This is a genomic window from Prochlorococcus marinus XMU1404 (genome assembly GCF_017696175.1).
Classification (GTDB): domain Bacteria; phylum Cyanobacteriota; class Cyanobacteriia; order PCC-6307; family Cyanobiaceae; genus Prochlorococcus_A; species Prochlorococcus_A marinus_X.
In genome coordinates, this window is the sequence record NZ_JAAORE010000003.1 from 394,598 (window position 1) to 509,940 (window position 115,343).

Genomic DNA, 115,343 nt, shown 5'->3' on the forward strand with positions numbered 1-115,343 from the left:
AGCAACTTTAAGTTTGTTGTGTGCCCAAACAATTGATTCGAATAATTCTTGCCAATATCCCCGTCCACTAAAGAGGAACATTAAACTAAATGCCCATATGAAGTGAGCTCCTAAGAACATCAAACCGTACATGCTTATGGATTGACCATAACTTGTTAATACTTGAGAAGCTTGCGCCCAAAGGAAATCTCTTAACCAACCATTAATAGTAATGGAACTTTGTGCGAAGTTACCACCAGTAAGTCCCCAAACATCACTCTGCATTTTCCAAGAGAAGTGGAAAATAACTATTGATAAACAGTTATACATCCAGAAAAGAGCTAAGAACACGTGGTCCCATGAAGAAACCTGACATGTACCACCTCTTCCAGGACCATCACAAGGGAATCTAAATCCTAAAGACGCTTTATCAGGGATCAACCTTGAACTTCTTGCATAAAGTACTCCTTTGAGAAGTATTAAAACAGTTACGTGAATTTGGAAAGCATGAATATGATGAATCATTAAATCAGCTGTTCCTAATGGAATTGGGGCTATAGCAACCTTTCCACCCACTTCTACTAAACTTCCATTAAAAACTTCACTTAAAGCTTTGTGAGGTAAAGCTTCTGCAGTACCTGCTAAAAGAGAAGTTCCAACCGCAGATGCTTGAATACTCTGTACCCATTGAGCAAAAATTGGCTGAAGTTGGATTGCAGAATCACTAAACATATCTTGGGGTCTACCCAAAGCTCTCATAGTATCGTTGTGAATATAGAGTCCAAAACTATGAAATCCTAACCACATACATACCCAGTTCAAGTGACTGATTAAAGCATCTCTAGCTTTAAGTATTCTGTCTAATACATTATCAATATGTTTTGCTGGATCGTAATCTCTGACCATTGCAATTCCAGCATGCGCCCCTGCACCTACTATGAATAATCCACCTATCCACATGTGATGAGTAAATAATCCAAGAACTGTCATGTAGTCAGTAGCTATATATGGATATGGAGGCATCGCATACATGTGATGAGATACAAGTATGCTTATTGATCCAAGCATTGCCAAGTTTACCGCAAGCTGGGCATGTCTACTTTCTGCCATGAACTCAAAAAGACCTTGATGCCCTTTAGGAGCAGGGAATAATATTGGGTCTCCTTGCTGTGAATCTAATATTTCTTTCATACTATGACCAATACCATAATTGGTTCTATACATATGACCACCAATGATTGCTATTACACCAAAAGCTAAATGATGATGTGAAACATCAGTCATCCATAAGCTTCCTGTAACAGGGTTAAGTCCACCTTTGAAAGTAAGGAAGTCTGAGAAAGCTAACCAGTTTAAACTAAAGAAATTACCTGTACCACTTGCTAATCCTGGAAATATCTGACCGATAATTTGTGGATCACAGAGTTGATGCGGCATAGGCATATCTGCAATAGTTGCTATTTCTTTACCATTGATGATTAAAGGAGAGCCTGCATCAATTGCGTCTAAGAGAGCTGCTGTAGGAGCTCCAATATGAATACAATGTCCAGCCCATGCTAAAGATCCTAGTCCTACTAAACCAGCTATGTGATGGTTAAGCATAGACTCAATATCTTGGAACCACTCCATTTTTGGAGCTGCTTTGTGATAATGAAAAATTCCCGCATGAAGCATAAGTGCAGCCATTACTACAGCACCTATTGCTAATGCCATCAGTTCACTCTCGTTAGTAATTCCCCATGCTCTCCACATGTGGAATATTCCTGAACTGATTTGAATACCATTGTAGTTAGCACCAAGATCAGCATTAAGCATTTCTTGACCAACAATTGCCCAAACTTGCTGAGCACCTGGTTTGACATGAGTTGGATCAGCTAACCAACCTGAATAATTAGAAAACCTTGCTCCATGGAAAAATGCAGCACTCATCCATATAAAGATGACTGCAAGGTGTCCAAAATGAGCTGAAAAGATTTTTCTTGTTGCTTCTTCAGCATCGCCTGTATGCACATCAAAATCATGTGCATCTGCATGCAAATTCCAGATCCATGTTGTAGTTTTTGGACCCTTAGATAATTTAGTTGACCAGAAACCTGGCTTATCTAATTTGGCAAAATCAATGGGTCTTGGATCGGCCTTAACAGGATCCTCCAAAACTTTTTTGTTTTTTTCTCCACTTTCTGGTGGGCTGATGGTCATCTAGCACCTCGAAAATAATTGACATTAAAGCCGACTGATCGGATCTTGAACTTATTTTTAATGATAATGTTCAAGAAAACGAAACCTCCGTAACTTTAAATATTCGTTTCAAAAATAATAAGGCAAAGATTCTTTCGTTATGCATTAACGTAACAAATGTTCTAATGATTGTTACTATATGAATATTTTGTTAAATTTTATTCTATGACTAGATTATGAGTATTTTTACTCAAATTTTATATAAATTTCTTAAATTTTTTTTTATATTTCAAAGAAAATTTTTTAAATCCAGCGACAGGATATAATTTCAACGTAACTATCAATAGTTTCTGATTTGAAAGGAATTGCAATAGGTCTATCTAATAATTCAAAAGAAATTTTAAAAAGGCTTAAAAAAACCGAATTTGTAAAAGATATTTATATTGCAGGTTCTTCAAAAGATTATGGGAAGGAAAATGAACTTATTCAAGTACAAAAACCTAGAGAAATCTTACTTAAAAAATGGCCGGAAATAGATTTAATAATTTTTATAGGCTCAATTGCTGCATCAATACGCATAATAAATTCTTTTTTAACATCTAAAGATCAAGATCCAGGTGTAATCGTTATAGATAACAAATGTTCCAAGATAGTTCCTTTAATTGGCTTACATCAGTCAAATACGCAAAATATTGCATGTCAAATTGCAAATTTATTTGGTGGTGAAGTAATAGAGACTAATAATTCTAATGATCAAAGCTTATTAAATCTTGATGCATTTGGGAATCAATGGGGTTGGAAAAGATCTGGCAATATAAAGGATTGGTCAAAACTAGTAATTAAACAAGCTAAGAACGAAGAAATATATTGCAAACAATTATCTGGTAATGGCTTATGGAAAACTTCTGAATCAGGGGAAATTATTAATCAAATAAATGGAAAAGAAATTGAAAAACCAAATTCAACATTTCATGTGAGTATATTCAAAAATAATCAAAGAAATTGGCATCCTCCCGTATTATGGATTGGTATTGGATGTGAAAGGAATACAAGCAAAGAATTAATAGCAAATTCTTTAAATAATTTTTTGGAGTCAGGAAATTTATCACAGCAATCAATTGCGGGATTTGCGACTATTGATATTAAAAAAGATGAGAAAGGAATTATAGAACTTTCTGAAGAAAAAAACTTGCCTATAAAGTTTTTTAGTAAAGAAGATCTTTCAACAATAATTGTTCCAAATCCATCAAATGTCGTACAAAAGGAAATTGGCACACCTTCTGTAGCAGAAGCCTCTTGCTTACTAGCAGCAGGAGAAGAATCAAAATTATTAGAAGAAAAAAGAATTTTTAAAAATCAATCTGGGGCAGTAACTATCGCTGTAGCAGAATCAAAAAATCAGTATAATCCAACCCATGGCGAAATACATATTATTGGAAGTGGGCCTGGTGATATCTCCTTCCTAACTAGTAATGCAAAAAAAGCACTTTCAAGATGTACTGTTTGGATCGGATATAAAATGTATTTAGATTTAATTAAGCCCTTAAAAAGGAGTGACCAAGTTTTAATTGAAAGTAAACTTACTGAAGAACAAGAGAGATGCAGTAAAGCAATTAAACTAGCCGAGGAAGGAATAAAAGTGGCTTTAATTTCTTCAGGGGAATCTGGATTTTATGGCATGGCTGGTTTACTTTTAGAATTGCTACAAAAAATAAAAAAAGAATATAGACCTTACTTTGAAGTTCATCCAGGTATAAGTAGTGTTCAATTAGCTGCTGCGATTAGTGGAGCACCACTAATGAATGACTTTTGTTCAATAAGTTTAAGCGATAAATTAACTCCATGGTCTTTAATAGAAAAAAGAATTGAAGGAGCTCTATTGGGTGACTTTGTAATAGCTTTATTTAATCCTCAATCCATTGAAAGAAATTGGCAGTTAAGAAGTGTGATAGATAGATGTTTAAAATCTAGGCATAGGGATACTCCAGTTTTAATAGCTAGACAAGTAGGGAGAGAAAATCAATCCAAAAAATTTTTTACTTTAAATACCATTCCCTTTAAGGAGATAGATATGTTATCGATAATTATTATTGGCAATTCACAAACAACCTTAGTTGATGAAATATTTCTCACTCCAAGGGGGTATTTACAAAAATAAGGCTTAGATAGTTCAAAAATTATTTAGTAAGATATTTTTCTTTGCTTTTTTTTAATAAGAATACTAATCTTTTATAAAAGGATTAAGAGAATTCATTGAAAAATATTGGCTTAATTTTATTTGACATTGATGGTGTAATACGCAGCGTAGAGAATAGTTATAGACTTGCATTAATAAAAACGGTTTACAAATTTTCCGGATGGGAGCCAAGCTATAAAGAGATTGATAATGCAAAAAATGAAGGGATATGGAATAATGACTGGGATTTAAGTTTGGAGCTTATAAAAAGATGTATAACAAAAGAGAACTTAAACCTTGAAATACCTTCAAGAGAGGCAATAGTTAAATGTTTTGAAAAGTTGTACTTTGGAGGAGATCCAAATCAAGATAGTAAAAATTGGTCTGGATTTATAACTAATGAGGATTTATTAGTTGATAAAAAGTTTTTTGAATCATTAAAAAAAAATGGAATAATTTGGGGTTTTGTAAGTGGTGCAGAGTCTGCTTCTGCAAGATTTGTTTTAGAAGAAAGACTTGGACTAAAATCACCGCCATTAGTTGCTATGGGAGATGCCCCTGACAAACCAAATCCTCAAGGTTTTATCAACTTATCTAAAAAGCTTCTTGGAGATAAACTTGGCTCATCAAATATTCCCATTGCATATGTAGGAGATACTATTGCAGATATAAATACAGTTATAAACGCCAGAGAGGAAATTCCATCTCAAAAATTCATAAGTATTGGAATATCTCCCCCTCATTTACATTCAAAGTCTAGATTAAAAGAACGCAATTCATACGAAAAAAATCTAAAAAATGCAGGAGCTGACTTGATTTTAAATTGTATCAACGAACTTGAAAATATAAATCTTGACTTGTTCTAAAAAAATATAAATAAAAATATTCCTCAATTAATTACGGAGAGGGAGGGATTCGAACCCTCGACAAAAGTTACCTCCTGTAACTCCTTAGCAGGGAGCCGCTTTCAACCACTCAGCCACCTCTCCAGTTCTTATACATTATCAATTTTTCTGCATACATTCAAAATTTTTTATTTAATCGAAATGTCTAATCAACTTGAACTCTTGGCAATCTATTTTTAAAAGAGCAAAGAATTTCCCAAGGAATAGTGTTAGATTCTTTTGCCCAACTAACAGGAGAAATCATTTTATCTCCATCAGATCCTAGTAATATCATCGTAGTACCAATTTTAATTTCATTTGAACCTGTTATGTCTACCATCATTTGATCCATAGTTATAGATCCAACTTGAGGATAAAATTTATTATTATGAATAACTTTTATCTTGCCTGAAAGATTTCTGGGTACTCCATCGGCATAACCAATACTTAATACAGCTAACTTAGTTTTTCTACTACTTACAAATTTTGCTCCATAACTTACACTTACACCTTTATCAATAATTCTTATAAAAGCTACTTTGACCTTCAAAAATAAAGCTGGTTTAAGCGATAAATTTTCATCTATTGTTACTAAAGGATTATATCCATACATAGATAGCCCAACACGTACCATATCAAAATGGAATTTTTCATCAAGAAGCATGCCTGCTGAATTAGCAAGATGAATCTTGATATTTTTATTTCTGTAAGAATTAATTTGCTTCAATAATCCCTCAAACCTCTTTCTTTGTAATTGAGAAGTGCTTTTTGGATCTAATGAGTTGAGTTCATCAGCAGATGATAAATGACTATATATTCCTTCAATGGAAATATTGTCAAAAGATTGGATTTTTTTAAATTGTTGTACAAATTTGGTACATTCAAATCCTAATCTTGACATTCCTGTATCAACCTTAAGATGTAAAGAAAATTTCAATCCAAAGTGCTTCCCAATATTATTGCAAATTAAACATTCTCTTATACTACTGATAGTTGGCATAAGATCATTTTTGAAAGATATAATTAAATCCTTTTTTGTATAAATGTTTCCCAGGATAAGAATTGGTTTCTTAACTCCAGCAGAACGAAGTCGAATGCCTTCTTTTAATGTGGCAACCCCTAATTGAGATGCACCTCCTTTGATGGCATACTCCGAGACTAATTTTGCATCATGTCCATATCCATCGGCTTTCACAACTGCCATAAATTGACAATTTTTACTTAATTTTGATCTTAATTGACTTACGTTTGTTTCTATTGCCTTACCTTTAACTTCAATCCATGCTCTTTGTTTTAGATCTATATCTTTTTCCAAAGTTGGATATTTCTCAAAATTAAATAACTGATTTGGTTCCCGAATCTGCATTATCTTTGCACAATTATATGCGCTTATTTAAATATACAGTTAGCATGACATGTAAATTGTATTTTGGCATGGGCCAGACTCTAGTTTTAAATGCATCTTATGAACCTTTGAACATTACTTCCTGGCGAAGAGCTGTTATTTTGATGATTAAAGGTAAAGCAGAAAGCTTAGAAGAAGATAAATCTTATTCAATACATTGCGGCAGAAAATTACCAACAGTTATAAGACTTCGTTACTACGTGAAAGTACCCTTTAGAGAAGTTTCCCTAACAAGAAAAAATATTCTTTTAAGGGACAATAATTCATGCCAATATTGCAACTATAGAGGTAATGATTTATCAATTGATCATGTTTTACCCAGAAGCAGAGGAGGTACTGATAACTGGGAGAATGTTACTACAGCTTGTCTCAGGTGTAATGTACAAAAAGGCAACCGGACCCCAGAAGAGGCAAATATGCCTTTAAAACGCAAGCCATATCGTCCACTAAGTAATCTCAATTTTGAAGCTACAAGACAAATTGACTCAGGTAAGCACAAAGAATGGAGTAAATATGTAATAGGTGTTGCAATCTAATAAAAATAAAGTGTTAATTTACTTCGTTATTAAAATCTTCCATCATTCTCTTTTGTTCTTGCGCTATACATGCATCAATGACTTCATCCAATTGACCAGCAAGAACTGGTTCTAGTGAAAAGTTAGAGCCCAATCTATGATCAGTTGTTCTATTGTCTTTAAAGTTATAAGTTCTAATTTTTTCACTCCTATCTCCTGTTCCAACCTGCGAAAGCCTCTGTGACCTCTCTTTGGCATTAGCTTCTCTTAATTGGATTTCATATAATTTGGCTCTTAAAATTTCCATTGCTCGTTCACGATTTTGCAATTGTGATCTCTCTTGAGTACAAAAAACTCTTATGCCTGTAGGCTTATGAAGAAGATCAATTGCAGTTTCTACCTTGTTAACATTTTGTCCACCTGCACCTCCTGATCTCGCTGTACCAACCTCTAAATCGGTTGGATCAATCTTAACCTCAACAGGATCAGCCTCAGGCATAACAGCAACTGTAGCCGTTGAGGTATGAACCCTGCCTTGGGATTCAGTAGCGGGAACTCTTTGAACTCTATGAACACCAGCCTCGAATTTAAGTTGACTATATACAGAATCTCCCTTAACTGAGATAACTAGCTCTTTGAATCCTCCCATGTCTGACTCAGAAGCACTAACAGGTTTTACTGACCATCCAATTTTTTGTCCATACCTTTCATACATTCTTGCTAAGTCACCAGCCCATATACAAGCCTCGTTACCTCCAGCGCCGGCTCTGATTTCTAACATTACACTTCTCTCATCTCTTGGATCCTTAGGCAATAAGGCAATCGTAGTTTTTTGAATCAGTTCATTCTTACATTCTTCAAGGGTAGTTATCTCCTCATTAATTAAAGATTCCATCTCTTTATCATTTCGATTCTCCTTGAGTAAATTTTTTGAATCTTCAATTTCCTTATCAGTATCAAGCAATTTATTAAAATCAATAACCAAAGGCTCCAACTTAGATCTTTCTCTTGCTATTGATTCTAATTTTTTAGGGTCATTAGCTATATCAGGATCTGCAAGCTGAACTTCCAAATTTTCAAAATTTTCTGAAGCAGTTTTCAACCTTGCAATGAGTGTTGAGTATTCCAATTGAAATTGTGCTTAGTTTTTGAAAATTCTACTTATTAGAATCTTTTTCTTTTTTTTGATCTTTTGATGGATCTGAATTAGCGGAACCCATTCCATATTTTTTCATAAACCTATCAACTCTTCCTTCTGTATCAAGAATTTTTTGAGTTCCAGTGAAGAAAGGATGATTACCACTCCAAACATCAACATGAAGTTCGGGCTGAGTTGAGCCTGTTGTCATTACAACTTCTCCATTACAAATAACTTTTGCATCTGGATACCATTTTGGGTGAATTTCTGATTTTGGCATAATTAAAAATCCTTTAACGTTTAGAGAATTGTGGAGCTTTTCTTGCTTTTTTAAGGCCATATTTTCTTCTTTCCTTAGCTCTAGGATCTCTACTAAGATGACCCTCAGTTTTTAGCGGTTTCCTGTTATCAGGAGATAATTCGCAAAGTGCTCTTGCTGCTCCCTGCTTAATAGCATCTGCTTGTCCTGTCAATCCGCCGCCAAAAACATTTACCAAAATATCATAAGAATTTTCTAGACCCAAAGTTTGCAGAGGTGCCTTTATTGAATTTAAGTGGAGAGGATTAAAGTTTAAGTAATCATCACCCGAGCGACCATTAATTTTAATTTGCCCATCTCCAGGAATTAAACGAACTCTAGCTACTGAAGTTTTTCTTCTTCCAGTTCCCCAATAAACAGCTTTGTTTTTTATTTGACTATTCATTTCAATAAATTAATTATTTAATAATACAGGATTCTGAGCAGCATGAGGATGATCAGCACCTTTATAAACTTTTAGTTTTTTAAATTGCTGTCTTCCTAAAGAGTTATGAGGTAGCATACCCTTAACAGCTTGCTCTATTATTCTTTCAGGAATTCTCTCTTGAAGAGACTCAAATTTTTCAATTTTCATTCCACCTGGCCTCCCAGAATGTTTTCTATATAACTTCTGTGATGCTTTTTTGCCTGTTACCCCAACTTTTTCAGCATTGACAACAATAACAAAATCACCCGTATCTAAGTGAGGAGTAAATGTTGGTTTATTTTTCCCTCTTAAAACAGTTGCAATCTCTGTGGCAAGCCTACCAAGTGTCTTATCTTTTGCGTCCACTAAAAACCAATTTCTTTCAATAGTTTCTATAGACGGAGTAATTGTTTTATTCATTTACGAAGTTTCTGCAAATAAATTTAATTCAATTTTAAATTCTACCTTATTGTAGGAGTTTTAAACAATAATTTTGGACAATTTACACAAACTACTCGCTTTAGTGAAAATTAATTAAGAATAACCACGGATTAAAAATACTGGGAAAAAATCGTTTTTATTTACCTTATTGAAAACATTTTCATCATAAACAGCATTTACGAAACATAATCCCTTGGCAGGAGCAGATTCTTTAACATCTTTTTTCTTCTTATTTACCCACCTATCTGTCAATTTTTCTGGTGATATTTTTTTTTCTCCAACTAAAACCAACTGACCAACTATTAAACGTACCATTCCATAGAGAAAACCAGTAGCTTTAATATCAATAAAAATCAAATCCTCTACTCTCCTAATATCAATATTTTTTATTTTTGTAATAGAGTTTGGCCTGTTGCTTCCACTTTTCTGAAAAGCAAAAAAATCATGTTCACCATGCATGCTTTGCGATGCATTTAACATTAAAACTTCATCTAGCACTTTTTGGTACCTATGCCATGACCAATTACTTATGAACACATTTGGCAATTTACTGTTATTGATGACGTAGCGATAATGTCTATATATTACGGAATAGCATGCATGCCAATCATCTTTAACCTCAACAGATTCCAAAATTCTAATTGTTGAGGGTAAAAGACTATTTAATACATCTGAATAACGATACCCTGGAATAACACAATCAATATCAAAGTGTACTACTTGACCTGATGCATGAACCCCTGCATCAGTTCTACCTGCAGCAAAAGTCCTAATGACGTGATTTGCGATTTTAAAAAGAGCTTTCTCTAGAATTTCCTGAACTGTATTTGCATTCTTTTGTTTTTGCCAGCCAGAATATCTGGATCCATCATATTGGACTAGTAAAGCTACTCTCTTCAAAAGTTATTTTTTGTACAAAAGATCCTTATTAAAATAGCTTAAACAAGCTCAATTATAGCCATCTGAGCGTTATCCCCTTTTCTAGAGACGGTTCTGACTATGCGAGTATAACCACCATTTCTATCTCCATATCTTTCTTTTGCTTTTTCAAATAATGAATGAACTAATTTCTTATCATATATATATCCAATAGCTCTTCTCCTAGAAGCCAAACTGCCATCTTTAGCAAGAGAGATCATTCTTTCAGCTTCGTTTCTTAAAGCTTTTGCCCTAGCTTTTGTGGTCGTAACTCTCCCTTCTCTAATTAATTGTGTAGTCAAACCTCTTAATAGTGCTTTCCTTTGGTCAGAAGGTTTACTCAATAATGGAATTCTTAGTTGGTGTCTCATAATCTTAAAAATTGTTAAACAGATGTCCTGCTTTGTGGAATAGAAATTCCTATACGTTCAAGAGCTTCAATAACCTCATCTGCAGATTTAGAGCCAAAGTTCTTGATTTCAAGCAGATCTTCATAGCTAAAACCCATTAAGTCCGAAACTGAATTAACTTGAGCTCTTTTTAAACAATTATATGCTCTAACGGACAAGTTTAGTTCCTCAAGAGGAATTTGAGCTTCAGGAGATGGTTCAGGCTCTTCAGGAATTTCCTCTACCATTGTAACAGTAGCGAGAGGTTGAAAAAGCTCTATTAACTGATTTGCGGCTTCAGCGATCGCGTCATCTGGGCTAGTTGAACCATCTGTTACTACTTCCATTTTTAATCTTTCTCTACCTGTTCCACCCTCTGCTACAGCAGTTTCATCAATCGTAAAATTAACTCTCTTTACTGGCATAAATACAGCATCAATTTGAAGTAAATCAATAGCAGTTGTCTCCTCATTCTTACGATCTACGGGTCTATATCCTACCCCTCTTTCAACATGGATTTCTAATTCTAAGTTATGACCCTCCTGAATAGTTGCGATAGGTTTTTCTCCATCAACAATTTCAACCTGAGATGAGAATTGAATATCATTTGCTTTCACCTCCATTGGACCGCTTGCAATTAGTCTGCCTATTTCTAGCTCTGGATTAGAACTATTAATTGATAGTTGCTTACAATTAAGAAGAATATCTAAAACGTCTTCTCTAACTCCAGGAATAGTTGCATATTCGTGGTTAATCCCTGCAATTCTAACTGCAGTCACTGCGCTTCCTTCGAGTCCTCCCATTAAAACTCTTCGAAGTGAATTGCCCAAAGTTGTAGCTTGTCCCCTTTCTAGAGGGCCAATTAAAAAAGTTCCTGTTTGGGAGCGATCATCTGAAATTTGATGGTCGATTCTGTCAATCTGGTATTGCAACACGGAAAAAAATAAGGTTGAAAGTTTTTTTAGGGGGGTTGGAGAATGGTTAAGACCTAAACGCGTCTCCTTTTAGGTCTTCTGCATCCATTATGAGGTAATGGAGTTACATCTCTTATTAGAGTTATTTCTAATCCGGCCACTTGTAAAGCTCTTATGGCCGTTTCCCTACCTGAGCCCGGACCTCTTACTAATACTTCTATTTGTCTCATGCCTTGATCAAGTGCTCTTCTAGCAGCAGCTTCAGCTGCTGTTTGGGCAGCAAATGGCGTACCTTTTCGAGCTCCTTTAAATCCACTAGCTCCTGCAGAAGACCAAGAAATTACATGACCAGAAGTATCTGTAATTGAAACGATAGTATTATTAAATGTGCTTTGGATGTGTACCACACCGTTGGGTACATTTCGTTTAGATTTCTTTGAACCTGTTTTTTTTACTGTAGCTGCCATGATTTTTAATTTAAAACTTTGATTTGTGTAAAGATTTAGTTAATTATTTTTTTCTTCCAGCAACTGTTTTTCTTGAACCCCGTCTTGTTCTTGCATTGGTTCTAGTTCTCTGGCCTCTCACTGGAAGGCTCATTCTATGTCTTCTTCCTCTTACACAACCTATGTCTTGTAAACGTTTAAGAGCCATTCCTTCTTTTCTTCTCAAATCTCCTTCTAAAGTAAATTCTTCTGTAGCGCCTCTAAGTTTTTGCACATCAGAATCTGAAAGATCTTTGACACGAATATCTGGGTTTACACCCGTATTAGAAAGAATTAGCTTTGATCTTGTTAAACCAATTCCATAGACGTATGTAAGTGCAATTTCAACTCGCTTTTCGCGAGGTATGTCAATTCCTGCAATCCTGGCCACGTGTTTTGAATAAGTAAAAGTTTGTATATAAGGGTTGAAATTTAACCCTGACGCTGTTTATTTCGAGGTCTTTTCTTGTTAATAACATAGATTTTACCTCTTCTCCTCACGATCTGATCGTCGGGGCTAATTTTTTTTACTGAAGATCGGACCTTCATGAAGTTTTCAAATAAAACATTAATATTTTATTCTACAACATCGTCAAGCCATTTTTTGTTTGATATCAGAGGAAATAGTTTTTAAATCTCTATCAGCATCAATATACTCTAGCAACGAAAGATCTTTAAAATATTGAATTAACGGCTCTGTAGTTTTTTTATAAATATTCACTCTTGTTTTAATAGTCTCTTCAGTATCATCTTTTCTACCTCTTAAAAGCAAGCGCTTAATGAGAACATCTTCAGGAATATCTAAGTAAAAAACTACTTCTAGAGGTTGATTTATTTCCTTTAAAACCTCATTCAATGAATGGGCTTGAGATAAATTCCTTGGGTAACCATCTAAAATCCAACCATTATTATCCTTATCTAAATTTTGCCTTACTATTTTTAATACAAGATCATCACTAACAAGCTCTCCTTTATTAATTATATCTTTTACCTTTCTACCAAGGATGGTATTCATTTCAATTTCTTTTCTTAATAATTCACCTGTGGAAAGATGTAAATAAGAATTATTTTGACTTAGTAATTCCGCCTGAGTTCCTTTCCCTGCTCCAGGAGCTCCTAAAAATAGCAAGTGTTTTTTCATTAATTGTTAATTAGTCCCTCATACCTTTGAGAAATAACATAAGTTTGAATTTGCTTAGCCGTATCAATAGCAACACCCACCAGAATCAGTAATGAAGTTGCTCCTAAACCTTGAAAAGTTTGGACATTAGTAGCCCTTTCAACTGCAGCCGGGATTATAGCTACTGAACCCAGAAATAATCCTCCCAATAAAGTCAATCTATTCTGTATACCTGATAAATAGTTTGCTGTATTAGTTCCCGGTCTCACTCCAGGTACTGCAACTCCTCCTTTCTTTAAATTTGATGCCACATCAATTGGATTAATTGTAAGAGATGCATAAAAATAGGAAAAACCCAAAATTAAAGCAAAGAATGTCAGAGCATATGGCCATGGATTTGAAGATCCAGGATTTAAACTGCTGGCTAATTTGATCAAAACTGGATTGCCTGTCACATTCGCAATTGTTATAGGTAAAAAAATTAAGGCAGATGCAAAAATAATAGGCATAACTCCCCCAGCATTTAATTTTAAGGGTAAGTAACTTTGCCTTGTAGGAAGTAACGTTGCATTTCCTATTTGTCTCTTTGCACTAACAATAGGTATACGTCTAGCTCCCTCTTGAACAAAAATTATTCCAACAATTGTAAGCAAAAAGACTCCAAGTAAAACTGCTATTCCTAATACATCTCCTCGATCACCAGTTTGAGCTTTTTCAATAGTTGAACTTAAAGCCTTTGGTAGAGTAGAGACAATATTCAGAAAAATTACTAATGAAGCGCCTTGTCCTATACCTTTCTCTGTAATAATTTCACTAAACCACATAACTAACATTGAGCCAGTTACTAAGGCAAGTGAGGTTTGTAATACAAATGTAGTTTCACTTATACCCTGTATTGCATATTGTCTAAGAATTAAAGAGAAAATGATACTTTGTAAAAATCCCCATCCTAAGGAAACATATCTTGTTATTTGAGCAATTTTTCTTCGACCTGCTTCTCCTTCATTTTTTTGTAAGTCTTCAAGAACAGGTAATGAAGCTGTAAGAAGCTGAATAATAATTGATGCGTTGATAAATGGTAGTATGCCCAATGCGAATATCCCAAGTGTTGAAATTCCACCGCCTGTAAAAATATCTAAAAAGCCTATTAATTGGCCACCTTGATCTATAAAACTTTTAAATGCAACCCTATCAATACCGGGCATTGGGATATAAATACCAAGTCTGACTAAAAGTAAAAGACCTAGGGTCGTTAAAACTCTACTCCTTAATTCTTTATTTAAAAATAATTGAGATAGTATTTCGGAAGAGCTAGGATTTCTACTTTTGTTGGAAAACATTTTGAAGCTTAACTAAATTTTTTAGTAAATTTACTTATTATTTATAAGCTCGCAAGTTCCACCTACGTCCTCAATTTTTTGTTTCGCAACTTTTGTGAATGCATGTGCTTGTACCGTTAACTTTACTTTAAGTTCTCCATTACCAAGGATTTTTAAAGGAAATTTTGGTTTAAAAATCAACCCTTTCTTAACTAATGAGTCCAAGTTAACAGTATCGTTATCTTTGAAATCATTTAATTTATCTAAATTTATTATCGAAAAGTTCTTTTGATTAATTATTTCAAAGTGCTTTAATTTTGGAACTCTTCTATACAAAGGCATTTGACCACCTTCAAAACCTGGACGTGTAGGTCTTCCAGAACGTGACTTTTGCCCTCTCATCCCAAAACCACATGAGGCACCTTGACCTGCTGCAATACCTCTACCCTTTCTTAATTTTTTCTTTCTAGAGCCAGAGTTTGATTTTAATGTATTTAATGTTGAAGTCATAATTTTCAGGAATAAAGCTGTTCAAGTGAGATGCCTCTCTCCCTTGAGGCAGATTTGTGTGTTCTTAATTGGGAAAGAGCTACCATAGCGGCTCTTGCATTATTCAAAGGTGTTTTACTGCCCAATCTTTTTGCTAAGACATTTTTTATGCCCGCTAATTCTAAAACTGTTCTAATTGAACCCCCTGCAATTACACCTGTACCTGGAGCAGCTGGTCTAATTAGTACATTAGCAGCACCATCTCTACCTTTAGATAAAGTTGGTATTGAATTATTAGGAGTTAAAGGAACCCTAACAAGATTCTTTTTACCATCTGAAACTCCCTTTCTAACAGCACCAATGACATCTCCAGCTTTTCCAACTCCAACTCCAACTTGACCTTTTTCATTTCCAACAACAACGATTGCTCTAAAACTCATTTTTTTTCCACCTTTAACAGTTTTAGATACACGTCTTATTTGAACAACTCTTTCTTGCCAATCAGAATCTCTTTCTAGATTTTTAGATTCGCCTCTTCTATTTCTTTTTCGCTCGTTATTACGATTATTCTTTTTTTGTTCACCAGGCATCGCTCCAGGAACGTTATCATTCTTGGATTGAATTTCTTGTTTTGTGGGAGTGTCAGTCATAGTAAAAAATTAAAATTAGAACTCTAAGCCAGCTTCACGAGCAGCGTCCGCAAGTGCCTTAACTCTGCCGTGATATAAATTACCTCCACGGTCAAAAATTACTTGCTTGATACCTTTTTTTATCGCTCTCTTCGCTAATAATTTTCCAACAATAGAAGAAGAATTACAGTCAGAAGCTAATTTCTCAGATTTTTCTTTTAGTTCTTTATCAACAGTTGAAGCTGAGCAAATAGTTTTTTGAGTGCTATCATCTATAACCTGAGCATAAATATGGTTATTAGAGCGAAAAACAGACAATCTTGGACGCGTTGCATCTCCAATTAAGAATCTCCTTAATCTTCTATGTCTTTTTTGTGTTTGTAATTTCCTAGAAAGTTTGGTCATTTTTTTAATTGGAATTATTTTTTGCCAGATTTACCAGCTTTTCTGAGAATTCTCTCATCATGGTATTTAATTCCTTTACCTTTATATGGCTCTGGGGGTCTAATTGATCTGATTTTTGCTGCTTCATTGCCAACAATTTCCTTATCAATTCCAGATACGGTAACGTTTGTATTACTCTCAACTTTGTATGTTATACCATCAGGGGGGATCATTTCTACAGGATGACTATATCCTGCACTAACAACTAGATTTTTACCTTTTACTTGTGCTCTAGATCCAACGCCAACAATTTCCAATTTTTTTGAAAAACCTTGAGTCACACCTTCAACCATATTTGCAATTAAGGCTCTACATAAACCATGTCTCTGCCTTGAATGTATTTTTGTTGTAGTAGGACTTACGACAATAGTATTGTCTTTCTTATCAAAACTAACACCTTCAGGCATGAGACGTTTTAACTCACCTTTTGGGCCTTTCACTGTAACTGTTGATCCATCAAAATCAACTGTAACTTTCTCTGGAATAAGTACTGGTGTTTTTCCGACTCTTGACATGATTAATTCTCCTTAATAAACATAGCAGAGGACTTCGCCGCCAATGCCTTGCTTCCTAGCATCGCGATCACTCATAACGCCTCTAGAAGTTGATATTATGGCAACTCCAAGACCTCCAAGAACTTTTGGTAACCCTCTAGTATTTTTATAAATTCTCAAGCCAGGCTTACTAACTCTTTGCATAGATCGAATAGTAGGGAATTTATTTTTACCACTATATTTGAGACCAAGTATAATTTGTGATTTATAACCTTCACCTTCCTCACTAATATCAGAAATGAAACCCTCTTTTTGAAGCACTTTAGCGATACTTAAGGACATTTTTGAACCTGGGATTGTTGTAGTTGTATGCTTTTTTTGACTCGCATTTCTAATTCGAGTAAGCATATCTGAAATAGGATCGTGATTTGACATAGTTTAAATTTAATTCTTACTAAAAGGCATTCCTAACTCCTGCAAAAGAGCTTTACCTTCTTGATCTGATTTTGCACTAGTAACAATAGTTATATCCATACCTCTTATTGAATCTATTTTATCAAAAGAGATTTCAGGAAAAATCAATTGCTCTTTCACTCCAACGGTGTAATTTCCTCTCCCATCAAAACTTTTTGGATTAACTCCTCTAAAGTCTCTTATTCTTGGCAAAGCTAGATTTATAAATCTCTCCAAAAAGGAGTACATCCTGTCTCCTCGTAAAGTTACAGTACAACCAATCGGCATGCCTTCACGAATTTTAAAACCCGCAATAGCTTTTTTAGCCCTAGTTACTAAAGCCTTTTGTCCTGTGATTGTTGCCATTTCGTTTAAAGAGGCTTCTAAAGCTTTCGAATTTGAGGCTGCCTCACCAAGACCTCTATTAATGTTGACTTTGACAACTTTAGGTACTTGATGAATATTTTTAAGACCAAGGTCCTTTAGAAGTTTTGGTCTAATTGATTCTTTGTAGCGATTTTTTAGAGTCATAATTTTTTTTAATTCTGGTCTTTGTCAGAATTGATAAATTAGAAAAAGTTTAAATCTGGTTTCTGATGAAAAATTAATCAATTACTTCACCAGTTTTCTTCAATCTTCTTTTCTTAACCCCCTCTTTATCAATGAAGTATTCGATCTTACTTGTGAGATTTTTATCCTTTGAAAAGAACATTACATTTGATGCATGTAAAGATGCTTCTTCTGTAAGTATTCTACCACTTTCTCCTTCCTGAGTTGGTTTAATATGTTTGGTCCTAAGGTTAATTCCCTTAACTACTACTCTGTTTTCAAGAGGGATAGTTTTTAGAACCTCACCAGTTTTCCCTTTGTCCTTGCCATTAATTACTTTTACTAAATCTCCAGTTTTGATTCTCATTTTTATTCTCTGGAAACTTTTCTTTTGTTTTAATGAATCCAACATTTAAATCACCTCCGGCGCAAGAGAAACAATCTTTGTATAGTTTTTATCCCGCAGTTCTCTAGCTACAGGACCAAAGACTCTAGTACCTTTTGGATTCTTATCTTCGTTAATCAAAACTGCAGCATTATCATCAAATCTGATTGAATTACCAGTATTTCTTCTTAGTGTTGCTTTTGTTCTGACGATGACGGCTTTCACAATCTCAGATTTCTTAACTCCCATATTAGGAAGAGCATCTTTTACAGTTGCTACGATTACATCACCAACATGTGCGTATCTTCTATTAGAGCCTAAAACCCTGATACATTGGAGTCTTTTTGCACCGCTGTTATCAGCAACTGTTAAATAAGTTTCTTGCTGAATCATTTTTTAACCTCCTTAGCCTGACTTGTTGTATTGAGAATCTCTTCTATTGCCCATCTTTTGTGGGCGCTAAGCGGTCTAGTTTCTTTAATTTTAACGCGATCACCTAGAACACATTTATTTTCGGGGTCATGCGCCTTATATCGTGTAGTTCTACTTACAATTTTTTTATAAGTTGGATGAGGATATCTGTTAATAACAGCAACAACAACTGTTTTGTCCATTTTGTCGCTGACAACAGTCCCAATTCTTTCTTTAAGTGCCATAACTAATAATTAATCAGAAGTTGTTTTAGAAGCAGATTGACTCTTACTGAGAGTTAGTAATTGCGCAACTTGTTTCTTGATGATTTTAAATTTATGAGTTTCATTAAGCTGTCTTGTAGCTTGCTTGAATCTCAAGTCAAAAAGATCTTTTCGTAATTGATCAATTTTATCAGTAATTTGAGCAGAATTTAATTTTTTAAATTCTTTCAGAGACTCTGAGTTTTTCATTTTTTAACCTCCTCTTGAGTTTGTTTCTTATTTTTTGTATTTTCTTGGGAGGAAACTTCTAAATTTTTATCATTGGAGATAAACTTTGTTTTTACAGGAAGTTTGTATTGAGCTAAACGCATAGCTTCTTTTGCAATTTCCTCAGTTATATCCTCACCACCCATTTCAAAAAGTATTCTTCCTGGTTTTACAACTGCAACCCAAAACTCGGGATTACCTTTACCAGAACCCATTCTAGTTTCGGCAGGTCTCATGGTTACAGGCTTATCAGGAAATATTCTTATCCAGATTTGACCTCCACGTTTGATATACCTTGTCATAGCTCGTCTACTTGCCTCGATCTGACGTGCAGTGACCCATCCACAGTCTTGAGCTTGGAGAGCAAATTGACCGAATGCGATGGTATTGCCTTTGGAGGCTACCCCCCTCATTCTGCCTCTATGTTGTTTACGAAATTTAGTACGTTTTGGACTAAGCATTTTTATACCTCCTATGAATTCTCATTTGAACGATCCTCAAATTGCTGAGGTCTTCTACTAGCTTTCCTCTTAGGGTTTCCACCCACTGGGATTGTTTGTTCTTCTTTAGGAAGAACTTCTCCTTTGAAAACCCAAACTTTAATACCTAAAACACCGTAAGTAGTATTAGCTTCGCGTGTAGCATAGTCAATTTCAGCTCTCAAAGTATGTAAAGGAACTCTACCTTCTCTAGTCCATTCTGTTCTAGCAATTTCAGCACCATTCAATCTTCCCCCTACTTGTATTTTAAGACCGAGGACTCCAGCCCTTTGAGCCCGTTGTAAGGCCATTCTTATAGTTCTTCTGAAAGCAACTCTTTTTTCCAATTGTTGAGCAATATATTCAGCCAGTAGAAAAGCATCCGCGTCAACTCGCTCGACTTCAACAACATTTATTCTGACTTGCCTTGTCCTATCACCTATAGTTTTTTGAATTCCTGATCTTAATTCTTCTATGCCACTTCCTTGTCTTCCAACTATCACTCCCGGCCTTGCTGTTTTTAATTCCAGTTCCAGTTGATCAGCTTTTCTGGCTATTAGTACATCACTAATTCCTGCTGCACCATATTTTTTTTGAATGAAATTACGAATTTTAGAATCTTCTTGAAGAAGGATTGGATATGTCTTAGAAGTAGCAAACCATTTCGAGCGATGCTCTTGTGTAATTCCTAACCTTAGTCCAGAAGGATGAATTTTATGTCCCATTAGTTTTGTACCTCCGCATTAGTTTGAGTAGGAGCAGATTTAACAGAAATAGTAATATGGCAAGTCTGTTTTTTGATAGAAAAAGCTCTACCTTGGGCTCTAGGCCTATATCTCTTCATTACAGGACCATTATTAGCCCATGCGGAGGAAATAACTAAGGTAGATGGATCCATACCAAGATTATGCTCTGCATTAGCAACTGCAGATCTTAATACTTTAGTAATGGGATCAGTAGATCTGTAAGGCATAAATTCCAACATAATTAATGCATCTCTATATGAACGACCCCTTATTTGATCTAGAACTCTTCTCACCTTCGATGCTGATCCTCGAACATAGTTACCATGAGCAATAGCTGTTTTTGTTGTTTCAAGTGTTTTTGTCATGATTTTGCTCCTTTCTTATCTCTTATGTGACCACGGTAAGTGCGAGTAGGTGCAAATTCTCCCAATTTATGACCGATCATTTGTTCGGTTATAAATACAGGAATATGGGTCTTGCCATTGTGTACCGCGATTGTGTGGCCAATCATTACAGGTAAAATCGTAGAAGCTCTAGACCAAGTTTTAATAACAGACTTGTCATTATCAGTATTTTGTTTTTCTACCTTTTTGAGCAAGCTATCCGCTATAAAAGGTCCTTTTTTTAGTGAACGTCCCATGTTTATAAAATAGAAATGAAATTAATAAGTGAAGTAATCAAGAGTCTCTTCCTCCTCTACTCCTCTTAGAAATGCGACGACGCCTTCGAACTACTAATTTATTACTTGGTTTGTTCTTTTTACGTGTCTTTAACCCAAGAGCTGGTTTACCCCATGGCGTAACAGGGCCTGCTCTACCAATTGGTGCTTTTCCCTCTCCTCCTCCATGTGGATGATCACATGGGTTCATTACACTTCCTCTTACTTGAGGTCTTCTTCCAAGCCATCTTCTTCTTCCTGCTTTCCCTAAGCTAGTATTTCTTATTTCTGAATTACCAACTTCTCCAAGAGTTGCGTAACATTCTTTTCTAACAAGTCGTACCTCAGTAGATGGGAGTTTTAGAGCAACATAATCTCCCTCTTTTGCCATAACTTGGGCACTTGCTCCTGCGGATCTAACCATCTGAGCGCCTCTTCCTGCATATAACTCAACACAATGAACACTAGATCCTAATGGCATAACAGATAATGGCATTGAATTTCCATCTTCAATAGGAACGCTTTCTCCAGATATGACATTTTGGCCGACTTTTACACCAGCTGGAGCAATAATATATCTTTTCTCTCCATCTTCGTAAAATAAAAGTGCAAGCCTTGCATTTCTATGAGGATCGTAGTGGATAGCTGCAACTTTAGCGTTAATGTCTTTTTTATCTCTCCTGAAGTCGATTATTCTGTATTGCCTTTTGTGACCACCTCCACGATGACGACAAGTAATAACTCCGCGATTATTCCTACCTTTTAATCTATGTTTTGAAACTATAAGTGATCTCTCAGGTTTTGCACTTGTTATTTCACTAAAGTCAGTAACTACTCTCTGCCTAGTGCCAGGTGTATAAGGTTTAAATTTACGAATTGCCATGATTAAAACTCCTTAAGATTCTGGAAATAATTGGATTTTGTCTCCTTCAGCAAGACGTACAATTGCCTTCTTGACCTGAGAACGCTTACCGGAAAATTTACCGACTCTTCTTGTTCTCCTAGGAGGATTCATAGTGTTAACTCCTATGACTTTAACACTGAACAAGGCTTCTATAGCTGCCTTTATTTGTGGCTTTGCCGCTCTATGATCTACTTCAAAAGTATATTGATTAAGATCTAGTGCATTTGTAGCTTTCTCAGTAATAACTGGCTTTCGTATCACATCAGCTAAACGAGAATCGAATAATTTACTCATGATGCATAAACCTCCTGAATTTTATTTATCGCTGATTGACCTATTACCAATTTATTAGCATTTAGAATATCAAATACATTTAATTGATCAGCGGCGATTAATTTTACTTTTTCAATATTATTTATGGATTTTTTTATTACATCGGAGGGGCTTTCAAGAATAACCAAAACTTTTTCAGTTTTTTGTATTCCTAATCGAGCAAGGCCATTGATAATGTCACTTGTTTTAGGCGCCTTTAGAGTAGATCCAAAATCTTCAACAGCCTTTATATCAGATAATCTTGACATAAGTGCTGTTCTAAGAGCTAATCTACGTTCCTTACGATTCATATCAATATTGTAAGAACGTGGCTTAGGTCCAAAAATAATTCCGCCACCAGGTCTTAATGGTGTCCTTATTGATCCTTGACGAGCTCTTCCTGTACCTTTCTGTTTGTATGGCTTTCTACCGCCCCCACGTACTTCAGATCTCGTTAAGGTTGATGCGGTCCCTTGCCTTTTATTTGCTAACTGCCTAAGGACTGCTCTATGAATTAAGTCTGCTGAAGAAGTATCTTTAGCAACTGATAAATCAAGAGTAGTTGTGCCTGATTTTTTACCATCCCACTTAAGAGTTTCGATTGTTGTCATGATTTTTCACCTCCTTTTTTACCTACAACATTGTTTGGTTTAATGTTGACAATTGAGCCTGGCTTACCTGGGACAGAACCCTTTACTACAAGCAAATTTTTCTGATCATCAATTTTTAGAACTAATAAACCTTTAGTAGTTATCTGTTTTCCTCCATATCTGCCTGCCATTCTTTTCCCAGGATAAATTCTGCCTGGAGTTGTTCCTGCTCCTGTAGATCCAGGTGCTCTATGATTTTTTGAACCATGACTCATAGGACCTCTGCTAAAACCATGTCTTTTCTGATAACCAGCAAAACCTCTTCCCATAGATTTGCCACTGATATCAACTTTTTGACCAACCTCAAAGTTTTTAACAGTTATTTGATTTCCAATTTCATAAGATGAATTTTCTTCAACCCTATATTCTTTCAAATGCTTTAAAAGTTCTTCACCTGATTTCAACAAATGTCCCTTTTCAGGCTTACTTATATGCTTCTCTTTGGACAAACCAAAACCTATCTGAACGGCTGTATAACCATCCAAAGAGGTAGTTTTCAATTGAGTGACACGGCAAGGACCAGCTTCAATGAGAGTAACTGGTATCGAATTACCTTTGTCGTCGAAAAGTTGGGACATACCCAATTTCTTTCCTAAAATTCCTATAGACATAAGACTAAATTAGGCTAGCTCGTAATTATTTTTCAATTATCTAAACCTTTCAATTATTAAGGTAATAGTTAATAAAAAAACAATTAATAAGGTTGAGACTTATCTAAAAATATAGATAGTTTCTCTTGGGATAAACCCGCCTGAATTTTTTAACGAAACGCTAAAAAATGTGAAATTATGTAGAGGCTCGGCTAGCTTGCGAGCTTAAAAAATCACTGAATTACAATTGTACATCATCAGGTACCATAAAATAAAATAAAATAGAAAAAAAGGAAATTTTAATGCCATTACTTCTCACAGGAAAAAAGTTTCATAACGATTTAACAATTAACAAATGTCTTGCAATCTTTACTCCTCTTGAAGGAGGTTATGAAACTCGTCTTTTGAGGAGAATGAGAGCCAAAGGCTTTAAAACTTTTATAACCTCAGCAAGAGGACTGGGAGATCCAGAAGTATTCTTGCTCAAATTACACGGCGTTAGACCACCTCATCTTGGTCATCAAAGCGTAGGAAGAAACGGAGCGCTCGGGGAAGTTCAACAAGTAATCCCACAGGCTTCTGAGTTATTTAATGAAAATGATAAGGATAAACTACTATGGTTGTTAGAAGGTCAAATATTGTCTCAATCTGAATTAGAGAGCCTAATCGAGATTTGCACTAAAGATAATAAATTAAAAATTGTTGTTGAGATGGGAGGTTCAAGGAAACTTGAATGGAAGTCATTAAATGAGTATATTTTGGATGAATTTTAAATTTAAATTGTTTGATTAAAACTAAATACAAAAAAGATAAATGGATTAAATTAATTTGTGGTGCCAGTAATGAAGATATTGTTGCTATTGAAGATTTATGTGCAATTTATACCGCAGCTGGTGTTGATTACATAGATGTTGCCGCTGAAGAATCTATAGTTAATGCCGCAAAAAAAGGGATCGGATGGGCAAAAGCAATCTTCAAAAACTCTCCTGGATTAATGATAAGCATTAGTGATGGTAAAGATATCCACTTTCGCAAAGCGAAATTTGATCCAATAAAATGCCCACCCAATTGCCCAAGACCATGCGAAAAAGTATGCCCCACTTTTGCAATTGATAATTTTGGTATCAAAGAGAGTAAATGTTATGGGTGTGGAAGATGTATAAATAGTTGCCCCCTAAATCTAATTAGTGAATATGAATATAATTTGTCAAAAGATGATTTAGCATCAACACTTCAAAAAATAAAGCCCGATGCAGTAGAAATTCATACAGAAATAAATCGCATAGACGCTTTTGCAAAAGTGGCAGATATACTTAAAAATTCTGAAACAAAATTGGAAAAAATATCTATTAGTTGCGGATTAAATCAATCGGTAAAAAAAACTCAAGAGCCCGAAGATCTTTTGAAAGCTCTTTGGGAAAGATATGAGATTCTTAATGAGCTAAATATTCCCCTTATTTGGCAGTTAGATGGAAGGCCAATGTCAGGAGATATTGCTCCAAATACCAGTAGAGACACTGTTAAGTTGTTTGAAAGAATTGGGTCATATCTTCCACCAGGCTTAATTCAATTAGCAGGGGGGACAAATGATAAAACTTATGAATTTTTGAAGTCAAGTAATCTTCCTGATGGAATAGCATTTGGAAGTTCTGCAAGAAAGATTATGCAGCCCCTTATTGAAATTGCTCACAAAAATAATAAAAGACTATACGAAGATCATGAAAGAATGGATTTTGCAATCAAAAAAGCTCAGAAATTCCTAAAGCCATGGAAATCTAGCTAGTTCAGATAATATTTTTATTTTTAAAACCTTATCCTTATGAATCAAAACTTCGTATTTTTTTGATAGAAAAAAATCTTTTCATGTATTAAACTAGATAATCAATGGGCCGTCGCCAAGTGGTAAGGCATCGGGTTTTGGTCTCGACATTCCTAGGTTCGAATCCTAGCGGCCCAGTTCTAACATTCAATTGGTGTCTAATCAAAAAATATTTCTATTTGATTTTGATGGAGTCATAGTTGATGGAATGAATGAATATTGGCATAGTTCTCTACTGGCCTGTGAAAAATATTTAAATTCACCAACCATCAAGGTTGATCAAAAATTATATAAAAAAGTACCAAATACTTTTAAAGAAATTAGGCCTTGGGTTAAATATGGTTGGGAAATGGTTGTAATAGTTCATGAAATTATAAAAAAAGAAAATCAACTAAACAATTTCAATAAAGACGATTTCATCAATAAATATCATCAAAATTGTCAGAGAATATTAAAAGATAATTGTTGGCTTGCAGAAGACTTACAAGAAATATTAGATCAATCCCGCGAGTACCAAATTGAAAAAGATTTTGAAAAGTGGGTGAATTTACATAATCCATTTTTTGAAGTTATAAATTTTATGGAAGAAATAAGGAAAAGCGAAATAAAAACTGGAATAATAACAACAAAAGGGAAAAGATTTGCAGAAAAAATTCTTACACAATTAAATATTTTTTCAGAATTTGTTTTTGGCTATGAATCCGGAACAAAAACCAAAATAGTTGAAAAACTTAATCAAACTTATGAAATTTTAGGTTTCATAGAAGATAGAAAAAAAACTCTAATTGACATTAAACAAAATAAAGAGACTTCAAATATAAATTGCTTCTTAGCTGATTGGGGATATTTAAAAGATTCTGATAGATATAATTTAAATAACGGAATTAAATTATTAAAGATAGAAAATCTAGAGCAATTAGTTGCAATTTGAAGATCATAAGCTAGAGTACGGATGTACTATAGCTTGTATTTGTAAAGTTTAGCTTAACTAAAACTAAATTTGGAATAATTACAAGAACTTTAATCAATAAATCAAACAATGAGTCTTGAAGAAAAGAAAAACACTGAATCAAAAGAAAAAGACAAAGCATTAAGTCTCGTATTAGGTCAAATAGAAAGAAATTTTGGACGCGGATCAATAATGAGACTTGGTGACGCATCAAGAATGAAAGTAGAAACAATATCTACTGGAGCACTCACCTTAGATTTAGCATTAGGAGGAGGATATCCAAAAGGAAGAGTAGTAGAAGTTTACGGGCCAGAAAGCTCAGGAAAAACTACATTAACGCTTCACGCGATTGCAGAAGTCCAAAAAAATGGAGGAGTAGCTGCGTTTGTAGATGCTGAGCATGCACTTGATCCAGTTTATGCAGCCTCTTTAGGAGTTGATGTTGAAAATTTACTGGTTTCACAGCCAGACACTGGTGAAATGGCTCTAGAAATAGTTGATCAGCTTATAAGATCGAGTGCTGTAGATCTTGTTGTTGTTGACTCAGTAGCAGCACTAACTCCAAGAGCAGAGATAGAAGGAGAGATGGGAGATCATGTAATTGGAAGCCAAGCAAGACTGATGAGTCAAGCAATGAGAAAAATAACTGGAAATATTGGCAAGTCTGGATGTACGGTAATATTCCTAAATCAATTACGACTAAAAATCGGCGTTACATACGGCAATCCAGAAACAACAACAGGAGGAAATGCATTAAAATTCTACGCCTCAGTGAGACTTGATATCAGAAGGATCCAAACTCTTAAAAGGGGTACAGAAGAATACGGCATAAGAGCAAAAGTAAAAGTAGCAAAAAACAAAGTTGCGCCACCATTTAGAATTGCAGAGTTTGATATCCTCTTCGGAAAAGGTATTAGTACGACAGGATGCTTATTAGATTTAGCAGAAGAAACTAACATCATAATAAGGAGAGGCGCTTGGTATAGTTATGAAGGAGAGAATATTGGGCAAGGAAGAGATAATACAATTATTTGGCTTGATCAAAACTTAGAAATTAGAAATAAAGTAGAATCTATGGTTAAAGAAAAATTAACTGAAGGCACTGAAGTCAGTTCTAATTCAATGAAAGCAATAAATAGCAATCCTTCTAATACAATCGCTGTTAATGATATAAAAACAGTAGCTTAGATTTATAGCGAATCAGCCAAAGTCCACCACCCAGCCGCAGGGCCTATAAATCTCACTACAATCCATAAAATCACTAAACCTCCAATTCCTAACCAACTAGCCTTAATACTTAATTTAATCAAGCTATCTCTTTGAGATATTGTAATAGGAAGCCATTCAAATAATCGTGGAGAATTATCAAATTTAGTTTTAGTATTATTTCTTTTTGGAGGTAATCCTAGTGTTTTACGTCTTTTTGCTTCTCCCATATTTTTTAGTTATTTAAAAACATAACCTAATCAAAAGGTAGCATATAGTTAATTTGTTTTGAGGGTTGAATGTCCTGCAAAAGTAATCTTCCCCAATATCTTTTATTTACTCTTCCGTCTAGAATAATTAATTTACCTGAATTTCTTCTTAAAGGTGAAATAGATCTTTCAAGTTTTATTCTGGCTTGAGGAAGAAAAAAGTCTCTAAACCAATCTTGGGAAAGCTTTTTATTATAAGAAACTATAATTGCATTAATAGGTTCAGACATACTAGGAATCGGAAGTAAAGGAATGATAATTTGTTTTGGAATTTGTATTAAATCAGAATTTATAATCCACCAATCATAACTAGAGCAGAGAATATTATTACTACGTGAGGGAATTCTCTCTAGCAAGACCCTCTTCCCGTAAATAGAAGCTAATTCAGTAGCAAGATTAATTTTTAAATTAATATCATCAGACAAAAATAAAGTTAAATCCTTTCTAAAAAGTAGTAACTTTTTACATTTATCTAAGATTGAGTTTGTGAACAAAGGATTATTGGGAAGCAACTGTTTAGAGGGTATATATAATGAAATCTTTTTCTCTTCAAAATTACTTTTAAAATTAATAACCAAGTCAATATCTAAACTATGCTTTTTAAAATACATTTGGAAAAAGTTATCTTTTCTCAAAGATGATAAAAAGACAAATTTATTATTAGAAAAAAATTCTTTGCTTTGAGAAAGTTCATCTATTGGCTGCAAATACAATTTCCAATCTAAATTTTTATCGTTTAATTTTACCCAGCATGCCCAACCTTGAGAGAGTGCTTTGTTAACGCTTAAAAATTTATCAGAAAAAAAAGAATTTTCTTGAAAAAAGTTTGAAAAAAAACTTATTTCTTTTTCATCTAAATTAATATAACAATTTCCTAAGACCCTCCTCATGAAGAACTTTTTCTTCAAAGAATCGTATACTTTAATAAAATTTTGATTGATAGATTCAAATTCTTTAAAATTCTTTGTCCAATCCTTTTTTATTAACGAAATCCGAAAATGATTATTTAGATCTTGTTTTATGCCCTCAATTCCAGAATAAACTATTCGATGATTTTTAAGATTAAGAGAATTGGGATCATTAAGTAAATCTTGGATTGTTATCAAGCGAACCTTATGATTTGCCAATAATATTACATTATTTTTTAAAATAAAATTAAAACCTAGATTTTTAAATTTATTTATCAAACATTGGCTTATAAATTGAATTTTTTCTTCAGATAAAATAAAAGTTGAATCTTCTTCTTTTAAAAATAGAGAAATCAAAATTGGAGGCAACCAATCATCAGTAGAGAAAATTTCTGAATTAATTAGATATGTAGAATCATTTTCAATAGACTTAGAAATTATCCTACCAAAAGAATATATGTGTTCCCAATTAATAGTTTGATATCTCAAAAAATTTTTTAAATATTGATGACTTAAAATTTCAAGCATTTATAATTAGTTTAATTTCAAATACGTACAATATTTATGAACCTAATATACAAAAAATTGGTATCAATATAACAAGTATCGAATTAATCAAACTATGAAGATTGGAATAGTAGGATTAGGTTTAATTGGCGGATCCTTAGGATTAAAACTCCAAAGTCTAGATCATACAATTTATGGAATAGCAAATAATGAATTTAATGAAAAAAAAGCTAAAGAAAAAAAGCTTGCCAATTTTGTTAGCTGTGATCTAAGCATATTAAAAGAATGTGAACTTATAATTTTAGCCTTGCCTATCAAAGATTTGATCAGTCCCTCGCAAAGATTAGTAGCATCAATACCACGAGGAACAATAGTTACTGATGTAGGCTCTGTTAAAGAACCAATTGTCAATAAATGGGAAAAATTACATCCTCTATTTATTGGCTCTCATCCAATGGCTGGAACAGAAAAAAAGGGGGTTGATTCAGGTTTTGGAGATCTTTTTAAACAAGCAAAGTGGATAATCACCCCTACACAAAATAGTGATTTGAATGCATTAAAAACTATTTCCGATCTAATAAAATCAATGGATTGTGAAATTTGCCAAGCTTCTCCAAAAGAGCATGATGAAGCAGTATCTCTAATTTCTCATTTGCCTATCTTTTTAGCCTCTGCACTTATTGAAACTGCACATACAAAAAATAATCAATCTTTATTAGGTCTCACACAAAAATTAGCCGCTACAGGCTTTGCTGACACTTCAAGAGTTGGAGGCGGTAATGAACAACTAGGCTTAGATTTAGCTATGAATAATCAGATTAATGTTTTAAACTCAATTAATAATTTTAAAAATAAGCTGAATACATTAGAAGCACTTATAAAAGAAAAAAATTGGGAGTTACTTTCTAAAAAACTATCTGGAACGAAAGAAATCAGAAAAAATTTTATAGATTAAAATTAACTATACCTTTAGAAGCTAATATTTGCCTCGAAACCATTAATGCAGACTGACTCACACCTGCTGTTCCCTCTCCTGGATAAATTGAATCCCCACATAGCCATAAACCTTCAAAAGGAGTCCTACTAGATAATCCAAATAAGCCAAAAAGATCAGGATTTTGACCAAGTCCTCCTACAATTCCATTAGGTCTATTTGTCCATTTTTGAAATCCCAATGGAGTCGCTAATTCCCTATGAAGCCAATTTTCAGAATCAATATCAAAATAACTTTCCAATTCGAGCGATATTTTTTCTAGACAATCATTTTTCCTCTTTAAATAACTTTGTTTATCTAAATTAAACCAATCTTTGGTCTCAGTAAAAATACTCGCTATTAAAGTCACCTCACCTTTCGGTGCTCTTCCATCCCCATCTTCGCTAATTGATACAAATAACGAACCAAATTCATGTGAAACAAATTGATAATGATTAGAAAAAATTTTCTTAATATGTTCTTTTTTTAATGCTGAATAAAAAACTATAGCTCCACTTGGATCAGGTAAATTATTAAGTCGCTTTTTATAATTTTGTTTTCTATCTAAAGGTTCCTTAAAATGCTTTAACAATGCCTGAGGAGGTGCAGTATAAATTAAATCTTTTGCTTGATAAACAAAAGAATTTTTTTTTGATTTGGCAGATATTTTCCAACATTTATTTAATTCGTCAAAATTTATAGAATCAACTTTTTGGCCAAAAATTAAATTAACACCAGTTTTACGTAAGGAACTTTCTAATGCTTCACTTAAAGACTGCATAGATTTTGTAAGATGCCAAAGGCCATGTGGCTTTTGACACATCTGAAGAACGGTTGAGCCATATAATGCAGCTGTACTATAGACATCTTCCTGTGAATAGAGTTTTAGTTGAAGGTTTAAAAATTTAATCAAGCGCTTGTTCTTAGATAATCCACAAATACGCAATAAATCAAAAATAGTAGATTTAAGTAAAATCCCTGTTATTAGGTTTGATGGAACTAGTGCTTTAAAAAGTTGCGAAAAATCCCAGAAATTTCTTATTGGCAATACTGGATTATTGTTAGCAAATATCCAATTACTTTGATGGATTAACGAGCATAGTTTCCAAAAATTACGACTTCCTGGAAATTGCATTTCTTGTTCAGCAATCCATTTCTTTTTGTCATGCCAAATTTGTATTGGTTTACTGTCATCATTAAAATCAACTATGCAAGCAGGGTCTAAAATAGTAGCTTCAGGGGATGGAATATCTAAAAAATCAAAAATTCTTGAATGTATTCCTCCTCGCTCTAGTCCAGCAACTTGAGTTGCACCAACATCGAAAATATAATTTTTTCTTTTAAAAGTGCCTGCACAACCTCCTGACTGAACATGAGATTCGATTAAAGTAACCGATAATCCTTGTTTTGATAAAATTGCTGCAGAAGTTAGTCCCGCTATACCAGCGCCAACAACAACAACTTCAGACTTTCTCATAAATGCAAAAATTATCACCTATTGAAATTAGCGAAATTTGTGATCAATTAGGTGAAGCCTTTCCCAAAAGTATTAAACAAATACATGGAGGCAATATTCACAATGCCTGGCAAATAGAATTCTCAGACAAAAAATTATTTCTTAAAAGAAATAATAGAGACAAGAAACTTCTTGAATTTGAAAAATCTTGTCTTCAAAATTTGAGAAGGTTTATTAATGAAAAGAACTTAGTTGTTCCTGAAGTTATCGCATATAAAACTATAAACGATGTAGAAATCCTTTTAATTGAATGGATAAATATGCAAAGCTTTGATCAGACAAAACTTGGAAAAGGTTTGGGAGAAATGCATTTAAATTCAACTGAGTCTAATCCGGAAATGTATGGGTATCCGATTGAAGGTTTTATTGGCATAACAGATCAAAAAAAAGGTTGGGAAAAAAGTTGGATAGATTGTTTTCTAAACTTACGAATAATGCCCCAATTATCAATACTTAAATCAAATGTTCTAGACGAAGCAACCATAAATATAGTTAAAGAAAAAATTAAATTAGAATTACTAAATCATAAGCCAACAAATGCTCTTGTGCATGGAGATTTATGGTCAGGAAATGTAGGTATAGACAAAAGTGGTAAAGGGGTTATTTTTGACCCTGCATCATGGTGGGCAGATAATGAGGTGGATATTGCTATGACTAGATTGTTTGGTGGTTTTAGAAAGGAATTTTATGACGAGTATCATAAAATTATTCCTATGAAAGAGAGATTCGAAAATAGAATTACTATTTACAATTTTTATCACATATTGAATCATGCCAATATTTTTGGCGGATCGTATTTGAATCAAGTCAAAAATTATGTAAAAACAATCATCAATTTTTAATTTAAAATTAACCTAGATATGTCTTTTTTAAATTTTGAACCTTATCTAAAACAGCTTCACGATTTTCACTTGTACGAAGATTCTGCCAGCTCCATTGACCGACAACAATAACGCCAAGTAGTTCTAGTAAACCTGGAAGAATGGGGAAAAAGTTAATCGTATCAATAATAACTTTAATTATTATTTGAGCTATTACGACTACAGCAATAATGCCTGCTGCTTTGCCATACTTCCCCATTTGAGTCCAATCAACTTTACCAAGGGTTTCATTAACTTTTCCCATGGCATCAGAGTACTTGTCTGAAAAGCTTTTAGTTTCTGAGCTTGTAGCGGAGCCGGAGTCTTGGTTTGACTCTGGTGTGTTTTCACTCATGAAATCAGTAATGTCAATATATTGACCAGACAATAACGGAAAAATCATCCATTTGCTACCTTTTTGTAATGTGTAATTCCGAACCGACACATTTTGTATTTTTTAGATAATTTGATATGTATTAATTTTGAAGATGTTTTAAGAATTTTCTTTTTAAATAATTTGCAATATTGTCTTCTTATAACAAAAACATTAAAAATCCCAAAAATAGCAAACCTTAAAAAGGTGAAATTATTAATTTTAATTATCATATCTTCATAAGATTATTTCGAAATTAAAAATGACATTCTCAAAAAATATCAAATTTAATTTCTTAAACACAGATGAACAAGAAAGATATCAAAAACATTTAACACTAAAAGACATAGGTTATGAGGGTCAACTAGAACTGAAAAACTGCTCAGTATTATGTATAGGAGCAGGCGGTCTTGGTTCTTCTGTTTTGCTTTATCTAGCGGCAACAGGAATTGGAAAAATTGGAATAGTAGATAACGATTACGTTGAGAAGTCTAATCTCCAAAGACAGATTATTCATGAAACGAATACTATTGGCAATCTTAAAATTGAATCTGCGCAAGAAAGAATAAAAAAATTAAATCCTAATTCTGAGGTATTAACTTATGAGGAGCGAATTAATCCTGAAAATGCTCTAAAAATAATTCGAAAATTTGATATTATTTGTGACTGCTCAGATAACTTTGGCACTAGATATTTGATAAATGATGCATGCTTGATACTAAAAAAGCCTCTCGTGTTTGGAAGTGTACAAGGCTTTGAAGGGCAAGTGAGTGTTTTTAACTTATATAAAAATAGTCCAAATTTAAGAGACCTGCTTCCAGAATCCCCTGTAAAAAATGCTATCCCTAGTTGTTCAGAATACGGGGTTTTGGGGATTTCTACAGGTTTGATAGGGATTTTTCAAGTAAATGAGATTATCAAAATCATTTTAAAAAAAGGTGAAATCTTAGATGGGAAAATTCTGGTTTTTGATCTATTGAATATGAATATGAAAAAATTACATCTAAAAAGTGCTCAAGTAAATAAACGAATAAAAGATCTTTCTCAGTTTGCGGACTTTTATAATGACGATGAATGTTCTGAGAAAAATAGTGAAATCAAAAGAATCGATGCTAATGATTTTAATAGCTTATACAAAACAAAACCCAACAAAATTCTTTTAATTGATGTCAGGGAAAATGAAGAATTTTCCACTTCTGCAATAGAAGGTTCAATATCAATTCCACTAAGTCATTTGCAACAAGAGTCTGACTTAAAATTTATTCAAAAAGAAAGTTTAATCAAAGAGATTTTCACCATATGTAAATCGGGCAAACGTTCTGAAAAAGCTTCAAAGATATTGTCTAAATTCAAAATTCAATCGAGATCAATTGTGGGTGGTATTGAAAAGGTAAAAAAAATATTAAGCAATTAATACTTTAAAGATTTTTTAATAATCTACTCCTCTTTTTAAATCAACTCCAACATTTGCGTAATGCTTATGACAAACCATTTCAGAGTAAACATCGGCAAGTTCAAAGTATGAAGGTTCATTTTTACATCTCCCAGTAATAACAACTTCTGTATCTGTTGGTTTTTTTAAGAGCGTTTGATGTATAGATTCTACAGGTAGCAGTTCTAAATCAACAGTTGGGTTCAATTCATCCAAAATAATTGTCTTATACAAACCGCTCAAAATTGCAGCTTTTGCTATTTCCCATGCTCTTTCAGCCTCAACGTAATCAATTGGTTGTTGCTGACCTCTCCATACAATCGCATCTCTCCCTGATCGCAAATGATCTACCAAATGCGGATAACTTTCTCTCAAAGCTTCAATAGCAGCATCTTCGGTATATCCATTACCACCTTTTAACCACTGTAATATTAAAACTCTATGACTTTTATCTTGAGATATTCCTTTACCAATAGCTTGAAGAGCCTTACCAAGTGCACTTGTAGATTTACCTTTTCCTTCACCTGTATAAATCTCAATTCCACCAGTATTATGATTTTTTGCAGTTAACTTTGATAAGTCTCCTCCTAAACGTGATCTCATTTCAGAATGTAGTTGAGATATTCTTACCAAAGAGGGAGGGGCTGCCCTTCCGGTGATAATTATCTCCAAGCCATCAGGACGATTATGAAGAGAATCAACTACTTCCTTAATATCAAGCATTCCTAAATCAAGAACCGGATTCAACTCATCTAGTACAACTACAGAATAAAGAGAACTAGCAATAGCTCCTTTAGCAATATTCCAACCTCTTTCAGCCTCGCTAATATCAAATTTTGTCACCTGGTCAGCAGTAAAGAATTCCGATCTTCCTGTCCTTACATGGTCAATTAAGTGTGGGAAGCCTCTTTGCAAGGCCTCTATAGCCGAATCCTCATCATATGGCCTCTCAGGGCCCTTCAAAAATCTGAGAAGTAAGACTCTTGACTGTCTTTTTTCGCATATACCTAATCCTATCGTCCTTAGCACAACACCCAAAGCCGCCTGACTTTTACCCTTACCCTCCCCATCATAAATATGTAATTGACCTTTTGATCTCTCTTGGCTGTCACTAGCTGTAACAATTCCAATTCCTCTATTTCTACTTGTATTTGTCAATTGAACAAAGTGAATAGCATTAATCTAAGATATAGTTAAGAATATTATTAAAAATTTAATAATAAATTCAACCTGATTCATAGATAATTTGAATTCTAAAGTAATTAGCATGTTCAATCAACTAGAAATTCTCACTGATGAACAAAGTGAAAAGCTTTATAGAATTAGAAGTTTCATTCAAAGTCTTAATAGTGTTTGTATTGCTTATTCAGGTGGGGTCGACAGTACATTAGTAGCATCAATAGCATTTGAGCAATTAGGCAGCAAAGCAATAGCGATTACTGGAGTTTCTCCTGCATTGGCCAATACACTTCGCGAAGAAGCAAGAAGTCAGGCTAAGTGGATTGGGGTGAAGCATTTAGAAATTAAAACATCGGAATTAGACCAAGCAAGTTACAGCGACAATCCCAAAGATAGGTGCTTTGCATGTAAAAAAGAGCTTCACAAACATACAAACTACTTTTCTAAAAAACTTAATTACAAAGTTGTTTTAGACGGAGTGAATCTTGATGATCTTCAAGATTACAGGCCAGGTATCCAAGCTGCAAAAAAAGCAGGCGTTATCTCTCCCCTTGCACAATTTAAATTCTCAAAACAAGATATTCGAGACATATCAAGAGCATTAGGTTTCCCTTGGTGGGATAAGCCTGCTCAACCTTGCTTGTCATCAAGATTTCCATATGGCGATGCAATAACCAGTGAGAGGCTTAAAATGGTTGAGAAAGCAGAAGAATATCTCAAAGATGGTGGCTTGTCAGAGGTTAGGGTTAGATGCCAAGGGTTAACGGCTAGAATAGAAATTCCCAAAAAAGAATTTAAGCATTTTCTTAAAAATTATAATTTTAGTGATATAGTTCAATATTTTTCTAATTTAGGATTTAATTGCACTAGCTTGGATCTTGAAGGACTGATAAGCGGAAAATTAAATCGATAATTTTTGCAGGTTAAACAATTGTTCTCATCTGTTTAAGAACTGCTGCAGGTGGATTTCGCTCAATGACACGTAAAGAATGTTCTTCAGCTTTTAAAGCTTCAATTAAATATTTACTTGCAAGCTCTGGCAACATATTTTGACCACATGTAAAGATATCAACTGCAGAATAATTAGATTCAGGCCAAGTATGTATTGAAATATGGGATTCAGCAAGCAATGCAATTGCTGTAACCCCTTGAGGTTCAAATTTATTGCTCATCAAATTCAAAACTGTTGCTCTTGCAAATTTTGCAGCTCTAGTTAATGTACATCGCAAAAAGGATTCATCATTTAATTTTTCGTAATCGCATCTATAAAGTTCCAATAAAAGGTGTTTGCTTTGATGCCTGAATTTTTGGTCATTATTAAACGAACTTAAAATTTGGTTTTTTTTAGGGACTGCCATCAAAAAAGTTTATATAAATACAAGATTAGCCAAAAATGGATACTTTTAGAATTATAAGTAAATCATTTGTGAAGAGCCTAAAAAAGACTGATTAAATTTATCTAGATGTGTCGCACTTATAAAACATTGGCTATCTTTTCCAACAGAATTTAACAACAAATTTTGTCTTGTTATATCTAGTTCCGCTAAAACGTCATCCAATATAAATATTGGAGGGACATTGAATGTTTTATTTAATAAATCTAGTTCAGCCATTTTTAAAGCTAAAATAAAAGTTCTTTGCTGACCTGATGAACCATATTTTCTAACTGAAACATTATTAATTAGAAACTCAATATCATCACGATGAGGTCCAAAATTACATTTACCAGTCAATGCTTCTAATGAACGCTGCTTTAATAGTTGTTCTGCTATTTTCTTACTAATAACTTCCTCTTCTTCTTCTTCTGGAATTATATTTTGTATCCCTGAAAGATAATTAATACCTATTTGCTCTTTAGCTTTACTTAAGTGATTATGCCAATATTCAACATATGGTTTTATTTTTAATAAAGCCCTTCTTCTACGCCTAAAAATTCTTGTACTTATAATTGACATTTGAATATCAAAGGTTTCAACAACTTCTGAGGATTGGTTCTTCAGGAAACTTTCTGAACGCCAGAAATGACTTCTTTGCTTTAAAAGTCTGTTAAATCTACTTATCAATTCTGAATATACTGGCTCAAGCTGAGATACAACTTTATCAATCCATGTTCTTCGATAACTTGGTTCACACCGAACAATATCAATATCATTAGAACAAAAACATACACTTCGAATATAGTTCTTTATTTCACTCTGCTTTTTTAAGATTGATTCATTAACGTAAATTTTTTTAGAGCCTTTTCGAAATAAATTTAACTTTAAATCATCTCTAAAATCAACCTGTCCAATAACAACAGCCATATCACTATCATTTTCTATTAAGTCTTTATCACTTAAGGCTCTATTAGATTTTAATTGACTTAAAAATTCAATTGATTCAAGTAAATTTGACTTACCAATTCCGTTACAACCTAGAACAATAGCTCTTTGCTCTTTAAGGTCAATTTCAAAACTTTTATGGTTCCGAAAATTTTGAATTTTTAGTTTATTTAAAAAAATTTTTTTTGTGCATTCATTAATTAAATTAGCTAAGTTTAAAATATTTAGATTTTCTTTAAAGAAATTGTAAATTAAGGGCATGTAGCTCAGTTGGATAGAGCATCAGATTCCGGTTCTGAGAGTCGGGGGTTCGAATCCCTCCATGCTCGTAAAATGATTTTTAAAGCTTATATCCCATCACTCTTATTCCGTTTGGATCCAATATGAATCCACTTTCTTCTAAACTCTTAAATGAAGATTCTGGAGCTTGTACAGAAATACTGCATCCTGGCATTTCTCGATTTATTTTCTCAAGAGTTAAATTTATCAACATTGAATAGTAAAGTTGCTGATTAATTCCTGGTACTGCACTTAAATTCCATAAGTTTGCATTAAGTCCTCTGTCTGATGTAACCCTTACAAAACCATATAGTTTATTTTTAAATTCATTCTGTATGGTAAAAAAGAAATTACTTTGCTGAATAGCCTTAGAAAGAGATTTAATTGGGAATGTCTCACAACCACAATTTGATAAAAGCTTGTTAACTTCTTTAGCTAATGGGATCTGAGAAGAGTTAACAAAATAACCTTCTGGGAGAATAAGTTTTTTTTTAGAGAAATATTGCAATGATCAACCTGTATTTCTCATTCCAGCTGCTATTCCATTAATTGTTAAAAGTGCACCTCTCAATAATTCACTTCTACTATAAGCTCTTCTAGATTCATCTTTATCAATAAGAAATTCGCTAATAGGGGGTTGTCTTGTTTGATCTCTAAGTCTTCTTAAAAGTGAAACTTGCAAAAATCCCAATGGAATAATTGTCTTATTTCTCAAGCTAACTGATGATTTTAAGTCTCTATCAGATTCGAGGAGTTTATTTTTACCAGTAATTTCAAGTATTAAAGATTTCGTAAGATTATATTCTTTAGAAATTACTTCAAAAATAAGATCAAAAGAATCTTTATTTTCTTCACTACCAAGGGTATCAACGTAATATTTAGCGACTTCCAAATCAACCTTAGATAATGTCATTTCCACCTTAGATATAAGCATTCTGAAAAATGGCCATCTTTGATGCAGAACTCTTAACAATTCAATTTGTTTCGGGTCGGAATTCAATTCAGATGATAATGCTGTCCCTACTCCAAACCAACTGGGCAAAAGAAATCTACTTTGTGTCCAACCGAATACCCATGGAATAGCTCTTAAACTGGATAAATCCTTTGCACCCTTTTTTCTTCTAGCAGGCCTGCTAGAAATCTGTAATTTACTTATTTCTTCTATTGGAGTTACCTCTTGGAAAAAATTCAACAAATCAGGATTTTCATGAACTAATTTTCTATAATGAGACCTTGATGTTTCTGCGAGCCTAGACATTAATTGATTCCATTCAGGAGTAGCATCGAGTCTATTATTTACTAAACTATTTTGAATAACAGCTGTAGTAACAGTTTCTAAATTGTATAAAGCTAGTTCTGGCAGACTATATTTTGAAGCTAAAACTTCACCTTGTTCTGTTATTTTTATTCTCCCTTTTAAGGTTCCGCTTGGTTGAGCCAATATTGCCTGATAGGCTGGTCCTCCCCCTCTTCCTACAGAACCGCCTCTTCCATGAAAAAGTCTTAGCAATATATTATTTTTACTTGCAAGATTTTGAAGAGCTATTTGAGCTCTATGAATTTCCCAATTACTAGAAACAAACCCTGAATCTTTATTACTATCAGAATATCCAAGCATTAATTCTTGAAGAGGTTTAAAAGATTCTCCAACTTTTGGCAATAACGATTTGTAAAAATCTAATTTAAACAACTTTTCCATTACTTCCGGGGCTCGTTTAAGGTCTTCAACAGTCTCAAAAAGAGGGACAACTAATAATTTTGACTTTTGTGAATTCTTATCAAGAAGTCCCATTTCTTTTGCGAGTAGGAGAACTTCAAGCAAATCAGATGCACTATGACTCATTGAAATTACGTAAGAATGGCAGATACGACTACCAAATTCTTGCTGCAATCTCTTAACCATTTTAAAAACTGAAAAAGTTTCTTCAGTAGCTTGAGTCCAGTTAACATCAGATGAAATTAAAGGTCTTTTTGTATTTAATTCATCTACAAGCCATTTAATTTTCTCTTCCTCAGACATTTGATCATATTGCACAGATAAATCAAGATAATTTGTAAGTTCTTGTAAAGCATCACTATGCTTTGTACTTTCTTGACGAATATCTAAACTTGCCAAAGAAAATCCGAAAATATGAACCTGAGTAAGTAAGGTGTTTACCGCCTCACAAGTTAAATCTGTACTAATCAGGCTATTTTTGATCAGTTCGAGATCATAAGTAAATTCGTTTACTGATTTGTAATATAAGTTTTCAACTTGATCTATATTTTTAGTTTCTATTTCTCCCTCTAAGTCAAGTTTCCACCCACTTTTAGCTAATAAATTATTCCTTTCTTGTGTTAGTCTGAGTTTTTCTAAAATATAACTTAATTTCAATCTGTAAGGTTCTGATCTGTATCTTGTCGCCCTGGCTTCATAGATTTCTGGGAACTTAACCCTATCTGTTTCTAATGATTCTAATAAAGAAGAACTTACTTGACTCCATTGCATTGAGACACTTAATTGATCTCTAAGATTAGATGTTGCCATAATATATCTTTCCAACATCAACTGCCTTTGGTAGCAAGCAGTACGCCATGTTATGTCAGGAGTTACTGATGGATTACCATCCCTATCGGAGCCGACCCAAGAACCGAAATTACAAAAAGATTCAGAGGGCATCTGAACATCAGGATAGTTTTCGATGAGTGCTTCAGCAATTCTGCCTCTCAATTGAGGCATCGCATTAAATAAAACCTGCTGAAAATAATGCAAGGCATAATCTACTTCGTCCAGAACTGAAGGTTTAAATTGATGCAATTCATCTGTTCTCCACCAAAGTCTCACTTCCTCTTTTAATTGAGTTTTTAAAGAATTTTTTTCTTCTTTTGTTAAAAATTGCTCAACCTGTATTTTTTTTAACAAATTTGCGACTCTAGTTTGCTTATGTCTAATCGTATGTCTTACTATCTCTGTCGGGTGTGCAGTAAAAACTAAACGAATATCCATTTCCTGCAATAGAGCCTCTAATTTCCCTGGAGGTACATTTAATTTCCTTAACCTATAAAATAATTCTCTAAAAGTGACAGGAGCATTTTGTCTTGCCAATGCTGGGGCAAAAGGATCAAGATTATCGGGAGATTTTTGAACATTTTTATTGGTAAAGCTTTGAATATATCTATCTTCCTCCACTCTTTGTTCCAAAATATTTACTAGTTGAAAATATAACGAGAACGCCCTTGCGGCAGCTATGGATTCAGCTAAATCCATAGAATTTACGATATCAACTATTTCACTTTTAGAAGTTTTTGAACTATCACCATCAATTTGTTTTGAATAACTCAATTCTTTAAGCTGTATCAATCTCTCTGCTTGATCATCTGGGCATTCTTCTCTGAGAACAGATTCCCATAGATCCTCTATTAAAAGGCGACTTTTATCAAGTGAATCATTATTACTAATCAGATCCACTCTATTATTTTTTATCTGTTGAAAAGATTCCATATAATCATTATGTCACAAGTGAAAATGTTAAGATCAAATATTTATTTAAATAATCAAAAATTTTCGTCTTCACTCTTAATCATATCTTCGATAGAAATTTTCATTATCTGCTCAATAGAGAGACCTCCTTTATATTGGTTTATCCATTTCATAGATTGATTACCCTCTTCGAGCACTTTATGGATGGGTTTCAAAAGATGTTTCATATTAAATTTTTCTGCAGTAGATGATAAATCTGATAATAATTGTTGAATCCATTCTCTACAAATAACTTTTTTGCCATCTTGCCAGTGTAGTAACTCTGAATTCAAACTATCTTTAGCAGCATTCATTTCATTTTGATCACATATTTCTGATAATTGATCAATAGAAAAAATACTCGCAGTCAAAGGATCTAAAGTATTTATATTTTCAAAAAGATTTAAAATTCTTAGTTCTAGCATAGCTGTTATCCCTAATAGCAAATTGATATCATGAACAAAATCACAAATTCTTAATTCCAAACGATCGAGAATTAAAGGCCTTTGGGGACCATTTGGTCGGATTGAAGACCAAAAATGTCTAATATTCTGCATATTTTTATTATCTATATTTTCCTCGATCCAATCTACGTAGTTATTGTGATTTACAAAAAGGGGGACTTTACGTGGTGTTTTGGGAAATTGAATCCATCTCTGTGAGTGATTTTCCGTAATTTTATTATTTAAAAAAGGAGAGCTAGCACTTATCGATAGATATAAAGCAGCCTCAGATCTTATTAATCTTATAGCAGCAAAAAGCTTATCTAAGTCATCTATTCCTATATTTATATGAACACTTGAAGTTGCAATAGAAATTCCATAATTATCTTCTATAAATTGATGATACTCATTATCAATATCAGATCTTTGAAATTGATTATCGTGTTTAAAACAAAGAGTGGATGAAGGAATAATTGTTAACCCTTTACCATTTAGCCATTGCCTTAATTTTTTTCTAGGAGTTATTAATTTCTCGTGTAAAAACTTATATTCTTTTTCTGGTGTTGTTATGTATTCAACATTTCTGCTATCTGGCTCTTTCACAAAATTAGAAAATTTTGCTTCGATATCGGCTGAAACACCAATATGTGAATTTAAAGAACCTGTGAAAAGTTCTACCTCAAAACCTTTACAAAGATTATTTTGACTCATTTATTTATCCAGACAGGCTAATGCTTTTAATATCCCCTTTGCTTTATTTATCGTCTCTTGATATTCATTTTCAGGAGAAGAATCAGCAACTATTCCAGCTCCTGCCTGAACTGAAACATCATATTTCCCATCTTTTGTGGGCCTAACTATCATTGTTCTTATAGTAATTGCGGTATTTAATGCACCGTTAATATCAATAGATCCGTAAACACCTGCATATGGGCCCCTAGCATCTTTTTCAAAGTGATTAATCAATTGCATAGCTCTTATTTTTGGCGCACCAGTTACTGTCCCAGCGGGGAAAGATGCTTTTAGTAAATCCCATACATCAGCACTGTTTTTTAAGATTCCCTCAACTTCACTAACTATATGCATAACATGTGAATATTTCTCAATAACCATTAAATCTTTAACCTTCACAGTACCAATTTCACAAACTCTTCCAAGATCATTTCTCCCAAGATCAATAAGCATTACATGCTCAGCTATCTCTTTCGGATCTTTTAATAAATCCTTTTCTAATTCTATGTCTTGTTGATTATCAATACCTCTAGGTCTTGTTCCAGCTATTGGTCTTAAACTTGCAACAATTTGACTATATTTATTTTTTTCAGCTTTAACCATTACTTCAGGACTTGAGCCTATCAGATACCATGAGCCAAAATCAAAAAATGACATGTATGGAGATGGATTAACCATCCTCAAACTTCTATACAAATTAAAGGGATCGTTATTTACTTTAGTTTGGAATCTTTGACTTATAACTATTTGGAAAATATCTCCTTTTCTTATAAATTCTTTTGCAGAGAGAACTGCATCCTCAAAATCTTTTTTCTTCCAATTACTTTCAAGATTTAAGTTCATATTATCATTTTCATTCCAATCTAAAAACTCATTTTCTTTTAGAGGGACTCTCATTAAATTTCTAGTTTCCTGAATTTTAGAAATTGAGTTTTGATACACCTCTTCAATAGAAGAATCTTTAGAAGAAGTTGTATCTGCATAAACAACTGCAGTAATACATCTTTTTATTTGATCAAAAACAACTAACTGATCAAAAAACATCCAAGAGCCATAAGGAATATTGTTTTCTGACATTTCATTAATTGGAACACTTGGTTCTATTCGATTGATTAGTTCATATCCCCAAGAGCCATATAATTGTCCAATTGATGGTAAGTTATCAAGCATGGTTGACTTATATTCTTTTGTCCAAGTTCTTAAAATATCAAAAGGATCTCCTTTATAAATTTCAGTTTTTCCATTATTCCAAGTTTTCACTATTTCTTCGCCGTTACAAACCGCTTCCCAGAGAGGTTTAGTAGCCACAATACTCCATCTACCCAAACTTTCCCCACCTTCTACAGACTCAAGGAAAACACCATGAGAATCTTGCGAGGATAATTTTAACCAAGTTGATAATGGGGTTTCTAAATCAGCAGGCCAAGTTTGAGTGATAGGTATAAAATTTTTACCTTCTTTGTAAGCTTTAAAAAAACTATCTTTCTGAGAGCTGATCATACTTATAATGTCAACCCAAATTATAAATAAATTCTTTTTTTATATCAACTTTAAAGAAGTTAATCAAAAGTATTCTTAGTTGTGAATTTCAACCCAGCTGGATTAGGATTCTCACCTATTCTTCTTGGGTTATGGCCTACTTTTTCTCTGCCTTCGTTAACTTTCTCAGGAAAGACTCCATCTTTAGGATGTAAAAATTCAATATCTCCACCTGGAAAAATTCTATAGATTTTAAAATCCTCAATTCTTGGTTTAAAAGCTCGTAATTGTGTTCCCAAAGCGAGGCATTGTTCTTTTCTTGCAAAGTACATTAAATTATCACCTTCATGCATGATAGCGGCACCGCCTGTAGGCAATTCAAATGCTTGTTCTTTCGTACTTTTCCATACAATTGCATATTTTTCTTCAGTTTCTGCTGAGTTTAATAAACCACCAGTACTTCCTATATGCTTTGGAAATTGACCAACTAAAGTTTCAGTCATCCTAGATTTTGAGTTATTTATAATAAGAAATTAGCATTCATATTTTACAAATTTCATAATTAATGGAAAAGTTTCTACATTATTTAATAAAAGTAAAATTTATTGCTTTATTTTAATTTGAATCTGAAATGGGAAAAAATACTGTCAAACCGGCATCACGCCTTTGTGTGACATGTCCTCCTAAACTAGCTAACAACTTTTGAGTAGCGTTCTGACTTAGTTGTAGGCTACCGGTTTGAGGATTCCAATTTAAAACAGGTCCCAAATCAGACCCATTATCTATTTTTGGTATTTCTTTATTCTTACTATTTAATTTCTGTACTTTTAGTTGAAGTTTCAGTTTTTGACCTGCCGGTCTTAATTCTAAAATCAATGTACTACCCTCATGTAACCCTCTAGTATTTTTATCAATTAATCCCCTTAACATTAATTCTAATTTTTCAGAATCACTCAAAATTTGAGGGAGTTGACTGGGAATGTCTATCTTTAAAGATATTCCACGTCGGTTTAATTGTTTATTCCATAGAGGAGAAAGTTTATTAAAAATTTCAGCTAAGTTGATTTTTGCCAAGTTATTTGATGAAGGACTTTCGTTACTGACTAATTCTGCCGCATTAAAGATTAAACCGAATCTATCTATTTGTTCATTGCATTCATTATCTATTTGAATTAAACGATTTCTCATGGATTCATCCATATTATATTTTTTCAAAGTAGAACTTATTAGGGTTCTAATAGTGGCTAAAGGAGTCCTTACTTCGTGAGAAATTGCTCGTAACAATTTTGCTTCAGTTATTTTCTCATTTTGTTCATCATTTTTTAAATAATTTTGTATGTTGTGGTTTGGCCCCAACTTTGCTAATTTTGCTGATAATGTAGGCCAAAAAATTTTTTCAAATTGATTATTAATATTAAGCATGCCCAAATTATTAATTGCTTGACGAAATTTAACCCCTTCATCATAATTTTCTTGATTTAATTTCGCATGTATTAATTCAATTGAAATTTTTAAGCTTTCTTCATCACATTTCATTAATAGGATTTTCTTATCTTTTTCGCCTATTATTGATAAGATACATTGAAAATTTGGTGTAATAATCATTAAAAATGGTTCATAACCATCTTTTTGACTAAGATTTAAGACTTTATAATTACTAATAAAATTTAAATCATTTTTTATTTTAGCTGAATGATTAACTGGTAAAAAACCTGCATTCTCTTTTTGAAAGTATGGGAACCCCTCCGGAGACCACAACCAGCCATTAAGTTTTTTAAAAAATTTTTTATCGTTAAGAGCAGGCAAAGGAGATGCGACCCAAATACCTCCCTGCTGGCAATTCTGAGAGAGAAAATCTTTTTGAATAACTTCTAAAGAGGCCCACCACATTCTTCTAGAGGTATCATCATCAACATGTATTGTTTGAACTCCTTTAATCAAGAGGTCTTGAATCTTTTTTATCGTTATTTTTGATTCCATTAAATTCTGAGTTTTCTTGAACGTTTCAATATAGATAAGACAAATCCAATAGATATAAAATTAATCACTAATGCCGTTCTACCGTAACTCATAAAAGGGAGGGGAATTCCAGTAACTGGTCCTAATCCAATAGTCATAAATAAGTTTATTATTATTTGAAATAAAAAAGTTGCGGCGATTCCAATTACGATTAGAGATTCAAAGTTTGTCCTAGCAATTTTTGCAGTATCAATAAGTTTCTTAATCAAAAAGAAGAACATAAATAAAACTATCATGCATCCTACAAAGCCCAACTCTTCGCCTAAAGCGCTGAATATAAAATCAGTATGTTGTTCTGGTATGAATTGCAAATTAGTTAGTTTACCTTGTAACAAACCAGTACCCCAAAGACCACCAGAACCAATTGCAATTTGACTCTGAATCAAATGATATCCGCCACCTAATGGATCTCTATTTGGATCTAAAAACAAAACTAATCTATCTTTTTGATAATCTTTTAAGCCATATTGCCATAATATTGGTGTCAATTTTGCAACTAATAAATGAAACGAAATAGAGAGAGCAGAAAAAATAATTTTATTTTTCGAAGATCTATAAGCAAGATATCCCATAAACGGAATCCAGAAAATAAGAAGAGTTGGTGAGGTTAAATATAATATTGAAGTAACAATACAAAAGATTAATATCAAAATCCACTCTATAGGCATTTGAGACCAATAGAGCATCACACCTGTCAAAACTAATAAAACTAAAGAGGTGCCTAAGTCGGGTTGAAAAAAAATTAATAACCATGGAACAATAACTACTAAAAAGGGCAATACTAAGTCTTTTATTGTTAAGATTATTTTTCTGTCAAGCACTAAAGCAAGAGTTAATACAGTACTTAATTTTGCGACTTCTGAAGGCTGAAAAGAAAAGATGCCCAAGTTTAGCCACCTTTGAGCACCGGAAACTGAGATCCCAAAAAAATAAATTAGAAATAAGGATATTAAAGTACAAAAATATAATGGGATCAAATACTTTCTAATTCTCTCTAACGGTATATAAGAAATAAAAAATGCCAAAAAATAACCTAAAAAACCAGTTAAGATATGACTCAAATAATTCGATACTAAAAATTCACCTTGAATACTTTTAATTAAAAAACCCGAAATAACAACGAAAAAAAGGGGAATTAAAAGTAGTGGAGAAAATAAGTATCCTCTATTAAAACTGTCTTTTTTTTGTAAAGATCCTCTCTTATTTAATAAAGAAATTCTCCTAAACATCAATTCAATTATCTATAAACAAAATGATTTTTAATCAATTGTGCTAAATTATTAAATTCAATAGAACTTTCTTTCTTTGGCTGGCTAATTGAGATTGGTATTCCTTTATTGCTTTCATCAACAACAGGAATTTCAATAGGTATTTGGGCTAATAATGGTAAGTCATTTTCTTTCGCTAATGTTTGTCCACCACCTTTACCAAAAATTTCATATTTTTTACTTGGCATATCTGGCGGAATAAATACTGACATATTTTCTACAATTCCTAATAATGGTACGCCAAGTTGTTTAAACATTGCTAATCCCCTCCTTGCATCTTGCAAAGATACTTGTTGTGGAGTTGTTACAACAATAGCTCCAGAAATAGGCACAGATTGCGAAAGGGATATTTGAGCATCTCCTGTTCCTGGAGGCAAGTCAATAACCAAAAAATCAAGATTATTCCATTCAACTTGATATAGAAATTGACGGATAATACTATTTAGCATTGGTCCTCTCCATATAACTGGCTGACCTTCTTCAATGAGGAAACCCATTGATACTAATGAAATTCCATATTTATTTATAGGTATTAATCTTTGATCAGTACCACTACCTTCTGTAACCTTTGGATTCTGTTCGGCGACTCCCATCATTAAAGGAGTATTAGGTCCATAAATATCCGCATCCAGTAAACCAGTTTTTAAGCCTAATTTAGCTAATGAACAAGCAAGATTAACTGCAATTGTACTTTTCCCAACTCCACCTTTACCACTGCTAACAGCAATGATATGTCTTATGCCATCAATCCTCTGCAATTCAGAACCATTACTTTCGGTTTTAGATTCTGTTTTGGAAAGATTATTATCTATCTCTATTTGAACATCTTCAATATCTTCAAAATCTAGTAATATTTTACGAACCTCTTGTACGATTCTATCTCTCTGAGAATTTGCAAATGATGGTAATGATAGTGTTACGATTACTCTTGGTATAGTTACTCTTACGTTTTTAATCCAAGCTAATTCAATTACATTTTTCTTTGATCCAGCATCTAGAACTTTTTGTAAAGCAAAATTCGCATCTTCTATTGTGGTCATTAAATTTTTAAATATTTTGGCAAGGTAGTCGACTGTTTAAAAGATTAAGAACTATGTCGAACTATCAAATAATAGTAAATAAGGACCCCCTAAGAGAAATTATAAAGGGAAACTTATAATTAACCAAAAATTTTTTTTCTTCAAGATTTACTAAATACATGTTCAAAGAACCTCCTAAAAGCTCGAGAGAAAAAACTAAAAATCTCTTATTAACTCTACAAGACAAAATTTGTACGGGCCTTGAAAATATAGATGGCAAAGGAAAATTTATCGAAGAGTCTTGGCTAAGAGACGAAGGTGGTGGTGGAAGATCAAGAGTATTAAAAAACGGTTCAATTTTTGAGCAAGCAGGAGTAAATTTTTCTGAAGTATATGGGAAAGAGTTGCCTCAATCAATAATCTCTCAGAGGCCCGAAGCTAAAGGTCATGAATGGTTTGCTACAGGTACTTCTATGGTATTGCATCCTAAGAATCCCTATATTCCTACAGTTCATCTAAATTATCGTTATTTCGAAGCTGGTCCTGTTTGGTGGTTTGGTGGAGGTGCAGACTTAACCCCTTTTTATCCTTATCTTTCTGATGTGAGGAATTTTCATAAAGAGCATAAAAAAGCTTGTGAGAAAGTTGATAAAGATTTGCATAAAGTTTTCAAACCATGGTGTGATGAATATTTTTTCTTGAAGCATAGAAATGAATCTAGAGGCATAGGAGGTATTTTTTATGATTATCAAGATGGTTCAGGCAATATCTATAGAGGAAATAATCAAAATGGAGAGGCATCAAAAGCTTCAGAAAATATTGGCAAAACTAATTTAAACTGGGATAATTTATTTTCTTTAGCGGAAAACTGTGGGCAAGCATTCCTACCCTCTTATCTACCAATTGTTGAACACAGAGCTTCTCAAAAATATACTTCTCATGAAAGAGAATTCCAGTTATATCGAAGAGGTAGATATGTCGAATTCAATTTAGTTTGGGATAGAGGGACGATTTTTGGACTACAAACAAATGGTAGAACTGAATCTATATTAATGTCCTTACCGCCTTTAGCTAGATGGGAATATGGATATAAACCTAAAAAGGGTTCTCGAGAGGAGTTTCTCACATCAATTTTTACAAAACCCCAAGATTGGTTAAATGATAAAGAGCTCGAGAAATTCTGTATAGATAATAATATTTTTAATTAAAAATCATCGAATAATTTTTTAAAGTATCTTAAATAGGTGTTTTAAATAAAGAACCGTCACTTTTCAATTGAAGTTTTTCGCCAAGTTCATTTTCTAAAGAGATTAATTCATCCCTATGAGCTCTTAGTCTCATGAAAGTTGAATCATTTTCGTTTTCGTTGATCAACCTTAATTCAAATTTCTCCTCTCTTGCTGATTTTTTAAAATAAACAATTCCAGACAAAGGGCCACCAATTAATCCCAAAAGAATAGGCCACCAACCTAATTCAGGATATATTTGAATAATTACTAATCCCAAAGCACAAGAACCAAAACCGCCAAGAAAACCTAAAAAAATTGCTAAAAATTTACTAGAAATAACTTGACCCTTGAATATTAAAATTCTTTGTTCAAAATCTCCTCCTGTTTGCTTCCATCCCCTCAAATTAAGCCATTCACATAAACCATTTAAAACCTTAACTGGCTGCTGAGAAGATGAAATCTCAACGATGGTTGTTCTATCTTTACTCGAAGCCTTAAGAAAAAAAAATAATCCTATGGCCAAGAGAATTGTTAGCAATAATGTTGAATTTAAGGAATAGGACATTAAATAAATTTTTTCTAGAAACCCGAGAATAAAAATTAAAGTTACATCATATTATAATTTTTGAGAATTATTCTGTAAAATATTTTTATTAGATGAAAATTCTTAATTAAATAAAATCTTAAGTAATATTCTAAATATTAAATTATTACGGATACTTTTTAAAAATGACTATTGAAAATAAAAATATTGATCTTCTTTATAGCGATTTAACAGCAGATTTATACAATCTTTATAAAAAATCATCCTACCTAGCTATTGACACTGAAGCAATGGGTTTAATTCATGGAAGAGATAGACTCTGTTTAGTACAAATATGCAATGAATTCAAAAAAACATCTTGTATAAAAATCGAACTTAATACTTCTTCTTCGCCTCATTTAAAAGCACTTCTTGAAGATGACAAAATTACTAAAATATTTCACTATGCGAGATTTGATGTAGCAGCTCTAAAATGCAATCTTAAAATTAATACAAAAAATATTTTTTGTACAAAAATTGCTAGTAAGTTGGCAAGAACTTATACAAACAAACACGGTTTAAAGGATTTAATTAATGAATTGTTAGGTATAGAACTGGACAAAAGCTCACAAAGTAGTGACTGGGGTAGCAACGAAGATTTAACAAAAGATCAATTAGATTATGCAGCAAATGATGTTAGATATTTAATTGAAGCTATGCATAAATTAAAGGTTATCTTAGAAAGAGAGAATAGATATGAATTAGCTCAAAAATGTTTCGAAACAGTTTCTGTACATGCTGATTTAGACATACTTAAATTTTCAAATATATTTGAACATTAAAAATCAATCTTCAGTTAAAAAATTATCTTCACCATCAAGAGTTTCCATAAGCTTATCAAGTATTCTTGAAGAACTTAATTTATCTCCATCATTTTTCTCACAAATTTTTAAGACATTTTGCGCAACTTGTATTTTTTCTTGAATAGTTTTCGAACCTTCTTTTGCAATTTGAATTTCTACTTTCTTTTTAGCAGAGGATAAGCTTATACTCATAAGTTTTGCAATCTCTGCACAAATTTTTAGATATTGCCGATCATTTATTGGATACATAAAAGAATTAATAATTAATAAGTTAGTGCCATTTACTAAGATAACAAATTAAGGTTTATCGCATCTACGATTTTCTTACTTGCTCCCGATTCCCCCATTCTTTTTTTTCCAATTTTTGCTTGTTCTAACCTATCAACTTTTCCTTTCAAAAGTAAACTTAAACGTTTTAAAAGAATTTTTTTGTTCTTGCAAACCAACACACTGCCTCCTAATAATCTTGATTGCCTTTTTGCAAATGATTTTGTAAATTGTGGTCCAGGTCCCGGTAGAGAAAGAGATGGAATTCCAAGACCAGCAATTTGCTCTGTAGCAGTTCCTGCATTAGAAAGGCCAACCTCTGCCATATTGGCCCATGAATTGAATTTACCTTTTCCAATCACTACATATTGATCTTTTTTTTTCCATACTGAATCTTCATCAATTAGAAATTTAACTTTACTCTGTTTTATAAAACCATATTTGTTTAAATAACTTTGAATTTGAATCACATTCGCATTAATGCTCAAAGGCAAAAGTATTACCAAATCCTTTGATAAATGAAAATCTTGCAAACAATTCAGAAAATTATCAAGATTCTTGAGAGCTTCAGGGTATCTACTTCCAACTAATAAAATAATCCTTTTAAAAGAAATAATATTTGATATCTTCTCGTTTGTTGCATTAACAAAATCCATCATTGGATTACCCAAGTATTTTGCATCAATATTTTTTCTATTTAAATTATTAGCTGTAATTTTATCTCTCATAATTAAATTTTTACATCTTGGAGATTTCATTAAAAACATTTCCCATAGATCCCATTCAGAACCTTTCAACTTATGATAAAAATCGCTTAAATCCCAACCTGGGCCACTACTCCAAGTATGATCACTTTTGGGAGTTCCAATAAAACTAAATTCGCATTCTGAACTCCAAGCGTAAAGTAATGGCAAGAAATCTCCTACTGCAATAATTTTGCAATTATGTTTTGACTTCTTTCTTACAATTAGAAAATTTCTTAAATTATCGATTAAAAATCCTGCAAACAAATCAAGCACAAATCCCTTCAGACTTTGATTACTAAAACCTCCACTAGGCAGCTCTTTTAAAAATCCTATTTTACGAAAATTCTTTGATTTTATGGAATTAAATACATCTCCATTTCCTACTAACGGTAAAACTTCAATATTTTTATTTTTTATTTTTTTCAGTAATCTTTTTATTATTTCCGATGCTATTACATCTTCTCCATGACCATTGCATATAATTAATAGAGAATGAGACACCTTACTGTTAAGATCATAAAAAGACTTAATCGAATCTTTCTCGGCGGCATGGCCAAGTGGTAAGGCAGAGGATTGCAAATCCTTTATCCCCAGTTCGAATCTGGGTGCCGCCTTCTTTAATTTTTTTACGCATTTAATTATGAAGTTTTCGAAGAACTTCAATTTCAAATGAAGGATATCAAGTTTCAATTACTTATAGCCATATAGAAAAATAATCTTTTTTTATTATTGATAAATAATACCTTATATTCATTAATAATTAAAATTAAAGGGATTTATTAATTATTTTCATCAGATTATTTGTATCTAAATTTGAATTATTTTAGTAATCATTATCTGCTACACACATTCCTAAACATCTAACACCATTTGATGCAGTCCTTTTGCAATGATTACATAAAATTGGATCTTTCTCTGAAGTAAGGTTAATTTTTGAATTATTTTGGTCTTTAAAACTTATTAACTCTTGTGTTGAATCAAATAGAGTCATTCTTGGAATCATCACTTGAATCGATACTAACAACAAGTGAAGCATTTATGTTGGAAGAGGGTATATCCATAATTTTTACAGTTTCTTTAGGCTCATCAATAACTTTATTTTCTTCAGTACTCTCATCAACTGCACAAGCTTCAAGTGCCTCTCGAAGTAGTGAATCAAAAGTTGCTCCAGGCAATCTATGTCTAGCAACCTCAAGAAAAGTTCTTGGTAAAGATTCAGATGCAGCATCTCGTAAAGCAGGATTATTCTTTCTATGTTCTTGTTCTTCTTCTATTGATTTAATAAACCTCAGTGTGACATCTCTTTTGGTAGAGGCTTTTATCAGCGTATCGTTTTCAGGATTACTAACATTAGGTTCATTTTCAAGATCACTAAGTCTTTTTTCCAAACTATTTAAAACTTCATTAGCTTCCTTACTAATATGGGCTAATTGACCATCGGACAAATTAGGCAAATCAGCGACAAAAACTTTCCCATGATCCCTTAGTGTCAAGAAAGTTGGTCTTGGGCCTTGAGCCTGTCTACCAAATGATTCAGAATTATTACCTATTGGTCTTTTTGGAGGTGTAGGGCCAGCGGAACTACGTCTACGTGTAATTCTTTGATTATTTGCAAAGGGCATTGAATAAAGGTTAAATCTTAATACTTAAACTTCCGATATAATTCGGCGGTGATTTTATTATATTACACCTAACTTTTTCATTTGGGTATAAAAAATAATTTTTAAAACTCATTTAAAAAAGATAAAAAAATTTAAGTTAAAATTTCTGGCAAAAATTTACTAATTGTTGAATCATTTTTTCGAACTATCTTTCCAATTTCCCAACTATCTATGTCATGATCTTTACAGATACTTAATACCGCGTCCCTAAATTGTTTATCAATAATTAAACAAAATCCGACTCCAAGATTGAAAGTATTCCAAAAATCTTTTTCAGGAATCATTCCTTTATCTTTTAAGAATTTAAATAAAGTAGGTATTTCCCAAGAATTAGTATTGATGTAAGGAATAAAATCAGAAGGAATACATCTTGGTAAATTTTCTGGAATTCCGCCTCCAGTAATATGAGACATTGCTTTAATTTCTATATTCTCAGATAACATTTGATTAATAACATTATTGTAAATTTTTGTAGGTTTCAATAACTCATCATAAAAATTTAAATGAGAAACTTTTTCAAATTCTTTATCTATTTGATTATTGTTTTGAATAATTTTTCTTACTAAACTAAAGCCGTTACTATGCACTCCATTACTTTTTAAGGCAATTATTAAGTCATTTTCAGATACTTTTTTTCCATTAATAAGCTTATCTTCATCAACTATTCCAACACAAAATCCTGCAAGATCATACTTATTTTTTGAATAAAATCCAGGCATTTCAGCAGTTTCTCCGCCAAGTAATGAACAGTTATTTTCTCCGCAGCCATGTGAAATTCCTTGAACTACCTGCAATAACTGTTTCTTATCGAGTTTACCAGTGGCAATATAATCCAGAAAAAATAAAGGTTTTGCACCACTAGTAATGATATCGTTCATGCACATAGCAACTAAATCAATACCAACCTCAAAGTGAAAGTTCTTACTTTGGGCTAATTCTAATTTTGTTCCAACACCATCAGTTCCTGAAACAAGAACTGGTTTTTTAAAACTATCGATAGGAATTCTAAACAAACCTCCGAACCCACCAATACCCTCAATCACATTAGATGTATGAGTTCCTTCAACTGCCTGTTTAATTTCGGAAACAAATTCTCGTCCAGCTTCTATATCAACACCTGATGTTTTGTAATCCATGAAATAAAAATGATAGACTTTCCCTATATAGATATTCCTCCTAAGATTGCTTTTGTCCAGTAATTATTTATCAAATAGATTTATTTTTTAAAAACAAAGTGAAGAAATTAATAATAAGGAAAACTGAAGAAATAGAAAATTGGAGGAGAAATATAAATGGTGAAGTTAACTTCATTCCAACAATGGGTAATCTTCATAATGGACATATAAAACTGATATCAACAGCAAAAAATGACAATTCTAATGTTAATTTAGTAAGTATTTTTATTAATCCACTTCAATTTGATAACAAGTTAGATTTAGAGAATTACCCTAAAACAATTGATAATGATATAAAAATCTCCTTTTCAAATGGCGCAGATGCCATCTTCATCCCAAGTAATGAAGATATATATCCAGAGAAAAATAAAAATATTAAATTCCTAAAAGCACCAATTGAATTATCTTCTGCATTATGTGGATTAAATCGAATTGGGCATTTTGATGGGGTTTGTACAGTAGTTTATAGATTACTTAATCTCATCAAGCCAAAAAATCTTTACTTAGGAGAAAAAGATTGGCAACAACTTTTAATTTTAAAAAATCTTGTCCTAACAAAGAAATTAAATGTTGCTATTAAATCTATTCCTACACAAAGAGATTTTGATGGAATTCCTTTAAGTTCACGTAATGTACATTTATCAAAAAACGAAAGAAAATTGATTAGGTTTTTTTCAAGTGAGTTATTAGAAGCAAAAAAAAATTTTCAACAAGAAAAAAAGATCAATTTAAACGAAATAATTAAAAAGCTAACAGCAAAAAAAATTTCAATTGAATATTTAGAACATTTACACCCTCATACACTCCAAAAAGCAAGATCTGAGGATAACATTTCGTTACTGGCTGGTGCGATAAGATGTGGAGATACAAGATTAATTGATCACGTTTTTCTAATGAAAAGAAAGCCGATTATTGCAATTGATGGTCCTGCAGGATCAGGTAAAAGTACTGTAACAAAGTTAATAGCGAAGAAACTTAAACTTTTATATTTAGATACTGGAGCCATGTATAGGGCATTGAGTTGGCTTATGATAAAAGAAAGTATTGATTATACAAAAGAAAAAAAATTACATAAAGTTCTTAAAGATATATCTATTTTTTTCAAGTCGCATACAAATTCACATCAGGATGTTTATGTTAATAACTATTGTGTTACTGAAGAAATTAGGTCGCAAAAGATAAGTTCCATCGTTTCTAAAATTTCCTCAATAAAAGAAGTAAGAAAATTCTTAGTAGAAGAACAAAGAAAAATTGGAGAATCAGGCGGACTTGTAGCTGAGGGAAGAGATATAGGAACTACTGTTTTTCCTCATGCAGAACTTAAAATATTTTTAACTGCTAGCATCGATGAAAGAGCAAAAAGAAGAAAATCTGATAAAAATAGTAAAGACTCACAAGAAATAGACCTTCATACATTAAAAGAACTTTTAAAGAAAAGAGATTTTGAAGATTCCAATAGGGAAATTTCACCTCTAATAAAAGCGAATGACGCAATAGAAATTATTACGGATGGATATTCTATCAATGAGGTAGTGGATAAAATTATTGATCTTTATAATGACAAGATTCCTAAAGAGACTGAGATCAAATAAATTCAAGAAATACTTTCCAAAAAACCGTTTACAGAGTCTTCTAAAATATCAAGGACATAATCGAAGCCCTCATCACCTCCAAAATATGGATCAGGAACTTCTTGCTCACTAAAAACTGATCTAAAATCTTGTATTTTTTTAATTGATGCAAAGTCATTTGAAGCTGTTCTATTTTTAAGATCTTGAATATTTCTAAAATTTGAGTCATCCATCGCAAGAATATAGTTAAATTCGTCAAAATCTTTGCTCGTAATTTGACGAGCCCTGCTTAAGATATTTATATCTCTTCTTTCTGCCGCAATTCTCATCCTAGAGTCAGCTTTTTTTCCAATATGCCAACTCCCAGTTCCAGCAGAATCTACAATAAAGCCATCGGTTAATCTCTTCCTTTCAAGTAGACATTTAAAGATAGCTTCTGCTGCAGGAGACCTACAAATATTTCCCAAACATACAAAAAGAACAGAAATTTTTTTCATATGAATTCAAATTTTTATAAATTATAAGACTTTTAAGTAGTAAATAAAACTTCTTTAATTAAGGATTCAGTAAATTCTTTACCAAACAAACTCGACAACATTGGCCTTGCTGGATCGTTATCTCTTCTATATTTCAAATAATTATTTTGACCATTGATTAATTCTTTTTGCAGTTCTATATTGGCTTCTTTGCTTTCGAAGAGAATTTTCAAATACAAATTGAGATATTCCTTAAATGAGGTATAAAGCTGATTAGCAATTAAAAAATCACTTCTTTCTTCTTTTGGTAATTTTGACCAAATTACTCCTGGAGAAAAAAATCTAGCTACATCTACAGACATTTTTTCAGCTAATGGGAGTGATGAATGACAATGATTTTTGAGTTTTATAAGCTTTTCTAATAACTCATTATTGTATTGATTATGTATTTCTAATGAAGGCTGAAAATCTAAAACTAATAAGTGACTATTAGGTAGAGAAACAAAATCTACTCCAAAAAATGGGACATTATAAATAGTATTAGGAATAATTAAAAAATTTAAAACAGAATAATTTGGACTATTTATACAGACTGCTCTTGCTAATTTAATTCTTTTTTTATGCGTTACAACCCAAGTAGAGAGATACACATTTTTTTTTGATTTTTTTGAACCATAAGTAGATTCTTTATAAGAATATTCCGAAGGAATTATTTTTTCTAAACAGTTGTGTTTACTTAAATTATTAGTTAAATATTTTAGAAAATTATGCCATCTCCAATCTGGCCTATAAAAAATAGTATCTTGTATTAACATTCAATTGATAATCTCATTATTTAATGTAAAAAGAAATTTATTAATAAATTTTTTTGTCCATTTTTCTCCAAAAAAAGATTTAAACAATTTATCTGCAGGATCTTTTTCAAAACTATACTTATCATATTTAATTTGATTAATCTTTATTTCTTCTGCATTTAAAAATTGATTAACAGGATTCGATTTATAAATGTTAAAATAGTTGTTTACAAATGAATGGAAAATATTATTTAAATCTCTATCAAGATTTAATTTATTACCTCTACATATAATCACCCATGGGGAAAAATACTTTTTTGAATCATATATATTCTTCATTTTATTATTATCAAATTCAGAATATTTTTTCTTTATAATACCTAAACTTGAACAATACTTTTCAAGATATTTGCCTTCTTGAATTAAAGGTTGATAATCAAGTATTGCTAATAACTTTTGAGAAGTTCCAAACCATAAAATATCAGCTCCTAAAATAGGCATTTCACTATCAAAATTTGGATATGCGACCGTATTAAACACTTGCAGTTTTTTGCCACCATCTAATCTTGTTATTCGCCACTTTCTATATTCTGGAGATGAAAAAAGCCAATTTTTAATAATATATTTTGAATCTTCATTGTGATGTTCTCTAAATTCACTAGATATTTCTATTTCATGACCATTTAATTCATCAATATTGGTTTTAAGAAAATCAACTAATGAATCAAACATAAATTACTAGGTCTCGGTGCTTCCTTTCCTTACTTTTTTAGTTATGTAATTAAATACAATCTTGCCTAAAACAGCAATCAAGTTACCTTCAAGCTCCTTAAACATTTTCATATTGTAAGTAAAAGCTTGATTAGCTTCATCAATAATTTGATCAGCAGTCTTTTGATTTATTGGAAGTTGATTCAAAGTAAGAGAATATTCTTCCTTGAATTTCTTTTCATCAGCAATTAATTCAAACTCATAAAAATTTAAACCATCATTTCCCTGCAAATTTAATGCTTTTTTTGCGATCCTTTTCAAAATCTGCCCCCCAGATAAATCTCCTATATAGCGGGTATAGTGGTGACCAACCAATAGCTCCGGTGAATTTTTTGCGACCTCTCGGATTCTTTCAACATATTCTTGTGCTGATTGAGAAATATTAATTTCATTCTTCCAGTTTTCACCAAAATAAAATTCAAGATCATTCTTAAGGGTTTCTTTCCTAAATAATGATTTAAAACCTATAGGTTTTATTACGGGATGTTCCTCATTGACCAGTCTTTCAATTTCTTCTTCCATAGCTTCATAAACAAAATATAAATCACTAATTAATTTTCTATAAGATTTTTTTTCAACAACTCCTTTTAAAAAACAAGCCACAAAGCCAGTATTTTCTGCCATAGTGTGGGATTTTTTTGTCCCTTCTCTTAGTTGTCCTGCAAGAGCGACTGCCATATATTTTGAATTATTTTTGTAAGTGTATTTAATCTACAAGGAAAATACATAAAACAGCTAATTTTTGTTACCAGAGTATGTTGTAGAGAATAGCTTATAAAGTTCTTTACAAACCAAAAAAAGGTTATCTTTTTGTTCCTTTTGGGGTAGATGAGTGCCAGTCATTTCCCAATCACCGATGGTAGCCACTCTCCATCTCTCGGATGGAAGAATCATACCTCGCATTATTATTCCCAACAATTTCGGAACTCTGTCATTATTATCATTTTCAATTCTTAATTGTAAGAGTATTGCTCTGCATTCAATAAGAGGACTCCAACCAGGGAAATGAAACGCAAAATCAATAGTATCTTGCATGGATTCATTATTTAAATTATCCCAGGGACTAAAGTTTACACTTGCATCTGGAAAATATTTCCTAAACAAAGCTGCAGTAGTAGCAATTTTATTAGCTATTTCAACATTACTTACATTTGAACTTGCATTCATCAGTAGCTGAGTATTTTTTTGAAAATGACATAATTTGCTTTAACTTGCTTATTAACTACTTTTTCTTTTAATAAAGATGTTGAAATGCTGATCAATAAAGTATTCACTATTCACATTTGAATAATAAATTTCTAGGTTTTAAAGAAAATAACTCATCGCAAATTACAATACGAGGAAATTCAATGAGTTATCTTTTATTAATTCAATGCTATGCCAAAATTTGAAAAATTAACTTTACCTAATGAAGGCGAGATAATAACTTTTAATCAAGGCAAACCAAATGTTCCTAACAATCCAATTGTCCCATTTATTAGGGGTGATGGAACTGGAGTTGATATTTGGCCAGCTACTCAAATCGTTCTTGATTCAGCGATTAAAAAAAGCTATGGAAATGAAAGAAAAATTAATTGGTTTAAAGTATATGCAGGGGATGAAGCTTGTGAAATTTATGGAACATATAACTATCTCCCTCAAGATACTATTGAAGCAATCAAACACTTTGGTGTAGCCATCAAAGGTCCTTTAACGACTCCCATCGGGGGAGGTATTCGATCTCTTAATGTTGCATTGAGACAAATCTTTGATTTATATAGCTGTGTTAGACCATGCAAATATTATTCAGGAACTCCAAGCCCTCACAAAAACCCTCAAAATTTAGACGTTATTGTTTATAGAGAGAATACTGAGGATATCTACATGGGAATCGAATGGGAAGCCGAGGATAATAATTGTCTTGAATTAATTGATCACTTAAATAAAGTTGTAATACCAAATAGCAAAAATTTAAAAAATAGGTCGATTCCAAAGGGGTCTGGCATTGGAATAAAACCCGTTAGTAAATTAGGTAGCCAAAGGCATATTAGAAAAGCTATTGAACATGCTAAAAGATTATCAGGAGATAAAAGGCATGTGACTCTTGTACATAAAGGAAATATCATGAAATATACCGAAGGTGCATTTAGAGATTGGGGATATGAATTGGCAGTCAATGAATTTAGAGAAGATTGTATTACAGAAAGAGAAAGCTGGATTTTAGATAATATTCAGAAAAATCCAGAAATTACAATTGAAAATAATGCTCGAAAAATCGAACCAGGTTTTGACAAGCTTACTAATAATAAAAAAGCATTCATTTGCGAAGAAATTAAAGAAGTTATTGAATCAATATCAAATTCTCATGGAGATGGGAAATGGAGGGAACTTGTTCTTGTTGATGATCGGATTGCTGACAGTATATTTCAACAAATTCAAACTAGACCTCAAGAATATTCAATTCTTGCAACATTAAATCTCAATGGTGACTATGTTTCTGATGCAGCTGCAGCAATTGTTGGTGGTCTAGGTATGGCTCCTGGTGCAAATATTGGAGATAATGCAGCAATTTTCGAAGCGACGCATGGTACCGCGCCAAAACATGCAGGCTTAAATAAAATAAACCCAGGCTCAGTAATTCTTAGTGGTGTAATGATGCTTGAATATTTTGGTTGGGATGAAGCAGCTAAATTAGTCACTAACGGTTTAAGTAAAGCAATAGAGCAAAAAAAAGTCACCTATGATCTAGCACGTTTAATGGAACCGAAAGTAGAACCCTTATCCTGCAGCAGTTTTGCTGAAGAAATTATCTCAAATTTTTAATTTTAAAAATTATTTTTATTTTCAAACACTTTCCAAATTTTAACCAGTGAATCTTTAGTGCCAATGTTTCCAGGATGTGTAACAATAGGAAGTTTTTCGTCATTTTTTAGGTTATAAGTCACCACTGAAATGCCTGTTAAAATCTGTCCCTCAAGATAAACATAATCTGCATTAAGTCCATTACTAAGAATCACATTTGTTGTTATTCCACCTTTTGAAATCAAATATCCTATTTCATATCTCAAATCTGCGACTAATTCAGCAATAAAATAAGCAAGTGAATTATAAAAATTAAATTGTTTAGAATAATCTAAGGACATAAATTTTCTAGAAGTAAACAATACGGGGGTTTTTCCTTTCTCAAAAGAAAATCTAATTTCTTTCAAAAATTTGTTTTTAAACAAATTCCTTCGCTTCTGATTATCATCCGATGAATTAATTTTAAAGAATTCAAAAACATCTAATTCAATTGGATTGCATTTACTTATCTTTAATAAATTTTCCAATTGTATTGTTGAAAGTTCCACATAGGATCCAACAATTATCAGTCCTGGAAGAAAACTCTTGTTTTTATTTCTTATCCTTAAATTGGAGAAAAATGTCTTAACCTTAGGGACGCTTTTTTTCTCAGAAATTGAACTTATAAAACTTGCTGCAGTTCGAAAAAGAAATTTTTTTTGTTTAGTTAATTTTTTAATTACTAAAGAAAATTTGTTCAATTGAGAATAATTTTCTACATCTACAATTACATGTTTATTATTCTTCAATTTCTTTAGTTTTTTAAAAACAATGTTATTTTCTTTATCATTTAGAATCTCAATATCTGACGAGAAAAGATTTTGAATATCTTCAATATTTATTTGCGATTTACTCTTTTGAAATAAAAGATTCTTGACATTACTTGTCTCATATCCAAAAATTTTATCTCTTGCAAAAATTGTTTGATTAATAGGGGTTTTATCAACAAAGTGTGATCCATTAATTGTTAATCTTTTACCCTCTATGAAAGCTGGAATATGAAAAGTAGCATCAAAAGGGCCTAAGCAATTATTTAGTGCACTTGGCTCTAAAAAGTTATGTCCTCGAAGAGTAGAGTCTCCTCTGCTTATAAAAATAATTTCTTCTTCATAAGCTTGAGAAGCTAAAACTTTCTTAAGATTTTTGCAAATTTCCTCTATTGTTAATTTCGCATCATTTTCCGAAAGTGACCTTGTATTAGCCAAAATAAAAAATAAATTAGATTTAGATTCAAAACCTTTAACTAAAGTTGAGCAGTCCCACTTGAGAAGTAATAAGCAATCATGAACAGTTTGAGAGCCAGTTGGATCATCATCAATAACAACAAATTTCATAAGTATTGCATAATTACTTAAGAGATTTTATTTGTATTGAAGCATCAAACCTTTGATTACCATTGGAAGGAATCATAATGTTTCTAAATCCATCAACAAAAGAATTTCGGGGACTAGTCCAAGGTTCAAGACATATCATTCTTCTTGGAGGATCACTCCAAATAACGCCTAAGTCAAAAGGATATGGATGATTTAAAGTTACTTGTCTTTTAAGAATTTTATCTTGAAAAGTACTCCTACCGGAAGAGTACATAAGTAGATCAACTCCTAAATCAATATTTTTTAACTCATCCAAAGTATTACTTATTATGTTTTTTTCTTGATTATGACAATTAAGTGGATTTTCAATAAATTCTAAATTTTTGAAATCTGAAATATTAAAGTAAGGATGCAATCCAAAATTTATAGGCATAGCAATGTCTGATTTATTGAAAATCGTAATTTCAAATTCTAAACAGTTAATCTTTAAGGTAACTTCTATTCTTAGTTCGAAATCGAAAGGATAATAATTTTTAGTTTTTTTAGATTCATTTAAAAATAAGCATAAAGATTTTTCACTTTCATTAAAAGAGTATTGCCATTGCAAATCCCTAGCAAAACCATGTTGTGTTAATTGCAAATAATCTTTTCCAAATACTGAACTAGAGATATTGATATTTCCACAAATTGGAAACAAGATTGGGATACCTCCCCTAATACTTTTTGTTTTATCCATAAATCTTTTTTGATCGAAATAAAGGATTTCATTGCCATCCGAAACCCAATTTGTAATAATCCCTCCTCTTTTAGGACAAAATTTAATATAGTTATTTTGATCTAATTGAAAGACAAAAATTCCTTTATCTTTATTAGATAATTTTATTTGCACAATTTTTACTTAAAGAGAATCAACCCAATCCAAAATATACTGATTAACTAATTCAGGTATTTCATCATGAGGACAATGTCCAGCGTCAAGAATGATTTCTTTTGTATTCTTTGGAGTAAATTTTTTATATAGATTTCTTTTTTTTGGAGTGTTCATCCATGGATCTTTCCCTCCCCAAAGCAGTAATAAAGGTGCATCAAGTTTGGCGAATAACTTATCCAATGGCAATCCCTGAGGACCTGATGGGTTAAATACGCTTCTAAAAACGTTAAAAGCTCCGTAATCAAGCGATGGCTTTCTTATTGACTCAACTAAAAAATCATCAACATTTTTTTTATCAACATAAACTTGATTCAAAGTTTTTTTAATATTTTTTGGATTTCTCATATTCTCAAAAATTAAACGTTGAAAAACAATATTTTTCAGAAAAATGCCGGCAACTGTTTCAATTGAAGTTTGCAACATATTCTTCTTGATAGTTTTTTCTTCACTAAAGTATCCTGCAGCATTCAGTAATATCACTCCTGCATTGAGCTCATTTAACTCAGAGCCAGCTGCTAATGCTGCATAACCACCTAATGAATTTCCAACAATAATTGTAGGTTTTTTGATTTTCTCTTTTACGTATGCGACAACCTGATCTTTCCATAAAGATCCTGAGTATTCAACATCTTGAGGCTTAGGACTTTTTCCAAAACCGAGCAGATCCATGGCATGAACTTCGTATTTGTTACTCAAAATAGGGATATTGAATCTCCAATGATCCGTAGAAGCTCCGAAACCATGAATTAATAAAATTGCACATTCTTTTAATGTTTGCTCAGGCTTAGCAGAAACTGTGTGTATTGGATAATTTAAAAAATTCCAGTCATAATTAACATCACTATCTATCAAAGCTGATTTTTCCATATATTAAAAATGCTATTTCAATTGATTCTAATAAACTTATTTCTTAAAGAAGACCCACAGGATCAGCTGCAACATCATCTGAAATTTTATTGCCATCGTTTGGCGGCTTATCTTTTAGAACAATTCTTAAGAGAACAGGTGCAAGAAATGTAGTTCCAATAACCATTAATAAAATAGCCGCTTCAAGAGAAGGAGTTAACAATTTAGCGCTTGTTCCTAGCCCAAGGAAAATTAAACCAACCTCTCCTCTAGGCATCATACCCAAACCTACAACTAATCTATTTGTAGGTTTATCACTTGAAAATACCCATCCTGCTGCAATTTTTCCAATAATTGCAACAACTAATAAAAATCCTGCAACCACAAGAGCTGATCTACTTGTTGGATCAAATGGATTGATAACTGATAAATCCATTCCAGCTCCAACTAATACAAAGAAAATAGTTGCGAATAAGGAAACTAAAGGTAAAACAGATTGTTGTATTGCATGATTATTTTTAGAACTACTAAGAATCAATCCAGCTGCAAAAGCACCCAAAGCCGCTTCTAATCCAATAGCTGTTGCTACAAAACAACATAATACAAGTATCACAAAAGATGCTACTACTACGGCTCCAGGAGCTTTCAATCTATCTAATAACCAATCAAAACCTGGGGCTGCTGTTCGACTTAATGCGATAGCAGCAATTACAAATACTACGGCTGCGGCAACTAATTTAACAATAGGTGCAATTTCTAAAGAACCTCCTGCAGCAAGAGCCACAACAACTGCAAGAATAACAATTCCCAAAATATCGTCTAGCACTGCTGCACCAATAACGATCTGTCCTTCTCTAGTTTTCAAATATCCTAATTCACCGAAAACACTTGCAGTAATTCCTATACTTGTTGCTGTCATGGATGCTCCAGCAAAAACTGCTGGGATTAGATCTACTTGGAAAATAAACATTAATCCGAGAGTTCCAAAAGCAAACGGTAAGACTACTCCAGCCATAGCAACAGTAAAAGCCTGCGCACCGACAGCTACCAATTCCTCTAACTCACTTTCTAGTCCTGTTAAAAATAAAAGAGCATATAACCCTAAAGTTGCAACAGCTTGAAGGGATGGAAAACTTTCGAAATAAACATCAGGCACTGCTTCCGGGGGTATTGACGCTAATGAACTAATAACATTTACAAGTCCCTCATTTAGTTCAGTTCCTGCTGAGGGCGGTATTAATAAATGAAATCCCGATGCTCCTATTACAACCCCTGCAAGAAGCTCACCTACAATCGTTGGTAAACTTAGTCTTACAAGTACTTCTGCTAATGCTCTTGCTGCTAAAAAGATCAATAGAAATCTTATAACTCCGATCAACGTTTCAGCAACTTCTAAATCATGTGCACTTAATTCAGCAAGTAAAGAGTACATTAAATTGTAAAAAAATAAACTACCTAATTGGAAGATAGTTTATTGAGGGCCCACTTTAAGAAATATGTAAGAAAAAAGCAAAAATACTCAACAAGTGTGGATCTGAAGTTACAACAAAGAAATTTTCAAAAAAATGGCTATTGTCTGTTATATGACTAATCCAATAAATTCCAACAAACCCTTCGATCTACGCTTGCCTACCCCAGGCTGCTACTTAGATCCTGAGAAAGCTGGCATGGATTCTGATGCTGTTTTTCAAGGTATGACAGCCCATCTTTTTTATACCCTTGGGAAGTTAGCTACTTCTGCAAGTCCTCATGACTTGTATATGGCTTTAAGTTATGCGGTTAAAGATAGGTTAATGACAAGATACTTAGCCAGCCAAGAAGTCATAAGAAAAAAACCACAAAAAACTGTTGCTTATTTATCAGCAGAATTTTTAATAGGTCCTCAATTAAGTAATAATCTTCTGAATCTTGGAATAACTAATGAAGCAGAAGATGCTTTAAAGAGATTTGGAATTGAATCATTGTCAACAATCCTTGAAGTTGAAGAGGAGCCTGGACTAGGTAATGGTGGTCTTGGCAGACTTGCAGCATGTTACATGGAATCATTAGCATCTCTTCAAGTTCCAGCAGTTGGTTATGGTATTCGATATGAATTTGGCATATTCAATCAATTAATTAGAGATGGTTGGCAAGTTGAAGTTACTGATAAATGGCTAAAAGGTGGATGGCCATGGGAACTTCCTCAGCCTGACGAATCTTGTTTTGTTGGTTTTGGAGGTAGAACTGAAAGTTATAGAGATGATAAGGGAAACTATAGATCAAGGTGGATACCATCTGAACATGCGATTGGAGTACCTCATGATGTCCCAGTTTTAGGATACAGAGTAAATACATGCGATCGATTAAGGTTATGGAGAGCTGATGCGACGGAAAGTTTTGACTTTTATGCCTTCAATATTGGCGATTATTATGGAGCGGTTGAAGAAAAAGTTGCATCTGAAACTCTTTCAAAAGTTCTATATCCTAATGATGGAACTGATGAAGGTAGAAGATTAAGACTCAAACAACAACACTTTTTTGTAAGTTGTTCTCTTCAGGATATGTTGAGAAGCCTTGAAAAAAGATCTATACCAATAACAGAATTTTCTAAACACTGGACAGTACAGCTCAATGATACTCATCCTGCTATTGCAGTAGCTGAATTAATGAGACTTCTTATTGATCAATATCAAATTGGTTGGGATAAAGCTTGGAACATAACAACCTCTTCAGTCGCTTATACCAACCATACATTACTCCCAGAAGCTTTAGAGAAATGGGATTTAAGTTTGTTTAATGATCTCCTTCCTCGTCATCTAGAAATTATTTATGAAATTAATTGGAGATTCCTACAACAATTAAGACTTCGTTATCCTGGCGATGACAAAATTCTTCAAAAGCTCTCAATAATTGATGAAGAGGGATCCAAATCAGTAAGAATGGCTCACTTAGCTACGATCGGAGCACATCATATAAATGGGGTTGCAGCTCTACACTCAGATCTTATAAAAAGGCAACTTCTGCCTGAATTTGCAAAACTATGGCCTGAAAAATTTACAAATGTTACTAATGGAGTCACTCCAAGGAGATGGGTTGCTCTTTCTAATCCTTCATTATCAAACCTTTTAGAGAAAGAGGTTGGTCCTGATTGGATAACAAATATGGAACTTCTTAAAAAGTTAGAAGAGAAAAAAGATGATTCCAATTTTTTACAAAAATTTGAGGAAAGTAAATTAAATGGAAAAAGAAAATTAGCTAATTTTATTCATTCAAAAACAAACATACTTGTAGATCCAGCAAGTTTATTTGATGTTCAAGTAAAAAGAATCCATCAATATAAAAGACAACATTTAAATGCTCTACAAATTATTGCTCAATATTTAAGAATCAAAAATGGGACAAACAACTATGAAGTTCCAAGAACAATAATATTTGGAGGTAAAGCAGCGCCTGGTTACTTTATGGCAAAACTAATGATTAGATTTATTAATGGTATTGCTGATGTAGTTAATTCTGATCCAGATATGGATGGTCTATTACGGGTTGTTTTTTTACCGGACTATAATGTAAAACTTGGTGAAATAGTTTATCCTGCAACAGATCTTTCAGAACAAATTTCAACTGCAGGAAAAGAAGCTTCTGGAACTGGGAACATGAAATTTGCCATGAATGGGGCATTGACTATTGGAACATTAGATGGGGCTAATGTGGAATTAAGAGATCTTGTGAAAAAAGAAAATTTCTTCCTTTTCGGAAAAACTGAAAGTGAAATCATGGATTTAAAAAATAATAATTATTCACCCAAAACATTCATTGATCAATGCCCAGAACTAACAGAAGTTATACGTTTAATTGAAATAGGACACTTTAGTAATGGGGATAAAGAATTATTCAAACCTTTATTAAATAGCTTGACTGGCTACGACCCATTCTTTGTCATGGCTGACTTTGAAGACTATTTAAATAAACAGGATGAAGTGAGTAAATGCTGGAATAATAAAAAGTCATGGAACAAAATGGCACTACTAAATACTGCAAGATCTGGTTATTTTTCTTCAGATAGATCTATTAGAGAATATTGCAAATTAATTTGGAAAGTTTCTCCAATGCCAGTTGAAATTACATGCGATGTTGAAGAATTAACTAATTAATATTTTTCTTATCTGGGAAATCAGGAGTTTGATGAAATAATCTGTTTAAGATTAATCTATCTACATTTAATGGATCTGGAGCTAACTCTTTTGCAATTTCTTTGAATTTTGATTCGATATTGTTTGAAAATTTTGTATCAAAAATTCTTTCCATTAATGCATCAATTGAATATAAATAAGCATTAACACTTTCAAGTTCTTCTAAAGCTTCGGAAATTTCAAAATCAGAAATATGTTTTTCATCTGAAATTATATCTTCATTAGATTCTCTCTCAGATACTTGTCTCTGCAATTCATTAGTAACCTTATTACAGAGAGTTCTAAAAGATTGAATTGAAGCCCAGTTTAATTCTTGTTGCTGTTTAAAAGTAGGAAATTCTCTAATCAGACGATCATGCTCTTTATAAAATCTCTGACAATCAGAGCATTGACAAAGTTCTTCAGCCAAAAGAAAATATAACTCTTTCTATATCATCTCACTATTTGGGCATAATTGTAGGACCATCCAACAATTCGTCATTTTCATCAAGTGAATCAGGACTATCAGGCAAAGGTATCTCAATACTAGTAACTAAGTTGATGACATCTCTTAATCTCATTGAATCAGCAAACCATCCCATTGCCTGTTCCGCATCTCCTCTTTTTTCAGCATCATTTGCTTGATCTTCATGAGCTTCTGCCAATAAAGCAAGCCAGCATAGGCATCTTGCTTGAACTATTGAAAGATCTAAATCATTAGGTTGAGATTTAGAAATACGTTCGTGCTCTTGTTGAATTAAGAGTTTTAAACGCATATCATGCAACTTAGCCATAAAAGATTTATTACTAACTATACGCTAGCTAGAGAGTAGCAATTTTGCACACATACTACATATAGTTTTTTATTTTTACGGGACTAGTGGGAGTCGAACCCACGACCTACGGTTTAGGAAACCGTTGCTCTATCCTGCTGAGCTACAGCCCCAATAGATGATTTTTGGAGTATTAAGCATTATGCTAAATGAAAGCAGGAGAGGCAATCGCAAGAAAGTTTTATTTTGGAAACAAAATAAAACTTTCTTGAGGAAAGTCCGGGCTCCCACATGGTCAGGCTTGCTGGGTAATTCCCAGTGCGGGCAACCGTGAGGATAGTGCCACAGAAACATACCGCCTAATACTTTACGTATGGCAAGGGTGCAAGGGTGCGGTAAGAGCGCACCAGCAACATTGAGAAGTGTTGGCTAGGTAAACCCCGGCTGGGAGCAAGGCTTAGTAGATTTATGACCATTACACAATCTACTTTTAAGCGCCGCTTGAGACTGTGAAGTAATTCCAGTCCTAGATAGATGATTGCCCATCTTAATTAAGATGAACAGAACCCGGCTTACGACCTGCTTTCTAATTTTTGTAATTATTTCAATAAGATGACAAATATAATTAACGCAAAGAGAATTCGTCAAATAACTACTTTTTTAAAGTCTTTAAATATTAAATCAAATAGATTTTCTGAAATAATTAGAACACAAAATATTTCAGTTATTCAAGAGTTTAATCAAGCATTTATCCATTCCTCAGAAGACAAAATAATAAATTACGAAAAACTAGAATTTTTTGGAGATGCAGTACTCAGATTAGCTGCTTCTAATTTTATTGAAAAAAAATATCCTCAAATGAGTGTAGGAGAAAGATCAGAGCTAAGAGCACAAATTGTAAGTGATGAATGGTTAACTAAATTAGGGAAAAAAATTGATATTGAGAAATTGATAATTAAAGGACCTAAAGCTATTGGTGATGAAAATTCAAAAGATACAATTATTGGTGAAGCTACAGAAGCTTTAATAGGTGCCCTTTACAAGTGCTTTAATTCGATTCAGGAAGTAAATCTTTGGTTAGATGATATTTGGGAGGAAGATTCAGAAATATTTCTAAAAGCTCCATATAAATTCAAATCTAAGACAGTATTACAAGAGTGGTGTCAAAGCAAAGGTTTTGATTTGCCAGTTTATAAAATAATTGAAGTCTCAAAGAAAAATGGTGACCCTAAGAGGTTTTCTTGCAATATATTTATCGAGGGATCAAAAGAATCATCTGCATTCGGCAAATCCCATAAACAAGCAGAAACAAATGCAGCTAGGTTTTTGATAGAAAAATTTATAACTACAGGTAAAATCTAATATTTATACTATTTCTAAATTAGTTAGTTGAAAAGTTATGAGTTTATCCCAATTACCCCCTTCAAACAAAACAGCAGCTCTTTTTTTTGTAACTCTCTGTACAAACCCTTTGTATCCTCTGTATATAGAATTAGCGTCTTTTACAACAACAAAAGAACCGGGGAGTATGGGTTTAGTAGATAATTCCATAAAACACTCTTTTTAATACAATATATGATAAATGAAAATGAATGGCTGATCGTTGGATTGATAACATCATGTCATGGTATTAATGGACAGGTAAAGGTTAAATCTCTAAGTGATTTTGAAGAAAGATTTTTAAAACCGGGAATGAGATGGTTGCAAAAAGAAAATGAACCTCCTTCAAACATAGAACTTATATCTGGTTTCAAACAGCCTGGTAAAGAAATCTTTATAGTTAAGTTCAAAGGAATACATACAAGAAATCATGCAGAGAAACTTAAAAAATTTAAGATTCTTGTAAAAACCGATAAACTGCCTAAGTTAAAAAAGGAAGAATTCCACTTTTTGGAACTTATAAATCTTGAAGTCAAGATGGTAGAAAATGAAGAATTAAAAATAATTGGGAAAGTTATTAATTTAGACAATGAGAAAAATAATTTACTTGTTATTAAACTACTTAAAAATCAAAAGAAAGTTCTCATACCATTTGTTAAAGAGATAGTCCCATTAGTTGATATAAAACATAATTTTTTAATCATCAATCCTCCAAATGGACTTTTAGAGCTATAAATTAAAAAAAATAAAAGTTTGTAAAAATCTAATCATTCCACAGTTACACTTTTAGCTAAGTTTCTTGGTTGATCCACGTCAAGTCCTCTATGAGCTGCGATATGGTAACTCAATAATTGTAAAGGCACTATATTAAGTAGTGGTGAAATCCATTCATTAGAGGAAGGAACTTTCATTAAATAATCAAAGATTTCAGTTCCATTACATTCAGGAGCAATCCCAATCAAATATGCATCTCTAGCTTTTGCTTCTTGTGCATTACTGATAACTTTATCAAAAACCTCACCAGGAGAAGCAATTGAAATTACAGGTACTTTTTTATCTAACAAAGCTATTGGACCATGTTTCATTTCACCTGCAGGATATCCAGCTGCATGAATGTAACTAATTTCCTTAAGTTTTAAAGCACCTTCAAGAGCAATTGGATAATTTATTCCTCTTCCTAAAAAAATAACATCTTTAATATTAAAAAAGTCATGTGCTAGCTTTTCTGAAGATTCATTATGTTTCTCTAGGAGATCTTCCAGTAATGGTGGAAGTTTTAAAAGTTCATTTATTAATTTACTTATTTCATAAGGACTTTGATTGCCTTTAATTTGAGCAAATTTTATAGCTAATCCATAAAAAGAAAGTAATTGAGCAAAAAAAGTTTTTGTTGCTGCAACTCCAACTTCTATCCCTGCACAGATATCAATTATATTTGAGACCTGCCTTCCTATGGAACTCTCTTTTCTATTTGTTATTGCAATAAGATTGGGTTTAAATCTTTTATCTTCAATAGAGGAACGCCTTTTAATTTCCATATCTATCGCCGCAATTGTATCAGCAGTTTCTCCAGATTGAGTGACTCCAATAGTTAATGTATTTGGCAAAAGTGGTGGTGGTGAATATCTAAATTCGCTTGCATAAAAGACATTTGTTGGGATACCTGAAAATTGTTCTAATAAAAAGCTGCCGACCATTGCGGCATGTTTACTTGTACCACAAGCAATAATTTCAATTCTTTCTATTGATTCAAAAAACTCTGTATCAAAAGGATATTTAATTTGATATTCATCATCCTCTAAGTTTTTAATTAAATAATTTTCTAACCAGTTTTTGGCAGTCCCAGGCTGATCATATATCTCCTTTAACATATAGTGCTTGAAATTCATCTTATCCATTATTTGCTCTGAAACTTTTAAAGAAACTGGATTTCGATATTGTCTCTCGTTGTTTGAGTCATATATTTCAATTCCAAGAGGAGTTAATAAAGCGATTTCTTCATCTTCCATAGGCAGAATAATATTCGTAAAGTTTGCAATGGCTGGAGTATCACTAGCACAAATAAATTCCCCTTCTCCTAAACCAATAATCAAGGGGGCCTGTCTTCTTGCAACTACCAAAGAGGTTGGAGCACCAGCCCATAAAACTGCCAAAGCATAAGATCCTTCTAAGTCAGATATTACATTTCTCACAGCTACTAATAATGTTGAACCATTATTCTCAAGATTAAGTTTATTTAATGTATTTAGCTCTCTTTGAATTAGATGAGGAATTACCTCGGTATCTGTATCAGAATTAAAAATAATTCCCTCTTTCTCTAATTTATTTTTTAAATCTTGGAAATTTTCAATTATGCCATTCTGAACAACTGCTATGGTTCCAGAACTATCGATATGAGGATGTGCATTTTTAACCTCAGGCTTTCCATGGGTCGCCCATCGGGTATGACCTATACCCACAGTTCCAGGAATATTCTGATCATTAAGATTAGTTATTAAATTTTTGAGTTTTCCTTCTGCTTTATTACAAGAAATACAATTTGTTTCGGAATTAATTATTGCAATACCTGCAGAATCATAACCTCTATATTCAAGTTTTTCTAAACCATTCATTAATAATGGTAAAGCTTTTTTATATCCAGTAACAGCAACTATTCCACACATACGAATTTTTTTTTCAATTATATTGAAATAAAATGCGTATTTATTAAAACATGGACTCTCTTAAAACTGCACTATAAAAATTAATATGCTAAGCCCATACTCCTAGAAGTCTCGTCTCCTAAATAAACACGAATACTTAAGAAATCTGTTGGACATGCCGTTTCACATCTTTTACAACCTACACAATCTTCTGTTCTAGGAGATGAAGCTATTTGGCCAGCTTTACAGCCGTCCCAAGGAACCATTTCTAAAACATCAAGTGGGCAAGCCCTTACACATTGGGTACAACCAATGCAAGTGTCATAAATTTTAACTGCGTGTGACATGTAAAAATTGTCTTTTGAACCTCGTTTTATAATACTATTGTCTTACAAAGAAATTAAAAAAATTAAGATATGCTTCACTCTTGTTAACTCTAGGGCATAAAATCATATAGATAATTAGTAATTTCCATAAATTATGTCACAAGAAATCCTCGAAAAAGTCTGTTCTATTGTTTCAGAACAATTAAGCGTTGAAGCAGGAGAAGTAAAATCAGATTCAAATTTCCAAAATGATTTAGGTGCAGATTCTCTAGATACCGTTGAACTCGTGATGGCTCTAGAAGAGGCATTTGATATCGAAATTCCTGATGAAGCAGCTGAAGGAATCGCAACTGTTGGCGATGCAGTAAAATTCATCGAAGAAAAAAAAGGTTAATTAAAGAATGCCAAATTTCCATCGAGTAGTTATTACTGGTATCGGAGCAGTAACTCCAATTGGTAATAACATTGATGAATATTTAGTCGGTCTTCAAACAAGTACTAATGGGGTCTCAGATATTACTCTCTTTGATCCTGACCAACATCCCTGCAAATTTGCTGCAGAAGTAAAAAATCTTCAATCTGAAAATTTTATTGAAGCGAAAGAATCGAAAAGATGGGATCGTTTTTCCCAGTTTGGAGTTATTGCTGCAAAGCAAGCCTTTAATGATTCTGGACTTGAAATTACCGAAGCTAATGCATCAAGAATTGGAGTGATTATTGGTTCTGGCGTTGGAGGCTTACTAACTATGGAAAGTCAAGCTCAAATATTAAGTCATAAAGGACCTAAAAGAGTAAGTCCATTTACAGTCCCAATGATGATTCCAAACATGGCAACTGGGCTGGCTGCAATCGCTTTAGGAGCAAAAGGACCAAGTTCCTCTGTTTCAACCGCTTGTGCTGCTGGTTCAAATGCAATTGGTGATTCTTTTAGATTACTCCAACTTGGAAAGGCAGATGCAATGATCTGTGGAGGAGCAGAAGCAAGTATTACGCCTCTTGGAGTAGCTGGTTTTGCCAGTGCCAAAGCTCTTTCTTTCAGGAATGATAGCCCTCAAACTGCTAGCAGACCTTTTGATGCAGAAAGAGATGGATTTGTTATTGGAGAGGGATCTGGAATTCTTGTTTTAGAAACTTTAGAAAATGCACAAAAAAGGAATGCGAGAATTTATGGGGAAATAATTGGATATGGAACAACTTGTGATGCTCATCATATTACTGCTCCATCTCCAGGCGGGGTTGGAGGAGCAGAAGCTATCAAATTAGCGATTGAAGACGCTTGTCTTAGCCTTGATAAAGTTGATTACATCAATGCTCATGGAACGAGTACATCAGCTAATGATAAAAATGAAACTTCTGCAATTAAATCTATTTTTAGAGACAGATCTTACCTCATTCCTGTAAGCTCTACTAAGTCGATGACTGGTCATCTCCTAGGAGGCTCAGGAGGTATAGAAGCTGTAGCTTGTATACTTTCTTTGACACATAATTTTATCCCTCCTACAATTAACTACGTCAATCCAGATCCTGAATGTGATCTTGATTATGTACCAAATAATGCAAGAGAAGCTCAAGTAGGAGTAGCTCTTTCTAATTCTTTCGGCTTTGGTGGTCACAATGTTTGCCTTGCTTTCAGCAAAATGAATTAAAGACAACCAATTCTGTATTTCCAACTTAACTTATTTTAAAACAATGGTCGCTGCATCTGTTTCATTAGAATCACTTTGTGTAAATAGTATAAGAATGCTTGCTGTAGATGCAGTTAATAAATCTAATAGTGGACATCCTGGATTGCCAATGGGATGTGCTCCTATGGGTTATGCACTATGGCAAAACATACTAAATCACAACCCCAATAATCCAAAATGGTTCAATAGAGACCGTTTTGTATTGTCAGCTGGTCATGGCTGTATGCTGTTGTATTCTTTGCTTCATTTGACAGGATACAAATCAGTTTCTATTGAAGATATTAAAGAATTTAGGCAATGGGGATCAAAAACTCCTGGACATCCAGAAACATTCGAAACTGAAGGTGTTGAAGTTACAGCTGGGCCTCTAGGAGCAGGAATTTCAAATGCAGTTGGTTTAGCAATAGCTGAAACTCACTTAGCAGCTAAATTTAACAAGCCTGATTGTAATATCGTTGATCACTACACTTACGTAATAATGGGTGACGGCTGTAATCAAGAAGGTATCGCATCAGAGGCCTGCTCATTAGCTGGTCATCTTAAGCTTGGAAAATTAATTGCACTCTATGACGATAATCAAATTACTATTGATGGGCGAACCGACGTCTCTTTTACAGAAGATGTTTTAAAAAGATATGAAGCTTATGGATGGCATGTACAACATGTTGAAGATGGAAATCATGATGTTAAAGGAATAACTGAAGCTATCGAAAAAGCAAAGTTAATTAAAGACAAACCTTCAATTATAAAAATTTCCACAACTATAGGTTATGGTTCACCCAATAAATCAGATACTGCTGGAATTCATGGAGCAGCTGTTGGAGAAGAGGAAGCTACGTTAACCAGAGAGTTTCTAAATTGGGAATATCCTCCATTTGAAATACCAGATGAGGTATACGAGCATTTTAGAAAATCGATAAGTAAAGGCGAAAACTTAGAGAAAGAATGGGATTCCAAATTTGAAGAATATCAAAAAAAATATCCCTCTGCAGGATCCGAGTTAAACAGAATGTTAAAAGGCGAATTACCTGAGAATTGGGACTCAGATCTCCCCTCTTATAAACCAGATGATAAAGGGTTGGCCACGAGAAAGCATTCACAAATATGCTTAGGAGCTTTAGGACCTAACCTTCCTGAATTAATTGGTGGATCTGCAGATTTAACTCACTCTAATTACACAGATATCAAGGGGGAAACTGGATCATTCCAGCCTCATAGTCCTGAAAAAAGATATTTACATTTTGGTGTACGAGAACATGCAATGGCTGCTGTACTTAATGGGATTGCATATCACAATAGTGGTCTTATTCCTTATGGTGGAACCTTCCTTGTCTTCGCAGATTATATGAGAGGTTCAATGAGGCTTTCAGCACTCAGCGAATTAGGAGTGATCTATGTATTAACCCATGATTCAATTGGTGTAGGAGAAGACGGCCCAACACATCAACCTATTGAAACTATCCCTTCTCTTCGTGCCATGCCTAACATGCTTGTTTTCAGACCAGGAGACGGAAATGAGACAAGTGGAGCTTATAAGCTTGCTATTCAAAATCGAAAAAGACCTTCTGCACTTTGTTTAAGTAGACAAGGTATGCCGAATCAAGAAAATACTTCGATCGACAAAGTTGCTCTTGGAGGATATATAGTTTCCGATTGCGATGGAATACCAGATCTAATATTTATTGGTACTGGAAGCGAACTGAATCTTTGCGTTGAAGCGAGTAAGGTACTTTCAAGCTTAGGGAAAAAAATTAGAGTTGTTTCTATGCCTTGTGTAGAGCTTTTCGAAGAGCAAGAAGAATCTTATAAAGAAAGTGTTTTACCTAGTAGTGTGAAAAAGAGAGTTGTAGTAGAAGCTGCCCATTCATTTGGTTGGCATAAATATACAGGTTTTGATGGGATTTGTATTACTATGGACAGGTTTGGTGCATCAGCACCAGGTGGAGAATGTTTGAAGAATTTTGGATTTACAGTAGAAAACGTAGTTAATAAGACGAAGGAAATTCTATAACAATAAATTTATAACTATACTGAAGTATTACATCCTTCAAGTTTATCTTTTAGTTGATCAAGAGATTCATCAGAAATTTTTGAATTCATTGGGCAATGTTTAGGTCCACACATTGAACAAAACTCAGCCTTTTTAAAGATTTCTTCAGGTAGTGTCTCATCATGGTACTGCTTTGCCCTTTCGGGATCTAATGAAAGTTCGAATTGTTTATTCCAATCAAAATTATACCTTGCATGACTTAGTTCATCATCTCTATCACGAGCACCAGCTCGATGTCTTGCTATATCAGCAGCATGAGCAGCTATCTTGTAAGCAATTAACCCTTCTCGCACATCTTCTGCATTTGGAAGACCTAGATGTTCTTTTGGAGTTACATAACACAACATAGAAGTTCCATACCAACCGGCCATTGCCGCTCCAATGGCACTAGATATATGGTCGTAACCAGGAGAAATATCTGTAACTAATGGGCCAAGCACATAAAATGGAGCTTCTGAACATTCCTCCATTTGCTTTCTCACATTAAATTCAATTTGATCCATAGGTACGTGTCCAGGGCCCTCAACCATCACTTGAACATTATGAGCCCATGCTCTTCTAGTAAGCTCTCCTAAGGTCTTCAATTCAGCCAGCTGAGCATCATCAGAAGCATCATGCAAACATCCAGGCCTAAGGGAATCTCCTAAAGAAAAAGTACAATCATATTTCTTGAAAATCTCACAAATATCATCAAACCTCGTATAGAGAGGATTTTGTTTAAAATGATGCAACATCCACTGAGCTAGAATTCCTCCCCCTCTACTTACAATTCCAGTAATTCTACCTTTAACTTTTGGCAAATGCTCTATTAATAATCCAGCATGTATAGTCTGATAATCGACTCCCTGCTGACAATGTTTTTCAATAATATGAAGAAAATCGTCTTCAGTTAGTCTATCTATTGAACCATGTACACTTTCTAAAGCTTGATAAACTGGAACAGTTCCGATAGGAACAGGAGATTCGTTAATAATTGCTTGCCTAACTTCATCTAAATTTACTCCCCCAGTAGAGAGATCCATGACAGTATCAGCACCATATTTGACGGCTAACTTAAGCTTCTCTACTTCCTCATTGATATCACTAGCATTAGGAGAAGCACCAATATTTGCATTTACTTTACATCTAGAAGCAATTCCTATAGACATTGGCTCAAGATTCAAATGATTGATATTTGCTGGAATTATTAATCTTCCTCTAGCCACCTCTTCCATGATTAATGAAGCAGGTAGATTTTCTTTTTTTGCAACAAAATCCATTTCTTCAGTAATATGACCATTTCTTGCAAAATTCATCTGGGTAACATTGTCTTTCCCAATGCGAGGCTTAATCCATGAACTTCTCATAAGTTATAAACTTTTAAAAGTGTTATTACTAAAGTTTGATCAAATTTCCACTTCCCTTTATCAGATTGATGATTCAGGTTCAAAGGGTATGATCTCAGCTAAGTTGAATTTCCTAGCACCCCTAGTATTTATTTTATTAATAGCTCTTTTATAAAAAATAGTCATCAAATATTGCATAAAAATATATAAAGTATTTTTATTTGACTTTTTGATAAGACTTTATCTTTTTTAAAATATTATTTCTATCCAACTTTCTCCTTACATCTTTCTCCAAAATAATTGAAATACCCATTAAACCAATAGGCAAATAAAAAATCTTCTTAGAATTGTTCCTTACAACTAAACCAATAGCGGATACAAAGATCATAAAAGGAGCCACAAAAGACAAAAAAAATCTTTTATTAATTATCATTTATCAAATTTATTAATTAATTTATTGTTTAATTTTACTATGGATTCTGTTATCACTTTAATTCCAACAGCAATAGCTCTTTCATCTGGATCAAATTTGGAACTGTGTAGAGGAGCACATCCATTCGAAGTTGAAACACCTAGTCTAAACATAGCTCCAGGAATATCATTCAAGAACTCTGCGAAATCTTCTGCACCTAATGATGGTTTTTGTAGTTCTATAACATTTTCTTGACCCAAAATCTTAATACCAGAATCTCTGAGAACTTTATTAAGTTCAAAATCGTTATTAACTGGAGGAGTAATTTCTCTAAATAATACTTTTACTTCAGCTCCGCAACTATTAGCTAAAGAGGAGATATTTTCACTGAGCCAATTACCAATATTTTTAAATAATTTAGGATTAGTGCATCTAACAGTACCAATTAAACTAACCTTTTCAGCAAGAACATTAAATGCATTACCACCATTAATCTTACCAAAAGTTATTACTACAGGATCTAAAGGATCTAACTTCCTTGTTATTAATTCTTGAATTCCAGAAATAACTTTAGAGGCAACCCAAATAGCATCAACCCCTTCATGAGGTCGAGCACCATGACCTGATTTTCCTTTAATCTCTACTTTGAGTTCTCCAGCAGCTGCTGTTAAACTTCCCTCTTTTATTCCAATAGTCCCTACGGGCAAATCGGGGTATACATGAACGCCTAAAATATGAGTTAAACCATTAGTTGCACCGTCCTTAATCATCCATCTAGCTCCACTAGCAATTTCTTCAGCTGGCTGAAAAATTATCCTAGTCCCGAAATTAAGTTTTAGATCCTTCACAATTTTTGCTATTCCCAACCCAATCGTTATATGCAAATCATGACCACACGCGTGCATAACACCATCTACTTTTGAAGAAAAACTTAATTTAGTTTGCTCAAATATTGGTAAAGCATCCATATCAACTCTGATGCCTATAATACCTTTTTCTAAGGGGCCAAAATCAGCTATAACGCCAGTCCTACCTATGGATTCTGTAACTGACCAACCAATATTTTTTAAATAACCACTTATTAAAATTGCTGTTTGATTTTCAAGCCCACTTAATTCCGGGTGGGCATGAATATGTCTTCTTAAATTAATTAATTCGTCATTGAACGAATCAACTTGTTTAAAAATCTGATCTCTATTCATTTCTTATTTTAAATCAATAAATTTCATTAAATATTTAGTCGGTTTTGGAGGCCATCTTCTTACTTTTATTAACCACTCCTCATCACTATACCTAGGATCTAATTCAGTTACCGCTATCCAATTACTCTCTGCTTTACCAGATTCACCCTTCGACCAATTCAAAGCTGTTAAAGCTGCCCTAGCATCTGCGAAAGTTGGATAACGTCTAATTAATTTTTTTAATTCTATTTCAGAGTCATCAATATTCCCCAACTGGAAATCTGCTAAAGCCATGCTTGACCTAGCCATAGCAAATCCAGGATTATATAATGCAGCTTTTGAAAATAAATCTCTTGCTTTTTCCCATTGTGATGTGGAACCCTCAACATTAGCCAAATTATATAATGCAGAAAAATTCTTACTATCCTGCGAAATAACAAACATATAATCTTTTCTCGCTTCCGACCATTGCCCTAATGCTTCCTCCGCTATACCTCTGTTAATGTAAGGATCTATTTCTCTAGGATTTAAACTTATTGCCTTATTTTGGTCATCTATTGATCCTTCTAAATCTCCTATTACAAGTCTTACATTTCCTCTGTTACTCAAACCTGCAGCATCATTAGGATAAGAATCAAGATAGCGATCCCACTCTTCTAAAGCAAGATTAAATTTTCCGCCTGAGCTTAAATCTAATGCATTCTTAAACAAATCCTCTCTCAAAGATAATGAATATGATGGGTAAATATAAAAAATATTGACAAAAACAAAAAACAATATAAAACAAACTTTAACTTTTTTAAAAGTTATCATGTTTTGAATCAATGTACTTTTTGCCTAAATCAGTAAGCATTCTTCCTCGAGGGGTTCTCATGAGGAAACCAATTTGTATTAGATATGGCTCAACTACAAATTCTAACATTGAGGAATCATCACCCAAGCCAGCCGCAATTGAATCAAGACCAGTTGGATTATTATTATTCCTAATAAAAGATAAATATTGTCTATCTAAAAAATCCAATCCCTTTTCGTCTATTTGATAAGAATTTAAAGCTTTTTTTATTAAATTAACTGAGATAACATTGGTTTTTATAACGACTTGAGCATAATCTCTAACTCTTCTTAACAATCTCAAAGCAATTCTTGGAGTCCCTCGGGATATCTTTGCTAAATTATAAGATGCTTCATCATCTAAATTAAGGTTTATCAATCGGGAGAAATTAACAATTATTTGTTGTAATTCATCATATGTATAAAATTCAATTTTCTGAGATATTCCAAATCTATCTCTTAGAGGCGCACTAATTGAGGCTAATTTAGTTGTCGCACCAATCAGAGTAAACTTGGGAAGATTAATTGTTCTGCAACGAGTTCCTCTATTAGCTCCCATAGTTAAATCTAATCTGAAATCTTCCATTGCAGAATATAACAACTCTTCAGTTAACCTATTTAAGCGATGTATTTCATCAATAAATAAAACTTCACCTTCATGTAATCCAAGCAGCAAACCTATTATATCTCTTGGTCTTTCAATTGCTGGTGCAGTAGTTATTCTACATCTTGTATTCATTTCATGGGCTATCAAAAAAGCCAGAGTGGTCTTACCTAGACCAGGCTGTCCGTATAAAAGAATATGCTCTAAGGGTTCTTTTCTATAAATTGAAGCATCTATAGCTATTCTCAAAGAAGACTTAAGTTGATCTTGACCAATAAATTCTTGTAAAGTTTCAGGCCGAGCTAGATTCAGGTTATTACTTTTCTTTTCTTCTGGAATTATTTTTGAATCAACTAGCCTAATTTCTTTTTTAATTCGAGGATAGTTATTATCGCCTATATTGGAAGAAATTATTGCCATAATGAAAGGTTAATAGCAATTGTTCTGAGTAGGAAAATTTTTTACAACTAAAATGGCAAAAAATTCAAACAAAAGTCAACAAAATACTAAAAAAGATAATAATTATAAACGTCTAGCTGAAAATAGATATGCTAAATTTCAATATGCAATATCTGAAACAATTGAAGCTGGAATTGAACTTTTAGGAACTGAAGTAAAGTCTATTAGAAACGGAAAAGCAAATTTAAGAGATGGTTACTGTTCATTCAGAGATGGTGAGATTTTATTATTAAATGTCCACATTTCACCACATAAGAATGTAGGTTCTTTTTTTAATCATGATCCATTACGAAATAGAAAGTTGCTACTTCATAAAAAAGAAATAATCAAACTTAAATCCAATACTGAAAAAAAAGGAATGACTATTGTTCCACTATCACTATATTTAAAAGGGTCATGGATCAAACTAACTATTGGAGTCGGTAAAGGGAAAAAAATACATGATAAAAGACAAGATGAAAAACAAAAGACTATCAAAAAAGAAATCAACTCTGCACTAAAAAGGTAAAAATATTAATAAGAATTTTTGGAACTATTAATCTAAGCTTACTGAACTTGGAGGAGGGGATGGATCTGGATCTGCAATTAACATGTGTTGTAAAACAGTTTCAGGTCTCTCACTATCTCTCCAGCGAATTTTATACGCTGGCATTTTTGTCCCTCTGCTTGTAGTTTGCTCTACTGGTTCAATAACCCACCCTCTTCTTGATCGGCCTTGAGGATTTCTTTTCACTACTGCATCCGCATGTTTAAAACGGAAACCAACACGTTCACCACTCATTTAAAAAAATTCGTATTGGAATAATTTTTCTATTTTACTTCATTACAAGGTTAATTTTTCATTTTTATTAGAAGTTATTTCTGGTTTTAACAATGGGAAAGGAATTACATCTCTAATTGAGGGACTATTTGTAATTAACATAACAAGTCTATCAATACCTATGCCTAATCCTCCAGTAGGAGGCATGCCAATCTCTAAAGCATTCAAAAAATCTTCATCTATACAATGAGCCTCGAAATCCCCTTCATCTCTAAGACTCTGCTGTAATTGCATTCGTTCTCTTTGATCTACTGGATCTATCAATTCACTAAAAGCATTTGCCAGCTCACGTCCAACAATAAATAATTCGAATCTCTGAACCATTTCTTTATTATCAAGATGAGGCCGAGCTAAAGGAGAAATTTCAATAGGATAATCGGTAACAAAAGTAGGTTCTATGAGTTCTGACTCTACTTTTTGCTCGAAGACTTCATTTAAAAGTCTTCCCATAGTATTAACCTTATTAGAAAATTCAACATTTTTTCTTCTAGCGGCTTGTTTTGCTGCTTGAAAATCTCCAGAGAAAGAATCAAAATCAATACCTGTATATTGTTTGACTATATCTTTCATTGATATTCTTAACCAAGGTTGCGAAAAATCAATTTCTTTATTTTGATAATTTATTACTAAAGAGCCACATGCATCAGCTACGACATCTTTAATCAATTCTTCTGTTAAATCCATCATATTTACATAATTAGAAAAAGCTTGATAAATTTCAACTGAGGTAAATTCTGGATTATGTTTCGTGCTTATCCCCTCATTCCGGAAGATTCTTCCCAATTCATAAACTTTCTCAAATCCTCCAACAACCATTCTTTTTAAGTGTAATTCTGTAGCTATTCGTAGATACAGCGGAATATCTAATGTGTTGTGATGAGTAATAAATGGTCTTGCTTCAGCACCACCAGCCTCAGATTGCAGAATTGGAGTCTCTATTTCTAAGAAATTTCTGTTATCTAGCCATTTTCTTATAAAACTTATACATTTTGCTCTTGTTTTAAATACATTTTTAGAATAAGGATTAACTATTAAATCTAAATAACGTTGTCTATATCTTTTTTCGATATCAGTCAATCCGTGCCATTTATCGGGTAAAGGTTGTAATGATTTGGATAGCATTTCCCATTTTTCAACTTTAATCGAAATCTCACCTTTATTAGTTTTTTTAATAGTTCCGTAGATTCCTATCCAATCACCAATATCTACTATTTCCTTAATATCTTCAAAAGAAAGTAATTTTTGGGTTTCTAAATTGCAATCGATAATCCTTTTATCTATGTAAAGCTGAATCTGGCCTTCTTGATCGCTTATTTTGTAAAAAGCAATTTTACCCATTACTCTTTTTGCCATGACTCTACCAGCAATAGAGACATTAAAGTTTTCCTCTTGACCATTTTCTAAATAATCAAATTTTTGAATAAGAAATTGTGTGGTATGGGAAACTTGAAAACTCTCTGCGTAAGAAGCAAATCCTTTACTTACTAGTGAATTAGCTTTTTGTAAGCGAGCTGCTCTAATTTCAGACAAAATTTAATTTAATGTTTTCTTTTATTTAATAAAAGTATCAGACCAAGGCTTAACTTGCCAAAGATGTTGCTGTTTCGCCAATTCTCTGAGATGCATAACCGATCCCTCTAACAGTCAATATTAATTCTGGATTCCTAGGGTCAGGTTCCAATTTACCCCTTAGTCTCGCTACGTATACATCTACAACTCTTAGATCTGCGGCTCTCCTAGGAGGATAACCCCACAACTGTTCTAAAATTTCTGCTCGTGGCACAACTTTTCCCGGTTCATCAAATAATAATTCTAAAAGACTAAATTCGGTATAAGTTAGACTAATTCTTTCTCCTGCCCTAGAAACTTGTCTTCTATTAGTATCAACAACTAAACTTCCAAATTTCATAACACCCTTGCCAGATGGGGTTTCTTTCGTTTCAGTAACAGTTACGGCAGGACCCATTCGTCTCAGAATAGTAGCAATTCTGGCCTCCAACTCTTTTGGACTAAATGGTTTTGATAAATAATCATCAGCTCCTAAATCTAAACCTGCGACTCTCTCTGAAATTGCTTCTAATGCAGTCAAAAATATAATTGGGACTACTGATTCAGCTCTAATTCTTCGACATACTGCAAATCCATCCATTTTGGGCAACATAACATCAAGAACTATTAAATCAGGTGAATCTCTATGGAAAGACTCAATAGCTTCTTCGCCGTTAGTAGCTGAATAAACTTGATATCCTGCTAATTGAAGTCTTGTAACTAATACCTTCAAAACTGCTGGTTCATCATCAACAACTAAAATTCTTGCTTTTGACATAGGTAAAAAAGATTTCCAGATATTTCAAAGCAAATATTTATTGCATTGAAAATTCATTCTAACAATTAAAAATATAACATTACGACGCCTAAAACAGATATACCAAAGATTTACTAAATTTTTCCATAATCTAAAAATATAAATTTTGCGAACACTTTTTCGTCATTTGGGCAATTTATTATCATGCTTTTTTCCTAGAAAATTTTAAAAAACTAAAAAGTTGAGAGCAAATTAAAGGGCCAAAAAAACCTGTAAGAAAAACTTCAGCTAAAATGTTTTGAATACTAGGGATAAAAAGTAAAAAAGTACTATCTGATAAATTTTTGACCAAAATCTGTACAAAACATAAGGTAGAACATAAAAAACTGCCAATAGAACAGATTAAACCATACCTAAAATGTCCCAACAAAATATTACTATGAATTTTTATTCTCCCAAACCATATTCCACACAAAATCAAACCTGGAATTTGAGTAAAACTACTATCAAGAGTTACAGAATCTAAAATTAGCCCTAAAAAAAAACCATATATTAATCCATTGATTGATCCATTAATCATTGACCATGGCAACAACCAAAATAAAGGCCAATATGGTTGGATACCTAAAAATCCTAGCCAATTTGGATGCCACAAAAAAATGATAGGGATAAGAATAAAACTTATGATGGATAATTTTTCTTTGAAAAATTTATTCATTAAGTTTTTGCTTTTAAAATTTGCACCCAATCAATTACATTAGGTTTTGCCAAAAGTAATATTTTTGCCCTTTTTTTTGCTTTAAATGGCTCGTTTACAGATTGGACAATACCAATAGGGATATTTGGGGGTAATAAAGTACTAGCAGGAGAAGATGACACAAAATCTCCAACTTTTATATCAGCATCTTTTGAATACAATATTAAATTAGGATAATTATCTCCAGAACCAATAAGTAGTCCATTAATTTGAATTCTATCTACCCATACTCCAACTTTACTTTCTGGAGAGGTTAATAATTTTACCGTCGAAGTAAAAAAAGAAGTACTTCCTACTCTTCCAACTAATCCACCCGGTCCCAAAACAATACTTCCAATTTCAACCCCATCTTTTGAACCTTTATTCAATATAATCTGTCTCCACCAACTTCCTGTTTTTCTAGAAATGACTGCAGCTGAAATAGTATTACTATTAGCTGATTCTTGAAGATTTAGAATTTGCCTCAATCTTAAATTATCTTTTTCAAGAAGATTTAATTTCATTAGAGATTCTTTTTCTTTGCTCTTCAGAATAACTTCTTTTTGAAATTGGCCTGGCCAAAAAGGCTTTGAAATAAAATAATAAAAATCCTTATAAAGAGCACCTTTTGAAATCCTGACACAAATCAAAAATAAAGAAATCACGAATAAAATCCAATTTTTCTTTTTATGCCACCAACGATTAGTAGAAATTCGTCGGATATCTAACATAGTATCAATCTCTTATTGCGTTCCTTATAAAGTCTGGAGTATCAACAACTCTTTTAAGCTTTTTAAAATCATCCAAAACTTCTCCACAACCATTAACTACGCACAATAGTGGGTTTTCTGCAATGTGAGTAAATATTCCCGTTTCATCGCTCACTAAGTCATTAATGCCTCTTACTAAAGCTCCTCCTCCTGCAAGCATAATACCCCTATCAACAATATCTGCGGCTAGTTCTGGAGGAGTTCGCTCTAAAGTTCTTTTTACAGCTTCAACTATTTTACTGAGAGGATCAGCCATAGCTTCTCTAATTTCTCCAGAAGTCAATGTTACTGACCTTGGTAAACCAGATAAAAGATGTAAACCCCTAACCTCTAGAGAGGTTTTATCAAAATCATCATCTGGAAATGCAGACCCAATTTTGATTTTAATATCTTCTGAAGTTCTTTCTCCAACGACTAAATTATGAACTTTTTTAAGATAAAGAGCAATTGATTCATTGATTTCATCACCAGCAATTCGAACTGATTCACTTAATACAGTTCCACCTAGACTTAATACTGCAACCTCCGTAGTGCCACCACCAATATCAACAATCATAGTGCCAATTGGTTCAGTTACTGGTAATGATGCTCCTATTGCCGCTGCCACAGGTTCATCAATTAAGTGAACTTCTCGAGCTCCGGCTAATCCAGCTTCTCTGACTGCTCTTCGCTCAACACTAGTAACTCCGCTTGGAATACCAATTACTATTCTAGGGGCTAATAAGCCCTTACCTTCATTACATTTTTGAATAAATGTCTTTATCATTTGCTCTGCCGCATCAAAATCTGCTATGACCCCATCTCTTAAGGGTCTCACAGCTCTTATGTTACCTGGAGTTCTTCCTAACATTAACTTAGCTTCTTTACCAACTGCTAATGGTACCCCTTCTTCTAAATCCATTGCCACCACTGAGGGCTCTTGTAAAACAACCCCTTTCCCTGATACATGTATAAGAGTATTGGCAGTTCCCAAATCTATACCAATGTCTCTTGAAAATTTAAATCTGTTGAAAATCACAATAAAAACTCTTTTTTTAAATAATATATCTATTTTTTATTGAGCTTTCAGATTTCTCTCATTTAGTTATGAATAGCACTTAAAACTTTGAGCAAAAACTCAAAATATGAGTAGTATTAGTTAAAAAAATTATGGAAATTAACACTATTAACTTAGTTGGTAGAGCTGGTAGAGAACCAGATGTCAGATATTTTGAATCTGGTAGCATCGTAGCGAATTTTACTTTGGCAGTTAACCGAAGAAGCAGAGATGAAGAGCCGGACTGGTTTAATTTAGAAATTTGGGGAAAACAAGCTCAAATAGCAGCTGATTACGTTAAAAAAGGATCTTTAATTGGAATTACAGGAAGCTTTAAAATTGATAGTTGGAAAGACAAAAATACAGGTGAAGACAGATATAAACCAGTAATTAGAGTAGATAGATTAAATTTGCTAAGCTCTCGAAAAGAGTCTGAAAATAATCAATATACTAACAACAATAACTCTAGTGAAATTCCTTTTTAAGATCTAATTTTTTTTATAAATCTAATAATTAGTTTTATAAAAAAATATAAAAAAATAAAAATTAAAACTGGCTTCACAAAATATTTAATTTGATCTACATAAGTTTCAATGATTTGATAATTTTCACCAAATAAATAACCTGCGTATGAAAGCAATGCAACCCATATTAAACTACCTAATGAAGTCCAAATAAGAAATTTTTTTAATGGCATTAATTCTATACCAGCAGGAATGGAAATTAATGTTCTGACACCAGGGATTAATCGGCCCCAAAACACTAAAGATATGCCGTATCTCTCAAACCATTTTTTACTTTTTAATAAATCATTAGAAGAAATTCCTAAGTATTTTCCTTTTTTATCTAGAAAGTTTGAAAGTCTTTTTTCATTTACTAATCTGCCTAAATAATACCAAGGTAATGAACCTAAAATCGTTCCTAATAACCCCCAAAAAACTAAAATATAGAAATTTAATTTTTGTTGATAAACAAAAAATCCTCCTAATGGCATAATTATCTCAGAAGGAATTGGGGGAATTATATTTTCTAAAAGCATAGCCAAACAAATAGTTAGATACGCAATCGTTGAATTCTTTTCAACGGCTAAATTGATATATTCAGGAATTGAAGTAATAAAACTTGCAAAAATTATACTCAAACTAATATCTATAAAGTTCTGGTTTATAAGGTCCCTCAACAGATACATTAATGTAGTCTGCCTGTTCTTTAGTTAATTTGGTTAGTTTTGCACCAATTTTATCAAGATGTAATCTAGCTACCATTTCATCTAAATGTTTTGGTAGCACATAAACTTCTTTAGCATATTGCTCTGACTTATTGAAAAGTTCAATTTGAGCTAATACTTGATTTGTAAAAGAATTACTCATAACAAAACTAGGATGTCCAGTGGCACAGCCCAAGTTAACCAATCTACCTTCGGCTAAAAGAATGATTTTGTTTCCACTTGGTAAGGTTATATGGTCAACCTGAGGTTTAATATTTTCCCATGGGTAATTTTTTAATGAAGCTACATCAATTTCATTATCGAAATGACCAATATTACAAACTATGGCTTCATCCTTCATTTTAACGAGATTTTCATGTGTTATTACTTGATAATTACCAGTAGCTGTAACAAATATATCTATATCTTCAACAACATCATCTAAGGTAACAACGCTATAACCTTCCATTGCAGCTTGAAGAGCGCAAATTGGATCAACTTCAGCAACTTTAACTATTGCACCAAGTCCTCTTAGCGACTGTGCTGAACCTTTGCCGACATCACCAAAACCAATTACCAATGCTACTTTGCCAGCAATCATCACATCAGTTGCCCGCTTAATGCTATCAACTAATGATTCTCTACATCCGTATAGATTATCAAATTTACTCTTAGTTACTGAATCATTAACATTAATAGCTGGAAAAGGCAAAGCATTTTGCTTTTGAAGCTGATAAAGTCTCGCAACTCCAGTAGTGGTTTCTTCAGTGACACCAATAATATTTTTCTTAATTCTAGAGTAAAAGCTACTATCAACTTGTAACTTAGATTTTATAGATTTGAATAAAGCAATTTCTTCTTCATTAGAAGGATTATTCAAAACAGTCAAATCTTTTTCTGCCTTGCTACCAAGTATCAATAAACCAGTTGCATCTCCTCCATCATCAAGAATCATATTCGGAGAATCTGAACCCCAATCAAGAATATAATGGGTGTATTGCCAATATTCATCGAGAGTCTCACCCTTTTTCGCGTATACAGGAATACCTTTATCTGCAATAGCTGCAGCTGCATGATCTTGGGTAGAAAAAATATTGCATGAAGCCCATTTGACTTCTGCACCAAGATCAACAAGTGTTTCTATTAATACCGCAGTCTGTATTGTCATATGAAGACTTCCAGCTATTTTTGCACCTTGAAGAGGCTTTTCAGATTTATATTTATCTCTAAGTGCCATTAATCCTGGCATTTCTGTTTCAGCAATTTTTATTTCTTTTCGCCCAAAATCAGATAACGAGATGTCAGCAATTACGAAGTTTGGGATCGATGTTTTAATTGAATTCGCGATAATCATATTTTATGAATACTTTTTCTATTAAACTATAGATGATTTTTGTGTGAATTTGTGTTTGTTGAGAATTTAATAGAGACTTTAAATTTAGGTGAAAAGCTCTCACGAAAATTAAACCCACAATCAATTGTGTTACTGCAAGGTCCCATTGGGGCAGGAAAAACTTCATTTGTGCAAGGCATTGCCAAAGGATTATCAATCTCTGAGGATATTACAAGCCCTACATTTGCTTTATCTCATCACTATAATTCTGGAAAAATCCCTCTAATTCACCTTGATTTATACAGGTTAGAAAATAGTTCTTCAGCAAAAGAAATTTTTTTTTCAGAAGAAGAAGAAGCATTACAAAGCAAAGCTATTTTAGTTATTGAATGGCCAGAATTAATAGAACCACTTATTGAAAATTTCTGGAAAGTAGAAATTAGTTACGCAAAAAATTGTGGAAGGCACTACGAGATTAGGGATCCTAAAAATTTATTAACCTTTTCATAATCTGGCTGTTGCTCAATTGCACCTTCACCAAGACAAGTCAATAGTCCACAAGCACATGCAAACTTAACGCAATCTTCTATCTCTATTTCATTTGAGGGGTAACCAGATGAAATTAATTTTGAAATTAAGCCAGCTAGAAAAGCATCACCTGCACCAGTAGTATCGACTATTTTTTTTGAATTAGGAGTTTGGGTGGTTCCCTTAAATCCATTGATATACCATGCAACAGGTTTTTTCCCATCAGTTATTATTACATCAGGTTTTTTAGACATTTGTTGAGATATAAGCAACGGATCTTCATTATCAAAAAACAAGGTCGCTTCCTCCTTTGCAAGTTTTAAAACATGAGCATGATTTAAAAATTTTTTAATTAAATTTACTCTCGCAGTTCCACTAATTTCTGATGAAAAATGTGAATAATCCCAAAAAACCTCTCTCCAGTTCAAATCAATAATTATTTTGATTCCAAAATTCTTGGCCTTTTCTAGAAGAAAATAAATAGTCTCTTTAGATATTGGAGATGTTAACAAATTAGTTCCTGTAACTAAATATTGTGTTTCTAAGAAAAATTTCTCTAAATTGAGAAGTTGTTTTTCAATTAATTTCTTACTAAAAGCTTCGTCAGCAAAGCATGAATTAGGGCTTCCCTCAAATCCCGAAAAATAACGATCTCCAGATCGATCTCTGTCTACATTAACCACACGAGTAGATAAATCATTATCTAATTGCAAGAAATCTAAATTAACCTCCAATTGATTAAATTGCGTAATAAAATTTTTTCCGAAATTATCACTTCCTAAACGTCCAATAAACATTGAATCTATTTTCAATTTTCTTAATGCACAAGCAACATTGGCTGGTGCGCCACCCAAAAAATCTGTAAATCCTAGATTACAATCATTTCTAATCCTATCTATTAAAGCCTCTCCAATACATACGACCTTGGTCTTTTTCATAAAAATTGCCCCTTTTTTTTAACTAAGAATAATTAATTAAAAACAAATAATTTTTTTTTGAATTAAAGTTTAATTAATAACTAATTCTTTAATTAATAACCAATTCATAGTGTCTTTTAATAAATCTAGAACCTGGAAATGGAAAAATTGGGATATTTCTTGGTCTTTATCAAAAAATTCTACTTTCGAAAATAATACAAATATTTTGCTAGTACATGGATTTGGAGCGTCAAAAAATCATTGGAGACATAATCAAGATTTTCTTGGCAATGTTTCTAATTGCTACGCAATTGACTTACTAGGATTCGGAGAAAGCAGTCAGCCTAGCGCTTCGTTAAATTATGAACCCTATAAAAAAAATTGCATTAAATATTCATTTGACTTGTGGAGTAATCAAATATCGACATTTTGTTCAGAAGTAATAAAATCTCCTGTTTACGTAGTGGGTAATTCAATTGGTGGTGTAATTGCATTGAAAACTGCTGAAATTCTCAGAGATAATTGTAAAGGAGCTATTTTAATTGATTGTGCCCAAAGAACTATGGATGATAAACGCTTAAAAAAAAGTGATATTTTAATGAATTTAATAAGGCCTTTATTAAAAACCTTTGTAAGGCAAAGAATAATTAGCAATACACTTTTTACAAGAGCTGCTAATCCACAAGTTATAAAAAAAATACTCGCACAAGCATACCCCTCAGGCAAAAATATAGATGAAGAATTAATTGAAATTCTATATCGACCCTCTACTAGGAAAAACTCTAAAGAGGCATTTCGTGGCTTTATTAATTTATTTGATGATTATCTTGCTACAGATCTTTTCAGTAAGATTGATATCCCCATCCAATTAATTTGGGGAGAAAAAGATCCTTGGGAATCTTTAAATGAAGCCAAAGAGTGGAAGAAAAGATTCAATAACATCAAAAGACTAGATATTATTCAAGGTGCTGGTCACTGTCCTCATGATGAAGAACCTGAAGAAACCAATAAGTTAATATGTGAATTTATTCAGGAAACAAAATAAGCTTCTACATTATCGCTAAGTCTTCTAAGACCCCTTAAGCCGTCTCGTTCTAAATTTCTTACTCGATCTCTACTTATACCCAGTACTCTTCCTATACCTGTAAGTGACATAGGCTCATCACCATCCATACCGTATCTCATTCTTAAAACCCTACATTGCAGGTCTGGTAATTGATGCAAAAGAGAATGAAGATCACCCCTCATACAATCCATCTCTATTTGTTCATCTGGCAAATCCTCTCCGCCAGCCAGTAAATCTAATAAAACAGTATCTTCGCCATCACCAACTTTTGTTTCAAGACTAACTGGCTGGCCAGCTTTGCACATCAAATCTTTAACATCTTCTTCTGGAAGCTCAACATATTTCGCTAATTCACTTACTGTTGGAGTTCTTGACATTTCTTGACTCAACTCTCTTTGACCTTTTTTTAACTTATTCAACATTTCAGTAATATGAATTGGTAGCCTTATTGCCCTGCTTTTTTCAGCTATCGCTCTTGTAATTCCTTGTCTAATCCACCAATATGCATATGTTGAAAACTTATAACCTCTAGCTGGATCAAATTTTTCTACACCCCTTACCAAACCAATAGTTCCCTCTTGAATTAAATCTAATAATTCCATATTTCTTTTTGTATATTTTTTTGCAACACTAACTACCAACCTTAAATTAGCTGCAACCATTCTTTCTTTAGCCCTTTGTCCAGCTCTTAATCTTTTTTTTATGATAGAAGTGGGTAAATTTAATTTTTTTGATAATTCGTCAACAGTTGGCTTATCTCCTGTTAATTCAATAAATTCCAATTCTGCTCTTTCTACTTGCATATATTCTTGAACCTGCCTACCAAGAGTTATTTCTTGTTCGTGAGATAGAAGTGGAACTCTACCAATATCTCTTAGATAAGATCTAACAAGGTCTACATCGTTACTAGCTTTTAGACTTGATATTGTTGCTAATTTATTCTCACTTAATGTTTCAGAAGACATGAAAGTTAAATGTTGTTTTGTAAACAATACCATTAAGAAATGTAAAGTTAAACAAAAAAATCCACAAATTTACAAAAATGAGAATAAATACCTAGTGGATTCAGACTATGAAGAGCTTAATAACCAATTTGCTGTACTTAGATAAATAAAAACACCTGCTATGTCGGTGACAGTAGTTATAAAAGGAGATGACATTAAAGCTGGATCTAATCTCATTCTGTCAAACAATAAAGGTAAAATGGCACCAGTTGTAGCAGCTAAAGTCGTTATAGATATTAAACTTATTCCTACTGCAGAAGCTATTAGAGGGCCTTCTCCTTGCCACCAAGCAAAGGGGAATACTACTATCATCATCAAAATACCTAAGAGAGCGCCTGTTATTGCCTCCTTAATTACTGCCTTAATTGCTCCAAGAGACTTCAATTTTTGAGTACTTAAACCTCTAATTACAACCGTTGAGCTTTGAGCGCCAACATTTCCCCCAGTACCAATGAGTAGTGGGATAAATGCAGCTAGCAAAACTACCTCTTTTAAAATTTGATCATTCATCGCTATAACCTTTGTAGTCAAACCATTTGCCAAAACCAAAATTAACAACCACAAAATTCTTCGTCTAGCTATGGTAAATAAACTACTCTGGAAATAATCATCTTCATCTCCAGGTTGAACTGCCCCAGCCGCATAAATATCTCTTGTTGCTTCTTGCTCTATAACATCAATTAAATCGTCAACAGTTACTATTCCAACAAGTCTTTTTTCTTTATCAACAACTGGGAGCGCTAAGAAATCATATCGTTGTATCGCTCTTGCGACTTCTTCTTGATTCGTATTCGTTGAGATATTAACAACATCTCTTGTCATAACATCTCCAATCGGCTTGGAAGGATCCGCAGTTACAAGATCTCTTAAAGAAAGAATACCCGTTAGATGTCTTTCTTTATCCGTAACGTATAAACTATAAATTGTTTCTGTAAACGGAGCTCTTTTTCTGACTAATGAAAGAGCCTCAGCTGCCGTTTGCATCTCTTTAAGGTCTATGAATTCGGTTGTCATTAATCTTCCAGCAGTTTCCGGTTCATATCCAAGTAATTCAGCTGTTACTTTTCTTTCACCAGGGCTCAGAGCAGACAAAAATCTTCGTACAACTTTTGCAGGTAATTCGTCAAAGAGTTGAACCCTATCATCAGGCGACATTTTCTCAACTATTTCTAAAACTTCTCCTGAACGAAGTCTGTCTAATAAAGTTTGTTGAACTATTGGATCTAAATATTCATAAACCTCAATTGCCTCATTTTTTTTTAATAATCTAAAAGCTAATGCCTGCAAAATTAATGGAAGACTTCCAATAGCCTCTGCAATATCAACAGGTTGGGAAGGTTCTAAAAGTAACTTTGCCTCATCATAATTTCCTGCGATAAGTAATTCTTCAAGTTGAACAGTAATATTTTCTCGAGTACTTAAATCTGAAGATAAGGATGTAACTGTTTCAAGATTATTTTCATTCATAAATATAATCCCTTGTCAAAGTAACATCACTATTATATGAAATCTAAGTAATTTTTCTACTAATTAAAAAGCCAAAATACATTGTGAATAGATTTAAGATAATGATTAAATTAAAAAAAATTATAAATCTTATCAAATCTCCTTGATTAAGAATTTTATATAAGAAATATATAAATCCACTAAAGGACGTAAAGCAAGAAAAAAAACCACTTAGTAAAATTTTTTCGCTTGAGTAACTTAATCTTTTACTAATAATAAAACCAACAAAAAATGAGCCGAGTATTGAAATAATAAAGTTATTATCTATAAAAAGTCTTAAAAAAGTACCTAAATAAGAGGCTAAAAGAAGATAAAAAAAAGTTTGTATTTTCAATTTAAAAAAAAATAATAAGAAAGTAACCTAAATAAAAGAAAAGAAAAGAAAATACAATTACTTCTATATAGTGAAAAAATAATCTTATGAATTTCCTCTTCCTCAGAAGAACAAATAGTTGAAAAATAAAGGAAGAAAATGTACTAAAACAACCTAAAAAACCAGTATAAAATAATAACAATATGTCGTTATTATTAAAATTTAATGCTACTAAAATTCCTAGACAAAATGATGCTATGAAATTCACGATTGAAGTATTCTGAATATCAAATCCTATATTTATTTTTAAATAATTTTGTATGAATATTCTAAATATTAAACCAAGAAAACTGCCAATAAAAATTATAGCTATTGAATTAAAATCCAAAATTTAGATTTTTATCCAGCCTTTTGTAATCTTATTAGGATCGTCTAAAAATTTATTAGAAGCTAATTCAACTCTAGCCCAAATTTCACTTTCGTTGATTTTCCAATTTCGTAAAACTGATAAGGTTGTACCTATATCAAGAACTAATAATTCATTAGAATGAACTTCAGGAAAAGAATAAAGAGAGGTATTAGCACTCAATATAATTTCATTTATGTTATGGGAAAACTTATTTTGATTTAAACTTTTTTGGATTCCACCAGCAGGTAACGTAATTGGAGCAATTAATGCAAACGTAAATAAGCAAAAATTCTTTAGGATATTGTTAATCATATATCTAAAGTTGCCATATCTAAGTTGCTACTATGAGTTTCAATAAATTCTCTTCTTGGTGCAACTTTGTCTCCCATTAATATGTTGAATATTCTGTCAGCTTCAAGTGCATCTTCAATTTCAACCCTTTTCATCATCCTAGTTTGAGGATTCATAGTTGTATCCCACAATTGTCTTGGCATCATCTCGCCTAAGCCCTTAAATCTTTGAATATTATAATTAGCATTTTCTCCAAAATCTCTAATTGTATCCTTTAATTGATTCTCGTTATAGCAGTATTTATGATTTTTGCCTCTTTCAACTTTATAGAGGGGAGGACAAGCAATGTAAATAAAACCTTTTTCAACAAGTTCTCTTTGATATCTATAAAAAAATGTCAATAATAAAGTTCTAATATGAGCACCATCAACATCAGCATCAGTCATAATTACAACCCTGTGATATCTCAAAGAGCTCGCGTCAAACTCCTCTCCTTTTATTCCTAAGCCTAATGCTGTTATTAATGACTGGATTTCTGTATTTTTATAAATTTTTGTATCGTCTGTTTTTTCAATATTGAGAATTTTACCCCTGAGAGGCAATATAGCCTGAAAATTTCTATCTCTACCTTGTTTGGCCGAACCACCAGCAGAATCTCCTTCAACTATATAAATTTCAGATTCTGAAGGATCTCTAGAACTGCAATCTGCCAACTTACCAGGTAAAGTTGAACTTTCAAGAACACTTTTTCTTCTGACTAATTCTCTAGCCCTTCTTGCAGCTTCAGCCGCATTAAATGATTGAATTGCTTTTTCAAGAATCAAGTCTAAAATTCCAGGATTGAATTCCATATATTTTGTAAGAGCTTCTCCTATAAGAGAATCAACAATTCCTCGTACTTCAGTATTCCCTAATTTTGTTTTTGTTTGTCCTTCAAATTCAGGATCTGGAACTTTCACTGATAAAACTACAGTCAATCCCTCTCTGATATTTTCACCAGCTAAATTTTTTTCAATATCTTTTCTTTTGCCTCTTTTTTTTGCAAGATTATTGAATGTCCTTGTCAAAACTGTTTTTAATCCTTCAATATGGGTTCCCCCATCAATAGTTCTAATATTATTAGCAAAACCTAATATATTATCTGAATATACATCTGAACACCATTGCAAAGCTGCTTCTACATAAACATTTTCTTTCTGTGAATCAACATAAATTATCTCAGGATGAATAGAATCCTTTTCTGAATTCATGTATTGAACATATTCTTTAATTCCTCCTTCATACATATAAATTTCTTCTTTGAAAGAACCGTCTGATAATTCACTTCGCTCATCTCTAAAAACAATTTTTACACCACCATTGAGATAAGCTAATTCTCTTAATCTTGATGAAAGAAGAGAATATTCAAATTCAATTCCTCCAGAAAAAATTGTTTTATCTGGTTTAAAGCAGATAGTGGTTCCTTTTTTAAAGGGTTTTATGGACTGTTTTTTAGTTTGTAATTCACCCTTCGATACACCTTTTTCGAATCTTTGATTAAACTCACTGCCATCTCTAAAAACAGTCACATTGACCCATTCGCTTAAAGCATTAACTACAGATATTCCAACTCCATGCAGTCCGCCCGAAACTTTATAACCGCCACTTCCAAATTTTCCTCCCGCATGAAGTACGGTCAGCACAGTTTCTAAGGCACTTTTCCCTGTCCTTGGATGAATATCTGTTGGGATACCTCGTCCATTATCAGAAATTAAAGCAGATCCATCTGCCCTAAGAACTATTTCTATATGATTACAATGTCCTGCAAGTGCTTCATCTACTGAATTATCAACAACCTCATATACAAGATGATGCAAACCTCTCGGACCTGTAGAACCTATATACATCCCTGGACGTTTACGAACTGGTTCTAACCCCTCTAAAACCTGAATCTGTTCCGCACCATAATCATTTGAGATTTTATTAGATCTTTTGTCCTCGCTCATTTAATATAAAAAAATTAAACTTTTAAAAATTATAATTTTTAAAAGGTCTTTCATTAAACTTACCACTGCAATAAGAGAAAGGCTCGAAGTCTATGAAAAATTTAATCTCTTTAGTTATATAGCAGATAAATTATTCTTAAGAAACTTGTATGTCTTCCAATCCACCTCATGTAATAGTTTTAATTGGGCCCACTGCAAGTGGGAAAACAGACCTGGCTATTGAAATCGCAGATTATTTTAAGACTCACATACACAATATCGATTCAAGACAAATTTATAAGTCAATGGATATTGGCACAGCCAAACCTTCTAAGAGGCAGCAAAAAAAAATAAAGCATTTTTTATTAGATATCTCAGAGCCTATTTACCCAATTAATGTAAAACAATTTCAAAAAATTGCTCAAGAATCAATACAAAAGGAAATCAATAAGAATCATCTACCTTTTCTTGTCGGAGGAAGTGGTTTATATATGAACTCAATAACAAAAGGTTTTTTTGTACCAGATGTTCCTCCGCAGAATAATTTGAGAGGACAATTAGAAGAACTTGGGCAAACAAAATGTTGGGAACTTTTAAAAAATTGTGATCCAATATCAACAAAAAAAATCAATTTTGCGGATCGCGTTAGAACAATAAGAGCTTTGGAGGTTTTTTATGTAACAGGCAAACCTTTATCAACTCAAAAGGCACAAAAACCTCCTAACTGGCGAATACTAGAGCTTGGATTAGACAGAGATAATTTAAAAAATAGAATTTTACAAAGAACAAGAAATATGTATTCTTTTGGAATTATTGAAGAGACAAAACAACTTATTTCTAAATATGGATCTGATTTACCGATATTAGAAACAATTGGTTACCGAGAAGTTAAACAAGTTTTAAATAACAAATTAACTATTGAAGAGGCGATTGAGTTAACTACTACTAAAACAATACAATTTGCTAAAAGACAAAAAACATGGTTTCGTAATAAAAATAATCCTGTTTGGCTTAATAACAAAAACCTGCTAAAAGATGCAATAATTAAAATAGAGTCTTTTTTAGGCTAACTTTATAAAATAAGAGATTTTGTTCATCAACCAATCAATCTATTAACTAAACTGAATGCCACCACGCCCACGTTTTGACCGCCGCGCTCCAGTTAGAGAGCTGCCAAACATTAATGAAAGAATAAAATACCCTCAATTGAGAGTCGTTGATTCAGATGGAAAACAATTAGGAGTTATAGATAGATTAAAAGCATTAGAAATAGCATCTCAAAGAGAACTTGATTTGGTTCTTGTTAGCGAAAAAGCAGATCCTCCTGTTTGTAGAATCATGGACTATGGAAAATATAAATTTGAACAAGAAAAAAAAGCGAAAGAAGCTAGAAAAAAATCTCATCAAACAGAAGTTAAAGAAGTAAAAATGAGATACAAAATTGCAAAACATGATTATGACGTACGGATAGGTCAAGCTACTAAATTTTTAAAATCGGGAGATAAAGTAAAATGCACAGTGATTTTCAGAGGTAGAGAAATTCAACACTCAAATTTAGCTGAAACACTGCTTTTGAAAATGGCTAATGATTTAGAAGAACAATCTGAAGTACAACAAAAGCCAACAAGAGAAGGAAGAAACATGATTATGTTTTTAAGCCCTAGAAAAACTCCCCTTATAAAAAAAGATGGAGAATGAGAAATCATTATCGAAAAGCTATGACAAATGTTAATGTGTCACTATTAATAAATATTAATTAGGTAGGACTTTTCTAAAGTGAGATTCCATATTCAACAAGAAAGTGACATAGCAGCATCTACACAACTATATAATCAAATTTGCTTTGCAATAGCAGCAAGACATTATCCTCCTGGACACAGACTTCCCAGTACTAGGCAACTCGCAATGCAGACTGGACTCCATCGCAACACAATAAGTAAAGTTTACAGACAACTTGAAATAGATGGAATTGTTGAAGCAATCGCCGGATCAGGTATTTATGTAAGAGATAATCTTACTAAAAGAGACTTCAGAAAATCAGTTTACTCAAAAGACAAAATTAGAAAACCTCCTGATCAAGAAGCAAAAAAAGCTATTGATAAATTTGTTGGTCTTGGCTGCACTTTACAAGAAACAAGAGAAATATTAACCAATGAAATTGATTGGCGTATTAAATGCGGAGCAAGAATTATAGTAAGTACTCCTAGAGAAGATATAGGAGCTTCTATGCTGATAGCGGAAGACCTCTCTCCAAAAATTAGTGTTCCAGTAGAAGTTGTTCCTATGGAAGAACTTGAAAAAGTTTTGAGTAGTTCAAATAATGGCACTATTGTGACAAGCAGATATTTTTTACAACCGCTCGAAAAAGTTGCTAAACAGCATGGGGTTCGGGCTATTGCTGTTGACTTGAGCGACTTTCAAAAGGAATTAAAAATCCTCAAAGAATTAAATACTGGAAGTTGTGTAGGTATCGTTAGTATTAGCCCTGGATTGTTAAGAGCTGCAGAAGTCATTATACACAGCATGCGAGGTAGTGAATTAATGCTTATGACGGCAATTTCAGACAATAAAAGTAGATTAGTATCACTTTTAAAAGCTTCAAATCATATCGTATGTGATGGACCTAGTTTATCTGTGGTAGAAAACACGTTATTAAAAAATCGTTCTCAACTTATGAGATTACCCCAAATAATATGCGCCAAAAATTATTTGAGTATTGAAACCATAAATCAATTAAAAAAAGAAATTGGAGTTATTAATTAAACATGATTCTCAAAACTTTTAAATCAGACATCGACATAATCAAGGAGAGAGATCCTGCTGCCAGAGGCATAATAGAAATTTTTCTTTGCTACCCAGGCTTTCAATCAATAGTGATTCATAGGTTTACTCATAAATTATGGCAATTAAAAATTCCTTTAATTCCACGCCTTTTAAGTCATCTAAATAGGCTAATAACAGGAATTGAAATCCATCCTGGGGCCAAAATTGGTAAACGAGTTTTCATAGATCATGGAATGGGGGTAGTAATTGGTGAAACAGCTGAGATAGGAAATAATTGTTTACTTTATCAGGGAGTTACATTAGGAGGTACTGGTAAAAGTAATGGGAAAAGACACCCAACCTTAATGGAAAATGTTGTAGTTGGAGCAGGAGCAAAAGTTCTTGGATCCATAATTGTAGGCTCTAATACCCGTATTGGTGCGGGCTCAGTAGTTGTTCGTAATGTAGAGGGAAACAGCACTGTAGTTGGAGTTCCTGGGAGAGTAGTTCATCAAAGCGGTGTAAAAGTAAACCCATTAGCTCACTCTGCCTTGCCAGATGCAGAAGCTAATGTGATAAAAAATTTAATGGATAGAATTGATTCTCTTGAAAATGAAATTCTTAAATTACAAAAAACTATATATTGTCTAGCTAACTCAGAATCAATTGATATTTCTAAACTCGGTGATGCTCAAAACCTTAAAGACAAAGAAATCATAGAATTTCTTGGAGACGATTAAATCTTGATTTAATTTTTATCGTCTTTGTCAGTTTTAGGCTGAAACATAAACATTGAATAAATAACATTTCGTCTCATATTAGTCATCATTTCTAGAAACATATCGTAACCTTCATTTTTATATTCAATTAAAGGATCTTTTTGACCATAACCTCGCAAACCAACTGATTCCCTTAAGGAATCCATAGATTGAAGATGTTCGCGCCATAAATTATCAATTTGCTGCAAAATAAAAAATCTTTCAGCTTCTCTCATTAATCCTGGACGAATCTTTTCTATTTGAGATTCTTTTAAATCATAAGCAATTCTCAACTGCTCTTGAAGATAGTTTTTTAATTCTTCTATTGATAATAAATTAATATCATCCGCTTTAAGATCATCTAATAAATAAATAAATTCTTTAACTTTAGAAATTAATTGATCAATATTCCATTCTTCAGGAGGAAGATCAGGATTAATATAAGCTTCTACAATTTCACTCATTGTTCTTTCTCCATATCCTATTACTTGCCTCTTTAAATCAATTCCTTGCAAAACTCTTAATCTTTCACTATAAACTGCCTTTCTTTGATTATTCATTACTTCGTCATACTCGAAAACTTGTTTTCTAATATCGTAGTAGTAAGTCTCTACTTTTTTTTGCGCACTTTCTAAAGATCTAGTAAGCATTCCAGACTCGATAGGCATATCTTCATCAACCCTAAAAGCATTCATTAGATTTGCTACTCTATCACCTCCAAAAATTCTTAATAAGTTATCTTCTAAGGATAAAAAGAATCTTGTACTTCCAAGATCACCTTGTCTGCCTGCTCTACCTCTAAGTTGATTATCCACTCTTCTTGATTCATGTCTCTCAGTACCGATTACATGTAATCCGCCGGCTTCTCTAACTTTTTCTTCTTCATGAATCAAAACTTTTTCATATTCTTCTTTTACTTCTGATAAAGATTCTCTCAAAAGCTTTATTAAACTATCATCGGTCGGTGCTTTTTCTGCAGCTGTCGCTATCCTGTCATCCAGCTCCAAAACAGAAAGTTGTCTATCTCCCCAGTTTTCCACAAGTTTATTTGATAAGGTTGAGAGTTTCTTTTCAATTTCTTCATCAAGCTTGCAAGGGAAAAGACTAGTTGAAGAAGTTAAAATGTTCTTTTTCAAATTTGAAACAGCTTTTTTAGAAAAACCACCCTTAGATTTTGTACTTTTTTGTCTAGGGATTGGTGGCTTATGCTCATTATCAGGCTTTACTAATAAGGGAATTAAAATTTCTTTTAATTTCAGTCTTGCCATATAGTCACTGTTACCACCAAGAATTATATCTGTTCCCCTTCCAGCCATATTAGTCGCGATAGTAACAGCACCTGCTCTTCCTGCCTGAGCAACAATTTCTGCCTCACGTTCAACGTTCTCTGGTTTAGCATTTAACAAATTATGTGGGATTTTTTCTTCAGATAAAAGTGAACTTAATAATTCACTTTTTTCAACACTTGTTGTACCTACTAAAACAGGTCTGCCATCTCTATGAATTTGTGCAGTTTCTTTAGCAACCGCTTTCCATTTACCAGTCTCTGTCTTGAATACTTGATCGGACCAATCTTGCCTTTTTCTTATTTGATTTGTCGGTATGACTGTTGATTCCAATTTATAAGTTTTTTCAAATTCAACCTCTTCAGTTTTTGCTGTTCCTGTCATTCCTGCTAAACCAGGATATAAAAGGAAAAAATTCTGATAAGTTATGGATGCTAATGTTTGAGTCTCAGGCTGAATTTTCAGACTCTCTTTTGCTTCTATTGCTTGATGTTGTCCATCACTCCAACGCCTTCCTGGCATCACCCTACCAGTAAATTCATCCACTATCACAGCCTCATCGTTCTTAATAATATAATTTACATCTTTAATAAATAATTCTTTGGCTTTTAAAGCGTTAGTTATGTAATGCGCCCAAGGATCTTGAGGATTATATAAATCATTGACTCCCAAATACTCTTCACATTTTGCAAAACCCTGATCAGTTAATATACAACTTCTCTGCTTTTCATCAACTTCATAATCCCCTTCTGGATCAATACCATCTTTGCTTAATTCTTTGGCTTTGATTAATGCCAGAGATAATTCTGCAGCTTTTTGATATTTTTCTTGCGGTCTTTCGACTTGGCCAGAAATTATTAGAGGCGTTCTTGCCTCATCAATTAATATTGAATCAACCTCGTCAATTACACAGTAATTGAATTTTCTTTGAACTACCTCATTAATATCGGTGGACATATTATCTCTTAAATAATCAAATCCTAATTCGGAATTTGTGGCATAAGTTATATCACAATCATAATTTTTCTTTCTCTCAACTGGGTTCATATCTTGCTGAATTAAACCAACGGATAAACCTAAAAAACGATGAACTTGTCCCATCCACTCTGCATCTCTTCTAGCTAAATAATCGTTTACAGTAACAACATGAACACCTTTTCCAGTAAGGGCATTTAAATAACAAGGTAATGTTGCTACAAGAGTTTTTCCCTCTCCAGTCTTCATCTCAGCAATTTGACACTCATGTAAAACCATCCCGCCTATTAACTGAACATCAAAATGCCTCATATCAAGAACGCGTTTACTTGCTTCTCTTACTATTGCAAAGGCTTTAGGAAGAAATTTTTCCAAGAGTTCTTTTTGTTTTTTTAAATCTAATTCTGATGAAATCTTTGATTTAAGATTTTGAGTTTCTTTTCTTAGCTCATCATCAGTCAATTGAGAAATATCTTCTTCTAAAAAATTTATCTCTTCTACTATTGGTTGATAGCGCTTTAACTTTCGTGTATTCGGATCTCCCAACAAAAGTTTTAGCATAAGTCAAAGTCCTTAAAAAAATCATCCTATTACAAACATTATAAATTAGTGCGTTACAACTGAATGAAGAAAACTATTATCTCTTTATTTTATAGAAACGATCGATTATGGTATTTAGATTGAAGTCACGGAAATCTACTAACCGACATCACTTTTCAAAAATCTTTTTAATAAATGAAAGAAATATCTCTAATCAAACATGCCAAAGGAGCTTTAGGATTAAGGGTTTTTGGATTAGGTCCAAATCTTAAACCGACGAATGGACTAATTAAGTTACAAAAATTACTAGATAGAAATGCTTTCTGGGCCAAAAATAGAACAATTAATGATCTAAAAAAATGTCTTGCTAACAGTGATGTCGTAATAAGTCTTTGGGTTGGTAAGGAAATAGTTGGTTTTGGTAGAGCTTTAACCGATGGGATATATCGCGGAGTACTTTGGGATATTGTTATAGATCAAAATCACCAAGGTAAAGGTTTTGGCACATTAATTGTAAAAAATCTTTTATCTTCTAAAAAAATTAAAAATACAAAAAAATTATATTTAATGACAACAAATAAAAAATTGTTTTATTCTCAATTGGATTTTAAAGAAGTTACTTCTCAAAATTTATTAATTCGTGAAATATAAAGCACTCTTTTTTTAAAGAAAACAAAATCAAGATACAAATTTACTATAAAGCCATCTTATAAAGGGACCTAAAATAGGAACTGGTCCAAAAGTTGGTCCACAAAAATCAAAATAATCTCTGTGCTCTTTTATTAATCCGTTTTCACCAAATAATAAACGCGTAGTTCCAGGATAAATAAATTCTTTACCCATAATTTTTAAACCCATTGTCCATTCAACAAATCCACAATCCCCAGTTATGGAAATTGCATGAGTTTCTAAAAAAACATCATCACATCTTTTAACTAACTTTTCTTGAGCTTTAACATAAGAATCTAAGCCCTCTGTTTCCTGTGTTGGGTCTGTAAAGATAACATTCTCATTATAAAATTCAGCCCATTTTTGTTTTGTTGGTGCATCTGTACCATAAGGTTTAGTAAATAATCCCTTTAAATCCTCAATAGAAATTTCTCTTGTCATTACGAAATGATTGTTAAGAATACTTTAAAAGATACAAACATTAAAAGCGGATGAAGAGATTCGAACTCTCGACATTCTCCTTGGCAAGGAGATGCTCTACCACTGAGCTACATCCGCGTAACTTTTTTATTTTATCTCAAAGAAGGGTTCAATGATAGAAATAATTAAATTTTTTCAATTAATTTAAATTTTTAATTAAAGATCCCATCTCAATTGCTTGCAAAGCATAATTCCAACCAAGATTATTTTTAATCCCTGCTCTTTCTAAAGCCTGCTGCATAGTATCAGTAGTTAAAACTCCAAAAATAATTGGAACATTATTTTCATTTGAAACTTGTGAAATGCCTTTGCTCGCCTCAGATATAACTACATCATAGTGGGAAGTTTCACCACGTATCACAGCCCCAAGAGCAATTACAACGTCATAACTCTTTTTTTTCATCAGAGTTTTAGCTGCGATTGGTAATTCGAATGAACCAGGAACCCAAACTATATCTACTTGATTGCTTAATTCAGAAGTATCTAAACCATGCCTTTTTAAACAATCAAGACAACCGGATAGAATTTTATTTGTAATTAAATCATTAAATCTTGCTATTACAATCCCAACTTTTAAAGTAGATGCATTAGTAAAAGATCCCTCAAAAATAGCCATTAAATTTTACTTCGATATATTAATAGACTCTCACGAAAAGGTATCAAGTTCAAACTAATGAAGAAACTATCCCTGTAACAAAAACCAAAACAACCCAAACAGCAGCAATAGAATAAATTTTTCTCCTACTTTCTCGCTGTCCTTCCTCAGTAGAAGGTTGAGTCACATATAAAACGGGTACTCCAACTACCGCAATTAAAGAAGCGAATAATAGTGCATTTACGAAGAAAAAGTTAACAGCTTGCATAATTCAGTCTTAGGTTTCAAATTATTATAAATACTATATTCTCATGAAAATGATAATTTTTTGAGAAAATTTACATACTTTAGCCACTTTAAATGCAAAAAAAAAATTTCTACCTAATATCTATTTAGGAATTAAAAAAGTATGCAAGAAGATACGATAATTCAAAAGAATTTATTTGCGATTGATAATGAAAAAAATGAGCAAAAAAAAATAACAAATATTCCAGAAGATTTATCTTGGGAAGATTTAAAAAAAGAATCGCAAAAAAGACCTAGACAAAGAAAAAATTCAACTAATTTGATAAATGAATTCAAGAATGATTTAATTTCAAATAACAAAAATAATTGCATTAATGAAGAATCTTTTAGCTATAAAACAGTTTCGAAACTGAAATTAACTCCTGTAATGAAGCATTATGTAACTCTAAAAGAGGAAAATAAAGATAGGTTATTACTTTATAGATTAGGAGATTTTTTTGAATGTTTTTTTGAAGACGCTGTATTGATATCTAACCTTTTAGAAATAACACTTACAAGTAAAGATGCTGGCAAAGAGATAGGTAAGATACCTATGGCAGGGGTTCCCTATCATGCAATGGAGAGATACTGTGCTGATTTAATTAAAAAAAATTATTCTGTGGTTATATGCGACCAATTAGAAAAAAGTTCTGGAAATTATGGGACTCCAATTAAAAGAGGGATAACAAGAATAATTACTCCTGGAACTGTAATTGAAGAGGGGATGTTGATAGCAAAGAAAAATAATTGGATTACTGCTATTTACTTATCAGAAGAAAACTCAGATGAATCTTATGAATGGGGTATATCAAAAGCCGATGTAAGCACAGGAGAATTAGTAACTTTAGAAGGGCAATCTCTTTCAAAACTATTTGATGAAATTATTAAATTAGATTCTTCAGAAATCATTGTAGGGAGCAATGAAGTCAGAAATTTATTAATTAAAGGAAATAATCAAATTACATATACTGTTTCTCAAGAGACTAATTTTGGCATTAATGAAGCAAATTATCTAATAAAAAAATATTTCCAAATTGCAAACCTAGAAGGAATAGGACTTAAAAATTTAAACAATGCGACTAGATCACTTGGAGGTTTATTAAATTATTTAGAAAAAATTAATCCTTCGAATTTAGATAAAGATTCTTCTGTAAAAATCTCATTAGACTTTCCACAAATTCAATTTGGTTACAACAAATTAATTATTGATTATCAAACTCAAAAAAACTTAGAAATTAAAAATACACAACGAGAAAACAATTATGTAGGTTCGCTAATATGGAGTATTGATAGGACTTATACTTGCATGGGTGCAAGGTGTTTAAGAAGGTGGATAGATTCACCTCTATTAAACGTTAATGAAATTTATAAAAGGCAAAATATAATTAAAAACTTTATTGAATCTAAACAATTACGTATAGATACCCAAAATTTACTTAGAGCAATGGGGGATTTAGAAAGACTTGCAGGTAGAGCTTGTGCAGGTCATGCAAGTCCTAGAGACTTAATTGCAATAGCGGAAGGTTTAAAAAAATTACCTAGGCTAAAATCCATAATTGAAGTATTTGAATATGATCTCCCAGTTTGGACTAATCAATTAAAAAATATTGATGAAGGACTCTTAAATTTAGCTGATACTGTAAGTTTTAAACTAATAGAAAATCCTCCTCTAAACATTAGTGAAGGAGGCATGATCCACGATGGTGTTGACAATGTATTAGACGGTTTACGCAATTTAATGGATGATTACTCCGAGTGGCTAAATAAAGAGGAATTAAAAGAAAGGAAAATTAGCAAAATTTCAAACCTAAAAATTCAATTTCATAAAAATTTTGGTTACTACATTTCTATAAATAAGTCAAAAGTTAATTTAGCTCCACAACATTGGATCAAAAGGCAAACACTTACAAATGAAGAAAGGTATATCACTTCAGAAATTAAAAATAAAGAAAATAAGATTTTTCAAATAAAAAGTAGAGCTTCATCACGAGAATATGAAATTTTCTGCGAATTAAGAAATATAGTTGCTGAAAAAACTAAACAAATAAGATCAATCGCAAAATCCATAGCATCTCTTGATGCATTGCTTGGTTTATCAATTACTTCAGTAGAAAACAATTTTATAAAACCTTCATTAATACCAATAAATGATTCAATGACAAAAAAAAGTACAGAAATTATCGCAGGAAGAAATCCAATTGTTGAACAATTGTTAAATGATAAAAAGTTTATAGCTAATGATATCTCTTTCGAAGATAATCAAAAATTAATTATATTAACCGGTCCCAATGCAAGCGGAAAAAGTTGCTTTATAAGACAACTTGGTTTAATACAAATTCTCGCACAAATTGGTAGTTTTGTTCCTGCTAATAATGCTGAAATCAAGATTGTAGATAGGATTTTTACAAGAATTGGGGCGGTTGATGATCAATCATCTGGGCAATCAACATTTATGGTAGAAATGTCTGAAACTGCATCAATTCTAAATCAGGCAACTTCTAACTCACTAGTTTTACTTGATGAAATAGGTAGAGGAACATCTACTTTTGATGGACTTTCAATAGCTTGGTCAGTAAGTGAATATCTTGCAAAAAAAATTCAATGTAATACTATTTTTGCTACGCACTATCATGAGCTGAATTATTTAAAAAATTCAAATAAGAATATACAAAATTTTCAAGTTTTAGTAGAACGAAATAACGATCAGCTAATTTTTAGTCACAGGATTGTCAAAGGGGGCTCAAATAAAAGCTACGGTATAGAAGCAGCTAAATTAGCAGGGGTTCCAAAAGAAGTTATAGAAAAAGCAAAATCAGTTTTAAATTCTTTAGAAGAAAATAATAAATTAAATTATGATATTGAGTAGATTTTTGACATTTTTAAAAGATAAATTCTTTTTAAATAGTTTCCCTCAACAAGGCGTTAACGGCAGCAGCTGCCATGGCAGCACCTCCTCTAGTTGAACTCAAAACAATTCTAGGAAAATCAGTAGAAATCAGTTTGTTTTTGCTTTTCTCTACTCCAATAAATCCAACTGGCATTCCGATAATTAAACTTGGAAAATCTTTTGAAGTCTCTAAAATATCAATTAAATAAGTTAAGGCTGTAGGCGAACTGCCAATAACTACAATAGGTGATTTACTTCCAGTATTTGTAGCGGATAACTCCTTCCAACCTTCACTTAAGCCATATGCTGTTTTAGTTAATTTTGTATGATTATTTTTTCCAAACCACATTCTAGCCGTAAATACTCTATTCCTAGTTGTATTTTCTGCCATTGATTTTATAGCTGCTGCTGCCATATCGGTATCAGTTAAAATCGGAGCACCATTTTTAAGTGCCTGAAGCCCCTTTTCGCAAGCACCTTCACTAAAATTTATGAGATTTTGAACTGAAAAATCTCCTGAAGTATGGACTAATCTCTCTAAAACTTTTTTTTCCAAATGATTTAGATCATTGGCTCCTAAATGAGATCTTATGAATCTAATGCTTTCCAAAAAAATTGGATGATCTATTACCATTAAATTTAATTTGTGTTAGAAGTAATCATAGTTAATATATGGTTTTTATTGAGCGATTATGCCAATACAAATATTATGGGGTAATGATCTAAATGCTCAAAATACATTTATTCAAAAATTAATTGACAAGGAAGTATCCAAAGAATGGAAAGAAATAAACGTAACTAATTTAAATGGAGATGATGATGAGCAAGTCCACAAAGCTTTTGATGAAGTTCTTACACCTCCTTTTGGAGATGGATACAGAATAGTTACATTGAAAAATAATCCAATTTTTACTGCAAAAAATGAGGATCTAAGAACTAAATTTGAAAAAATCCATGACAATATACCTCAAAATACTTATTTCATTTTACAAAATACAAAAAAACCAGACTCAAGACTAAAGAGTACTAAATTTTTACAAAAACTCATCAAAAATAATCTAGCCAAAGAAAAATCATTTCCTTTACCTGAAATCTGGGACTATGAGGGACAAAAAAGATTTTTAGAAGATGCAGCAAATGAGATGAATATCAAAATTGATAAAAATGCAGCTGAATTAATTATTGATTCTGTTGGGAATGATAGCTTTAAACTAATAAATGAATTAGCCAAAGCAAAAACATACCTTTCTGCAATATCAAGTGATTCGAATTCACAACTTTTTCTTAAAAGTATTGATGTAAAAAAAATCTTTAGTGATCATCAATCCAATATTTTCAAAATTATTGATCTTCTCTTAAAAAAAAATATTAATGAAAGCCTAATTGAAATAAATTATTCCTTACAGAAAGGAGAACCCGCTTTAAGACTAAATGCAGGTTTAATTAGTCAAATAAGAATTCATACCATTATAAAATTAGCAATTAATTCAGAAAACGATAATGCAGAAAAGATTTGTAATCTTGCAGGCATTTCTAATCCAAGAAGAATTTTTTTTATTCGAAAAAAAGTCAAAAATGTATCGCAAAAATATTTAATTAATTTAATGAGTAACTTATTAGATATTGAATCATTACTAAAACAAGGTAATAATCCTATAAATGTTTTTACAGAGAATTTAATTAATTTAAGTTAACCAAATTATAAGTTTAAGAATTTACATTATGATTTAAATATGGCTTTACTAGTAAAAAAATTTGGCGGTACTTCTGTCGGTGATATTAAAAAAATTAAAAGTATTGCAAGTAGCATTTGTCAAAGTAAAGAAGCAGGAAATGAAATTGTCGTAGTTGTCTCTGCAATGGGGCAAACTACAGATGATTTAAATTGTCTAGCAGAATCAATTAGTAAAAATCCTAATCGAAGAGAATTGGATATGCTTCTTTCAACTGGAGAGCAAGTAACCATAGCTCTTCTCGCAATGGCATTAAACGAATACGGAATACCTGCAATTTCAATGACCGGAAGCCAGGTTGGAATTATTACTGAATCAATTCATGGGAAAGCGAGAATTCTGGATATTAAAACAGAAAGAATCCAAAATTATATAAATCAGGGTTTTGTAGTTGTAGTGGCTGGATTTCAAGGGACTTCATTAAGCCATACGGGTTCAATGGAAATTACAACTTTGGGTAGAGGTGGTTCAGATACTTCCGCAGTAGCTTTATCAACAGCATTAGGAGCTGAGACTTGCGAAATTTATACAGACGTTCCAGGGGTTCTTACTACTGATCCAAGAATTGTTCCTAATGCAAAACTCTTAGATGAAATTAGCTGTGAGGAAATGCTTGAACTTGCAAGTGTCGGTGCTTCAGTTCTACATCCAAGAGCAGTAGAAATTGCTCGCAATTATGGAATTAAATTGTGTGTCAAATCAAGCCAAAGTAACTCAAGTGGGACTTTCCTAGAAAGTCAAATCCAACCTCTCCCGCTAAAAAGAGGAAGCTTAGAATTAACACAAACAGTCAATAGTCTTGAAGTTTTAGAAAACCAAGCAGTATTCAGTCTCTCAAATATTCCTGATAGGCCTGGGATTGCTGCACAAATATTTGAAAAACTTTCAGAAGCAAGTATTAATGTAGATTTAATCATACAAGCTACAAATGATGGAAATAATAACGATATTACATTTACTGTTAGTGAATTAGAAGTTAAAAAGACTGCAGAACAATGCGAACTTATAACTAGTCAATTAGGAGGAGAATATAATCTAAAAACAAACATGACTAAATTAAGTATTCAAGGAGCAGGCATTATGGGTAGACCTAGTGTTTCAGCTGATTTATTTGATACTTTATCTCAAGCGAATATAAATGTCAGGTTAATAGCTACTAGTGAAATTAAAGTCAGCTGCGTGATTGAAATCAATAATATTCCAAAAGCTATTAGATTTGTTGCTGAGAAATTTAAGTTATCCGATACACAAATATTTATTAATCCAATTAACGAAAAACAAGATCAACCTGAAGTAAGAGGAATTGCATTAGATAAAAACCAAGTTCAAGTAAGTTTTCGAAAACTGCCTGATCGTCCAGGTGTAGCAGCATCGATATGTTTAGCATTAGCTGAAAATAACTTACTTTTCGATACTATCGTGCAGTCTGAGAGAATTTCCTATTTAAAAACTAAAGATATTAGTCTTACAATGAATAAGCAAGATAGAGAAAAAGCTAATTTAGTTTTTGATGTCTTAACAAAAAAATTACCCGGATCATACATTGAAGATGGCCCTGCCATAGCCAAAGTTAGTACTGTAGGAGCGGGAATGGCATTTAAGGTTGGAACGGCTGGAAAAATATTTAGAGCATTGGCTGACCAAAATATCAATATTGAAATGATTGCCACTAGTGAAATTAGGACTTCTTGTATTGTCTTAGAAAAAGATTGTGACAAAGCAGTTAATGCCATTCATAATCATTTCGAATTAGAAAAATAAGTTCTTTTTAATTATTTCTAGCCAATTTTTGTCTTAATTTTTTTATTCTATCCCTCAAATTTGCTGCTTCTTCAAAATTTAACTCTTTTGCAGCATCTTTCATTTTAATTTCTAACTTTTCTATTAAGTCAGGCAATTCTTCGAGCAAACATTGATTATCGCTGGAATTGAGAATTAAGTCAGTTTTGTTATTAACTATATTTATTAAATCTTTAGATAAACCACCAGCATCTAATTTTCTGGAAAGCTCTAGAAAAGATAATATTGAATTTTCTATTTTTTTGCCTGCAGGTTTAGGGGTAATACCATTGACTTTGTTATATTTTTTTTGAATAGTTCTTCTTCTTTCAGTTTCAGATATTGCTCTTTTCATTGAATCTGTGAAGTTATCTGCATAAAGCAAAGCAACGCCTTCAACATGTCTTGCAGCTCTTCCTATTGTTTGAATTAATGACCTTTCTGCCCTCAGAAAACCTTCTTTATCAGCATCTAAAATGGCAACTAAGGATACTTCAGGAAGATCTAGTCCCTCTCTTAATAAATTTACTCCTACCAAAACATCATATTCGCCCATCCTAAGGTCTTGAATAATTTCAATTCTTTCAATTGAATGGATTTCGGAATGCAAATATCTAACTCTTACTTTATTTTCAGATAAAAAATCAGTTAGATCTTCAGCCATTCTCTTAGTAAGTGTTGTCACTAGCACTCTTTGATTCTTTTCAGCTCTAATTCTTATTTCAGATAACAGATCTTCTATTTGGCCTTCACTAGGTCTTACATCAATTACAGGATCTAATACTCCAGTTGGTCTTATAACTTGCTCAATAAATTCACCATCACATTGATCTAATTCCCATTGACCGGGAGTTGCACTTATAAATAATGTCTGTTTTGATTTTTCCCAAAATTCTTCACATTTTAAAGGCCTATTATCTGCAGCACTTGGCAATCTAAAACCATGATCTATTAAAACTTTTTTTCTAGATTGATCACCGTTGTACATAGCATGAAGTTGAGGACATGTTACATGACTCTCATCAACTACCAACAACCAATCTTTAGGAAAGTAATCTATTAAGCATTCTGGAGGTGAACCTTCCTCCCTGCCTGATAAATGACGAGCATAATTCTCAACTCCATTACAATAACCAACCTCTTTAAGCATTTCTAAATCATATTTTGTGCGTTGTTCTAGACGTTGAGCCTCTAATAATTTTCCTTCGTATGTAAATTTATCGAGTTGAGTTTTTAATTCACTTCTAATTGCACTTATTGCACTCTCAAGTCTTTCTTTTGGAGTCACAAAATGCTTCGCTGGGTAAACGCTAACTTGTTCCAAACTTTCAAGTATTTCTCCTGTAGTAGGGTCAACATATCTAATAGCCTCGACTTCATCACCAAATAATTCGATTCTTATTAATCTATCTTCATAAGCTGGGCCGATTTCTAAAACATCACCTTTAATTCTGAATCTACCTCTAGTAATTTCAATATCATTTCTAGTATATTGATTTTCAACGAGAGACCTTAAAGAAGAACGTAGATTTATTGATTTTCCAACTTCAAATTTAACTGCAGCTTTTAAATACTCACTAGGTATACCAAGACCATAAATACAACTTATTGACGCTACAACAATTACATCTTTTCTTTCAAATAATGAGCGTGTTGCAGAATGCCTAAGCATATCTATTTCTTCATTAATTGAAGCAGTTTTAGCTATGTAAGTATCACTTACAGGTACATAAGCTTCAGGTTGATAATAATCGTAGTAAGAAATGAAGTACTCAACAGCATTTTTTGGGAAAAATTCCCTTAACTCATTACATAGTTGTGCAGCTAACGTTTTGTTATGGGCTAATACAAGCGCTGGTCTTCCTGTTTGTTGAATTACATTAGCAATGGTAAATGTTTTACCAGTCCCAGTAGCTCCTAAAAGAGTCTGAAACTCTTTACCAGTATTTACTCCTTTAACTAATTTTTTAATAGCTTCTGGTTGATCTCCATTTGGTTCGTAAGGAGCTTGAAGCTTATAGTTATTCATCAAGCTAGTAGCTAAAGGATATTAATATACTAAGAAATTTTTTCTCCAATTATTGAATTTGTCAAAGATTCTTTTAAGCCCCTAACAACCGCAATCATTGATATTAAATCATCTAATTTATTAACTTCAGATCCAACTCCAACTGCTGACGCTCCAGAGGCTATTGCTAGTGGACAAGTTACTTGGCTTAATCCAGAAGCACTCATGATTGGTATATTCAAAGATTGTTTCTTAAAT

Annotated in this window: 126 protein-coding genes, 6 tRNA genes, 1 other RNA gene and 1 pseudogene (2 of these 134 running past the window's edge); 37 read left to right on the forward strand and 97 right to left on the reverse strand. The window is 32.7% G+C overall.

The genetic code is table 11. From position 1 onward, the window contains the following. On the reverse strand, window positions 1-2,178 hold the 5' portion of the coding sequence (gene psaA, locus HA144_RS08470; RefSeq protein ID WP_209043618.1) for a photosystem I core protein PsaA. 126 nt of this gene lie to the left of the window's left edge; 2,178 of the gene's 2,304 nt are visible here — the first part of the coding sequence; it begins with the start codon at window positions 2,176-2,178; its stop codon lies beyond the left edge, outside the window. Window positions 2,179-2,512: 334 nt separating this feature from the next. Between psaA and cobJ the strand changes: the two genes are divergently transcribed. Both cobJ and HA144_RS08480 read left to right on the forward strand, forming a co-directional pair. After that, entirely contained in the window at window positions 2,513-4,315 is a 1,803-nt protein-coding gene (cobJ, locus tag HA144_RS08475) for a precorrin-3B C(17)-methyltransferase (protein ID WP_209043619.1), read from the forward strand. 95 nt (window positions 4,316-4,410) lie between these two features. Then, a complete protein-coding gene (locus tag HA144_RS08480) occupies window positions 4,411-5,199 on the forward strand; it encodes a TIGR01548 family HAD-type hydrolase (RefSeq protein WP_209043620.1) in 789 nt (262 codons plus the stop codon). A 34-nt stretch (window positions 5,200-5,233) separates the two neighbouring features. Here HA144_RS08480 and HA144_RS08485 read toward each other — a convergent pair. Next, window positions 5,234-5,322 (reverse strand) — tRNA-Ser (locus HA144_RS08485). 61 nt (window positions 5,323-5,383) lie between these two features. Next, window positions 5,384-6,583, reverse strand: a complete 1,200-nt coding sequence (gene alr, locus HA144_RS08490; RefSeq protein ID WP_209043621.1) for an alanine racemase — start codon at window positions 6,581-6,583, stop codon at window positions 5,384-5,386. A 17-nt stretch (window positions 6,584-6,600) separates the two neighbouring features. Here alr and HA144_RS08495 point away from each other — a divergent pair, with 17 nt between their 5' ends. Next, complete coding sequence (locus tag HA144_RS08495) at window positions 6,601-7,158, forward strand: HNH endonuclease (RefSeq protein WP_209043622.1); 558 nt, start codon at window positions 6,601-6,603, stop codon at window positions 7,156-7,158. A 13-nt stretch (window positions 7,159-7,171) separates the two neighbouring features. Here the strand turns inward: HA144_RS08495 and prfA are convergent, their stop codons facing one another. The 30 genes from prfA to rplC all read right to left on the reverse strand — a co-directional run bounded on the left by prfA (window position 7,172) and on the right by rplC (window position 23,291). Further along, window positions 7,172-8,266, reverse strand: a complete 1,095-nt coding sequence (prfA, locus tag HA144_RS08500) for a peptide chain release factor 1 (protein WP_209043623.1) — start codon at window positions 8,264-8,266, stop codon at window positions 7,172-7,174. A 28-nt stretch (window positions 8,267-8,294) separates the two neighbouring features. Then, window positions 8,295-8,555: a 50S ribosomal protein L31 gene (gene rpmE / locus HA144_RS08505; protein WP_209043624.1), complete on the reverse strand. Its 261-nt coding sequence runs from the start codon at window positions 8,553-8,555 to the stop codon at window positions 8,295-8,297. Between the two features lie 13 nt (window positions 8,556-8,568). Then, a complete protein-coding gene (rpsI, locus tag HA144_RS08510; RefSeq protein ID WP_209043625.1) occupies window positions 8,569-8,979 on the reverse strand; it encodes a 30S ribosomal protein S9 in 411 nt (136 codons plus the stop codon). A gap of 9 nt (window positions 8,980-8,988) precedes the next feature. Further along, window positions 8,989-9,420 carry a 50S ribosomal protein L13 gene (rplM, locus tag HA144_RS08515; protein ID WP_209043626.1) on the reverse strand — a complete coding sequence of 144 codons (432 nt, stop codon included), beginning with the start codon at window positions 9,418-9,420 and terminating at the stop codon, window positions 8,989-8,991. A gap of 114 nt (window positions 9,421-9,534) precedes the next feature. Next, entirely contained in the window at window positions 9,535-10,341 is an 807-nt protein-coding gene (gene truA, locus HA144_RS08520; RefSeq protein WP_209043627.1) for a tRNA pseudouridine(38-40) synthase TruA, read from the reverse strand. A 38-nt stretch (window positions 10,342-10,379) separates the two neighbouring features. Beyond that, complete coding sequence (rplQ, locus tag HA144_RS08525) at window positions 10,380-10,730, reverse strand: 50S ribosomal protein L17 (RefSeq protein ID WP_209043628.1); 351 nt, start codon at window positions 10,728-10,730, stop codon at window positions 10,380-10,382. 14 nt (window positions 10,731-10,744) lie between these two features. After that, complete coding sequence (locus tag HA144_RS08530; RefSeq protein WP_209043629.1) at window positions 10,745-11,683, reverse strand: DNA-directed RNA polymerase subunit alpha; 939 nt, start codon at window positions 11,681-11,683, stop codon at window positions 10,745-10,747. A gap of 53 nt (window positions 11,684-11,736) precedes the next feature. Continuing rightward, a complete protein-coding gene (gene rpsK / locus HA144_RS08535; protein ID WP_011377171.1) occupies window positions 11,737-12,129 on the reverse strand; it encodes a 30S ribosomal protein S11 in 393 nt (130 codons plus the stop codon). 43 nt (window positions 12,130-12,172) lie between these two features. Next, window positions 12,173-12,538: a 30S ribosomal protein S13 gene (rpsM, locus tag HA144_RS08540; RefSeq protein WP_209043630.1), complete on the reverse strand. Its 366-nt coding sequence runs from the start codon at window positions 12,536-12,538 to the stop codon at window positions 12,173-12,175. A 41-nt stretch (window positions 12,539-12,579) separates the two neighbouring features. Next, entirely contained in the window at window positions 12,580-12,696 is a 117-nt protein-coding gene (rpmJ, locus tag HA144_RS08545) for a 50S ribosomal protein L36 (protein WP_011377173.1), read from the reverse strand. A 43-nt stretch (window positions 12,697-12,739) separates the two neighbouring features. Then, window positions 12,740-13,288 (reverse strand): adenylate kinase, encoded by a 549-nt coding sequence (locus tag HA144_RS08550; RefSeq protein WP_209043631.1) that lies wholly within the window; start codon window positions 13,286-13,288, stop codon window positions 12,740-12,742. Next, a complete protein-coding gene (gene secY / locus HA144_RS08555) occupies window positions 13,288-14,607 on the reverse strand; it encodes a preprotein translocase subunit SecY (protein ID WP_209043632.1) in 1,320 nt (439 codons plus the stop codon). The genes HA144_RS08550 and secY overlap by 1 nt, the downstream gene beginning before the upstream one ends. Before the next feature lie 30 nt (window positions 14,608-14,637). After that, a complete protein-coding gene (gene rplO, locus HA144_RS08560; RefSeq protein ID WP_209043633.1) occupies window positions 14,638-15,096 on the reverse strand; it encodes a 50S ribosomal protein L15 in 459 nt (152 codons plus the stop codon). A 5-nt stretch (window positions 15,097-15,101) separates the two neighbouring features. Next, window positions 15,102-15,725, reverse strand: coding sequence for a 30S ribosomal protein S5 (gene rpsE / locus HA144_RS08565; protein WP_209043634.1), 624 nt, complete (start codon window positions 15,723-15,725; stop codon window positions 15,102-15,104). Window positions 15,726-15,740: 15 nt separating this feature from the next. After that, window positions 15,741-16,109: a 50S ribosomal protein L18 gene (gene rplR / locus HA144_RS08570; RefSeq protein WP_209043635.1), complete on the reverse strand. Its 369-nt coding sequence runs from the start codon at window positions 16,107-16,109 to the stop codon at window positions 15,741-15,743. Window positions 16,110-16,123: 14 nt separating this feature from the next. After that, window positions 16,124-16,663: a 50S ribosomal protein L6 gene (gene rplF, locus HA144_RS08575; protein ID WP_209043636.1), complete on the reverse strand. Its 540-nt coding sequence runs from the start codon at window positions 16,661-16,663 to the stop codon at window positions 16,124-16,126. Between the two features lie 12 nt (window positions 16,664-16,675). Beyond that, the gene (rpsH, locus tag HA144_RS08580) at window positions 16,676-17,077 is read right to left on the reverse strand and encodes a 30S ribosomal protein S8 (RefSeq protein WP_209043637.1); all 402 of its coding nucleotides are present in this window, start codon (window positions 17,075-17,077) and stop codon (window positions 16,676-16,678) included. Between the two features lie 9 nt (window positions 17,078-17,086). Beyond that, window positions 17,087-17,626, reverse strand: coding sequence for a 50S ribosomal protein L5 (gene rplE / locus HA144_RS08585; protein ID WP_209043638.1), 540 nt, complete (start codon window positions 17,624-17,626; stop codon window positions 17,087-17,089). A gap of 73 nt (window positions 17,627-17,699) precedes the next feature. Next, window positions 17,700-18,056: a 50S ribosomal protein L24 gene (rplX, locus tag HA144_RS08590; RefSeq protein WP_209043639.1), complete on the reverse strand. Its 357-nt coding sequence runs from the start codon at window positions 18,054-18,056 to the stop codon at window positions 17,700-17,702. Further along, the gene (rplN, locus tag HA144_RS08595) at window positions 18,057-18,422 is read right to left on the reverse strand and encodes a 50S ribosomal protein L14 (protein WP_209043640.1); all 366 of its coding nucleotides are present in this window, start codon (window positions 18,420-18,422) and stop codon (window positions 18,057-18,059) included. Next, entirely contained in the window at window positions 18,419-18,685 is a 267-nt protein-coding gene (gene rpsQ / locus HA144_RS08600; RefSeq protein ID WP_209043641.1) for a 30S ribosomal protein S17, read from the reverse strand. The genes rplN and rpsQ overlap by 4 nt, the downstream gene beginning before the upstream one ends. Before the next feature lie 9 nt (window positions 18,686-18,694). Further along, window positions 18,695-18,913 carry a 50S ribosomal protein L29 gene (rpmC, locus tag HA144_RS08605; RefSeq protein ID WP_209043642.1) on the reverse strand — a complete coding sequence of 73 codons (219 nt, stop codon included), beginning with the start codon at window positions 18,911-18,913 and terminating at the stop codon, window positions 18,695-18,697. After that, complete coding sequence (gene rplP, locus HA144_RS08610) at window positions 18,910-19,392, reverse strand: 50S ribosomal protein L16 (protein ID WP_209043643.1); 483 nt, start codon at window positions 19,390-19,392, stop codon at window positions 18,910-18,912. Before rplP ends, rpmC begins: the two co-directional genes overlap by 4 nt. Before the next feature lie 11 nt (window positions 19,393-19,403). Then, window positions 19,404-20,135, reverse strand: a complete 732-nt coding sequence (gene rpsC, locus HA144_RS08615) for a 30S ribosomal protein S3 (protein ID WP_209043644.1) — start codon at window positions 20,133-20,135, stop codon at window positions 19,404-19,406. After that, on the reverse strand, window positions 20,135-20,521 hold the full coding sequence (rplV, locus tag HA144_RS08620; RefSeq protein ID WP_209043645.1) for a 50S ribosomal protein L22: 387 nt from the start codon (window positions 20,519-20,521) through the stop codon (window positions 20,135-20,137). Before rplV ends, rpsC begins: the two co-directional genes overlap by 1 nt. Beyond that, the gene (rpsS, locus tag HA144_RS08625) at window positions 20,518-20,796 is read right to left on the reverse strand and encodes a 30S ribosomal protein S19 (RefSeq protein ID WP_025915156.1); all 279 of its coding nucleotides are present in this window, start codon (window positions 20,794-20,796) and stop codon (window positions 20,518-20,520) included. Before rpsS ends, rplV begins: the two co-directional genes overlap by 4 nt. 37 nt (window positions 20,797-20,833) lie before the next feature. Next, window positions 20,834-21,697, reverse strand: coding sequence for a 50S ribosomal protein L2 (gene rplB, locus HA144_RS08630; protein ID WP_209043646.1), 864 nt, complete (start codon window positions 21,695-21,697; stop codon window positions 20,834-20,836). A gap of 12 nt (window positions 21,698-21,709) precedes the next feature. Next, window positions 21,710-22,012 (reverse strand): 50S ribosomal protein L23, encoded by a 303-nt coding sequence (locus tag HA144_RS08635; protein WP_011377190.1) that lies wholly within the window; start codon window positions 22,010-22,012, stop codon window positions 21,710-21,712. Then, window positions 22,009-22,641, reverse strand: a complete 633-nt coding sequence (gene rplD / locus HA144_RS08640; RefSeq protein ID WP_209043647.1) for a 50S ribosomal protein L4 — start codon at window positions 22,639-22,641, stop codon at window positions 22,009-22,011. Before rplD ends, HA144_RS08635 begins: the two co-directional genes overlap by 4 nt. Then, window positions 22,638-23,291, reverse strand: coding sequence for a 50S ribosomal protein L3 (rplC, locus tag HA144_RS08645; protein ID WP_209043648.1), 654 nt, complete (start codon window positions 23,289-23,291; stop codon window positions 22,638-22,640). The genes rplD and rplC overlap by 4 nt, the downstream gene beginning before the upstream one ends. Window positions 23,292-23,572: 281 nt before the next feature. Between rplC and ndhN the strand changes: the two genes are divergently transcribed. From ndhN to recA, 5 genes are all read left to right on the forward strand, one after another. Further along, entirely contained in the window at window positions 23,573-24,043 is a 471-nt protein-coding gene (gene ndhN / locus HA144_RS08650) for an NAD(P)H-quinone oxidoreductase subunit N (protein WP_209043649.1), read from the forward strand. An 11-nt stretch (window positions 24,044-24,054) separates the two neighbouring features. Further along, entirely contained in the window at window positions 24,055-25,053 is a 999-nt protein-coding gene (locus HA144_RS08655; protein WP_209043650.1) for an LdpA C-terminal domain-containing domain, read from the forward strand. Window positions 25,054-25,155: 102 nt separating this feature from the next. Continuing rightward, window positions 25,156-25,227, forward strand: a tRNA-Gln gene (locus HA144_RS08660). Between the two features lie 16 nt (window positions 25,228-25,243). Further along, the gene (locus HA144_RS08665; RefSeq protein WP_209043651.1) at window positions 25,244-26,020 is read left to right on the forward strand and encodes an HAD family hydrolase; all 777 of its coding nucleotides are present in this window, start codon (window positions 25,244-25,246) and stop codon (window positions 26,018-26,020) included. A 108-nt stretch (window positions 26,021-26,128) separates the two neighbouring features. After that, entirely contained in the window at window positions 26,129-27,226 is a 1,098-nt protein-coding gene (gene recA, locus HA144_RS08670; RefSeq protein WP_209043652.1) for a recombinase RecA, read from the forward strand. Window positions 27,227-27,228: 2 nt separating this feature from the next. On the opposite strand, the gene HA144_RS08675 is transcribed toward recA, so the two are convergent. Next, the gene (locus HA144_RS08675) at window positions 27,229-27,474 is read right to left on the reverse strand and encodes a DUF2839 domain-containing protein (RefSeq protein WP_209043653.1); all 246 of its coding nucleotides are present in this window, start codon (window positions 27,472-27,474) and stop codon (window positions 27,229-27,231) included. A gap of 26 nt (window positions 27,475-27,500) precedes the next feature. Continuing rightward, window positions 27,501-28,949, reverse strand: a complete 1,449-nt coding sequence (locus HA144_RS08680) for a DNA helicase (RefSeq protein WP_209043654.1) — start codon at window positions 28,947-28,949, stop codon at window positions 27,501-27,503. A gap of 94 nt (window positions 28,950-29,043) precedes the next feature. Here HA144_RS08680 and HA144_RS08685 point away from each other — a divergent pair, with 94 nt between their 5' ends. Continuing rightward, window positions 29,044-29,883, forward strand: a complete 840-nt coding sequence (locus tag HA144_RS08685) for a prephenate/arogenate dehydrogenase (protein WP_209043655.1) — start codon at window positions 29,044-29,046, stop codon at window positions 29,881-29,883. On the opposite strand, the gene crtD is transcribed toward HA144_RS08685, so the two are convergent. Further along, a complete protein-coding gene (gene crtD / locus HA144_RS08690; protein WP_209043656.1) occupies window positions 29,873-31,378 on the reverse strand; it encodes a C-3',4' desaturase CrtD in 1,506 nt (501 codons plus the stop codon). The two genes, HA144_RS08685 and crtD, sit on opposite strands and share 11 nt — an antisense overlap. Window positions 31,379-31,380: 2 nt before the next feature. On the opposite strand from crtD, the gene HA144_RS08695 reads away from it, so the two are divergent. After that, window positions 31,381-32,259, forward strand: coding sequence for a fructosamine kinase family protein (locus tag HA144_RS08695; protein ID WP_209043657.1), 879 nt, complete (start codon window positions 31,381-31,383; stop codon window positions 32,257-32,259). 7 nt (window positions 32,260-32,266) lie between these two features. Here the strand turns inward: HA144_RS08695 and HA144_RS08700 are convergent, their stop codons facing one another. Further along, the gene (locus HA144_RS08700; RefSeq protein WP_209043801.1) at window positions 32,267-32,632 is read right to left on the reverse strand and encodes a CAAD domain-containing protein; all 366 of its coding nucleotides are present in this window, start codon (window positions 32,630-32,632) and stop codon (window positions 32,267-32,269) included. Between the two features lie 280 nt (window positions 32,633-32,912). Here HA144_RS08700 and HA144_RS08705 point away from each other — a divergent pair, with 280 nt between their 5' ends. Continuing rightward, complete coding sequence (locus HA144_RS08705; RefSeq protein WP_209043658.1) at window positions 32,913-34,064, forward strand: ThiF family adenylyltransferase; 1,152 nt, start codon at window positions 32,913-32,915, stop codon at window positions 34,062-34,064. Between the two features lie 15 nt (window positions 34,065-34,079). Here HA144_RS08705 and HA144_RS08710 read toward each other — a convergent pair whose 3' ends face one another. Next, window positions 34,080-35,240 carry a cob(I)yrinic acid a,c-diamide adenosyltransferase gene (locus HA144_RS08710; RefSeq protein ID WP_209043659.1) on the reverse strand — a complete coding sequence of 387 codons (1,161 nt, stop codon included), beginning with the start codon at window positions 35,238-35,240 and terminating at the stop codon, window positions 34,080-34,082. A 109-nt stretch (window positions 35,241-35,349) separates the two neighbouring features. Here HA144_RS08710 and larE point away from each other — a divergent pair, with 109 nt between their 5' ends. Beyond that, window positions 35,350-36,174, forward strand: coding sequence for an ATP-dependent sacrificial sulfur transferase LarE (gene larE / locus HA144_RS08715; RefSeq protein ID WP_209043660.1), 825 nt, complete (start codon window positions 35,350-35,352; stop codon window positions 36,172-36,174). A gap of 10 nt (window positions 36,175-36,184) precedes the next feature. Here the strand turns inward: larE and speD are convergent, their stop codons facing one another. Together speD and recF are read right to left on the reverse strand one after the other, a co-directional pair. Then, window positions 36,185-36,619 (reverse strand): adenosylmethionine decarboxylase, encoded by a 435-nt coding sequence (speD, locus tag HA144_RS08720; RefSeq protein WP_209043661.1) that lies wholly within the window; start codon window positions 36,617-36,619, stop codon window positions 36,185-36,187. A gap of 51 nt (window positions 36,620-36,670) precedes the next feature. Further along, entirely contained in the window at window positions 36,671-37,843 is a 1,173-nt protein-coding gene (recF, locus tag HA144_RS08725) for a DNA replication/repair protein RecF (RefSeq protein WP_245152884.1), read from the reverse strand. Here recF and HA144_RS08730 point away from each other — a divergent pair. Then, window positions 37,838-37,911: transfer RNA gene (locus HA144_RS08730), tRNA-Arg, on the forward strand. The two genes, recF and HA144_RS08730, sit on opposite strands and share 6 nt — an antisense overlap. A gap of 11 nt (window positions 37,912-37,922) precedes the next feature. Here the strand turns inward: HA144_RS08730 and HA144_RS08735 are convergent. The 8 genes from HA144_RS08735 to HA144_RS08770 form a co-directional block, all read right to left on the reverse strand. Continuing rightward, window positions 37,923-38,369 carry an N-acetyltransferase gene (locus HA144_RS08735; RefSeq protein ID WP_209043662.1) on the reverse strand — a complete coding sequence of 149 codons (447 nt, stop codon included), beginning with the start codon at window positions 38,367-38,369 and terminating at the stop codon, window positions 37,923-37,925. 3 nt (window positions 38,370-38,372) lie between these two features. Further along, window positions 38,373-41,342: a phosphoenolpyruvate carboxylase gene (gene ppc / locus HA144_RS08740; RefSeq protein WP_209043663.1), complete on the reverse strand. Its 2,970-nt coding sequence runs from the start codon at window positions 41,340-41,342 to the stop codon at window positions 38,373-38,375. A 53-nt stretch (window positions 41,343-41,395) separates the two neighbouring features. Then, window positions 41,396-42,514 (reverse strand): glutamate--cysteine ligase, encoded by a 1,119-nt coding sequence (gene gshA, locus HA144_RS08745; RefSeq protein WP_209043664.1) that lies wholly within the window; start codon window positions 42,512-42,514, stop codon window positions 41,396-41,398. Next, window positions 42,515-44,035, reverse strand: a complete 1,521-nt coding sequence (locus HA144_RS08750) for an anthranilate synthase component I family protein (protein WP_209043665.1) — start codon at window positions 44,033-44,035, stop codon at window positions 42,515-42,517. It abuts the gene before it with no gap. Between the two features lie 59 nt (window positions 44,036-44,094). Further along, the gene (locus HA144_RS08755) at window positions 44,095-44,517 is read right to left on the reverse strand and encodes a photosystem I reaction center subunit II PsaD (protein WP_209043666.1); all 423 of its coding nucleotides are present in this window, start codon (window positions 44,515-44,517) and stop codon (window positions 44,095-44,097) included. A gap of 112 nt (window positions 44,518-44,629) precedes the next feature. Continuing rightward, window positions 44,630-45,994 (reverse strand): sensor histidine kinase, encoded by a 1,365-nt coding sequence (locus HA144_RS08760; protein WP_209043667.1) that lies wholly within the window; start codon window positions 45,992-45,994, stop codon window positions 44,630-44,632. Next, the gene (gene rodA, locus HA144_RS08765; RefSeq protein WP_209043668.1) at window positions 45,994-47,262 is read right to left on the reverse strand and encodes a rod shape-determining protein RodA; all 1,269 of its coding nucleotides are present in this window, start codon (window positions 47,260-47,262) and stop codon (window positions 45,994-45,996) included. Before rodA ends, HA144_RS08760 begins: the two co-directional genes overlap by 1 nt. 8 nt (window positions 47,263-47,270) lie before the next feature. Continuing rightward, window positions 47,271-48,341, reverse strand: coding sequence for an Mrp/NBP35 family ATP-binding protein (locus tag HA144_RS08770; RefSeq protein ID WP_209043669.1), 1,071 nt, complete (start codon window positions 48,339-48,341; stop codon window positions 47,271-47,273). A gap of 158 nt (window positions 48,342-48,499) precedes the next feature. Between HA144_RS08770 and hemF the strand changes: the two genes are divergently transcribed. Then, complete coding sequence (hemF, locus tag HA144_RS08775) at window positions 48,500-49,528, forward strand: oxygen-dependent coproporphyrinogen oxidase (RefSeq protein WP_209043670.1); 1,029 nt, start codon at window positions 48,500-48,502, stop codon at window positions 49,526-49,528. A gap of 28 nt (window positions 49,529-49,556) precedes the next feature. Here the strand turns inward: hemF and HA144_RS08780 are convergent, their stop codons facing one another. After that, window positions 49,557-50,114 carry a cofactor assembly of complex C subunit B gene (locus HA144_RS08780; protein WP_209043671.1) on the reverse strand — a complete coding sequence of 186 codons (558 nt, stop codon included), beginning with the start codon at window positions 50,112-50,114 and terminating at the stop codon, window positions 49,557-49,559. 164 nt (window positions 50,115-50,278) lie between these two features. Between HA144_RS08780 and HA144_RS08785 the strand changes: the two genes are divergently transcribed. Then, complete coding sequence (locus HA144_RS08785; RefSeq protein ID WP_209043672.1) at window positions 50,279-50,914, forward strand: ribonuclease H-like domain-containing protein; 636 nt, start codon at window positions 50,279-50,281, stop codon at window positions 50,912-50,914. Window positions 50,915-50,917: 3 nt separating this feature from the next. On the opposite strand, the gene HA144_RS08790 is transcribed toward HA144_RS08785, so the two are convergent. Together HA144_RS08790 and HA144_RS08795 are read right to left on the reverse strand one after the other, a co-directional pair. Then, the gene (locus HA144_RS08790; protein WP_025972613.1) at window positions 50,918-51,184 is read right to left on the reverse strand and encodes a hypothetical protein; all 267 of its coding nucleotides are present in this window, start codon (window positions 51,182-51,184) and stop codon (window positions 50,918-50,920) included. Between the two features lie 35 nt (window positions 51,185-51,219). Beyond that, window positions 51,220-52,449: a lipid-A-disaccharide synthase-related protein gene (locus tag HA144_RS08795; protein ID WP_348535051.1), complete on the reverse strand. Its 1,230-nt coding sequence runs from the start codon at window positions 52,447-52,449 to the stop codon at window positions 51,220-51,222. A gap of 42 nt (window positions 52,450-52,491) precedes the next feature. Here HA144_RS08795 and HA144_RS08800 point away from each other — a divergent pair. Further along, window positions 52,492-52,562, forward strand: a tRNA-Cys gene (locus tag HA144_RS08800). A gap of 209 nt (window positions 52,563-52,771) precedes the next feature. Here the strand turns inward: HA144_RS08800 and HA144_RS08805 are convergent. The 3 genes from HA144_RS08805 to purM form a co-directional block, all read right to left on the reverse strand. Next, window positions 52,772-52,939: a hypothetical protein gene (locus tag HA144_RS08805; RefSeq protein WP_179850891.1), complete on the reverse strand. Its 168-nt coding sequence runs from the start codon at window positions 52,937-52,939 to the stop codon at window positions 52,772-52,774. Further along, on the reverse strand, window positions 52,926-53,570 hold the full coding sequence (locus tag HA144_RS08810) for a histidine phosphotransferase (protein ID WP_209043673.1): 645 nt from the start codon (window positions 53,568-53,570) through the stop codon (window positions 52,926-52,928). The genes HA144_RS08805 and HA144_RS08810 overlap by 14 nt, the downstream gene beginning before the upstream one ends. A 131-nt stretch (window positions 53,571-53,701) precedes the next feature. Next, complete coding sequence (gene purM, locus HA144_RS08815) at window positions 53,702-54,745, reverse strand: phosphoribosylformylglycinamidine cyclo-ligase (RefSeq protein WP_209043674.1); 1,044 nt, start codon at window positions 54,743-54,745, stop codon at window positions 53,702-53,704. A 98-nt stretch (window positions 54,746-54,843) separates the two neighbouring features. On the opposite strand from purM, the gene HA144_RS08820 reads away from it, so the two are divergent. Further along, window positions 54,844-56,376 (forward strand): bifunctional pantoate--beta-alanine ligase/(d)CMP kinase, encoded by a 1,533-nt coding sequence (locus HA144_RS08820; RefSeq protein WP_209043675.1) that lies wholly within the window; start codon window positions 54,844-54,846, stop codon window positions 56,374-56,376. A gap of 2 nt (window positions 56,377-56,378) precedes the next feature. Here HA144_RS08820 and HA144_RS08825 read toward each other — a convergent pair whose 3' ends face one another. The 5 genes from HA144_RS08825 to HA144_RS08845 are packed head-to-tail and all read right to left on the reverse strand — an operon-like array spanning window position 56,379 to window position 59,563. Further along, window positions 56,379-56,852, reverse strand: coding sequence for a low molecular weight protein-tyrosine-phosphatase (locus tag HA144_RS08825; protein WP_209043676.1), 474 nt, complete (start codon window positions 56,850-56,852; stop codon window positions 56,379-56,381). Window positions 56,853-56,884: 32 nt separating this feature from the next. Then, window positions 56,885-57,646: a phycoerythrobilin:ferredoxin oxidoreductase gene (locus HA144_RS08830; RefSeq protein WP_209043677.1), complete on the reverse strand. Its 762-nt coding sequence runs from the start codon at window positions 57,644-57,646 to the stop codon at window positions 56,885-56,887. Continuing rightward, window positions 57,647-58,357: a 15,16-dihydrobiliverdin:ferredoxin oxidoreductase gene (locus HA144_RS08835; RefSeq protein ID WP_209043678.1), complete on the reverse strand. Its 711-nt coding sequence runs from the start codon at window positions 58,355-58,357 to the stop codon at window positions 57,647-57,649. It lies immediately after the preceding gene. A 6-nt stretch (window positions 58,358-58,363) separates the two neighbouring features. Then, a complete protein-coding gene (locus HA144_RS08840) occupies window positions 58,364-59,074 on the reverse strand; it encodes a heme oxygenase (biliverdin-producing) (RefSeq protein WP_209043679.1) in 711 nt (236 codons plus the stop codon). A 57-nt stretch (window positions 59,075-59,131) separates the two neighbouring features. Further along, window positions 59,132-59,563 (reverse strand): hypothetical protein, encoded by a 432-nt coding sequence (locus HA144_RS08845; protein WP_209043680.1) that lies wholly within the window; start codon window positions 59,561-59,563, stop codon window positions 59,132-59,134. Between the two features lie 210 nt (window positions 59,564-59,773). Between HA144_RS08845 and HA144_RS08850 the strand changes: the two genes are divergently transcribed. Next, complete coding sequence (locus HA144_RS08850; RefSeq protein ID WP_209043681.1) at window positions 59,774-61,198, forward strand: NADP-dependent isocitrate dehydrogenase; 1,425 nt, start codon at window positions 59,774-59,776, stop codon at window positions 61,196-61,198. 2 nt (window positions 61,199-61,200) lie between these two features. On the opposite strand, the gene HA144_RS08855 is transcribed toward HA144_RS08850, so the two are convergent. The 4 genes from HA144_RS08855 to HA144_RS08870 are packed head-to-tail and all read right to left on the reverse strand — an operon-like array spanning window position 61,201 to window position 65,738. Continuing rightward, a complete protein-coding gene (locus tag HA144_RS08855) occupies window positions 61,201-62,550 on the reverse strand; it encodes a four-carbon acid sugar kinase family protein (protein ID WP_209043682.1) in 1,350 nt (449 codons plus the stop codon). A 13-nt stretch (window positions 62,551-62,563) separates the two neighbouring features. Beyond that, window positions 62,564-63,418 (reverse strand): galactose mutarotase, encoded by an 855-nt coding sequence (locus HA144_RS08860; RefSeq protein ID WP_209043683.1) that lies wholly within the window; start codon window positions 63,416-63,418, stop codon window positions 62,564-62,566. Window positions 63,419-63,427: 9 nt separating this feature from the next. Continuing rightward, the gene (locus tag HA144_RS08865) at window positions 63,428-64,327 is read right to left on the reverse strand and encodes an alpha/beta fold hydrolase (protein WP_209043684.1); all 900 of its coding nucleotides are present in this window, start codon (window positions 64,325-64,327) and stop codon (window positions 63,428-63,430) included. A 43-nt stretch (window positions 64,328-64,370) separates the two neighbouring features. Continuing rightward, on the reverse strand, window positions 64,371-65,738 hold the full coding sequence (locus tag HA144_RS08870) for a cation:proton antiporter (protein WP_209043685.1): 1,368 nt from the start codon (window positions 65,736-65,738) through the stop codon (window positions 64,371-64,373). A 151-nt stretch (window positions 65,739-65,889) separates the two neighbouring features. Between HA144_RS08870 and HA144_RS08875 the strand changes: the two genes are divergently transcribed. Beyond that, entirely contained in the window at window positions 65,890-68,436 is a 2,547-nt protein-coding gene (locus HA144_RS08875) for a glycogen/starch/alpha-glucan phosphorylase (RefSeq protein WP_209043686.1), read from the forward strand. Here the strand turns inward: HA144_RS08875 and HA144_RS08880 are convergent. The 3 genes from HA144_RS08880 to HA144_RS08890 all read right to left on the reverse strand — a co-directional run bounded on the left by HA144_RS08880 (window position 68,429) and on the right by HA144_RS08890 (window position 69,400). Next, on the reverse strand, window positions 68,429-68,884 hold the full coding sequence (locus HA144_RS08880; RefSeq protein WP_209043687.1) for a hypothetical protein: 456 nt from the start codon (window positions 68,882-68,884) through the stop codon (window positions 68,429-68,431). The two genes, HA144_RS08875 and HA144_RS08880, sit on opposite strands and share 8 nt — an antisense overlap. Window positions 68,885-68,915: 31 nt before the next feature. Beyond that, window positions 68,916-69,248: a hypothetical protein gene (locus HA144_RS08885; protein WP_075439016.1), complete on the reverse strand. Its 333-nt coding sequence runs from the start codon at window positions 69,246-69,248 to the stop codon at window positions 68,916-68,918. 78 nt (window positions 69,249-69,326) lie between these two features. Continuing rightward, window positions 69,327-69,400 (reverse strand) — tRNA-Arg (locus tag HA144_RS08890). A 38-nt stretch (window positions 69,401-69,438) separates the two neighbouring features. Between HA144_RS08890 and rnpB the strand changes: the two genes are divergently transcribed. Both rnpB and HA144_RS08900 read left to right on the forward strand, forming a co-directional pair. Then, window positions 69,439-69,818, forward strand: an RNA gene (gene rnpB, locus HA144_RS08895) — RNase P RNA component class A. A gap of 21 nt (window positions 69,819-69,839) precedes the next feature. After that, window positions 69,840-70,589: a ribonuclease III family protein gene (locus tag HA144_RS08900; protein ID WP_209043688.1), complete on the forward strand. Its 750-nt coding sequence runs from the start codon at window positions 69,840-69,842 to the stop codon at window positions 70,587-70,589. Window positions 70,590-70,592: 3 nt separating this feature from the next. Here the strand turns inward: HA144_RS08900 and HA144_RS08905 are convergent, their stop codons facing one another. Next, complete coding sequence (locus tag HA144_RS08905) at window positions 70,593-70,778, reverse strand: NAD(P)H dehydrogenase subunit NdhS (protein WP_209043689.1); 186 nt, start codon at window positions 70,776-70,778, stop codon at window positions 70,593-70,595. Window positions 70,779-70,802: 24 nt separating this feature from the next. Here HA144_RS08905 and rimM point away from each other — a divergent pair, with 24 nt between their 5' ends. Continuing rightward, window positions 70,803-71,342, forward strand: a complete 540-nt coding sequence (gene rimM, locus HA144_RS08910; protein WP_209043690.1) for a ribosome maturation factor RimM — start codon at window positions 70,803-70,805, stop codon at window positions 71,340-71,342. A gap of 32 nt (window positions 71,343-71,374) precedes the next feature. Here the strand turns inward: rimM and glmS are convergent, their stop codons facing one another. Both glmS and psaC read right to left on the reverse strand, forming a co-directional pair. Beyond that, the gene (gene glmS / locus HA144_RS08915) at window positions 71,375-73,270 is read right to left on the reverse strand and encodes a glutamine--fructose-6-phosphate transaminase (isomerizing) (RefSeq protein ID WP_209043691.1); all 1,896 of its coding nucleotides are present in this window, start codon (window positions 73,268-73,270) and stop codon (window positions 71,375-71,377) included. A gap of 80 nt (window positions 73,271-73,350) precedes the next feature. Then, window positions 73,351-73,596: a photosystem I iron-sulfur center protein PsaC gene (gene psaC / locus HA144_RS08920; protein ID WP_007099573.1), complete on the reverse strand. Its 246-nt coding sequence runs from the start codon at window positions 73,594-73,596 to the stop codon at window positions 73,351-73,353. A 133-nt stretch (window positions 73,597-73,729) separates the two neighbouring features. On the opposite strand from psaC, the gene acpP reads away from it, so the two are divergent. From acpP to tkt, 3 genes are read left to right on the forward strand one after another with little or no spacing between them, the layout of a single operon-like run. Further along, complete coding sequence (gene acpP, locus HA144_RS08925; protein WP_002808065.1) at window positions 73,730-73,969, forward strand: acyl carrier protein; 240 nt, start codon at window positions 73,730-73,732, stop codon at window positions 73,967-73,969. A gap of 7 nt (window positions 73,970-73,976) precedes the next feature. Then, window positions 73,977-75,221 carry a beta-ketoacyl-ACP synthase II gene (gene fabF, locus HA144_RS08930; protein WP_209043692.1) on the forward strand — a complete coding sequence of 415 codons (1,245 nt, stop codon included), beginning with the start codon at window positions 73,977-73,979 and terminating at the stop codon, window positions 75,219-75,221. A 43-nt stretch (window positions 75,222-75,264) separates the two neighbouring features. Further along, window positions 75,265-77,271 (forward strand): transketolase, encoded by a 2,007-nt coding sequence (gene tkt / locus HA144_RS08935; protein WP_209043693.1) that lies wholly within the window; start codon window positions 75,265-75,267, stop codon window positions 77,269-77,271. Window positions 77,272-77,285: 14 nt separating this feature from the next. Here the strand turns inward: tkt and thiC are convergent, their stop codons facing one another. The 5 genes from thiC to ruvB all read right to left on the reverse strand — a co-directional run bounded on the left by thiC (window position 77,286) and on the right by ruvB (window position 82,083). Then, a complete protein-coding gene (thiC, locus tag HA144_RS08940) occupies window positions 77,286-78,656 on the reverse strand; it encodes a phosphomethylpyrimidine synthase ThiC (protein ID WP_209043694.1) in 1,371 nt (456 codons plus the stop codon). A gap of 196 nt (window positions 78,657-78,852) precedes the next feature. Beyond that, a complete protein-coding gene (locus HA144_RS08945; protein WP_209043695.1) occupies window positions 78,853-79,068 on the reverse strand; it encodes a DUF3188 domain-containing protein in 216 nt (71 codons plus the stop codon). After that, window positions 79,065-80,249 carry an amidohydrolase gene (locus tag HA144_RS08950; protein ID WP_209043696.1) on the reverse strand — a complete coding sequence of 395 codons (1,185 nt, stop codon included), beginning with the start codon at window positions 80,247-80,249 and terminating at the stop codon, window positions 79,065-79,067. Before HA144_RS08950 ends, HA144_RS08945 begins: the two co-directional genes overlap by 4 nt. A 3-nt stretch (window positions 80,250-80,252) precedes the next feature. Next, window positions 80,253-81,041 (reverse strand): tetratricopeptide repeat protein, encoded by a 789-nt coding sequence (locus HA144_RS08955; RefSeq protein WP_209043697.1) that lies wholly within the window; start codon window positions 81,039-81,041, stop codon window positions 80,253-80,255. Then, entirely contained in the window at window positions 81,028-82,083 is a 1,056-nt protein-coding gene (gene ruvB / locus HA144_RS08960) for a Holliday junction branch migration DNA helicase RuvB (RefSeq protein ID WP_209043698.1), read from the reverse strand. The genes HA144_RS08955 and ruvB overlap by 14 nt, the downstream gene beginning before the upstream one ends. Window positions 82,084-82,135: 52 nt before the next feature. On the opposite strand from ruvB, the gene smpB reads away from it, so the two are divergent. Then, on the forward strand, window positions 82,136-82,630 hold the full coding sequence (gene smpB / locus HA144_RS08965; protein WP_209043699.1) for an SsrA-binding protein SmpB: 495 nt from the start codon (window positions 82,136-82,138) through the stop codon (window positions 82,628-82,630). Between the two features lie 27 nt (window positions 82,631-82,657). Here the strand turns inward: smpB and HA144_RS08970 are convergent, their stop codons facing one another. The 6 genes and pseudogenes from HA144_RS08970 to HA144_RS08995 form a co-directional block, all read right to left on the reverse strand. Beyond that, window positions 82,658-82,903 (reverse strand): hypothetical protein, encoded by a 246-nt coding sequence (locus HA144_RS08970; protein WP_002805793.1) that lies wholly within the window; start codon window positions 82,901-82,903, stop codon window positions 82,658-82,660. A gap of 29 nt (window positions 82,904-82,932) precedes the next feature. Further along, window positions 82,933-84,472, reverse strand: a pseudogene (lysS, locus tag HA144_RS08975) (lysine--tRNA ligase). Between the two features lie 49 nt (window positions 84,473-84,521). Beyond that, on the reverse strand, window positions 84,522-85,268 hold the full coding sequence (gene rpaB / locus HA144_RS08980) for a response regulator transcription factor RpaB (protein WP_209043701.1): 747 nt from the start codon (window positions 85,266-85,268) through the stop codon (window positions 84,522-84,524). 181 nt (window positions 85,269-85,449) lie between these two features. Beyond that, window positions 85,450-85,965, reverse strand: a complete 516-nt coding sequence (locus tag HA144_RS08985; protein ID WP_209043702.1) for a hypothetical protein — start codon at window positions 85,963-85,965, stop codon at window positions 85,450-85,452. Then, entirely contained in the window at window positions 85,965-86,714 is a 750-nt protein-coding gene (mreC, locus tag HA144_RS08990) for a rod shape-determining protein MreC (protein ID WP_209043703.1), read from the reverse strand. The genes HA144_RS08985 and mreC overlap by 1 nt, the downstream gene beginning before the upstream one ends. A gap of 4 nt (window positions 86,715-86,718) precedes the next feature. Then, window positions 86,719-87,771, reverse strand: a complete 1,053-nt coding sequence (locus tag HA144_RS08995; RefSeq protein WP_032522752.1) for a rod shape-determining protein — start codon at window positions 87,769-87,771, stop codon at window positions 86,719-86,721. Between the two features lie 131 nt (window positions 87,772-87,902). On the opposite strand from HA144_RS08995, the gene HA144_RS09000 reads away from it, so the two are divergent. Beyond that, entirely contained in the window at window positions 87,903-88,274 is a 372-nt protein-coding gene (locus HA144_RS09000) for a single-stranded DNA-binding protein (protein WP_209043704.1), read from the forward strand. On the opposite strand, the gene HA144_RS09005 is transcribed toward HA144_RS09000, so the two are convergent. Then, window positions 88,271-88,930 carry a DedA family protein gene (locus HA144_RS09005; RefSeq protein ID WP_209043705.1) on the reverse strand — a complete coding sequence of 220 codons (660 nt, stop codon included), beginning with the start codon at window positions 88,928-88,930 and terminating at the stop codon, window positions 88,271-88,273. The genes HA144_RS09000 and HA144_RS09005 overlap by 4 nt on opposite strands. 1 nt (window position 88,931) lies before the next feature. After that, on the reverse strand, window positions 88,932-90,350 hold the full coding sequence (gene ahcY / locus HA144_RS09010) for an adenosylhomocysteinase (protein ID WP_209043706.1): 1,419 nt from the start codon (window positions 90,348-90,350) through the stop codon (window positions 88,932-88,934). A gap of 51 nt (window positions 90,351-90,401) precedes the next feature. Here ahcY and tsaE point away from each other — a divergent pair, with 51 nt between their 5' ends. After that, a complete protein-coding gene (gene tsaE / locus HA144_RS09015) occupies window positions 90,402-90,839 on the forward strand; it encodes a tRNA (adenosine(37)-N6)-threonylcarbamoyltransferase complex ATPase subunit type 1 TsaE (RefSeq protein ID WP_209043707.1) in 438 nt (145 codons plus the stop codon). Here tsaE and HA144_RS09020 read toward each other — a convergent pair. Further along, window positions 90,797-91,795: a carbohydrate kinase family protein gene (locus tag HA144_RS09020; RefSeq protein ID WP_209043708.1), complete on the reverse strand. Its 999-nt coding sequence runs from the start codon at window positions 91,793-91,795 to the stop codon at window positions 90,797-90,799. The genes tsaE and HA144_RS09020 overlap by 43 nt on opposite strands. Before the next feature lie 109 nt (window positions 91,796-91,904). Between HA144_RS09020 and HA144_RS09025 the strand changes: the two genes are divergently transcribed. After that, window positions 91,905-92,819, forward strand: a complete 915-nt coding sequence (locus tag HA144_RS09025) for an alpha/beta fold hydrolase (RefSeq protein ID WP_209043709.1) — start codon at window positions 91,905-91,907, stop codon at window positions 92,817-92,819. On the opposite strand, the gene HA144_RS09030 is transcribed toward HA144_RS09025, so the two are convergent. The 6 genes from HA144_RS09030 to gyrB form a co-directional block, all read right to left on the reverse strand. Continuing rightward, complete coding sequence (locus HA144_RS09030) at window positions 92,804-93,805, reverse strand: RpoD/SigA family RNA polymerase sigma factor (RefSeq protein ID WP_209043710.1); 1,002 nt, start codon at window positions 93,803-93,805, stop codon at window positions 92,804-92,806. The two genes, HA144_RS09025 and HA144_RS09030, sit on opposite strands and share 16 nt — an antisense overlap. Window positions 93,806-93,910: 105 nt before the next feature. Then, window positions 93,911-95,311, reverse strand: a complete 1,401-nt coding sequence (gene mgtE, locus HA144_RS09035) for a magnesium transporter (protein ID WP_209043711.1) — start codon at window positions 95,309-95,311, stop codon at window positions 93,911-93,913. A 43-nt stretch (window positions 95,312-95,354) separates the two neighbouring features. Then, window positions 95,355-95,684, reverse strand: coding sequence for a CrcB family protein (locus tag HA144_RS09040; protein ID WP_209043712.1), 330 nt, complete (start codon window positions 95,682-95,684; stop codon window positions 95,355-95,357). 1 nt (window position 95,685) lies between these two features. After that, window positions 95,686-96,051, reverse strand: a complete 366-nt coding sequence (locus HA144_RS09045; protein ID WP_209043713.1) for a fluoride efflux transporter FluC — start codon at window positions 96,049-96,051, stop codon at window positions 95,686-95,688. 3 nt (window positions 96,052-96,054) lie between these two features. Beyond that, window positions 96,055-96,384 (reverse strand): hypothetical protein, encoded by a 330-nt coding sequence (locus HA144_RS09050; RefSeq protein ID WP_209043714.1) that lies wholly within the window; start codon window positions 96,382-96,384, stop codon window positions 96,055-96,057. Continuing rightward, window positions 96,381-98,348: a DNA topoisomerase (ATP-hydrolyzing) subunit B gene (gene gyrB / locus HA144_RS09055; protein WP_209043715.1), complete on the reverse strand. Its 1,968-nt coding sequence runs from the start codon at window positions 98,346-98,348 to the stop codon at window positions 96,381-96,383. Before gyrB ends, HA144_RS09050 begins: the two co-directional genes overlap by 4 nt. A gap of 149 nt (window positions 98,349-98,497) precedes the next feature. Here gyrB and miaA point away from each other — a divergent pair, with 149 nt between their 5' ends. The 4 genes from miaA to cysE all read left to right on the forward strand — a co-directional run bounded on the left by miaA (window position 98,498) and on the right by cysE (window position 101,830). Further along, the gene (miaA, locus tag HA144_RS09060; RefSeq protein WP_209043716.1) at window positions 98,498-99,397 is read left to right on the forward strand and encodes a tRNA (adenosine(37)-N6)-dimethylallyltransferase MiaA; all 900 of its coding nucleotides are present in this window, start codon (window positions 98,498-98,500) and stop codon (window positions 99,395-99,397) included. Window positions 99,398-99,452: 55 nt separating this feature from the next. After that, on the forward strand, window positions 99,453-100,025 hold the full coding sequence (gene infC / locus HA144_RS09065) for a translation initiation factor IF-3 (RefSeq protein ID WP_209043717.1): 573 nt from the start codon (window positions 99,453-99,455) through the stop codon (window positions 100,023-100,025). 78 nt (window positions 100,026-100,103) lie between these two features. Beyond that, entirely contained in the window at window positions 100,104-101,090 is a 987-nt protein-coding gene (locus HA144_RS09070; protein ID WP_209043718.1) for a GntR family transcriptional regulator, read from the forward strand. Window positions 101,091-101,095: 5 nt separating this feature from the next. Beyond that, window positions 101,096-101,830: a serine O-acetyltransferase gene (cysE, locus tag HA144_RS09075; protein WP_209043804.1), complete on the forward strand. Its 735-nt coding sequence runs from the start codon at window positions 101,096-101,098 to the stop codon at window positions 101,828-101,830. A gap of 8 nt (window positions 101,831-101,838) precedes the next feature. Here cysE and secA read toward each other — a convergent pair whose 3' ends face one another. Next, the gene (secA, locus tag HA144_RS09080) at window positions 101,839-104,670 is read right to left on the reverse strand and encodes a preprotein translocase subunit SecA (RefSeq protein WP_209043719.1); all 2,832 of its coding nucleotides are present in this window, start codon (window positions 104,668-104,670) and stop codon (window positions 101,839-101,841) included. 174 nt (window positions 104,671-104,844) lie between these two features. Here secA and HA144_RS09085 point away from each other — a divergent pair, with 174 nt between their 5' ends. Beyond that, window positions 104,845-105,300: a GNAT family N-acetyltransferase gene (locus tag HA144_RS09085; protein WP_209043720.1), complete on the forward strand. Its 456-nt coding sequence runs from the start codon at window positions 104,845-104,847 to the stop codon at window positions 105,298-105,300. 27 nt (window positions 105,301-105,327) lie between these two features. Here HA144_RS09085 and HA144_RS09090 read toward each other — a convergent pair whose 3' ends face one another. The 4 genes from HA144_RS09090 to psbZ all read right to left on the reverse strand — a co-directional run bounded on the left by HA144_RS09090 (window position 105,328) and on the right by psbZ (window position 106,661). Further along, complete coding sequence (locus HA144_RS09090; protein WP_209043721.1) at window positions 105,328-105,759, reverse strand: nuclear transport factor 2 family protein; 432 nt, start codon at window positions 105,757-105,759, stop codon at window positions 105,328-105,330. A 45-nt stretch (window positions 105,760-105,804) separates the two neighbouring features. Continuing rightward, window positions 105,805-105,876: transfer RNA gene (locus tag HA144_RS09095), tRNA-Gly, on the reverse strand. A gap of 61 nt (window positions 105,877-105,937) precedes the next feature. Further along, complete coding sequence (ribH, locus tag HA144_RS09100; protein WP_025893656.1) at window positions 105,938-106,414, reverse strand: 6,7-dimethyl-8-ribityllumazine synthase; 477 nt, start codon at window positions 106,412-106,414, stop codon at window positions 105,938-105,940. 49 nt (window positions 106,415-106,463) lie between these two features. Beyond that, window positions 106,464-106,661 carry a photosystem II reaction center protein PsbZ gene (psbZ, locus tag HA144_RS09105; protein WP_002807211.1) on the reverse strand — a complete coding sequence of 66 codons (198 nt, stop codon included), beginning with the start codon at window positions 106,659-106,661 and terminating at the stop codon, window positions 106,464-106,466. 141 nt (window positions 106,662-106,802) lie between these two features. Between psbZ and mutS the strand changes: the two genes are divergently transcribed. Further along, window positions 106,803-109,544, forward strand: coding sequence for a DNA mismatch repair protein MutS (gene mutS, locus HA144_RS09110; protein ID WP_209043722.1), 2,742 nt, complete (start codon window positions 106,803-106,805; stop codon window positions 109,542-109,544). 31 nt (window positions 109,545-109,575) lie between these two features. Here mutS and HA144_RS09115 read toward each other — a convergent pair whose 3' ends face one another. Further along, complete coding sequence (locus HA144_RS09115) at window positions 109,576-110,199, reverse strand: precorrin-8X methylmutase (RefSeq protein ID WP_209043723.1); 624 nt, start codon at window positions 110,197-110,199, stop codon at window positions 109,576-109,578. A gap of 58 nt (window positions 110,200-110,257) precedes the next feature. Between HA144_RS09115 and holA the strand changes: the two genes are divergently transcribed. Next, window positions 110,258-111,259 carry a DNA polymerase III subunit delta gene (holA, locus tag HA144_RS09120; protein WP_209043724.1) on the forward strand — a complete coding sequence of 334 codons (1,002 nt, stop codon included), beginning with the start codon at window positions 110,258-110,260 and terminating at the stop codon, window positions 111,257-111,259. A 39-nt stretch (window positions 111,260-111,298) separates the two neighbouring features. Further along, complete coding sequence (locus HA144_RS09125) at window positions 111,299-113,059, forward strand: aspartate kinase (RefSeq protein ID WP_209043725.1); 1,761 nt, start codon at window positions 111,299-111,301, stop codon at window positions 113,057-113,059. 7 nt (window positions 113,060-113,066) lie between these two features. Here the strand turns inward: HA144_RS09125 and uvrB are convergent, their stop codons facing one another. Then, window positions 113,067-115,106: an excinuclease ABC subunit UvrB gene (gene uvrB, locus HA144_RS09130; protein ID WP_209043726.1), complete on the reverse strand. Its 2,040-nt coding sequence runs from the start codon at window positions 115,104-115,106 to the stop codon at window positions 113,067-113,069. Between the two features lie 29 nt (window positions 115,107-115,135). Then, window positions 115,136-115,343, reverse strand: partial view of a DUF561 domain-containing protein gene (locus HA144_RS09135; RefSeq protein ID WP_209043727.1) — the 3' portion only. 569 nt of this gene lie beyond the right edge of the window; the window shows 208 of its 777 coding nt (coding positions 570-777); its start codon lies off the right edge, out of view; it ends in the stop codon at window positions 115,136-115,138.

Excerpts from the sequence above, each read along its gene's own strand:
- alr (WP_209043621.1), bottom strand. The coding sequence starts at position 6,583 with ATGCAGATTCGGGAACCAAATCAGTTATTTAATTTTGAGAAATATCCA.
- HA144_RS08495 (WP_209043622.1), top strand. The coding sequence starts at position 6,601 with ATGCGCTTATTTAAATATACAGTTAGCATGACATGTAAATTGTATTTT.
- rpmE (WP_209043624.1), bottom strand. The coding sequence starts at position 8,555 with ATGCCAAAATCAGAAATTCACCCAAAATGGTATCCAGATGCAAAAGTT.
- rpsI (WP_209043625.1), bottom strand. The coding sequence starts at position 8,979 with ATGAATAGTCAAATAAAAAACAAAGCTGTTTATTGGGGAACTGGAAGA.
- rplM (WP_209043626.1), bottom strand. The coding sequence starts at position 9,420 with ATGAATAAAACAATTACTCCGTCTATAGAAACTATTGAAAGAAATTGG.
- rplQ (WP_209043628.1), bottom strand. The coding sequence starts at position 10,730 with ATGAGACACCAACTAAGAATTCCATTATTGAGTAAACCTTCTGACCAA.
- rpsK (WP_011377171.1), bottom strand. The coding sequence starts at position 12,129 with ATGGCAGCTACAGTAAAAAAAACAGGTTCAAAGAAATCTAAACGAAAT.
- rpmJ (WP_011377173.1), bottom strand. The coding sequence starts at position 12,696 with ATGAAGGTCCGATCTTCAGTAAAAAAAATTAGCCCCGACGATCAGATC.
- HA144_RS08550 (WP_209043631.1), bottom strand. The coding sequence starts at position 13,288 with ATGAAAAAACACTTGCTATTTTTAGGAGCTCCTGGAGCAGGGAAAGGA.
- secY (WP_209043632.1), bottom strand. The coding sequence starts at position 14,607 with ATGTTTTCCAACAAAAGTAGAAATCCTAGCTCTTCCGAAATACTATCT.
- rplO (WP_209043633.1), bottom strand. The coding sequence starts at position 15,096 with ATGACTTCAACATTAAATACATTAAAATCAAACTCTGGCTCTAGAAAG.
- rpsE (WP_209043634.1), bottom strand. The coding sequence starts at position 15,725 with ATGACTGACACTCCCACAAAACAAGAAATTCAATCCAAGAATGATAAC.
- rplR (WP_209043635.1), bottom strand. The coding sequence starts at position 16,109 with ATGACCAAACTTTCTAGGAAATTACAAACACAAAAAAGACATAGAAGA.
- rplF (WP_209043636.1), bottom strand. The coding sequence starts at position 16,663 with ATGTCAAGAGTCGGAAAAACACCAGTACTTATTCCAGAGAAAGTTACA.
- rpsH (WP_209043637.1), bottom strand. The coding sequence starts at position 17,077 with ATGTCAAATCACGATCCTATTTCAGATATGCTTACTCGAATTAGAAAT.
- rplE (WP_209043638.1), bottom strand. The coding sequence starts at position 17,626 with ATGACTCTAAAAAATCGCTACAAAGAATCAATTAGACCAAAACTTCTA.
- rplX (WP_209043639.1), bottom strand. The coding sequence starts at position 18,056 with ATGTTGGATTCATTAAAACAAAAGAAAAGTTTCCAGAGAATAAAAATG.
- rplN (WP_209043640.1), bottom strand. The coding sequence starts at position 18,422 with ATGATTCAGCAAGAAACTTATTTAACAGTTGCTGATAACAGCGGTGCA.
- rpsQ (WP_209043641.1), bottom strand. The coding sequence starts at position 18,685 with ATGGCACTTAAAGAAAGAATTGGGACTGTTGTCAGCGACAAAATGGAC.
- rpmC (WP_209043642.1), bottom strand. The coding sequence starts at position 18,913 with ATGAAAAACTCAGAGTCTCTGAAAGAATTTAAAAAATTAAATTCTGCT.
- rplP (WP_209043643.1), bottom strand. The coding sequence starts at position 19,392 with ATGCTTAGTCCAAAACGTACTAAATTTCGTAAACAACATAGAGGCAGA.
- rpsC (WP_209043644.1), bottom strand. The coding sequence starts at position 20,135 with ATGGGACATAAAATTCATCCTTCTGGACTAAGGTTAGGAATTACACAA.
- rplV (WP_209043645.1), bottom strand. The coding sequence starts at position 20,521 with ATGACAAAAACACTTGAAACAACAAAAACAGCTATTGCTCATGGTAAC.
- rpsS (WP_025915156.1), bottom strand. The coding sequence starts at position 20,796 with ATGGGACGTTCACTAAAAAAAGGACCTTTTATAGCGGATAGCTTGCTC.
- rplB (WP_209043646.1), bottom strand. The coding sequence starts at position 21,697 with ATGGCAATTCGTAAATTTAAACCTTATACACCTGGCACTAGGCAGAGA.
- HA144_RS08635 (WP_011377190.1), bottom strand. The coding sequence starts at position 22,012 with ATGAGTAAATTATTCGATTCTCGTTTAGCTGATGTGATACGAAAGCCA.
- rplD (WP_209043647.1), bottom strand. The coding sequence starts at position 22,641 with ATGACAACAATCGAAACTCTTAAGTGGGATGGTAAAAAATCAGGCACA.
- rplC (WP_209043648.1), bottom strand. The coding sequence starts at position 23,291 with ATGTCTATAGGAATTTTAGGAAAGAAATTGGGTATGTCCCAACTTTTC.
- ndhN (WP_209043649.1), top strand. The coding sequence starts at position 23,573 with ATGCCATTACTTCTCACAGGAAAAAAGTTTCATAACGATTTAACAATT.
- recA (WP_209043652.1), top strand. The coding sequence starts at position 26,129 with ATGAGTCTTGAAGAAAAGAAAAACACTGAATCAAAAGAAAAAGACAAA.
- HA144_RS08675 (WP_209043653.1), bottom strand. The coding sequence starts at position 27,474 with ATGGGAGAAGCAAAAAGACGTAAAACACTAGGATTACCTCCAAAAAGA.
- HA144_RS08680 (WP_209043654.1), bottom strand. The coding sequence starts at position 28,949 with ATGCTTGAAATTTTAAGTCATCAATATTTAAAAAATTTTTTGAGATAT.
- HA144_RS08685 (WP_209043655.1), top strand. The coding sequence starts at position 29,044 with ATGAAGATTGGAATAGTAGGATTAGGTTTAATTGGCGGATCCTTAGGA.
- crtD (WP_209043656.1), bottom strand. The coding sequence starts at position 31,378 with ATGAGAAAGTCTGAAGTTGTTGTTGTTGGCGCTGGTATAGCGGGACTA.
- HA144_RS08695 (WP_209043657.1), top strand. The coding sequence starts at position 31,381 with ATGCAAAAATTATCACCTATTGAAATTAGCGAAATTTGTGATCAATTA.
- HA144_RS08700 (WP_209043801.1), bottom strand. The coding sequence starts at position 32,632 with ATGAGTGAAAACACACCAGAGTCAAACCAAGACTCCGGCTCCGCTACA.
- HA144_RS08705 (WP_209043658.1), top strand. The coding sequence starts at position 32,913 with ATGACATTCTCAAAAAATATCAAATTTAATTTCTTAAACACAGATGAA.
- larE (WP_209043660.1), top strand. The coding sequence starts at position 35,350 with ATGTTCAATCAACTAGAAATTCTCACTGATGAACAAAGTGAAAAGCTT.
- speD (WP_209043661.1), bottom strand. The coding sequence starts at position 36,619 with ATGGCAGTCCCTAAAAAAAACCAAATTTTAAGTTCGTTTAATAATGAC.
- recF (WP_245152884.1), bottom strand. The coding sequence starts at position 37,843 with ATGCCCTTAATTTACAATTTCTTTAAAGAAAATCTAAATATTTTAAAC.
- ppc (WP_209043663.1), bottom strand. The coding sequence starts at position 41,342 with ATGGAATCTTTTCAACAGATAAAAAATAATAGAGTGGATCTGATTAGT.
- gshA (WP_209043664.1), bottom strand. The coding sequence starts at position 42,514 with ATGAGTCAAAATAATCTTTGTAAAGGTTTTGAGGTAGAACTTTTCACA.
- HA144_RS08750 (WP_209043665.1), bottom strand. The coding sequence starts at position 44,035 with ATGATCAGCTCTCAGAAAGATAGTTTTTTTAAAGCTTACAAAGAAGGT.
- HA144_RS08755 (WP_209043666.1), bottom strand. The coding sequence starts at position 44,517 with ATGACTGAAACTTTAGTTGGTCAATTTCCAAAGCATATAGGAAGTACT.
- HA144_RS08760 (WP_209043667.1), bottom strand. The coding sequence starts at position 45,994 with ATGGAATCAAAAATAACGATAAAAAAGATTCAAGACCTCTTGATTAAA.
- rodA (WP_209043668.1), bottom strand. The coding sequence starts at position 47,262 with ATGTTTAGGAGAATTTCTTTATTAAATAAGAGAGGATCTTTACAAAAA.
- HA144_RS08770 (WP_209043669.1), bottom strand. The coding sequence starts at position 48,341 with ATGACCACAATAGAAGATGCGAATTTTGCTTTACAAAAAGTTCTAGAT.
- hemF (WP_209043670.1), top strand. The coding sequence starts at position 48,500 with ATGTTCAAAGAACCTCCTAAAAGCTCGAGAGAAAAAACTAAAAATCTC.
- HA144_RS08780 (WP_209043671.1), bottom strand. The coding sequence starts at position 50,114 with ATGTCCTATTCCTTAAATTCAACATTATTGCTAACAATTCTCTTGGCC.
- HA144_RS08785 (WP_209043672.1), top strand. The coding sequence starts at position 50,279 with ATGACTATTGAAAATAAAAATATTGATCTTCTTTATAGCGATTTAACA.
- HA144_RS08790 (WP_025972613.1), bottom strand. The coding sequence starts at position 51,184 with ATGTATCCAATAAATGATCGGCAATATCTAAAAATTTGTGCAGAGATT.
- HA144_RS08805 (WP_179850891.1), bottom strand. The coding sequence starts at position 52,939 with ATGACTCTATTTGATTCAACACAAGAGTTAATAAGTTTTAAAGACCAA.
- HA144_RS08810 (WP_209043673.1), bottom strand. The coding sequence starts at position 53,570 with ATGCCCTTTGCAAATAATCAAAGAATTACACGTAGACGTAGTTCCGCT.
- purM (WP_209043674.1), bottom strand. The coding sequence starts at position 54,745 with ATGGATTACAAAACATCAGGTGTTGATATAGAAGCTGGACGAGAATTT.
- HA144_RS08825 (WP_209043676.1), bottom strand. The coding sequence starts at position 56,852 with ATGAAAAAAATTTCTGTTCTTTTTGTATGTTTGGGAAATATTTGTAGG.
- HA144_RS08830 (WP_209043677.1), bottom strand. The coding sequence starts at position 57,646 with ATGTTAATACAAGATACTATTTTTTATAGGCCAGATTGGAGATGGCAT.
- HA144_RS08835 (WP_209043678.1), bottom strand. The coding sequence starts at position 58,357 with ATGTTTGATTCATTAGTTGATTTTCTTAAAACCAATATTGATGAATTA.
- HA144_RS08840 (WP_209043679.1), bottom strand. The coding sequence starts at position 59,074 with ATGGCAGTCGCTCTTGCAGGACAACTAAGAGAAGGGACAAAAAAATCC.
- HA144_RS08845 (WP_209043680.1), bottom strand. The coding sequence starts at position 59,563 with ATGAATGCAAGTTCAAATGTAAGTAATGTTGAAATAGCTAATAAAATT.
- HA144_RS08850 (WP_209043681.1), top strand. The coding sequence starts at position 59,774 with ATGCCAAAATTTGAAAAATTAACTTTACCTAATGAAGGCGAGATAATA.
- HA144_RS08855 (WP_209043682.1), bottom strand. The coding sequence starts at position 62,550 with ATGAAATTTGTTGTTATTGATGATGATCCAACTGGCTCTCAAACTGTT.
- HA144_RS08865 (WP_209043684.1), bottom strand. The coding sequence starts at position 64,327 with ATGGAAAAATCAGCTTTGATAGATAGTGATGTTAATTATGACTGGAAT.
- HA144_RS08870 (WP_209043685.1), bottom strand. The coding sequence starts at position 65,738 with ATGTACTCTTTACTTGCTGAATTAAGTGCACATGATTTAGAAGTTGCT.
- HA144_RS08875 (WP_209043686.1), top strand. The coding sequence starts at position 65,890 with ATGACTAATCCAATAAATTCCAACAAACCCTTCGATCTACGCTTGCCT.
- HA144_RS08885 (WP_075439016.1), bottom strand. The coding sequence starts at position 69,248 with ATGGCTAAGTTGCATGATATGCGTTTAAAACTCTTAATTCAACAAGAG.
- HA144_RS08900 (WP_209043688.1), top strand. The coding sequence starts at position 69,840 with ATGACAAATATAATTAACGCAAAGAGAATTCGTCAAATAACTACTTTT.
- HA144_RS08905 (WP_209043689.1), bottom strand. The coding sequence starts at position 70,778 with ATGGAATTATCTACTAAACCCATACTCCCCGGTTCTTTTGTTGTTGTA.
- rimM (WP_209043690.1), top strand. The coding sequence starts at position 70,803 with ATGATAAATGAAAATGAATGGCTGATCGTTGGATTGATAACATCATGT.
- glmS (WP_209043691.1), bottom strand. The coding sequence starts at position 73,270 with ATGTGTGGAATAGTTGCTGTTACTGGATATAAAAAAGCTTTACCATTA.
- psaC (WP_007099573.1), bottom strand. The coding sequence starts at position 73,596 with ATGTCACACGCAGTTAAAATTTATGACACTTGCATTGGTTGTACCCAA.
- acpP (WP_002808065.1), top strand. The coding sequence starts at position 73,730 with ATGTCACAAGAAATCCTCGAAAAAGTCTGTTCTATTGTTTCAGAACAA.
- fabF (WP_209043692.1), top strand. The coding sequence starts at position 73,977 with ATGCCAAATTTCCATCGAGTAGTTATTACTGGTATCGGAGCAGTAACT.
- tkt (WP_209043693.1), top strand. The coding sequence starts at position 75,265 with ATGGTCGCTGCATCTGTTTCATTAGAATCACTTTGTGTAAATAGTATA.
- thiC (WP_209043694.1), bottom strand. The coding sequence starts at position 78,656 with ATGAGAAGTTCATGGATTAAGCCTCGCATTGGGAAAGACAATGTTACC.
- HA144_RS08945 (WP_209043695.1), bottom strand. The coding sequence starts at position 79,068 with ATGATAATTAATAAAAGATTTTTTTTGTCTTTTGTGGCTCCTTTTATG.
- HA144_RS08950 (WP_209043696.1), bottom strand. The coding sequence starts at position 80,249 with ATGAATAGAGATCAGATTTTTAAACAAGTTGATTCGTTCAATGACGAA.
- HA144_RS08955 (WP_209043697.1), bottom strand. The coding sequence starts at position 81,041 with ATGATAACTTTTAAAAAAGTTAAAGTTTGTTTTATATTGTTTTTTGTT.
- ruvB (WP_209043698.1), bottom strand. The coding sequence starts at position 82,083 with ATGGCAATAATTTCTTCCAATATAGGCGATAATAACTATCCTCGAATT.
- smpB (WP_209043699.1), top strand. The coding sequence starts at position 82,136 with ATGGCAAAAAATTCAAACAAAAGTCAACAAAATACTAAAAAAGATAAT.
- HA144_RS08970 (WP_002805793.1), bottom strand. The coding sequence starts at position 82,903 with ATGAGTGGTGAACGTGTTGGTTTCCGTTTTAAACATGCGGATGCAGTA.
- rpaB (WP_209043701.1), bottom strand. The coding sequence starts at position 85,268 with ATGTCAAAAGCAAGAATTTTAGTTGTTGATGATGAACCAGCAGTTTTG.
- HA144_RS08985 (WP_209043702.1), bottom strand. The coding sequence starts at position 85,965 with ATGAATAAATTTTTCAAAGAAAAATTATCCATCATAAGTTTTATTCTT.
- mreC (WP_209043703.1), bottom strand. The coding sequence starts at position 86,714 with ATGTTAGATATCCGACGAATTTCTACTAATCGTTGGTGGCATAAAAAG.
- HA144_RS09000 (WP_209043704.1), top strand. The coding sequence starts at position 87,903 with ATGGAAATTAACACTATTAACTTAGTTGGTAGAGCTGGTAGAGAACCA.
- ahcY (WP_209043706.1), bottom strand. The coding sequence starts at position 90,350 with ATGATTATCGCGAATTCAATTAAAACATCGATCCCAAACTTCGTAATT.
- HA144_RS09020 (WP_209043708.1), bottom strand. The coding sequence starts at position 91,795 with ATGAAAAAGACCAAGGTCGTATGTATTGGAGAGGCTTTAATAGATAGG.
- HA144_RS09030 (WP_209043710.1), bottom strand. The coding sequence starts at position 93,805 with ATGTCTTCTGAAACATTAAGTGAGAATAAATTAGCAACAATATCAAGT.
- mgtE (WP_209043711.1), bottom strand. The coding sequence starts at position 95,311 with ATGAATGAAAATAATCTTGAAACAGTTACATCCTTATCTTCAGATTTA.
- HA144_RS09050 (WP_209043714.1), bottom strand. The coding sequence starts at position 96,384 with ATGATTAACAATATCCTAAAGAATTTTTGCTTATTTACGTTTGCATTA.
- gyrB (WP_209043715.1), bottom strand. The coding sequence starts at position 98,348 with ATGAGCGAGGACAAAAGATCTAATAAAATCTCAAATGATTATGGTGCG.
- miaA (WP_209043716.1), top strand. The coding sequence starts at position 98,498 with ATGTCTTCCAATCCACCTCATGTAATAGTTTTAATTGGGCCCACTGCA.
- infC (WP_209043717.1), top strand. The coding sequence starts at position 99,453 with ATGCCACCACGCCCACGTTTTGACCGCCGCGCTCCAGTTAGAGAGCTG.
- secA (WP_209043719.1), bottom strand. The coding sequence starts at position 104,670 with ATGCTAAAACTTTTGTTGGGAGATCCGAATACACGAAAGTTAAAGCGC.
- HA144_RS09085 (WP_209043720.1), top strand. The coding sequence starts at position 104,845 with ATGAAAGAAATATCTCTAATCAAACATGCCAAAGGAGCTTTAGGATTA.
- HA144_RS09090 (WP_209043721.1), bottom strand. The coding sequence starts at position 105,759 with ATGACAAGAGAAATTTCTATTGAGGATTTAAAGGGATTATTTACTAAA.
- ribH (WP_025893656.1), bottom strand. The coding sequence starts at position 106,414 with ATGGCTATTTTTGAGGGATCTTTTACTAATGCATCTACTTTAAAAGTT.
- psbZ (WP_002807211.1), bottom strand. The coding sequence starts at position 106,661 with ATGCAAGCTGTTAACTTTTTCTTCGTAAATGCACTATTATTCGCTTCT.
- mutS (WP_209043722.1), top strand. The coding sequence starts at position 106,803 with ATGCAAGAAGATACGATAATTCAAAAGAATTTATTTGCGATTGATAAT.
- HA144_RS09115 (WP_209043723.1), bottom strand. The coding sequence starts at position 110,199 with ATGGTAATAGATCATCCAATTTTTTTGGAAAGCATTAGATTCATAAGA.
- holA (WP_209043724.1), top strand. The coding sequence starts at position 110,258 with ATGCCAATACAAATATTATGGGGTAATGATCTAAATGCTCAAAATACA.
- HA144_RS09125 (WP_209043725.1), top strand. The coding sequence starts at position 111,299 with ATGGCTTTACTAGTAAAAAAATTTGGCGGTACTTCTGTCGGTGATATT.
- uvrB (WP_209043726.1), bottom strand. The coding sequence starts at position 115,106 with ATGAATAACTATAAGCTTCAAGCTCCTTACGAACCAAATGGAGATCAA.